This is a genomic window from Fibrisoma montanum, from assembly GCF_003583365.1.
Lineage (GTDB): Bacteria > Bacteroidota > Bacteroidia > Cytophagales > Spirosomataceae > Fibrisoma > Fibrisoma montanum.
Genome location: NZ_QXED01000001.1, coordinates 634,196 through 749,538, shown reverse-complemented (window position 1 = coordinate 749,538; position 115,343 = coordinate 634,196). Strand labels below are relative to the sequence as shown.

Below are 115,343 nucleotides of genomic sequence, written 5' to 3'. Positions count from 1 at the left end.
GTGCCGCTGATCTACATTCGCAGCCGCCACCCGGAGTGGGAGTGGGTTTTCTACGTAATTAATCTGTTTCAGTTCAATCTGTTGATTCTGATCTCATTTTACGGTATCCCGTTCTGGCTCCTGAGTCACGAGAGTAAGGCCAAGCTTGGCTGGTATTTTCCGATGTACTCCTCGCTGATGATGGGCCTCTCGCTGCACAACACCATCGCCGTTATTGAAGGGTATATTGGCCGGAAAACACCATTCGTACGTACGCCGAAATTCAATGTTAAATCGGCCCGCGATAGCTGGGCCGCGAATAAATACGTCAGCCGGAAAATCAACTGGCTGACTATCGTGGAAGGCCTGTTGACGCTTTATTTCCTGGGCGGACTGGCGCTGGCTTTCTACGTTTGGGATTTCCGGATGTTCTTTCTGCACATCATGCTTATGGTTGGGTTCGGCATGGTGTTCGTATATTCGCTGATCCACGCGGGTCGTCGTCCGGGCGGTCCGTCGCTGGAGTCAGTGAGTGCATGATAAAAACTCCGTTTCCGGTAAACCGGCTGGTAGCGATTGGGTCGGCGGCTGCCTACTGCCTGCTGGCGTATACCGTGCCTCGGCAGAATTTTGGGCTGCTGTTTATGATCATGCTGGCCCTTTTTCTGGGTTACAGCTCAATGGTCATGCCCTACCGGTTCACCGGAGCCAAAAAACAGCAACCCGACCCGTTTCTGTTTGCCGCAGCGATTGTTTTTCGGCTGCTGCTGCTGTTCGCCTTGCCCTGTTTATCCGACGATGTGTACCGGTTTATCTGGGATGGCCGCTTATTGGCCCATGGCCACAATCCGTACCTTTACCTGCCCCGCGAGTTGCTGAACACGACCATGGCCCGCGAGGCTGGTTTGAACGAAGCGCTGTTCGGGCAACTCAACTCGCCGGATTATTTCACAGTGTACCCACCGTTGAATCAGGCCATGTTTGGTCTGGCCGCGTACCTGGCTCCAGCGAGTCTGCCAGGCGCTGTTATGTGGCTGCGGATACCGATTCTGCTGAGCGAAATCGGTTCGCTATGGCTAATGACCCAATTGCTCCGGCGGTTCAGACTGAACCCTAATCTGGCGCTGCTGTACGGTCTTAATCCGCTCGTCATCATCGAACTTACCGGTAACGTACACTACGAAGCCGTAGTTATTTTCTTTTGTCTGCTGGCCGTCTGGTGGCTTGTGTCAGAAAAAACGACTCTTTCGGCCATTGCCTTGTCGCTGGCCATTGCCACGAAGCTGGTGCCGCTGCTGTTTATTCCACTGGCCATCCGGGTATTGGGTTGGCGTCGGGGAATTCTGTATGCCGTTGTGGTCGGCCTCTGCACCCTTTCTCTGTTCCTGCCGTTTGCCAGCGTTGAACTGGTCCGGAACATCTTTTCCAGTATCAATCTGTACTTCCAGAAGTTCGAGTTTAACGCCAGCGTGTACTACGTCCTGAGGGCTATTGGTTACTGGATCAAGGGGTATAACGCCATCGAATTTATTGGCTTCTGGTTGTCGGTCGTCACGGCCCTGAGCATTTTGTGGATCAGCTTCCGATGGCGAAACGTTACTCCGGCGGTTCAGATACTGGGTATTATGTCGATCTATTTCGCGTTGGCCACGACGGTGCATCCCTGGTACGCGACCACGCTCGTGGCGGCTTCGGTGTTTACGCGCTTCCGGTATCCGCTGGTCTGGTCGGCGCTGATTCCACTCTCCTACGCTACCTATCAGGTCACACCCTATCAGGAAAACCTTTGGCTGACCGCTGTTGAATACGGGATCGTCGTACTTGTAGCCAGTCTCGAAATCCGGCTGCCGCGACTCGTGGAGCCAAACGAAAAAGCCACCGGCGTTCCCACCGATGGCTTTCATTTGTAAAACGTATCGTTTTAGAACGAGTAACGGGCGCCTAATTGAACGGTATAGGGTGTGCCGTTCTTTTGCGTAATACCTACGTTCTCGTTCACCCGGTACACGTACTGCCGGGTAGTAGGATTGAAGCCCGTCGGGATCAGCAGCGTCTGGTTGCCGAGGTTGTAGTTGCCGCCCCAGTTTCGCTTTGACGTCGCTTCAGCCCCTTTCGTAATAACTCCGTCCAACGCCTGACCCAGGAAGTTGGCGAAGTTGAAAACGTCAACCGATACCTCCAGTCGCTGGGTTTTGATCGTCTTGAACACTTTCGAGAGCCGAACGTCAAACGTACCGGAGAACGGGTTTTCGCCACCGTTTCGGTCGGAGATGGTACCAATGCTGGAACGGATGTAATCGGCAGCGCGGTTGTCGGGGTTACTCAATACCCGTTGCATTGATGTCCGAACGGTCTGGGCAACTTCCGGATTGTTCGGATCGAAGACGAAGGCCAGATCATTGTCGTTGCCGGGACCGCCCACAAAATCACCGTTGATATCACCATCTACCAGCAACGAATAGCGGGTACCGCCGAGGCCAGTGAAGCGAACGCTGAGCACCACGCCACCTACGGCAGGCGTTGAACCGAAAGCGACGAGTTTATGCCGGAACTGGTTGTCGGAGTAGTTGATTTCGCTTAGGCTGCGCGGGTCGCTCTTGATCGGCCGGAAGGTTGACGTGTTGGCTACGTTACCGTTGTACGAGGTGTTGTCGCGGGCATCGTTCCAGGTATAGCTGAAGGCCAGCGATCCATTACGGGGTAAGCGAATCTCACCGTCCAGAATGAACGTGAGTGTCTGGAGCTTAGCGCCGTTGGTCAGCATCAGCGTCCGGCCGACGGCCTGGGTTTTACGGCCCAGTACGTTGTTAGTCTGGCCACTGTTGATAGCAATGGAGTTGGCCGGTACAAACACACCCCGGTTAGCCTCATTACTCAACGTGAAGTAAGGCTCGTCGACCAGGTTTTGATCAATGTAAACGTAGTTGTTTAGGGTTCGCGTGTACAACAGGTTGGCGCCTAGCCGAACATTATTGCCAAAGAAGCGGCTGTACGTTGCGTTGACTTTGTAAATAGTAGGAACCTGGAAGTTCGGGTCGTTCAGGTTGATCGTTGAAACCGTTGGCGCACCAGCCGGTACACCCGGGGCTGTGTTGGGATCGTTGCGATAAGCGACGAAATCAGGTCTGGGTACCAGGTTCGGCTGGCTGGCGTTGGCAGGGCGCGTTACGTCGATTGCGGCTACTTTCGTTCCGCTGTTCTGGATGTTGTTCACCTGGGCGTAGTTGATGACATAGGCCGAGAATACGCCACCACCAACCCGGAAGATATCCCGGTTCCGGCCACCAGGGTTCCACGTTAATCGAAAACGGGGCTGAATGTTATTCCAGTCGGTGGGGTTCGCGTCCGTACGCAGGCCTAACTCCCGATCAACGACCGGGTTGTAGTCTCCTTTGGTAAGGTAGCTCGTTAAATCCCAGCGCAGACCGGCCTGCACGGCAACATCAGGATGCGGATTGAACTGTACCTGCCCGAACAACGACGCATTAAGCACGTACTGCTGAACGGACGGAATGCCGTTGATGGGTACTTCACGGGCGTAGCGGGATGGATTCAACTGATCAAATTCGCGCAGACTGTTGAAAATGAATCGTCCGTTTTGCTCATTGGAGATGTACGTATCCAGGTACGTGAGCGTGTTGTCGGTACCGAACGTGAAGTTATACCGGCCCTTGTTCCAGTACACCGTGTTTGCCAGTTGAATCTGGTTCTCAAGGTTGCGCTCGGGTGTGAACCGTTGGCCGCCTAACTGGACCGATCGGTTGCTCGACAGTCCGTTGGGAAGTATCGAACGAACCGTAACGATAGCCCGTGGAATGTTCGCCGATGGCAACAGGGTGTTGGCTTCGTAGTTCCGGGTGGCTGACTGGTATTGCACTTTCAGTTCGTTAATCAGGGTTGGCCTGAACGTTGAGCGCAACGAAACCAGGGTGCTGTTTTCCCGTGAACTAAAGCTACTGTAGGTCTCGTACAGGTTGATTTGTGAGTTGTCTTCGACGCTGTTCGGGTTGTTCCAGTTACTGAAGTTATTCCGGATAGTAAGAACGTTCTTATCGTTAATCTGCCAGTCCAGACGCGTGAATAACGTATTGGCAACGGTTTCGCGGTTGAACTCACCGACCTGCTGCGTATTGCTCAGTCCGTACTTCTGACGACCAATGGTAATGACGCTATCCAGAACGGCTCTGCTGATACCAAGCGCATTGGCATCGGCATCGGTGCGAATGTCGGCGATGTAGAACGGCGACGATTCTGTTTGCCGGTCCAGGGCCACAAAGTAGTGCAGTTTATCTTTGATGATTGGGCCGCCCAGGCTGAATCCGTACTGAAACCGGGTGAAATTAATGGCGCGACTGTTTCCCCGAATGTCGCGGGCGCTGGACAGTCCATCGGCGTTATAATACGTGAATGCCGTGCCGGTAGTGGTGTTGGTCCCTGATTTGGTAACGACACTGACTGTTCCACCCCCCTGACGACCTTTTGTTACGTCGTATTCATTCGCCACAATCTCGAATTCCCGGATGGCTTCAAGGGAAAGCGAAAAAGGACCGTTGCCTAACGCACCACTGGTGAGGTTATTCCGGGCGCTGGCTCCGTCGATCAGGTAGTTGGTCGACGACGGTAGCTGTCCGCCGATACTACCACCGTTGCTCAACGGCGATAAAGCCAGCAGGTTTGTAAAGCTTCGGTTGTTGATGGGTAGCTTGGCAATGTTGCTGGCCGTAATGGCGGTAGAGGCACCTATCCGATCAATCCGGCTTTTGAGCGCATTTTCAGTTACTTTGACTTCCTGAAGTTCAGTGCCGCTCTCTGCCAGGTTAAAGTCGACCACCAACTGGTCAGCCTGATTGAGCCGGTAACCCGTGCGGGCCTGGTTCGTAAAACCAACGTACGACACCGTGATGGTATAAGGCCCGCCCAGCGGCACCTGCCGCATCGTGTAACGTCCTTCGATGTTGGATACCGTACCGGTTTGAAAGCCGGTCGATTCGTTGCGGGCTGTAATGGTCGCCCCTGGCAACACCTCGCCGTTGTTACCTTTGATAACGCCTGTGATGGTGGCGTCCGTGGTTTGTCCGAATGTAGCTGATGAGGCAAGAAGCAAACCACTCAGACAAATGATTAGCTTGAAAAAATCAGTAAAAAACCGATCCATAACACAAACTTAGGTTGGTAAAGACCCACAAAAGTCCGGCTGTGTCAGGACACGGATATGTTAAAATTTAACGTGGTTCTACTAATTCACACAAACTTCATCTTCCGGTGGACGGCTTAACATTCACTTCTTTTTGCGTTGTCAAAGAGCCGGTTCCAGGTTGTTTTTCAGCTTCTTGGAAATCGTTTGCCGGGTTGTTCCGGTGAGGTCGGCCAGCTCCTGGTGCGACAGCAGGCTGAAGAGGTTGTGGCGGTACCCGGCGTTGTCGGTAATGGTCTTGTCATATTCTTTACGCAGAACACTGAGCCGGGCTTCAATATCGCCCCGGGTCATGTGGAGCAGGCGGGTCTCGGCCTTCCACCACCGCCGGACAACCGCTACGTTGAACCACTCCGAGGCCACCGGATCGTGAACAACGATGTGTTTGAAGTAATCCCGGTCGATCGCCATTAGGGTTACGCTGGTCATAGCCCGGGCAAACTCAAAAAACTCGATGCCATGGTCGTCGAGGTAATCGAGATCACCAAAGGTTTCGCCGGGCTGAAGTACGTCGTAAATGACCCGTTCGCCGTCGTTGGAGTAACTTCCGATTTTTACGGCTCCCTTTTCGATCAGAAAGATCTGCGCTAGTTCGTCGCCGGGCTGGTATATATACGAACCCTTGTCAAACTTCTCGACCCGTACGTGATTACGCCCGGAGCTGTGGAAGAGGTAATCGTATAAGGATGGCGCCTGCATGGAATAAATTGTCAACGTGAGTACGGCATCCAGCAAAACAGGCGAAGGCGCCCAATGTAGATCCGACATTAAAAATACGTAGAGTACTGACAGGAATCAGTGAGTTAACAAGAAGATAATATGCGCCTGCGAATAGCAGTAGTTCTACATGAAGCGGCAAACCCCTCGTTCCTGTAAAGTCTGCCTTCACAGGAACGAGGGGTTTACTACGGAATAGGATTTATTTTACTGCTGCACGCCCACCAGATTCAGCATGAAGGCGTACTCCAGCGCTACTTCCTTCAACGCCTGGAAGCGGCCGGATGCACCCCCGTGGCCGGCTTCCATATTCGTGTGAAGAAGCAACTGCGTTTCCTGTCCTGGGTTGTTGGTCTTCATCGTACGAAGCTTGGCTACCCATTTGGCCGGCTCCCAGTACTGCACCTGCGAATCATGCAGACCTGTCGTTACCAGCAGGTTCGGGTACGCCTTCTTCTGCACGTTGTCGTAGGGGGAATACGACAGCATGTAGTCGTAGTACGTCTTCTCTTTTGGATTGCCCCACTCTTCAAACTCGCCGGTTGTCAGCGGGATGCTCTCGTCAAGCATGGTCGTCACTACGTCGACAAACGGAACGGCCGCCACAACGCCCCGGTACAGCTGCGGAGCCTGGTTGATAACCGCACCCATCAGCAGACCGCCCGCGCTGCCACCCATCGCAAACAGCTTGTCGGATGAGGTGTATTTGTTCTTGATGAGGTACTCCGAGCAGTCGACGAAATCGTTGAAGGTGTTTTTCTTCTTCAGCATCTTGCCGTCTTCGTACCAGCGCCGACCCATTTCCTGACCACCCCGGATGTGGGCAATGGCGTAGATGAAGCCCCGGTCGAGCAGGCTCAGCCGCGTTGAGCTGAAACCCGGGTCGGTCGAGTAGCCGTACGAACCGTACGAGTATTGCAGCAACGGAGCGGATCCGTCTTTTTTGGTGCCTTTGCGATACACCAGCGAAATCGGCACCTTCACGCCGTCGCGGGCCGTGGCATACACCCGCTCCGAAACGTAATTAGTCTTGTCAAACCCACCCAGCACTTCCTGCTGCTTCAACAGGGTTTTCTGTTTGGTGTCCATGTTGTAATCGAACGTAGACGAGGGCGTCGTCAGCGACGAATAGCCAAAACGCAGTACGTTGGTGTTGAAATCGGGGTTGTAGCCGATGCCCGCTACGTAGGCCGGTTCACCAAAATCGAGGTACTCGTCGGCTTTGGTCTTCTGGTTAATGACCCGGATGCTGGTCAGGCCCGCTTTGCGTTCGCCAAGCACGAGGTGATTCACAAACACATCCATGTTAGCCAGCATGACGTCGGGGCGGTGCGGGATGATCTCCTGCCAGGCCGCGCGGTCGGACGTTTTGCCTTCGGTTACCTCCATCAGCCGGAAATTTTCGGCTTTCCAGTTTGTGCGGACGTAGAACTTGTTGGCGAAGTGGACGATATCGTACTCATGCCCTTTCTCGCGGGGCAGAAACACCGAGAACTGGCCGGTAGGTGCCTTTGCATCGAGGAGCCGGTACTCAGTGGCCACTCCGTTGTGATCTGAGGCAATGGCGACGTACTTTTTGGATTTCATCCGGTACAGGCCGAGGTAGAACTGGTTGTCAGCTTCTTCGTACACCAGCACATCCTGTTTAGGATCGGTGCCGAGTACGTGCCGGTACACCTGATAGCCCAGCAGCGTCTGGGGGTCTTTCCTGATGTAGAACAGCGTCTTGTTGTCGGCGGCCCAGGCAAAGCTACCAGCTTCGGTGTTTGGAATGGCCTCCGGATAAACCTGTCCGGTTTTTAGATTTTTGACCCGCAGCGTATACAGCCGACGGCTAACGGTATCTTCAGCAAAAATGGCCAGATCCTCATTATCCGAAATTTCGTAGCCGCCGAGGTTGTAGTACGGATGACCTTTGGCCAGGGCATTGCCATCGAACATAATCTCCTCTGCGCCCGTCAGCGAGCCTTTTTTGCGGCAATAGATGGGATATTCCCCGCCCGTTACGTACTTCGTATAGTAATAATAATTCCCTTCTTTGTAAGGTACCGATTCGTCCTGCTGCTTAATGCGGCCTTTCATCTCCTCAAACAATTTCTCGCGCAGGCTCTTGACGGGGGCCAGTACCTGTTCGAGATACGCGTTTTCGGCTTTGAGGTAATTAATCACCTCCGGATTTTCGCGTTCGTTGAGATAATAGTAGTTGTCGATGCGTGTCTGACCGTGAATCGTAAGTTCTTTCGGTTTTATGGGGGCTTTGGGAGCCGCTGGCGGCTGGGCGTGTGTCATGCAATGCAGCGTGAACGTGCTGATGAGAAATAAACCGGTTTTTTTCATGATTGGTTGGTTTGAAGCCGGGTGTATGGGCGAACTTACAAACCAATACGCAAATTTAGTCAGGATTCAGACGAACGCTTACTCCATTTTTGGTGTCTAATCGGGCGGGGCCAAAATGAACCGCCTTTTCTCTATATTTAGCCCAGAATTTATTCCTGTTATATGCACCGAAAGTTTTACGCATATTGCCGGTCTGCCCGGCAGCCGGTCAGGTCTGCCGGGCGACCGGCGGGCATGGTCCATGCGGTGCGGTTTGTTCTGATTTGCGCTGGCACTGCCGGTACCTTAATGGCCTTCAGCCTTCAGAAGCCCTCCCTCGAGAAAGTGTTTTCCCGTATCAACAATGAAGTGATGCAGCGGAGCCGGGCCTACGAAACCCTGGTCGATGCTTCTGGAGTGGTTGGTCACCGGCTGACCGGCAGCCCCAACGGAACCCGGGCCGAAGCGTATGCGTATAATCTGCTTAAATCGTACGGTTTTAAAGAATTGCGGTACGAGCCGTTCGAAGTGGAAGCCTGGATGCGCGATACCGTAACCCTATCGATCGTGCCCAGCAAGAGCGATAACTTCCGGGAGGTCCCGGTCGTTGCGCTGGCCCATTCGCCGATCGAAGCCCACATACAGGGTGAAATCGTTGATGTCGGCAATGGACTGGAAGGCGACTTTGCGGCCGTTAAACACAAGCTGAAGGGTAAGATTGCGCTGGTCAACATCGGTATAGCCGCTCCGGCGCAGGGTGCCCGGAACCTGCATCGGTCTGAGAAAACAGCCCTGGCTATTCAGCACGGTGCGAAAGGCGTGATCATGGTAAATCTGGTGCCGGGTAATGTGCTGCTCACCGGAACGGCCTCCGTTACGGGCAAACTGATTCCTATTCCGTCGGTCTGCATTTCGCTGGAGAGCGGGCTGCAGCTGCGGCAGTGGATGCAGGAAGAGCGGAGTCCGCTGCACGCCATGATCGCCATGAGCAACAAAAGCCGTAAAATCCGCGCCCGCAACGTAGTCGCTACGCTGCCCGGAGCTACATACCCCGACGAGAAAATCATTATCGGTGGTCACCTCGATTCGTGGGATCTGGCAACCGGGGCCATCGATAATGGCATCGGGTCGTTTGCCGTCATGGACATTGCCCGTACGTTCCGGGCGCTGAAAATCAAACCAAAGCGAACCATCGAGTTTGTCCTGTTCATGGGTGAAGAACAGGGACTGCTGGGGTCGAAAAGCATGGTGCAGGCGTTGAAGGAAAGCGGCCAGCTGGACAAGGTCCGGTGCATGATGAACCTCGATATGACCAATGATCCTACAGGGCTGAATGCATTCGGCCGCAATGACATGCTGCCGTTTCTGAACGATGTAGGGGAGGCTATGAAACGGACTGAGCCGGCCTTCGCCAACCAGATGATGAACCAGGCCGGCCTGCACAGCGACCATCAGCCGTTCATGCTCGAAGGCGTTCCCGTAGTCGGGATGAATGGCCACCTGTCGAAGGAGGTGCTGGACTGCTACCACGCCAACTGCGACCGGATCAACCTAGTCAACGAAGAGCAGTTGAAAAATACGGTTCGCTATACATCCATGCTGCTTTACGCCCTTGCCGACGCCGACGATATCCCGACCCGCCGACTGAACGATTCCAAAACGCGGGATTACCTCGTAGCACAGGGCCTGCGGACTCCGCTTCAGATTGCCAACGAGTGGCGCTGGAAGGAATAACACCGACGCTGATTTTGTACGAAAGCGATGGTATTTTAAGCGAAATGCCATCGCTTTGCTTTTTAACGGCCTTACAGAGTTGTATTGGTTTTTGTTACTTTGTGCTGATAAAGTGTACGCGGAAAAGGACGGGTGTTGCCAGGTACGTTATTGAGGTTGATGCCACAATTTTGGGTTGAAAACCCGTGTTGAGAGGACCACGAGTCGCTGGCCAAACATGGTTTGATTACCTTGACTCCCGCTTTATCGATGATTTTTTAGGAAGGGCAGCCAACCGGTACGCACGAACAAGCTGAAGGGGTCACTGACGTTGCCGGTACGTTGTTGACGATGAGTACACTGCGATTGCCGTACAAGGAACACCGTTAGCATTAAAAGCTTTATCATGGTTAAGAATACATTTCGGCAACCCGAACGCATTGTTGCCAGACAGAAAAAACAGAAGCGCAAAAACCGCCTGACGATCTGGATCAACGACGTCATCGGGCTCGACCGGCTTTTTGGCGAAGACAATGCCTGGCCCATCCGCCATATTGACCGGATTCTCTGGGTTACGCTGCTGCTGATCGTGTATATTGGCCTGAACCACAATGCCGAGCGGCTGGTACGTCGGATTCAGCGGAGCAAAACGCAGGTCGATGAACTTCGGGCGCAGGCAACTACGCTGGAGGCCGATTTTATGAAAAGTGGCAAACAATCAGAACTTAGTAAGCGGGTATCCGGGCTTGGCCTGACCGATAGTTTAACTCCTCCACACAAAATCGTTGTCAATCTCAATGAACATTAAGCAGGACATCATTCAGCGGGCAAGCCACGTCACCTACATCGTGATTGTGCTGGCGGCCTGCGTGATCGGCCGGTTGGTGTACGTACAGTATTTTCAGACGTTCAAGGGTAAGTTCTGGCGGGATCGGGTAGCGGCTGCCATCATCCAGCGCGATACAATCCGGGCGATGCGGGGCAACATCTACGCCAGCGACGGCAGCCTGCTGGCAACGTCGCTGCCAACCTACGTAGTCGGTCTGGATCCGACCGTTGCCAAACCCGACTATTTTGCCAAGAAAGTCGATTCGCTGGGGCTCTTGCTCTCGCGCATCTTCCGCGACCGATCGGCTACCGATTACACCGATCTGGTCCGCGATGCCCGGGCCCGCAAGCGCCGGTACGTATTGCTGAACCGTCGGCGGGTTACGTTCCAGGAGCGACAGATGATGATCAAATGGCCGTTTTTCCGGTCTTCGGCGAAGGTAGCGGCCCGTGGAGGGGTATTGCGCCCCCATTACGAACGGTACCATCCGTTCGGCAACATGGCCAAACGGACCATCGGCGATCTGGACGCCAAAACGGGTCGTGGGCTGATCGGCTTGGAAGCCAGTTTCCAGCAGCAACTGGCCGGAAAAAACGCGGTGGGCCTGGTCGAAATCCTGTCGGGTGGCATCCGCAAACCGGTCAACGATGGGCCGGACATGAAGCCTGAGTCGGGCATGGATCTATACACGACCATCGACGTTAATTTTCAGGATATGGCCGAAACCGCACTACGTTCGGCGCTGGAGAAATACAACGCGGCCAAAGGGTGCGTCATCGTCATGGAAGTGGCCACGGGCGAAATCAGGGCGATGGCCAACCTGACCCGCAAGGACGATGGCTATGTTGAAAACTTCAACCACGCGCTGGCCGGACGTACGGACCCCGGCTCAACGTTCAAACTCGCCACGATGATGGCGTTGATGGAGGAGAAAGCCATTTCGCTGAACCAGATGGTAGCCACCGGCGGTGGGTCAATGACGTACAATGGGCTGGGTATTCACGACGCCAAACGGGGCGGAGCCGGTACCATTACGGCCCGGCAGGTATTCGAAAAGTCGTCGAACGTAGGCACGCACCTGCTCATGCGGAGCTACTTCTATAAACGACCGGATTTATATTGCCAGTACCTGCGTCGGTTCCGGCTTACCCAGCCAACGGGTATTCACATGAAAGGCGAGGCCACGCCGGTAGTGCGGAATCCGGATATGAAAGGCTGGAGTAAGGTGTCGCTCACGTCGATGTCCTACGGCTACGAGATGCAGATCACCCCGTTGCAGATGCTGACTTTCTACAACGCGGTGGCAAACGACGGTAAGTGGGTAAGACCCATGATTGTCAAGCAGATCAAGAAGGCGGAAGACGTTGTTGAGGAGTTTAAACCTTATGTAGCGCCCGAGCCGATCTGCTCCCGCGAAACGGCCCGCAAAGCAAAGGAACTGCTGCGGGGTGTCGTGAAGCAGGGCACCGCCCGGCACATTGACAATCCGTACTACGCCATTGCGGGGAAGACCGGTACGGCTCAGAAGATCATCAACGGCCGCTACAAGGTGGGTAAATATTATACATCGTTCATTGGCTATTTCCCCGCCGACAACCCGAAATATAGTTGTATCACCGTAGTGGATTCGCCCCAGGGCGACAACATTGACTTACTTTATGCCGGCGCCGTAGCTGCGCCGGTGTTCAGAGAGGTGGCCGACCGCATCGTAGCGTATGACATCCGCATGCACGCGCCCATTCGTCCGGGCAGTCAGCAGCCCCGGCCAGCGGATGGCTTACTGGCCGGCTACTCCGACGATCTGCATACGATCAGCGCCACCCTGAACCTGAAAAGTGAGCCATCAACCGAGGGCTGGGTTGAAGCTACGCCCGCTGGCCGCTGGAAATCCCGCCCAACCCGGCCCGACCGCATACCGGACGTTCGGGGTCTGACGCTCCGGGATGCGTTGTTCCTGCTCGAAAACCGGGGCCTGCGGGTCGCCGTAGAAGGGCACGGTAAAGTGAAAGACCAATCGCTGGAGCCGGGTACGCAGCTGGTAGCAAACACACCGATTACTCTGACGTTGAATTAACGGGGAGGCTGCTAACTTTGCCGGCCAACCCGTCATAAACTGATTGATGCCGAAGTCACTCAAAGACCTCCTCTATAAAGTTTCGCTGCTGGCCACGTCCGGGAGCATGGATGCCGAAATCACCAACCTGACCATCGACTCGCGTCGGGTGGGTCCCGGCAGTCTGTTCGTCGCAGTTCGGGGTACCGTCGCCGATGGGCATACCTTCATTGACACGGCCATTGAGCAGGGAGCCACGGCGATCCTGTGCGAAGAACTGCCCGCCAACAGGGCCGATCAGGTTGCTTATATCCAGGTGCAGCATTCGGCCCGGGCGCTCGGCCTGATTGCCGCTAACTTTTACGAACAGCCGTCGCAAAGGCTTAAACTCGTGGGCGTAACGGGTACGAACGGTAAAACCTCCGTGGCAACGCTCCTGTTCCGGCTCTTTCGCAGCCTGGGTTATCGCTGCGGGTTGTTGTCTACGGTACAGAACCAGATCGACGATCAGGTCATTCCAACTACCCACACCACGCCGGATGTAGTGACTATCAACGAACTGCTGATCCGGATGCTCGAAACGGGCTGTACCCACGTGTTCATGGAGGTTAGCTCACATGCCGTGGTGCAGGAACGTATCGCCGGACTGACGTTTGCCGGGGGGATTTTTACCAACATCACCCACGATCACCTCGACTTCCACGGTACCTTCGATAATTACATCAAAGCCAAAAAAGGCTTTTTCGACCTGCTTCCATTAACGGCCTTCGCCCTGACCAACGTCGACGACAAGCGCGGCCTGGTGATGCTGCAGAATACCGTTGCCCGGAAGGAAAGCTACTCGCTCCAGACGCTGGCTACGTTCAAAGGGAAGGTTCTGGCCGATAGTCTGTTCGGGCTGAACATGCAGATCGACGACCGTGAGGTATGGTTTAAGCTCATCGGGCGGTTTAACGCCTACAATCTGCTGGCTGTTTACGGAGCTGCCGTACTGCTGGGCGAAGAAGCCGAAGACGTACTGACCCAGCTCTCGGGGTTAACCCCTCCGCCGGGTCGCTTCGAGCAGGTTATATCAGAGACCAATGTTGTGGGCATTGTCGATTACGCCCATACGCCCGACGCATTGCAGAACGTACTGGAAACCATCGACGGTCTACGCCACGGCGACGAAGCCGGGCAGCGTCCGCGGGTCATAACCGTAGTGGGTTGCGGAGGTAACCGCGATGCGGCCAAACGCCCGATTATGGCCGAAATCGCCTGCAAATTGAGCGACCGCGTTATCCTGACTTCCGACAACCCCCGCAACGAAGACCCTATGGCTATTCTGGAGCAGATGCAGACGGGGATCCCTCCGGTCGATTTTAAGAAAACTCTGACGATCGAAGACCGGCGCGATGCCATTCGGCAGGCTGTTTTGCTGGCTCGTCCGCACGATATTATTCTGGTGGCCGGCAAAGGCCACGAAACCTACCAGGAGATCAACGGTGTAAAATATGATTTTGATGATCGTGAGGTATTGCGCGAGGCTTTCGCCAATGCCGGAAATCAGTAACTTTGCTCAATTAGCGAATGAGCTAATTAGTGGATGAGTAGCAAAATTGGAGTCGCTGTACCCATTCACTCATTCGCGCATTCACTCATTCAGTCATTCACCCATGCTCTATTACCTTTTCCAGTTTCTCGACGAGCGTTACAATTTTCCCGGTGCCGGGGTATTTCAGTTCATCTCTTTTCGTGCGCTGGGCGCCGTTGCTACGTCGCTGATTATTGGAGCGGTGTTCGGCCGGCGCATCATCGATAAGCTTCGCCAGCTGCAGATTGGTGAATCCATCCGCGACCTCGGTCTGGAGGGCCAGATGCAGAAGCGCGGTACGCCAACCATGGGCGGCTTCATTATTCTGGCCGCCCTGTTGATTCCGGCGCTGCTGTTTGCCAAGCTGTCCAACGTCTACGTGGTGCTGGCCCTGGTATCAACCGTCTGGACAGGCATGATTGGCTTCCTCGACGACTATATCAAGGTATTCAAGAAAAATAAAGAAGGGCTACAGGGGAAATTCAAGGTAGTTGGTCAGATAGGACTGGGAATGATCGTCGGCCTGACTCTGTATTTTAATGACTACGTTAAAATTCGGGTGTATGCACCGCGGCTCCTGAGTACGTCCAACGTACCCGATGTCTACACCGACATCAAGTCTACCCTCACGACGGTTCCCTTCGTTAAGAACAACGAGTTCGATTACAGTTCGCTGCTGTTCGGGTTGCTGCCCGATAGCTACACCTGGATTGTGTACGTACTGGTTTGCATTTTCATCATCACGGCCGTATCGAACGGAGCCAACATTACCGATGGCATTGATGGGCTGGCAGCCGGAACGTCGATCATCATCGCCCTGACCATCGCCGTACTGGCCTATCTGTCGGGTAACAAGGTGTTTTCGCAGTACCTCAACATCATGTACATTCCGAACGCGGGCGAACTGGTAATCTTCTGCGCGGCCTTCGTGGGAGCGTGCGTCGGATTTTTATGGTACAACTCCTATCCAGCGCAGGTTTTTATGGGTGATACGGGTAGTTTGATGTTGGGGGGCGTCATCGCTGTGTTAGCCCTGGCGATCCGAAAAGAACTCCTGATTCCATCCATGTGCGGCATTTTTCTGGCCGAAAACATTTCCGTAATCATCCAGGTCAGCTACTTCAAATATACCAAGCAGAAATATGGCGAGGGACGCCGGATCTTCCTGATGGCACCCTTACACCATCATTTTCAAAAGAAAGGCTATCACGAAGCCAAAATCGTGACCCGCTTTTGGATTGTCGGCATTATTCTGGCCGTCCTGACGCTGGCTACCTTAAAGCTGCGTTGATCCCCTGCGTTTTCACGGGCGGAAAACTGCAAACTGACAACGGAAAACCAAGCACTAGCTTGTCTTTCAGATTTTTAGACCGTATATTTGCACTCCCGTTTTCGGACGGGAGTTTTTTTGCGTAAGCAAATCGTTTGAAATCAACCAATTAGTACTACATAACAGTGAATACGCTCAGTTACAAAACCATCTCTGCCAATAGCGAGACCGTGCAGAAGGAATGGGTTGTGGTTGACGCTCAGGGGCAAGTGCTGGGTCGGCTGGCCAGCCAGATTGCGCGCCTGATTCGCGGCAAACACAAAACCAACTTCACCCCGCACGTCGATTGCGGAGACAACGTAATTGTCATCAACGCCGAAAAGGTGCGCCTGACCGGCTCGAAGATGACCGACAAGATTTACGTCCGCCACACGGGTTATCCCGGCGGTCAACGTTTTGCAACCCCCCGGTTGTTGCTGGAGAAGCGCCCTGAGCGCGTTCTGGAGCATGCCGTACGGGGTATGCTGCCCAAAAACCGGTTGGGTCGGCGGTTGTTTACCAACCTGCACGTATATGTAGGCAACGAGCACCCTCATGCTGCTCAGCAACCGAAAGAAATCAAATTCTAAGTCAGGCGCGAACTAACACATGGAACGAGTTAATACCATTGGTCGCCGTAAAACTGCCATCAGCCGCGTGTATCTGTCGGCCGGCAGCGGTGCCATCCAGGTGAACGGGAAAGATTACAAGCAATATTTCCCCACCGAAGTCCTGCAAATTATTCTGAACCAACCGTTCGCAACTGTTAACGGTGCCGGAGCGTATGACGTGAAAGTCAACGTTCGGGGCGGTGGGGTAGCTGGTCAGGCCGAAGCAACGCGTATGGCGATCGCCCGTGCGCTGGTTGAAGTGAACGCTGAGTTCCGTCCGGCTCTGAAGAAAGAAGGCTTCCTGACGCGCGACTCCCGCATGGTAGAGCGTAAGAAATACGGTCGCCGGAAAGCACGTCGTCGGTTCCAGTTCTCGAAACGTTAATTGGCAATGGGCAAAGCGCCTGGAGCCTGGGGTATTTGCTTATCCTTCGCCCCATGCCTTACCGCTCTGCTGATCGTCCAGACTACGCTTAGATGATGCCGATGCGTAGTGCTGCGTAGAACACACACGGGTAATGTGTTGATTACCCAACAAACTTTTTAACTGTCAAACCCAGAAATGGCACAGATCGAATATAAAGACCTCTTGGACGCTGGTGTGCACTTTGGCCACCTTACGCGCAAGTGGGATCCCCGGATGGCTCCGTACATCTTCATGGAGAAGAACGGCATCCACATTATTGACCTGAACAAAACCCTGGCCGCTCTTGAAGAAGCGCAGAATGCTATCAAAGGCATCGTGCGCTCAGGCCGGAAGGTGATGTTCGTTGCGACAAAGAAGCAGGCTCAGGAGATTGTTTCGGAAGAGGCACGTCGCCTGAAAATGCCGTTCATTACCGACCGCTGGTTGGGTGGTATGCTGACTAACTTCGCTACAATCCGGAAGTCGCTCAAAAAGATGCAGACGCTGGAAAAAATGCTGAAGGACGAAAGCACGGCCAGCAATCTGGCTAAGCGTGAGCGGTTGACACTGTCGCGGGAAAGAGAAAAATTAGAGCGTGTGCTGGGAGGTATATCAGACCTGACTCGCCTGCCGGCCGCCCTGTTTGTAGTAGACGTAAAACGGGAGCATATCGCCGTAGCAGAAGCCAAGCGCCTGGGTATCCCGGTGTTTGCTATGTGCGATACGAACTCGAATCCTGATGAGGTTGATTTTGCCATTCCGGCTAACGACGACGCGTACAAGTCGATTTCGCTGATTACACTCGCCATCGGTAAGGCCATTGAAGAAGGTCTGCTGGAGCGTAAGCAGGATAAAGACGATCAGCGTCTGCAGGAAGAGGAAGAGGCTAAGCGGGCTGAAGACCTGGTGCAAGCCCGGGCTGAAGACGAAAGCAAGCTGGAAGAAGGGGCTGAAGCTACGTCTTCGCCGGCTGCCATTGCTGAAGAAGACCGCGGAGAGTAAAGCCGGTTTCCGGTAGTCAGTTTGCGGAGGTCGGCTGGTTCAGATCGTGACGACACCCGAGAGCTGGAAACCGTTAACGGACGTATTGAAATAGCCCGTAGCCAGCCGCTATGGGCTATTCCATTTCAAAAGACGATTTATAGATTACCAAACATTTTTTGGCCAATTTAACTTACAACCACCCTTTTTATGGCAATTACTGCTGCTGATGTCAACAAACTTCGGCAAGAGACCGGAGCGGGCATGATGGACTGCAAAAAAGCCCTGACCGAAGCCGACGGCGATTTCGAAAAAGCAAAAGAGATCCTGCGCAAGCAAGGCCAGAAGATCGCTGACAAACGGGCCGACAACGCCACCGCTGAGGGGGTCGTACTGGCGCACGTAAATACGGAAGCTACCAACGGCAAAATCATTGCGCTCGCCTGCGAAACGGAGCCTGTGTCTAAAGTTGCCGACTTCCAGAATCTGGCGATGGCTGTCATGAGCACCGCCGTAACGACGAATGCCGACAGCAAAGAAGCGTTGTTGTCAACTCCTCAGGCCGATGGCCGGACCCTGCAGGAGCACATCACTGACCTGATGGGTAAAATCGGCGAAAAAATCGACGTGGTTTCTTACGAGAATATCTCTGCCGATAAAGTCGTGTCATACATTCACTCAAACGGTAAGCTGGGTGTACTGGTTGGCCTGGCTAACACGAACGGTACCGACGTAACGGAAGTAGGTCGGGACGTGGCGATGCAGATTGCCGCTATGAAGCCTATCGCCCTGGACAAAGACGGTGTTGACGCATCTGTTATCGAGCGTGAAATCGAAATTGGTAAAGAGCAGGCTCGCCAGGAAGGGAAGCCCGAGGCTATGCTTGAGAAGATTGCTTTGGGTAAGCTGAACAAGTTCTACAAAGAGAACACACTGCTGAACCAGGAGTTTGTGAAAGACAACTCACTGACAATCGCTCAGCTTCTCGATAAAACAAGCAAAGGGTTGACTGTATCCGCATTCAAACGGATTTCAATCGGTTAACTCTATAGAATCTAATACCGTTTAGTAAATGCCCGGCTTTTTGGCCGGGCATTTTTTTGGGTAAGCAATCCAAACAGAACGACATAACGTTTATATGGCAAATTTTCATGTAACGGTCATTACATACGTTTGGAATGAAGCACTTCACCGACGAAGAGTTAGTCAGTCTTTATCTTGAAACACAGCGCGACGCTTATTTTGAACGGTTGTATGAACGATACAGCGATAAAGTTTACCGCAAGTGCCTGTCGTTCATTAAAGATCCGATTGGTGCCGAAGACCTGACCCATGATATTTTTTTAAGGCTGATCAACAAGCTCAGCAGCTTCCGGCAACAGGCTCGATTCTCAACCTGGTTATACACTATCACTTATAATCATTGCGCCGACCACGTTCGGATCCCAAACTGGCGTTATGAAGTGCTGCTCGATGAAGGCTGGGAACACCTGTCAAGTGATCCTGATGAGAATACGGCCGACCAGTTGGAAATGCAGGACCAGCAGGTAAGGCAGGCCCTGAAACGGCTGGCCCCCGAGGAGCAGACGTTGCTTGTACTGAAGTATCAGGAAGATATCAGCATCCGCGAAATTGCCAGTAAGCAGGCACTTACAGAAAGTGCAGTGAAAATGCGGCTCAAACGCTCCCGCGACAAATTGAAAAAGTATTACGACGAGACGCAGCTCTGACATATAGTAGGCGGAGTGGCAAGACATACTGTGTAAAAAAAGTAATCGAAAGCCCGGTCATGTTCCGGGCTTTCGGCTTGTTACGTGGTTTCTTTCAGAGCTAATTGGACAAGTCAGTTACTTTCCGTTGATTGCCTGTCTTAACCTCAATCGTATGAATTGAATGAAAGGTATTGCCGACGAAGAGTTAGTTAGTTTATATATCCAGACGCAGCGGAACGCTTATTTTGAAGCGCTCTATGAGCGATACTGCGACAAGGTGTATCGCAAGTGCCTGTCGTTTACTAAAGACCCTGTGCGGGCCGAGGACATGGCGCACGATATTTTTCTGCGTCTGGTAATCAAACTGGGCAGTTACCAGGGGCAGGCCAAGTTTTCGACCTGGCTGTACTCTATTACTTATAACTATTGCGTTGATCACGTACGTTCGTCACGTCATCGGCATGAAATATATATGGACGAGGGGTGGGAGCCGGTAGAGCTAAGCGACGATGAGGACCTGAGCGAAATAGCTGAGCTGCAGGTACAGCAGCTACAACGGGCCATGAGCCAGCTGACTCCCGAAGAGCAAAGCATACTGATGATGAAGTATCAGGACGATTTCAGCATTCGTGATATTGCTGATATGCAGAAAACGACCGAGAGCGCGGTGAAGATGCGACTCAAGCGGACCCGGGATAAGTTGAGAAAGTACTACCTGGAAGGGGCCGTATTCTGGCTACTGCTGGCCCTGAAAGCCGTGTTTTCTGTAAAATGGCCTTTTCGTTGATCAGTCAGTCCCATGGAAAATACTAATCCGTTTAAAGCACTGGAGCCGGATGCAGCCTGCCCGGCTTATCTGAAACAGGAAGTCGTTTCAGAAATTGACATGATCCGAAATTCACTCCAGGTCGTCGAGGTGTATGCCTACGGTATATTTGCGGTCTTCACCGTTTTCGTGAGTGAGTTGCTCCCCGACGAAAACCAACGTAAATGACCTATCCTCGCCATGAACAACATCCCCAATCTTCAGGAAATTCTGTCCAATATCGTCATTGGCTTAATTAATCAGTTGATCAATTTCATTCCCCGTCTGATCAGCGCCATCGTAATTCTGTTGCTGGGGCTACTTATTGCCCGGCTGATTCGCAACCTTGTGCAAACCGTATTGCGAAAAATTGGCATCGACAGGATTGGGGAACGGTTGAATGACATTGATCTGGTCCGGCGCATGAACACCGAGATTAAGGCCAGTCGCGCGTTGGCGCAGGTGCTGTACTTTTTCATCGTATTGATCTTCGCTACGGCCGCGGCCGAGATGCTGGGCGTGGCCGCTCTCACGGATCTGGTGCTGGGCATTACTAACCTGATCCCCAAACTGATCGTGGCCGGGCTGATGCTCGTTGTGGGGTTGTTTATTTCGGAGGGGCTCAAAAAATTTGTGATAGGGTTGTGTAATTCGTTCAACATCAGTGGCGGTCGGATGCTGGGAACCCTCGTGTTTTTCTTCTTCCTCATCATTACGCTCATCAACGCCCTGGGGCAGGCGGGGCTGAATACGGAGTTGCTGGAATCGAGTTTCAATCTGATCATTGGCGGAATCATCTTTGCGTTTGCGGCCGGCTACGGGCTGGCCTCACGCGACGTAATGGCTAATATTCTCTCGTCGTTCTATTCGAAGAACCGCTTTCGCGAAGGCCAGACAATTCAGGTCGATGAGGTGAAAGGCCGGATTGTGAAAATCGACAGTACGTCAATGACGCTTCAGACTGGGGAGACAACCACGATTATTCCGCTTCAGACCCTGCAGATGAAAAAAGTCGAACTATTTGATTAAACGGTATTTGTGAGTACGTTAGTAGCAGGTTCAACCTCCATTCGCTACAAACGTACTATGAAAAAGCTTTTGTACCTGCTCGTCGCCTGGACAAGCAGTAACCTGGCCGTGGCGCAGGATTCGACTGTTGTTACAACGAACTTCAAAGACACCGTTGCGGTCGTTCTGAAGGACACTACGTACTGGCAGAAATCGTTCAGTGGCGGTATCAACTTCAATCAGGCTTCATTCAGTAACTGGGTTGGCGGAGGTACTAATTCCGTTGCGATCGGCGCCGTGGTTGCGGCCCGGGCATTGTACGAAAAGGCGAGGTGGTCGTGGGATAACACCGCCGACCTTCAGTTAGGCTACGTAACGCAGACGGGTATAACCCGGAAGTCGGCCGATCAGATTTTTCTGAATTCGGTGACGGGGTACAAACTTTCGCCGAGACTGGACCTGTTTATGTCGGGAACGTTCAATTCCTTCTTCACAACCGGCTATCGGTACGATAATCTTGGGCCGGGGCAGGAACGGTTCAAAATCTCCAATTTTCTAGCCCCCGGACAGCTTACACTGGCCTGGGGCCTGGCCCTTAAACCAAACGACTGGATCGCCATACGACTTAGCCCGTTTGCGCCCCGGCTTACCTTTCTGACCGATGGCGAAGTTCGGTATAGTGTGGTCAATGGCATACCGATCCGTGATCCAAACGCGGTGGCCTACGGCGTGCAGCCGGGTCGGTCGGTGCGAACGGAATGGCTGGCGCTACAATTGCAGGCTTCGCTGAACCGCAACTTATCGGAAAATATCAGCATCAACACCCGGTATCAGCTCTTTGCCAACTACCAGCAGCTCGATGCAATCGACCACCGGCTGGATCTGATTCTGACCGCTAAAATCAACCGATACCTGACCACCACATTCGGCTTCATTGCGCTGTACGACGAAGATTTCAGCACGAGTCTGCAGATTCAGCAGACGCTGGCGGTCGGATTGGTGTATAACGTCAGTACGTTCCGTAAAAAGGCGAAGTAAGTGTAAAATCTTGATTTGCAACGTATTGTTGTTATCATTTGCCGGCTTTTTATAATCATCCGTAAAGAGAATCTTCACTAAAACAAACCGAATATGCTTAACGAATTTCGTACGTTTATTGCGCAGGGTAATGTGCTGGATCTGGCCGTTGGTATCGTTATCGGAGCGGCTTTTGGTAAAATTACTACCTCGCTGGTCGAAGACATCATCAACCCGGTATTGGGGCTCATCATTGGGGGTATCGATTTCAGCCAGTTGAAAATCGTGTTGAAAGAAGCCGTTGGAACTACGCCTGAAGTGGCCATTCGCTATGGAAACTTTTTGAATGTGCTGATTCAATTTTTAGTTATCGCCTGGGTTATCTTTCTGATTGTCAAGGCTGCCAATCGGGTGCGGTTGTCGAGTTCACTGGCGCCTAAAGAGTAATCAGGCTCATAAAGCCGAACGAAAAGCCCCGGTGAGTAGCCGGGGCTTTTTTATTTATGCGTTACTTTGCCATTGGTAATAACTACGTATGGCAGCAAAGAAACTGGTGATTCTGGGCGGAGGAGAAAGTGGCGTTGGCGCGGCTCTGCTCGGGCAGACTAAGGGGTATGAGGTATTTCTGTCGGATCGGGGGAATCTGAAAGAAAACTACCGCACCACACTGCAGGCGGCCGGTATCCCGTTCGAGGAAGGCCGGCATACCGAAGAACGTATTCTGAATGCTACCGAGGTTGTAAAAAGCCCGGGTATTCCGGATACGGTCCCCCTGGTGCAGCAACTGAAAGCCCAGGGAACGCCCGTTCTGTCGGAGATCGAATTCGCGGCCCGCTATACCCGCGCCCGCCTGATTGGCATTACGGGCAGCAACGGAAAAACCACCACTACGCTGCTGATTTATCATCTGTTGAAAACGGCCGGGCTGAATGTAGGGCTTGCCGGCAATATTGGCGATAGCTTCGCCGAACAGGTTATCCACGATACGTTCGATTACTACGTACTTGAACTGAGCAGTTTTCAGCTTGATGATATGTACGAAACCCGGCTCGACACGGCTGTTTTGCTTAATATTACGCCGGATCACCTCGACCGCTACGGATATAATTTTCAGAACTACGTTGATTCAAAATTCCGGATTCTGCAGAACATGCAGCCGGACAGCTATTTTATATTTTTCCGGGAAAATCAGCCTATTCTTGACGAGCTGGCAAAGCGCACGCCCGCAGTGCGCCAACTGCCTGTTTCACTCGAAACGCGGCCAGTACCCGGTGGGTATCTGTCCAATGGTCTGTTAACGGCGCAGTGTGGCGACCGTAGTTTCACCATTGTTCAGGACGAAACGCCCCTGCGTGGACCGCACAACGCCATCAACATGCTGGCGGCTGTGCTGGCTGCGCTGTCGGTTGGGGTGTCCGATGCGGCCATTGCTGAGGGGCTGCGAACCTTTCAGAACGCTCCTCACCGACTCGAACCAGCCGGGACCATCAATGGGGTTCAGTTCATCAATGATTCCAAAGCCACTAACGTCGATTCCGTATTCTACGCGCTGTCGAGTATGACATCGCCGACCATCTGGATTGCCGGGGGGCAGGATAAAGGCAATGACTACAGCCAGATTGAGGAGTTAGTTCGCCGGAAGGTAAAAGCGCTGGTTTGTCTGGGCGCAGATAATCATAAATTAGTAGCGTTTTTCGAAGGCAAAGTGCCCGTAATTTACGAAACGCAACGTGTTCAGGACGCCGTTGCGAAAGGACTGACCCTGGGGCAGCCGGGGGATGTCGTGCTGCTGTCGCCAGCCTGCGCCAGCTTCGACCTGTTCAAAAATTACGAAGACCGTGGTAATCAGTTTAAAGCTGCGGTGCAGGCGCTGCAACATAGCCAGCAATAAGGAATCAGTACATTCAGGGAGGAAACATTGATAGAACCATGACCTTTTCTATTCGCGACTGGATACGAAACAACCTTAAAGGTGACCGGCAAATCTGGTGGATTGTGTTGTATCTGTCTATCATGAGCGTGCTGGTCGTATACAGCGCAACGGGAACCAAAGCGTTTCGCGAACTCGACGGCAACACGGAAGTTTTTCTGCTCAAGCACGGTTCCCTGCTGATGCTGGGGCTGGTTTGCACGTACTTCGCCCACAAGATCAACTACATTTACTACGCCCGGCTGTCGAAGTTTGGGCTGTGGCTATCGATTCCGCTGCTGTTGTGGGCCTTCTTTAAAGGCTCTACGCTGAACGACGCGTCGCGCTGGGTGACCATCCCAATCATCAACCAGACGTTTCAGCCCTCCGATCTGGCCAAACTGGCCCTGATTTCCAACCTGGCGGCTATGCTGGCCAAACGGCAGCGGTTTATGAACGATCCAAGCGTACTGGTCAACCTGATTGTCTGGATCGGAGTGATCTGCGCCCTGATTATCCTCTCCAATACGTCAACGGCGCTCCTGCTTGGGGCCACCTGCTTCCTGCTGATGTATATCGGTCGGGTTCCGGTACGTTACCTCACGAGCATGGTCGTGTTCTGCGTCGTCGTCGGCGGTTTTGCGCTGGTGCTGGGACAGCGATTCGGTACGGCTACCAATCGGATAAAGAATTTCATGGATTCCGACACCATCGTATATCAGGTGGAGCAGTCGTATATCGCCCTGGCCAACGGCGGCCTGACGGGGCAGGGGCCCGGCAACAGTCACCAGCGAAATACGCTGCCCAACCCGTTCTCCGATTTCATTTATGCCATCATCGTTGAGGAATACGGGCTGCTGTTTGGTGGGCTGCCGGTTATTATGGCGTACCTCTGGTTTTTGTGGCGTGGCATGAAAGCCATTCAGAAAACAACCCGGCCCTTTGGCGGTCTGCTGTCGGCCGGACTAACGTTCAGTATTGTGTTTCAGGCCTTTGCCAGTATCTGCGTGGCGGTTGGTCTGGCCCCGGTTACGGGTCAGCCGCTGCCATTACTGAGTATGGGAGGTACGTCGCTGATCTTCACCGGTCTGGCTATTGGTATTGTGCTGAGCGTCAGTCGGGAAGAGGCCGATGAAAGTAAGATTTAAGTTAGGTCGTAGTGTGTAGTACGTAGGTGGGTTGAGCAAGGGTACCCGCGCATCAGCCAGCCACAAACTACGCACTACTAACCACAAACCGAATGAATGTAATTATTAGCGGGGGCGGAACCGGCGGACACATCTACCCGGCCATAGCCATTGCCAACGAACTGAAAGCGATGGACCCAACCACGACAATTTTGTTCGTGGGAGCCGAGGGTAAAATGGAGATGGAGAAAGTGCCCCGCGCGGGCTACTCGATCGTTGGGTTGCCGGTGGTCGGCATCAAGCGGGAGTTGACACTGGATAATCTGGCTTTTCCCCTGAAACTTGGCCGGAGCCTGATCAGGGCGCAGCAGATTGTACGCGACTTCCGCCCCGACGTAGCCGTTGGTGTGGGTGGCTACGCCAGTGGGCCGCTGCTGCTGGCGGCATCGCTCAAAGGCATTCCGACCCTGATTCAGGAGCAGAATTCGTACGCCGGCCTGACCAACAAAGTACTGGCCCGCTGGGCGGAGCGAATCTGCGTGGCGTATCCGGGTATGGAAGCGTTCTTTCCCGCCGAAAAAATCCGGATGACGGGTAATCCGGTTCGGAAGGACATTCAGTTTGCCGATCAGCAGTTAAACGCCGGCCTGACGCTTTTCGATCTGCAAGGTAATCGCCCGACGGTGCTGGTCATTGGTGGAAGCCAGGGGGCCCGTACGCTGAACGAAAGCATGGAGCCCGCCCTGCGCCGGTTTGTCGATGCAGGGGTGCAGGTCGTCTGGCAGACAGGCCCGGCGTTCATCGAACGGGCGCGGGCCGCCGTTGCTGCCGTGAACTCGCCCCTTGTGAAAGCCTACGATTTCATCTATGACATGGATAAAGCCTATGCCGTGGCCAGCGTCGTGGTGTCTCGCGCCGGCGCGTTGTCGGTATCGGAACTGTGTCTGGTCGGGCGACCGGCCATTCTGGTACCGTTTCCGGCGGCATCGGAAGATCATCAGACCAAAAACGCGATGAGCCTTGTAGAGCGTAATGCGGCTTTGCTGGTTCGGGATCAGGTTGCCCGCAACGAGTTGGTAACGAGTACGTTGAGCCTACTCAACGATGCTGCCAGACGGACACAGTTAAGTACCCAGATCCGGACATTGGCCAGGCCCAATGCCGCCCGGGAGATTGCCGAAGAAGTGATCAACTTAAAAAAATAAGGAGGAAAGGGAGGATAGGAGAAAAGGAGAAGGGTTATGTATTCGCTTTCCTCCTTCCTCCCTTTCCTCCTCTCCTCCCTCACACTTATGACCTTAGACACGTTCAAGTACATTTATTTTCTCGGTATCGGGGGAATTGGCATGAGTGCGCTGGCCCGCTGGTTTCGCATCAACGGATACGAAGTGGCCGGGTATGACAAAACCCCGACGTCGCTTACCAACACCCTCCAGTCAGAAGGAATGGCAATTCACTTCTTGGAATCGGTTGAGTCAATTCCGGTAGCGTTTCGGGAGAACCCGGCTCAAACGCTCGTGATCTACACGCCCGCCGTACCGAAAGAGCACAAGGAATACGTCTATTTGCTGGAAAATGGCTTCACTATCCAGAAGCGCTCGCAGGTGCTGGGGTTGCTGGCTGGGCAGATGAAAACGGTGGCGGTGGCCGGAACGCACGGCAAAACTACCACCTCATCGATGGTTGCGCATATCCTGCGGCATGCGGGTGTCAACTGCGCGGCTTTTCTGGGCGGCATCACCAACAACTACGGCACCAACTTCCTGCTCAACGAACCCGCCGACGACATTCGGTCGGTAGTCTGCGTCGTCGAAGCGGATGAGTTTGACCGGTCCTTCCTGACCCTGTTTCCGCATCTGGCAATTGTGACATCGACCGATGCCGATCACCTCGATATTTACGGAGCGCACGATGCCGTACTTGAATCGTTCGGCCAGTTTGTGAGTCAGATTGAGCCGGATCGGGGTGGTGAGCCCGGCGTTCTGTTCATGAAAAAAGGATTGTCACTACAGGATAAAACAAAAGCGGCCGTTCGTCAGTATTCGCTGACAGAAGGCGATTACCACAGCCAGAACCTGCGGATTGAGAATGCCTGCTTCGTGTTTGATCTGATGTATCCGCAGGGGGGTATTGCCGATATTCAGTTAGTTGTTCCTGGGTTTCATAACGTCGAAAATGCGGTGGCTGCCGGCGCGGTGGCGCTGCAGCTTGGGGTCGAACCGGCGGCCATACGGTCGGCGCTGAACAGCTACCGGGGAGTCAGACGGCGGTTTGAGTACGTACTGAAAACCGATCAGGCCGTGCTGATCGACGACTACGCGCATCACCCTGCCGAGGTGAAGGCGTTCCTGTCGTCGGTGAAAGCGCTGTATCCCGACCGTGAGTTGACGGCGGTGTTTCAGCCGCACCTGTATTCCCGAACGCGCGACTTTGCGGATGGCTTTGCCGAGAGCCTGTCGCTGGCTGATCAGGTGATTTTGCTGGACATCTACCCGGCCCGCGAACAGCCCATCGAAGGCGTTACGTCGGACCTGATCCTGCGAAATGTTCAGGCTCCGTCGAAGCGGCAGTGTACCAAAGAAGAATTAGTTAACTTAGTACAGGAAATGAAGCCGTCCTTACTTGTAACCATTGGGGCTGGAGACATTGATCAACTGTTGCCAACGTTAAAAAGCGCATTACTAGGCCAATAAATAAAAATATTTGTATGCTCAGATAGCTTATTTCCAGATGTTTTCTACCTTTAATTCAACCAAAAAATGGCTAGTGATCGCTGGAGGGCTATTTTTGCTGTTCGGATTGATCGCTTTTACTGAAGTTCGGCACGGGCAGAAGCGGGTGCAGTCGGTCGTTGTTCGGTTGAACGAGATCGATGGCCACAAATTTCTGACGCGACGCGACGTAACGGGATACCTGACCAACCAGGGGGCTGACCCGATCAGTGGGAGAGATTATTCGGATGTTGACCTTCGGCGGCTGGAGCAGCGATTGCTTCAGCATGGTCTGGTGAAAAGCTGCCAGATTGCCCGTGATCTGGAAGGAAACCTGATCGTGACGGTCGAGCAGCCGCGCCCGTTGGCTCGGTTAATGACGTACCACGATGGAGGGGTGGTGTCTGGGCAGTATGTTAGCGAAGAAGGGCGGGTTTTTCCGGTGTCGATGAATTACACGGCCCGGGTGCCCATTCTGACCGGCCGCTATTTTGAGAAAAACCGGTCGTTGTCAAATGAACGGAACCGGCCGCTGCTGATGCTGCTGAAAGCCGTTTATGACGATCCGTTCTGGCGGGCGCAGATCGCCGAATTGTCGGTCGATGCGCAGGGCGGGGTGACGATGTGGCCGCAGATCGGAAAACACCGGATCGAATTCGGACCACCGGTCGATCTGGAGGCTAAGTTGAAGAAACTAAAATTATTTTATACAAAGGTGCTTCCTCTGAAGGGCTGGGAGCGATACAGTCGGGTAAGTGTGCAGTACCGAAACCAAATTGTGTGCGAATGACGACAGGCATTGATGATAAGATAGTGGTGGGGCTTGACATTGGCAGCACGAAAGTATGCGCTGTGGCAGGCCGTGTTTTACGTCATAAAGACCACGAAACGCTCGAAGTATTGGGCGTAGGCGAAACATTTCTGGCCGACGGGGTCGCCAAAGGGTCCGTCGTCAACGTGAATAATACGGTCGAAGCCATTCGGCGGGCCGTTCGGGAGGCTTCCAACCAATCGAATCTCAACATTCAGCTCGTTAACGTCAGCTTCAGCGGCTCGCACGTAACGTCGGTTAAGTCGAGCGGCAGCATCACCCGCAGTTCCTCGGGCGATGAGGTACAGATGGAAGATATCGACCATCTGCTGAGCGATATGTACCGTACCACTATCCCGGCCGACAAAGAGATTATCCACGCGCTGCCGATGGACTTTGTTGTCGATGGAGAAACCAACGTGCAACAGCCTGTGGGCCGTAACGGGGTTAAGCTGGGTGCCGATTTTCAGTTAATCGTCGCTCAGGCGAATGCTGCCCGCAACGTACGGAAATGCATCTCGCGCAATAACCTGATGCAGGATACCATGATGCTCTCGGCACTGGCGTCGGGGCTGGCCGTACTGACTGACGAAGAAAAATATGCCGGTGTGGCGCTCGTCGATATCGGCGGAGGCACAACCGAAATGGCTATCTATCACCGGAACGTACTGCGCCACGTAGCGGTGTTCCCCTGGGCGGGCAACAGCGTTACGGCCGACATCCAGAGTGGCTGCAAAGTACTGCCGCAGCAGGCCGAGCAGTTGAAGCGGAAGTTTGGAAATGCCAACCCCACGGAGTACAAACTCAACGAGGTGGTGGCGGTACCCGGCCTGAGCAACCGCAAGCCGAAAGATGTACTGTTAAAAAACGTAGCGGTCATCATCGAGGATCGTCTGCGCGAGATTGCCTCTCTGGTTCAGGCCGAAATCATCCGGTCGGGCTACGACGGAAAACTGCTCGGCGGTATCGTCCTGACGGGTGGGTCGGCGCTGATTCCGGGCGTGGAACAGATATTCCAGCGCGTAACGGGAATGGAAGAAGTACGGGTTGGCTATCCCGAACACCTGGAGCCCAACCCCCGCGCCGATCTGGTGGGCGATCCAGCCTACGCAACGGCCGTTGGCCTGGTGTGGGCCGGCTACAAAACCATCGATAACCGCATATCATTCATCAGCGATCCAGGACGCTCGGTCTATAACGAAGATCCCACGCCTGTGCGGCCTGCGTACAGCCCACCGGCGCCGACCGCCACACGGGAACGGGAGCGTGAACGAGAGAAAGCGCCTGAGAAAGAACCTGAAAGCAATGGGCTACTGGCCTGGCTCAAGAAAGCAGTCCGGCCCATTCGTGGCAGTGAAACCGACACCTATTGATGATTCGCACCGTATGAACCGGCCTGACAGCCGGTTACGTGTATCAGGCAGATTCTAGACATAAAAAAGAAGATTCCACCCAAGACATTATGCATAGTCAGGGATATAGATTTGAAATACCGGATGATAATCCAACGATCATCAAGGTAATTGGTGTAGGGGGCGCAGGGGGCAATGCGGTTAAGCACATGTTTAAAATGGGTGTGCAGGACGTTAATTTTGCTGTCTGTAACACTGATCGCCAGGCGCTTACGAGTAACCCGGTACCAACCAAACTGCAGCTAGGCGATGGGTTGGGGGCTGGTACTGATGCAGACGAAGGCGAAAAGGCAGCCCGGGCGAGCATCGAGGAAATCCGGCATCTGCTGGCACCCCCGGTCAAGATGGTGTTCATCACGGCCGGGATGGGGGGCGGTACGGGAACCGGGGCGGCTCCGGTGGTGGCCGAGGTAGCCCGTGAAATGGGGTTGCTGACGGTGGCTGTCGTAACGGCTCCCTACAAGTACGAAGGTACCGACAAGAAAGAACAGGCTATGCGCGGTATCGAAAAGCTCAAAAAGAGCTGTGATACGGTGCTGGTCGTGCTGAACGATAAACTGGCCGAGCTGCACGGCAAACTTCGGTGGAAAGAGGCTTATGCCCACGCCGACAACGTGCTGGCGAACGCAGTAAAAAGTATTGCCGAAATCATCACTACCCAGGGCGATATCAACGCTGACTTTGCCGACGTAAAGAAGGTGCTTGATAAAGCCGGACAGTCGGTGATGGGATCGGCCGAGGCCGACGGGGAGGATCGGGCGCTGCTGGCCATTGAAGCCGCGCTAAACTCACCGCTGCTCAACGACCGAGATATCCGGGGGGCCAAGCGGGTGCTGCTCACGATTGCATCCAGCCCGGAACACGATATGCTGCTCGATGAGCAAACGCTCATTTCGGAGTATATCGTTAACAAAATCGGTACCGAAGCCCGTATGTTCAAGTTTGGAGCCATTACCGACAAGGAACTAGGCAAAAAACTTCGGGTGACCATCATCGCGGCTGGTTTCGAAACAACCAATAATCTGGGCGAAACGCTGTCGACGGGTCTGCCGATTGACGCCGAGGAACAGGAAGACGAAGCGGTGGAGGATGAACTGGAAACCGAGCCAGTTGAAAGCAGTCTCGACATGGACGATGCGCAGCCGGAACTGGTAGAGGTGGAGCCGGAGCCCGTAGCGCCAACGCCGGTGGCGGTTAGTCCACAGAGTGAGAGTGTGCGCTGGGAAACCGGATACACCACCGAACAGACCATTATTCGTCCTGACCAGTCGAACGGTCAGCGGCTGAACCCTGAGGTCAATGTTGATACGCTGGAACTGCTCGACGATGAACGGCCGGACGATGCGGACCTGATCAAACGCACAATTGATACGTTCGTGAAAGGTCAATACAACAGCAATGACCTCGACACGCCGACGTATCTGCGTAACAAAACCCAACTGTATCAAACGCCAATGCTACCCGAACATGAGTTCATTCGGGCACGGCTGAACGACTAAGTTAACAAGATCCTGGGCGTGGGGCTAAGGGCAGGGGATCGACAGTTCCTGTGCCCTTAGCCCCACGCCCTTTGCCAATCCCCATGACTGCCGATCAGGTAAAGGAAGCGCTGCTGGCGCTGGAACAGCCCGAACGGGCGTCGTTTGTAGCCCGGTATTTTAAAACAAGACCCGGAGAATACGGCGCCGGAGACCAGTTTCTGGGTCTGTCGATGCCCCAACAACACGCGCTGGCCCGGCAGTACGTTGCGCTGCCCATCGAGGAAACCGAAAAGCTGGTTCAGGACCCTTTCCACGAGTGCCGAATGGTCGGATTACTGATCTGGGTCAACCAGACACGGCGGGCCAGGCACGTACAACAGCAACAAATTCTGGACGCCTACCTGGCTAATCGTCTGTTTGTTAACAACTGGGACCTGGTCGATTCGTCGTGCCCGGCCATTGTTGGAGAAACGTTGTTTACCCAGGAGCGATCAGTGCTGTATGATCTGGTTTGTGAAGACCACCTCTGGAGCCAGCGGATAGCGATGGTAGCCACCCTGGCGTTTATCCGGAACGGGCAGTTTGCGGATACGTTTGCGCTTGCAGAACGGCTGCTTGGCCATACGCATGACCTGATCCATAAGGCAACTGGCTGGATGCTGCGCGAGGTAGGCAAACGTAACCCCGACGCCCTCGATGAGTTTCTGCACGATCACATTCGGCAGCTCCCCCGAACCGCTCTGCGCTACGCCATTGAACGCTACGAGCCGGCTCGCCGACGTTACTATCTTGCGCTGTGACCACCCGACAGTTTTTTCTTAGTATCTTTACCGGTCATTTACAGATCCGGTCAGTGAACCGTAACCTGTAAACCACAAACTGAAAACTGGCAAATGTCTTGGTTCGTCCGAAAAGATAAGGGTATTCAGACCCCGACCGAAATGAAGCGGGAAGCTCCCGATGGGTTGTGGTACCAATGTCCAAACTGTAAGAAAATCATGCATACGCGGGAGCATAAGCTGAATGCCTATACCTGCGTACACTGTAACTACCACGAGAAAATTGGTTCCGATGCTTATTTCAGCATCCTGTTCGACGAAAACCAGTTCGTTGAGCTGGATGCAACGATGACGTCGGCGGATCCGCTGAAGTTTACCGATACCAAGCCTTACCCGGATCGGCTGCGGACGACCATCAATAAAACCGGTCTGAAAGACGCGGTTCGCACGGCATACGGCCCCATGAACGACATAACGGTGACGATTGCCTGCATGGACTTTGGCTTCATCGGTGGCTCAATGGGATCGGTGGTGGGCGAGAAGATTGCCCGTGCTATCGACCATGCGTTACAAAATAAGACGCCGTTCCTGATGATTTCACGGTCGGGGGGAGCCCGGATGATGGAGGCTGGTTTCTCGTTGATGCAGATGGCTAAAACATCGGCCAAGCTGGCATTACTGTCGGAGGCTGGATTGCCGTATGTTTCACTGCTGACTGATCCTACAACGGGGGGCGTAACGGCTTCGTATGCTATGCTCGGTGATTTTAACATTGCTGAACCCGGCGCTCTGATTGGTTTTGCCGGTCCGCGTGTCATTCGCGAAACCATTGGTACGGACCTGCCCAAAGGATTCCAGAGTGCAGAGTTTGTGCTCGAACATGGTTTTCTCGACTTCATCGTTGATCGTAAAGACCTGAAAGACAAGCTGTCGAGCTTGTTCAAGATGTTGCAGTAAGAAGGAGAAAGGCAGGAGGGAGGAAAGGAGGAAGGAATTCGCAACTACTAATTTTCTCTCCTTTGTTCCCTCTTCCCTTTCCACCCTTTTCTCCTTTCTCTTATGCGCCTTGTCTCCCATCCGGTTCTGTGCAACTACTACGTGACGTACCGCTGCAATGCGACCTGTAATTTTTGCGATATATGGGAGCGGCCCTCACCCTACGTCACCCTTGAAAACGTACGGGAAAACCTGAGGGATTTGAAACGGCTGGGCGTTCGGGTCGTTGATTTTACGGGTGGCGAACCCCTGCTGCACCGTCAGTTGCCCGACCTCCTGCTGGAAGCCAAACAGCTTGGCTTCATCACAACCATCACGACGAACGGATTACTTTACCCAAAGTACGCCGAACGGCTGCGGGGGCTGGTCGATATGCTGCACTTTTCGCTCGACTCGCCAATTGCCGAAGAGCATGACCGATCGAGGGGCGTACCGTGCTTCGACAAAGTCATGGAATCCATCGCTATAGCCCGGCGACTTGGCGAACGGCCCGACATTCTGTTTACTGTGTTTGAGCATAACGTTGCCCAGATCAGGCAGCTGCACGAAGAAATCTGCCTGCCCAACAACCTGGTGCTGATCCTGAATCCCGTATTTGAGTATAATACCGTTGAGACAGGCGAACGATTTTCGGAAGCTGCTCTCCAGCAGATGACCTGGTGGGGACGGCAGAAAAACGTCTATCTCAACGATGCGTTTATTCAGCTTCGTCGCGATGGGGGCAACCACACTGACGACCCCGTTTGCCGCGCTGCCAGCACGACGCTGGTGATTTCGCCGGAAAACAAGCTGGTATTGCCCTGCTACCACCTGGGGCTGAAAGACATTGCCATCGACGGCCAGCTGTACGAGCTCTACCGCTCCGACGAAGTGCAGAAGCTGGTGGCGCTGGAAGGCCGTCTGCCGGCCTGTGAAGGTTGCGCCATCAACTGCTATATGCAGCCGTCGTTCGCTGTTGAGATCAACAAATACTGGTGGAAGGCCCTCCCCAGCACCCTGAAATACAATCGGGTGAAGGGTACGTGGAAGCAGCTGTTCTAATCTTATTTCTTCAGAATTTTCTCGGCTATCGTCCGGCCGTTTACCTCCGTGTGCAGGATGTACGTACCGGCCGACAAGCTTTCCAGATCGATTAGCTGCTCATGGCGTCGGGCGGGGCCGTTGAAGCGTAGTTCGTGAATCAGCCGACCGCCAATGTCCCGTAACTGGGCACTGGGCACTATGGCTTTTCGACTTTGAATGGTCACCCACAGCCGACTTTCAACCGGGTTGGGAAAGACAACCAACTCTATGTCAGCATCGGTGTATTCGGGCAGCGCCGTAATAATCCCACCAAATGCCCCTTCGATGGCTGGTTCGTAGGGCGGAGTAGGGGTGGGCGTACCGGGTCGATCCTCAACAAATAGGGTAATTTCGTGAATGGTGCGACTGATGGTTACGCCGTTGCGCCATTCGTCGATAGCAATCGAGATCACGTACCGACCGAGTTCAACGGGTGAATCCCAGACCAGCGTGCCGGTGCGACTATTTATTCTGAACGTGCCCTGTCGGGTAGCGTCGTTTGGAAACTGATACGTAGTAGCCGTTCGCTGTTCACACGAAGTCAATGACGTGGTCGTAAGCGCACGAACGAGCCCATACACCAGGCTGTCTCCCTCCGCGTCGGTAGCCTGCAAATTAATGGTAGCGCGCTGCCGGGCAGCCAGTCGGAAACCGGTTGCCGGCACGGACACGGCCGGCGTTTGATTGACAAGCTGGCTGTTAATTAACAGGGTCGTACTGAGCGTAAAAGGCAGCAGGTCTGCCCGGGGTAAATTTCGGGCCTCAGTACGGTTAGGAATGGTAGTTGTGACTACAAACGAACCTGGTCCTGCATACGTGTGCTGCGTTTGATACACGTTCAGGCTGGCAACGCGGTCAGTTACCAGCTGCCGTGTGGCCCGGGTGATGGTACGCGTGGTACCATCACCGAAGCAGATCTGTATGATGTTGACGTCGTCGGCGGCTGCCCGGCCGTAAACTTCATCTAAATACAACGTCACAACGATGTCATATTGAAGCGATGTAGGAGAGACGCGTTTCGCCTGAACATAACCGCCCAGGATATGGGTAGCGTATGTCTGAATGCTCATGAGCACCAGGCACAGACAGATAAAGAGTTTCATAACAGGTCAGGAGAGAAGGATGAACAGCTGGCTTTCAGTTTCCTAACTTGAAAAATCTACACAGACATATACCGTACAGCAGGTTACAGCAAGTAATTTATTAAGCGGTAGTTTTGCCACTGAAGCGGTTATAATTAGCCTAAATGCCTAGTTTTACGCTTTTCATCAGTTACTATGCTTTACACACCTTCGCAGGCGGCTGAACTACCCGCGGGTGGTTTCCGTCACCTCCTGGTTGAGCACAGCGATCACGTACTGACCATTACGCTCAATCGGCCGGAAAAGAAGAATGCCCTTAACCAAACGCTGCTTACCGAACTAGCTTTTGCACTTCACTATGCCCACTATACGAAGGCTATCTGGATGGTGGTGCTGGCAGCCGCGGGCGATACGTTCTGCGCCGGTATGGACCTGAAAGCGCTTTCGACTGGTGAGCAGGAGTTGCCTGCGGTTCCGCCACCGTCCGGTCCGGTTCGGTTAGGTGAACTGATGGCTGGGTTGCACAAACCCTGTATTGCCCGGGTGCAGGGGCCGGTCTACGCCGGGGGTTTTTTGCTGGTTGGCGGCTGTACCTACGTAGTAGCGGCCGGGTCAGCTACGTTCAGCCTGCCCGAAGTGAAGCGTGGGCTGTTCCCGTTTCAGGTGCTGGCGGTGTTACTGGAGATCATGCCCGCCCGCACGGCCCTCGATCTTTGTCTGCGGGCCAGGGTGCTGTCGGCCGCTGATGCGATGGCTGTAGGGCTGGTAACAACCGTTGTGCCGGCCGCAGAACTGGATGCCGAAGTGGCGCGGATTACTAATGAGTTGAAGCAGTATTCGCCAACGGCTATGCAATTCGGCCTACGGGCGTATCAACAAGTAAAAAGCCTGCCACCGGATCAGCAGCAGGCCTTTCTGCACGAGCAGTTTCAACAGATTCAGCAGACCGCCGATGCCAGGGAAGGCATGGCGGCTTTTCTGGAAAAGCGCGCACCAAACTGGAGCGGTGAGTAATGGCTATAAATCCGGACAGTTGTCGCGTCGGCGGGTATCGATGATGCTCTGGATTTTCCAGCCACCGTTCAGTTTGACCAGCGTAAAGGCATTGACTCCGCAATGGCTCTTTTTCTGGTTGTAGTAAAACGTGTAGGGCGTCCAGGCCGTAGCCAGCTCACCATCAATTTTGATTTCCATGCCCGACAGCCGTTCGTCGAGGGCGCCCGGTGCCTGTTTGCCAACAGAAGCAATGAAGCCAGGAATGGCATCCTGCCGGACCGCCACAACGCCCTCTTTGTTTTTGGCGATGCTTTGCAACGTAGCGTTTGGCGCAAAGACCGATTTGAACAGAGTCGTGTCTGCTTTGCGCATGCCGTCGAACATGTTGGTAATGGTGGTGCGAACGGCTTGTTCTTCCCCGGATTGGGCGATGGCTGCTGAGCAGATTAAGAGATTAACCAGGAGTAGAATGGCTTTCATGGAATGCGTTGGTTACGGCCGATAACAAAGTATAAGATGGCCCCCAGAAATGGAAAAAGAAGAATGACCAGCACCCAAACAAGCTTATCGTTGCCATGGAACGAACTGCGAAGGGCGTCAATGAGAGCAATGAGCGGCAAGAGGATGAAAAATCCCAGAATAGCCAGTACGAAGAGCAGTTCGATGCCTCCTAATCCGATGAAAAGCTCCATGAGTTACTTGTTTTGGGTGTGCGGTTCAAGATAGCCGTTCAGCCATGAAAATAAAAATAGGTTTACACAGACGGTTAATCTGGTAAACCTATTTTCTGCTCAAGGGGAGTTATCTAGATGTACTGATTGATGATGGCCTCGAACAGCTCCTGCTTGCCGCTGATCTGCCGCGGCTCGCCCTGCTCCAGTGCATACTGCCGCAGATCCGCCAACGTCAGCTCGCCCCGCTCAAAACGTGCCCCCTCACCACTGTCATAGCTCGCGTACCGCTCCGACCGCAGCTTCCGGTACGGCGACTTCTCCAGGATGGCCTCCGCCACGATCGCGGCCCTGGCAAAGGCGTCCATGCCCCCGATGTGCGCAATGAACAAGTCCTCCAGGTCGGTCGAGTTCCTCCGCGTCTTGGCGTCGAAGTTCACCCCGCCCGACTTCAGACCACCCGCTTCCAGGATCACCAGCATCGCTTCGGTCAGCTCATAGAGGTCCATGGGAAACTGATCCGTGTCCCAGCCGTTCTGGTAGTCGCCCCGGTTGGCATCGATCGAGCCCAGCATGCCCGCATCAGCCGCCACCTGCAGCTCATGGGCAAAGGTGTGGTTGGCCAGCGTGGCGTGGTTGGTCTCGATGTTCAACTCAAAGTCGTCCTGCAACCCGTGCCGGTTGAGGAAGCCCACCACCGTGGCCGCATCAAAGTCGTACTGGTGCTTAGAGGGCTCCATGGGCTTGGGCTCGATGTAGAAGGCCCCCTTGAAGCCCTGCTGGCGGGCGTAGTCCCGGGCCATCTGCAAAAAGCGGCCCAGGTGCTCGGTCTCCCGCTTCATGTTGGTGTTCAGCAAGGACATGTAACCCTCACGGCCCCCCCAGAAGGTGTAGCCCGAGCCGCCCAGCTCGATGGTGGCATCGATGGCGTTCTTGACCTGCCAGCCCCCGTGGGCCAGCACGTGGAAGTCGGGGTTGGTGGCCGCCCCGTTCATGTAGCGCTCATGGGAGAAGAGGTTGGCCGTGCCCCAGAGCAGCTTGACGCCACTGGCGGCCTGCTTCTGTTTGGCGTAGTCGACGATGGCGCGGAAGTTGGCTTCGAACTCGGCGTTGGATCGGCCTTCGGGGGCGACATCGACATCGTGGAAGCAGTAGAACTCGATGCCCATCTTGGTGATGAACTCGAAGGCGGCATCCATCTTGTGGTGGGCGGCTGCCAGGGGGTCGTTGGCTGCCAGGGCATCCCAGGGGAAGTGCTTGGTGCCGGGTCCGAATGGGTCGTTGCCAGTGCCGCAGAAGGAGTGCCAGTAGGCGACGGCAAAGCGGAAAAGGTCCTTCATGGGCCGTCCCAGGATGAGTCGGTTGGGGTCGTAGACCTTGAAGGCGAGGGGGTTGTCGGAGTCACGCCCTTCGAAGGCAATGGGCTTGTCGACAAAGGGGAAGTAGGCCGTATCGCCCAGTGTAAGCTTAATTTCAGACATGTGTTCAGCGGAAATTTTAGGGTATTAAGGCGGTTAAATTACGGCCTTTACTCATAAGTCGGACAGGAAGTTTCTTTACGGGGTTAGTGTACGAGCAGGCTTTATTTTTGATTTACCCTGTTCGCTCATGGCGCGGCTATCCTGACGGATCATTTTTTTGATGTACTCAACCCAGCGAAACCTTATCGCACGTCAATCTTTATCTATGGAGCCCTGTCGAACGTTCGTGAGTCATAGTCAGCTCAGTTTCTACCAGCCAAAAGGGTAAGCCTGTAAATCATTATTCTCGTTTATTAATGGAACTGTATGGCAAATCTCTAATGCGCATTTTGTCTTCTTCAATAATGATAAGTGCTCCTCTTGTTAAGGCTGGTTCGATAGATGACCAGTTAGCCGTCATTATTGTAAAAAAGCGTTCGGTGCTAATCTGTGAATTCTGAATATAACGACAGATGGCTTAGTGCTGCCTGTGAAAGAAAGCAACGTATCAAAATCGTTATCGTGTGTTAAAACAACTTCGTCATTACGCGTCGCTTCCTGCAAAATGGCTGAATCACTGGAGGTTGGCTCCATACAAGCTGGTACCCAGCGGTAAGAGTGCCCCAGGGACTCCAATTGCAAACCAAGTGAGGGCGGCATGTTCACATCAAGCAGAAACTTCATTATCAAGCTGCTTTCTGGAGAAGAAAGAAATTTTCCTGAAGCATATCGGCCGAAAACGACAAGGCTTCAAAAATATCTTCTCGCTCCAAGAAGGGAAATTCCTGAAGCAAGCATTCGTATGTTATACCGCTGCTTAAATAATCCAGTAATGAAGCTACTGGAAATCGAAGACCACGAATACACGGTTTTCCGGAGCAAACTTCCGGGTCAATCGTGATTCGCGAGTACCGTGGATGAGTGTATTTCATAGCTGATTTTACCAAAAAGAACTAAAGCGTCATCAGTTTTTCCAGCCACCGTTCGTACGCATCGGTGAACCGCGCCTGGTCCCGGATGTCGGCATCAATCGTTTTCGTTACGTGCAAACCTACGAACGCTTCATCGCGATTTTTGTAGTAGCCTAGTCCCAGGCCGGCTCCGCGGGCGGCTCCCTGCGCACCATCGGTGTTGTAGAGTTGAATTTCAGCGCCGGTCAATGTCGCCAGCGTATCGCGGAAGAGTGGGCTCAGGAACATGTTGGCCTCCCCGGCCCGAATGGTTTTGAGCCCCACACCGACCTGCTCCATCACCTTGATGCCGTAGTATAGTGCAAAGACAATGCCCTCCTGCGCAGCCCGAACCAGGTGCGGCAGCCCGTGGCGGGTCAGTTGCAGGCCGTGGAACGAAGCGCCCAGGTCGCGGTTTTCGAGTACCCGCTCAGCACCGTTGCCGAAGGGCAGGCAAACCAGGCCGTCGGCACCCACCGGCGCGTGGGCGGCAATGGTGTTCATATCGGCGTAGCTCACCGAATTGCGAAGCAGCTGATTACGTAGCCAACTGTTCAGAATACCTGTTCCATTAACGCACAGCAATACGCCATACCGCGCAGCTTCGGGTGTACTGCTAACGTGCAGGAACGTATTGACCCGCGACTGCGCATCATATTCGGCCTTGTCGCTGACACCGTACACTACCCCCGACGTACCGGCCGTGGCCGCGATCTCACCTGGTTCGAGGACATTGAGCGAGAATGCGTTGTTGGGCTGATCGCCGGCCCGGTACGTAACGGGCGTACCGGCAGCCAGTCCCAGTTCAGCAGCGGCCTGAGTGTTCAGTTGCCCCTGCTCAGCAAATGTCGGCCGGATCGTTGGGATAAGCGACGAATCGAAACCGTAGTAATCAAGCAGAAAATCGGCGGGCTGGCTCTGCTGAAAATCCCAGAAAATCCCTTCCGACAGCCCCGATGCGGTCGTCACGATCTCGCCGGTCATCCGGGCTGCCAGATAATCGCCGGGGAGCATGAATTTATCTACCTGCGCGTACACATCCGGTTCGTTGGCTTTCACCCACGCCAGTTTGGCAGCTGTAAAGTTGCCGGGTGAGTTGAGCAGATGCCGCAGCGTTCGGTCGTGGCCAAGGGCGTCGAAGGCCCGGTTACCGTACGGAACGGCCCGGCTGTCGCACCAGATGATGGACGGACGCAGTACGTTCAGGTGTTTATCAACCACAACCAGCCCGTGCATCTGGTACGAGATGCCGATGGCTTTCACGGCCTCCGGGGCTACCCCCGCCTGCCGGATAACCGCTTTAGACGCCTGACAGGCGTTTTGCCACCAGGCCTCGGGATTTTGCTCAGCGAAGCCCGGTTGCGGAGCGTCGATGGCCATTTCGGTTTCAGGGAAAAAAGCGGTGGCTACGGCTGTGCCGGTTTCGGCGTCTAAGAGGCAGGCTTTGACGGATGAACTGCCCAGATCGAATCCAAGAAAATACATTGGTAAGGAGGTTTACAGGTTTTGGTTTACGGTTGAGCGTAGCAAACAGCCAGTACACCATTCCAAATGGCCGTAAACCGATTGCAAAATACGCAATCCACCACAGACCTCCACATCGGCCACTCCCTCGAACTCTATCAGCCGCTGCGGAAAGCGTTGCGGGTTTTCGTTTCTTTGTGGTCTGAACCAGTGTTTTTACCCCTATGAGTCCAGTGCTGGACATGACCATCGACGAGCTGTTCGACCAGTTCGATTCCCTGCGTGTGTTAATTGTTGGCGATGTAATGCTCGATTCGTACGTATGGGGACGCGTTGAACGGATTTCGCCCGAAGCACCCGTACCCGTCGTAACGGTTCAACGCCGGGAGCTTCGGCTGGGTGGTGCGGGCAACGTACTGCTCAACGTACAGGCGTTGGGGGCCGAAGCGATCATCTGCTCGGTGATCGGCACCGATGGACCGGGCGACATGCTCGAAGGCCAGCTTTGCGACCGGGGACTGAACTGCGATGGACTGATCCGTTCGGATTCACGTATTACAACGATTAAAGAGCGGATCATTGCCGGATCGCAGCAGGTGGTCCGGGTCGATACCGAAACGGACAAACCTATTACCGCTGAGGAGCAGGCGAAGCTGGTGGCAAAAGCCAAAGAGCTCATTCCAACCTGCCATGTCATCATCTTTGAAGATTATGACAAAGGCGTTCTAAGCAAAGACGTCATCGCTGAGATAACCGACTTTGCCAACGAAAAAGGCATCCCGACGGTTGTTGACCCCAAGAAGCGAAACTTTCTGGCGTACCACAACGCCACCCTTTTCAAGCCGAACCTAAAAGAACTGCGCGAAGGGCTTAAGTTCGATTTTGAGGTTGATAATGCCGACGAATTTCACATGGCGGTCAATCAGTTGAAAGCGCAGCTCAACCTGAAGGGGGCACTCATTACGTTGTCGGAGCGGGGGGTATTTATTGACTACAACGGCGAACAGCACCGGCTTCCGGCCCACGTTCGGCAGATTTCCGACGTATCGGGCGCGGGCGATACGGTAATCAGTATTGCTGCCTGCTGCGTAGCGCTGAAACAGCCGCCCCAGATAATCGCGGGCCTATCGAATCTTGGGGGCGGCTTAGTCTGCGAATCCGTAGGGGTCGTGCCTATCGACAAGGCCTTGCTGAAAGCAGAAGCAAAGGAAAAGTTGTAGGTGACCAGTCTTTGTTCCTGGTAGTCGATCCGAGCGTTTGCGGCACAAACTGTGCCCAGCTCAACTGGAATCTCGTACAGTTGAATCCAATCCATTTTTGCGTTAAACTTGTTGTCACTCAGGCGTATCTTTTATCGAATTAGTGTAAGTGCTTTTATGAGTTGAGGTGTCTAGTAAGTGAACGGCCCAGCAGCCTGGTTCCGCTCCCTTATTCTGCAAATCTTAACCAGCAAAAGCATGACGCTTGCGTGTACTCTTTACTCCAAACCTGGCCTACAGCACCTGGTCGTCCGGTTATTTCTCGCTTATCTTCTTTTATCAGTGTTGCCGTCCAGCCTACGGGCGCAGGAAGATACGTACCACCAAAACCTACGGGCTGAGCTTCAATCGCAGTATGGGATAACCGGCGGCAGCTGGGCGTTTTCGCCGAACGTCGCGACGACCACCAGCGCTATGGGTGGGGGTACGGTGATCCCGGTCAGCGGGCAACCGTTTAGTTCGGCCCGGTCGTTAACGGTTACTACGGTTCCTGCCAACCCCTGGAATGCCAGTATGTCGCTGCCTACGTCGGCTTCCATTGCCTCGGGCGATAGGCTGCTGCTTGTCTTCTGGGCACGTACCGAATCGGCCAATGGCGTTTCTACGGCCACGGATTCAACGCGTTTTGGCTTGGCCGTCTTCGCCTTTGAGAAGAAAAGCGGCAACTTTCGCAAAGACCTGAACTTCGAACAGCGCGTGGTGGGTGGTCGCTGGAAGCGCTACGTCTTACCGTTCACGGCCGGGGAGGCTTACCCGGTAGCTGGCGCCGGACTGGGTTTCCAGTTGGGTTTTCAGCAACAGACCGTTCAGGTTGGCGGGGTTGCTTTGCTCAACTTCGGGCAGAATCCGCCCGTACAGCTTCCTACGGTGAGCCATTCAGAGTATGCAGGCATGGAAGATTCGGCGCCCTGGCGGGCTGAAGCTAACGAGCGCATCGACAGGTACCGGAAGGCCAATCTGGCCGTCAAGGTTACTTCTCAGCGAGGACAGGTGCTCCCCGACGCTCAGGTAACCGTCGAAATGATACGCCATCAGTACGCATTCGGTACGGCTATTAACGAGACGCTGCTCTCGTCGTTCAGAACGTCAGCGCCTAATGCCAGTACGAACGCTACGTACGAAAGTAAGCTGTTCAATCTGGATGGTAAGGGCCATGGCTTCTCTGAACTTGTTTTTGAGAATGGACACAAATGGGTTAACTGGGAATTCCTGTCGGCCGACTCCCGGCAGCGACGCCATAACGTCGTGAAGGCGCTGAACAGTCAGGGCGTTCGGGTGCGCGGTCACGTCCTGGTCTGGCCCGGTTGGGGCAACTCACCAGCCGACCTACGTACCAAAGGCACTGCCACGCCCCCGGATCTGGCGGGTTTAACTACCCGCATGAACGACCGGGTTACGAGCATGCTGACGCAGCCGGATATAAAAGACATTATTCTGGATTGGGATGTTATCAACGAGCCAACCGGCAACGTAGATATTGCCAATACGTTCAGAGGGTCACCGGGTTATTCGACCGGGCGGGAGGTCTACGTTGATATTTTCAAGAAGGCGGAACAGGTCAACCCCGCCGTGAAGCGGTACATCAACGAAGCCAATGTTACGAATGCGTACGTCAAAAATGACTTTTATCGCCAGATCGTCGGTGAGATCGTACAGGGCGGGGGTAAAGTAGACGGTGTCGGCTTCCAGGCCCATATGCGGTATCTGGTTCCGCCAACCGAAATGTATCAGCATTTCACCGATTTCCACCAGCTTACCAACGGGGGCGCTGTTAAAATTACGGAATACGACAACAAGACGCTGGGCTCTCCGGAACTGGAGGCCAAGTACCTGCGCGACCTGCTAACGATTACGTTCAGTCACCCGGCCAGTGAGGGTTTTCTGATGTGGGGCTTCTGGGATGGCGCTCATTACGCCGGGCGGGCACCCTTATTCGACAGAAACTGGAATCTGAAACCGGAAGGGAAACCATTCATCGATCTGGTTTTCAACGAGTGGTGGACGCCTACAACAACCCTGGGTACCAACTCAGCCGGAGAGGCCGGGCTGCGGGGATTTAAAGGTGATTACAAGATTACCGTCACCCGCGGTGGTCAGCAGATCGTCGATACGGTTCGGCTCGACCGCGATTCTACCTATCTGTTCGCGCTGACGGTGCCCACCACCATTATTCGGCAGCCAGAGAGTGCTTCGGTCGTCTGCGTGGGCGCAGCCGTCAGCGTATCGGTAGCAGCGGAGGGCCCCGTTGATAGCTATCAGTGGTACAAAGACGGCGTGGCACTGACGGGGGTTAGTTCGGCTACGACCGCTGCGCTTTCGCTTTCTGCCGTTGGGGTTGAACAGCAGGGTAATTACACAGTCGTTGTCAACGGGGTCAGCAGCCTGACGTCAACTCCGTTTCAACTGTCGGTGTCGGCACCCGCCGATGCACCTGACGCCAAGAGCCTGACCGTAACTCAGGGAACGCCCAACGTAGCGCTGTCGGTGTCAAACTGCCCCGGCGTCGTCAGTTGGAACGGGACTGATGGAGAGCCGTCGCTGCCCGTGTCAACAACGGCTACCGGAACGTTCAGCTTCTCGGTAGTCTGCAAAACGGGCTTGTGCGTCAGTCCGGTTACGGTAGCAACCGTAGCTGTTCTGGTGCCTGCTCCGGCAGACCGGCTGAGTGTTCACTACCGGGACGGCGATAACAACCAAACCAGCAACAACATAATTCGACCGTATCTGAAGCTCTATAATACCGGCACCACGGCTGTTCCCTACGGCGAAATCGCGGTACGGTACTGGCTAACGGCCGAAAATTTCGCTCCAATGACTAATCTGTCGGTCTATTGGGCGCAGATTGGCACAAATAAAGTCAGGATGAAGTACGTAGCCCTGCCCCAACCCCGACAGGGAGCCCTCGGCTACATCGAGTACAGCTTCGACGCATCAGCCGGTGAGTTAGCGGCCGGCGGTAATTCCGGCGAAATCCAGACCGGCGTTGCCAAGCAGAACTGGACCAACTTTAACGAAACCGACGATTACTCATTTGTGGCTCAGTCGGCTTATACCCAGACGGAACGCATCACGGTATATCGTAACAATACCCTGATTTGGGGCACCGAACCCCAACCGCTGACGTCCGTTACCGCCCTGAAGGTGTATTCAGAAAACAAAAATGGTAATCCTGCTACCAACCAGATCAGCACGCATCTGAAGGTAGCCAATGAAGGCAACGTACCGGTTGATTACAGCGGGCTAACCATTCGGTACTGGTTCACGGTTGAGGGTGATAAGCCGCTGGTCTATACCGTCGACTACGCTGAATTGGGTAACGCCAACGTAAAAAGCCAGTTCGGTAAACAAAACCGAGCGGGGGCTGATACGTATCTGGAGCTAAGCTTTGCACCGGCTTTGGGGCAGTTGCAGCCCGGCAGTACAACCGGGCTGATTCAGCAGCGGATCAACAAGGGCGACTGGTCGCCGTTCAACGAAGCGGATGATCATTCCTACAAAGCAGCGGGGCCACTGGCCGAAAACGCCCGGATAACGGCCTACCTGAACGGCACACTGGTGTATGGACAGGAGCCAACCGTATCAGGTGCCCGTGTCGGCAGTAGCGACGGCGAGTCGGCCCTGCGCGTAACCGTACTGGGTAACCCCATCGTGGGCGATCAGATCGACGTAGCGGTGAGTGGGGTAGAAGGTCAGCCCCTGCGGCTGTTGGTCACCGACGTGCAGGGCCAGGTTGTGGCGGAATACCAGACCGAGCGGGCGGCTTCGGTCGAGCGGCATCAGTTGTCGGTGAGCTGCAAACCCGCGGGCATGCTGTTGTTGCAGGTAAGCACAAACCGGGAGAAACAAACGATCAAGCTACTCAAGCCTTAATAAAACGAATACTACCTGATTAGGGGGGCAACTGGGCAGCCAGTTTGTTCCCCTATTTGCTTTGAGCGCCTGCCAACGTATCAGGTGGTTGATCCGAAAAAAATAATTGATTAGAATTTAAGTTGTTGATTAACAGCTCGTAACTTATGCTGTTGTTTTAATCATAGTCACCGGTTACAAAATCCAGTCAACGCCATACACTATGAAAGCTGTACAGATACTCTATATAAGCAGCCTGATCATCGGATTAAGTGGCTGCTACGTCATGCAATCAAACGTAACCTCGGAAAGTAAACTAAGTGGTAATCGGAGGGGATTCGTTTCAAAGGCCAAACCTGAAGCGATTCCACAGTCGTTCAGCCGGGTTCTGTTAGTCATACAATCGCGGGAGTCTGCGCACGCCTATGCGAGTCGGTTTGCAGCTACGTTTCCTGAAGAGTATCAGGTTTGTGTAGTCACAATCAATCCCTATGAGCCAGCAAACCATGCCGAAGCGATACGGGAACGTGCCCTTGACTGCCAGAGTGAGGTAGTGCTGACCGTTGAACGTACCTACAAGGGCAAGGTACTATCGCTTGACGCACCCGAGGGAAATGACTTTTCTCAATATCAATTTGAGATGCGCTCTCTGACAACCAACCAGTCTTTCTGGAAAGGAGTGGCTGCTACCAATCCCTTGTCGGGTGATGAGTTCCCTCCCCGGGCAATCGTTTCGCGGTTGCTGCGCGACGGTGTGATCAATGGCCAGATACCAGACCGAAAACTGGTACGTGTTGAAAGCGGACAAGCGGTAGAATAAGCGGGTGTCGTGCGCTATAACCTGCATTGGTCAGGGCAGCTACCCGATTGCGCATGGCGGTCTTCATTCATGCCTCGCTACACGGCTAAGCATCAGCGCATAGCCTACTTCTTTCGATACGCCAGGGGGGCAAGGCCATAGTATTTTTTGAACAGTTTGTTCAGGTGGCTGCTGTCGGTGAAGCCGAAGTCGTAGCTGATCTCCGAAATGCTTTTGTCGCTGAACCGCAGGCGGTTTTCAATCATCTTCAGCTTGTATTTGAGAATGTACTGCTGGAGCGATTCGCCGGTTTGTCCTCTGAAATAGGCGCTTATATAGTTGGCTGACAGGTTAAACCGCTCCGCCAGCCGTTCCAGGCGCAGGGTATCGGGCTCGTGAATGTGCTGACAGATGTAGAGCAATATGTCTTCAATCAGCTTCGCCCTTTTGGTATCCTGAATATCAGTCATCTGTTTGCGCACAATGTTCCGGGCCAGAATGCTCAGAATGGCTTTCATCAGACCGTTGATTATGGCTTCGTCATATGCATTGCCCGGCTGGTATTCGTGCAGTAAAACAATCAGCAGATGGTCGAGCAGGTCTTTCTCGGCCGGGTCGGTAATCAGGCTGCCTGTAGACTGGTAGGGCGTATTGTGCAGAAATTCCAGCGTCCGCAGCCAGCGTGATGAAGCTGATACCGAAGGGTCCTTCATAAACAGCTCCGTAAATCGGATGTAGCAGAAGTGGGTTAACTCAGCAATATCGAAGTAGTGATAATCTTCGGGGCCTAGCAAAAACACGTCGCCGGCTTCGTACGGGAAGGTATTGCCATTGATGAAGTGTTGCCCCCGGCCGCTGCGGATAAAGATGATTTCGAAGTAGCTGTGGTTATGAACCGGATGGGGCCACTCGCTTTCCGAGAAGATATAGATGTTAAAGGGTTCGTGCTGAATATAGCGCTTCATAGTATAAATATACCGGAATAGGCCGGCTTTTACCGGTGAATCATCGATTTTTACAATATCCGGCCCGGCAGGTCAGCCTACTTTTGAGGAGCTTTTGGTCTAATCATCACCAGTAAACCTCCTGTCTCTTTATGAAAAGCCGGTCAACATTTCTCGCTTATCTTATCTGTGCATTTGTAGCCTGCCCTGGCTACTTTGCCGTTGCTCAGAATGGGTCATCAACCTCGTGGAGGAGCCTTTTTAACGGTAAGGACCTCTCTGGATGGGAAACCTACCTGCGGCCGAGCGAAGCAGCCGCTGACCAGAAACCGATTGGTCTCAACCAGGATCCTCACGGTGTATTTACGGTAGAAGACGGTATGCTCCGCGTCTCGGGTCAGGATTGGGGTGGCGTGTTCACCAAAGAATCGTTCAGCAACTACCACCTGCGGTTTCAGGTAAAATTCGGTAAAAAGAAGTGGCCGCCCCGCGAAAACGTAGTGGCCGACGGCGGCTTACTGTTCCACTGTTCACCGCCCTACGATTTTGGGTCTACCTGCTGGATGCGCAGTATCGAACTGCAGATACAGGAAACTGATATCGGCGATTACCACAACGTTGGGGCTGGTATTCCGATGATACCGCTTGCCAAAAGCCACGACGATGCCGATGAGGTAGATCAGTACACGCCCTCGGCTCCGTTGCAGTTGACAAAAAACCGGGTGTTCCGCTCCGGGAATTTTGAAAGTACCTCCGACAATTGGACGACCGGCGAACTGGTAGCCCGGGGTGCCGATGCCGTGTTTATAGTGAACGGGTTTGTGGTTAACCGCGTCTACAATATCTACCGTCAGGATTTACACCAGCAGACCACCCGCGGTCAGATTCAATTCCAGAGCGAAGGAGCCGAGCATTATCTGAAGAATATAGAAGTGCGGCCCATCGTGTTCCACCCCACGGGAGTTCCCAAATTGGTGGCCAATAAGCCGAGCATCGAGCTGGCCCGAAATGGCAGTCAGACGCTTGAAATCACCAATCAGGGTGGGGACGTCGAACTGATCGCAGCGGAGCTGATTGGCAAAAATCTGGAGCAGTTTCGGGTAAAACTTCCCGTCTTTCCGCTGGTGCTGAAAGCGGGGCAGAAGCTGTCGATTCCAATTTCAACAAAAGGCGATACGTTGACAAACGACCCGGTTGTACTGCGGCTGGAAACGGTTCTGGGCCCGGTCGAAGACTTCTCGGTGACCTTGAAGGTAAACAGCGTTACGGCTTCCATAAAATGACACAACCGATACACCAACGAGTAATGTTTTAAGCACTCGTTGGTGTATCGGTTGTTATTTCCTTGCTCCGGGTGTGGTTTTACTAGTTGGCGTGTATGTCATGTGATTATGCTCATGTAGCAGACCGAAAACCGATACGTATTGAGCACAGACCAGGTTGGTGGCATGCTCTGAAACGTAGTGGATTACTTACTAATCATAGCCGACACCCGTTTGTCAATGGCATCCTTGCCTTCATTCATCCCCAGGCCGTAATCAAGTAATTTGTTCTTTGAATTGAACAGCAGCCAGAGCGGAACCGCATTGAGCCTGTATTTCCGGTCCAGCCTGGTAAAAGATATATCCTGGTTAACCAAATACTGGCTCCACGGCATGGCTTCCTGTTGCAAAGCCCTGCGCCAGTGATCCTCCCGCTTGTCAATGGAAATACTCGATATGGCAAGTTTGTCTTTATGTACGTTGTAGAGTGCCTTGATCTGCGGAATTTCCCTACGACAGGGGCCGCACCAACTAGCCCAGAATACAACCAGGTTGTACTTCGCCGGATCGATGATGGCAGACGTTAACGAATTGTCCGCTTTTTTAAGAACAACATCAGTCGGAAAATCAGCATCGGATTTTATATAGGTAGCATAGGAATGCAGTTTTTTATGAATAGAGGTGGCATGCAAACGCTCGTCAAACAAAGGCAGGAGTTGTGCTACTTCGGAAGGGGACAGGTAGTACTTGCTTTCATTCAATGTGTTTAGTAAATAAACTGAATACGGATAGCGACGAACGAGGGAACGATTGTATTCTTCGGGCGATTGCGATCGCATCGGCCTGCTGCTGAACCGCAGGTGTTTGAAAGCCACAGCCGTTTGTGGCCTAACGTCTACAAACCGAAGTCCCAGTTTAGCCAAACCATGCGGACCTACTGCAGGATCTCTTTCCAGATACGTAGTGCCCGGCTCAAGGTAAAAAATACTCTCGTAGGTTCGCTCAAGAAAAGGGTTAGTGTAGCCAAGTACCTGATAAGGCCATGTGGGGTTACCGGTTTCATGGCCAATTCGGACTCTGACGGGTGTATAATCATTGCCAGAGTTCACGGTGAATTTAAACTTGCCTTGTTTAACTACCGAGGAGTCTAGTGCACGCGCGGTTTCGAGGTCTTCCAGATAAAGTGTCTTTCCCTCCAGGTAGGAATGCGTATCGGTTAAGTCGCCCATGACAATCATCTGCTCCTCGGTAGGCGTTGAATGGCAGCTTAAACAAGATAAACCAACCAGGCAGGGAATCGTCAGAATTATTAAATTCCGGAAACGATTGATCAGTATAGTTTTCACAGCAGGATAGAATCTAGTATTATACAAATATATAATTTTCTTATATAACAAGATAGGGTTCGAGTTGTTGTGGAGAGTTAATCAAAACGTGATGAACCTGCCCATAGAAGGTATATAAAAGCAAAAGGAGGCATCTAGCCTCCTTTTGCTTTAGACGTTTGATAGGGTTCGTTGCATTACACACTGACGCCCGGCGCAACGCCCAACTCCTTTACTGCATCAACAAAGCACCGCGCTTTATCCCGGTCGGTGTCCGGGTAAATACCGTGGCCAAGATTGGCGATATAATGCTGATGGCCGAACGCGCTGAGCATCTGCTTCACCTCGGCCCGGATCTGTGCGAAATCGGCGTAGAGGACGCACGGATCTAAATTCCCCTGCAGGACCTTGTTCGGGATCAGCTCCCGGGATTCCTTCGGATCCATGTTCCAGTCCAACCCCACAACCGAACAACTCAACTGGCCAATCTCGTGCCGGGCAAAAAACGCCCCTTTCGCGAAGACAGTAACGGGAACCGGGGCATGGTTTACAATGCCATCGCGAATTTCGCTGCCCAGTGCGTCGCAGATCTGCTGGATGTAGGGCAGCGAGAACGTACGGTACTGCTCCGGTGAAAGAATACCCGCCCACGAATCAAAAAGTTGAACCAGATCAGCCCCCGCCCGAACCTGGGCCTTGAGGTACGCAATGGTGCTGTCGGTAATCTGCCGAAGCAGAGTATGGGCAAAGTGAGGGTCCGTGTATAAGAGTTTCTTGGCGACCGAGAACGTCTTGGAACCTTTGCCTTCGGTCATGTAGCAGAATATCGTGAACGGGGCGCCCGCGAAACCGATCAGGGGCACGCGGCCGTTCAGTTCTTTTTTCGTGAGCCGAATCGCATCCAGTACGTAACCCAGGTCAGTTTCCGGATCGGCCACCCGCAGTCGGCCGAGGTCGGCCGATGAACGTACCGTTTGCGGGAAAACCGGTCCCCGGGCTTCGATCATTTCGTAGGGCAGGCCCATCGCTTCGGGCACCACCAGAATGTCGGAGAAGATGATGGCCGCATCAACGCCAAACGCATCAACGGGCTGGATGGTCACTTCGGCCGCCAGTTCGGGAGTTTTAGCTAACGTAATAAAATTGCCGGCCCGCTCCCGAACGGCTCGGTATTCGGCCAGTACGCGCCCGGCCTGACGCATCATCCAGACCGGAACCCGTTCAGTCAGTTCGCCCCGCGCTACGCGCAGCAGCAGATCATTTTGCAAAGTCATGGTGCAAAGGTAGTGAGAATCGCCCGGGCGACCCCCGCCGGATTAAGCTGATTTGTACGATAGACCGGAGTTTATCCGGATCGTGAGCGTTTACAAAAACGTATAAATCCCACAAAATTAGCGAAGTGCGACTTTATATTTTTTTATCAAACGTTTGTTTGGTAAAATTGCCCGCCGAACGAAGACAAGACATGCCCATTCAGAAAGTCACCCGGGACGAAATCCTGCAAAAATCGCTGAGCGTGTTTAAGCGGCAGGGCTATCATCGTACAACGATGGATGATCTGGCGCGGGCCTGCGGGTTGCTGAAAGGCAGTTTTTATCATTACTTCAACAGCAAGGAAACGCTGATGAAGGAGGTGTTGTGGTGGGTAACCCGAACCAGCGAGCAACGGATCTTCTCCGTTGCCTATCAGGCCGAGCTACCACCCGAGGAGCGCCTGGCCCTTTTTCTGGATCGCCTGTACACCGCCGTATCGGTATCGGAGGGTGGTTGTATTATGGGAAATACCGTACTCGAAACGGCTTTGCTGACCGACGAATTCAAGGAACCGATGCAGGCGTTTTTTGCCGGGTTGATCAATGCCGTGGCGCATATCTATCAAACGACGCACCCGGCCGTACAGGCGTTGACATTGGCTCAGCAACTGGCTGCCGAACTTGAAGGCTCATTACTACTGGTGAAACTCGGCAGTCCGGAATCGCTGCTGCAGGACTGCCGGAAGCGGGCCCTTAACCGACTTAACGCATCAACTCATGACTGTACTCCGAACCCCTGACGATCGGTTTGAAAACCTCCCCGGCTATCCGTTTGGGGCCAACTACGTGGCTGTTGGTGGCCTGCGGATGCACTACGTTGATGAAGGTCCCCGCGAATCGGCCGAGGTAGTGCTGATGCTACACGGCGAACCGACCTGGTCGTACCTGTATCGTAAACTGATTCCGATTGTTGCCGCCGGGGGCTACCGGGTTATCGCACCCGATCTGATCGGTTTTGGTAAGTCTGATAAAGTGGCTGAGCCGGATGTGTACTCGTATCAGCAGCATGTTGAGTGGCTCACGGCGTTCATCAACGCGTTGGACCTGCGTAACATCACCCTCGTTTGCCAGGATTGGGGCGGCCTGCTGGGCTTGCGCGTTGCCGCCGAAAACCACGAACGGTTTGCCCGCATCACGGCGTCCAATACGGGCCTGCCGACGGGTGATCAGCCGCCCTCGGAGGCCTTTCTGCAATGGCAGCAGTTTTCTCAAACCATACCGGAGTTGCCGATTGGCTTCATTGTCAGTGGGGGTTGTGTAAACAAGCTGCCGGCCGAGGTTATCGCGGCTTATGACGCGCCCTTTCCCGATGAATCGTACAAGACGGCGGCCCGGGTATTTCCGAAGTTAGTGCCTACGTCGCCCGATGATCCGGCAGCAGCCGCAAACCGGGCGGCCTGGCAAACGCTGATGCAATGGCAGAAGCCGTTCCTGACTGCGTTTGGCGATAAAGACCCCATCACGGCCGGTGGTGATCGTGTTTTACAGAAACTCATCCCAGGCACACGCGGCCAGGCGCATACGACGCTATCGGACGGTGGTCACTTCATCCAGGAGGATAAAGGGGAGGAGTGGGCTCAATTAATTGTGCAGTTTATTCAACAGAATCTGACGTAATCAACATGCAACTAAAACGTGTGGTCGTAACGGGCCTGGGTGCCCTCACACCCATTGGTAACACTGTCGCCGAATACTGGAACGGACTGGCTTCCGGCACAAGCGGAGCTGCGCCGATTACCAAGTTTGACACGACGTTATTCAAAACCAAATTCGCCTGCGAGGTCAAAGGATTTGACCCGCTTAACTTCTTTGATAAAAAGGAAGCCCGCAAGATGGACGGTTTCACGCACTACGCCATCGTAGCGGCCGACGAAGCCATTGCCGACGCCGGCCTGACCGATACCGGTATCAATAAACAACGGGTGGGCGTTATCTGGGCGTCGGGCATTGGCGGTCTGTACAGTTTTCAGGAGGAGGTTATTGCCTACGCTAACAGCAACCGGAACCCGCGCTTTAGTCCGTTCTTCATTCCGAAAATGATTGCCAACATTGCGTCGGGTCTGATTTCGATCAAGCACGGCTTCATGGGTGTCAACTTCGCTCCCGTATCCGCCTGTGCATCATCGACGCACTCCCTGATCGAAGCGTTTAACCACATTCGTCTGGGCAAAGCCGATGTGATCGTAACGGGTGGTTCTGAGTACGTTGTGACGGAGTCGGCCCTTGGTGGGTTCAGTAACATGAAAGCCCTGTCGGAACGTAACGACGATCCGGCTACGGCATCGCGGCCCTTTGACGCCAACCGCGACGGGTTTGTGTTGGGCGAAGGAGCCGGGGCCATTGTGCTGGAAGAATACGAACACGCCAAGGCCCGGGGGGCCACTATCTACGCCGAGCTGGTCGGTACCGGGGCCACCGCCGATGCGTACCACATGACCGGCACACACCCGGAAGGACTCGGTGCGGCTCTGGCGATGCGGGAAGCGTTACGGGAAGCGGGGCTGCAGCCGTCCGACGTTGACTACCTCAACGTGCACGCTACGTCGACCCCGATTGGTGATGTCAGCGAAGCCAAAGCGATTGCAACGGTGTTCGGTCCGAATCCGGAGCGGCTGCACATCAGCGCGACGAAATCCATGACGGGGCATCTGCTCGGAGCCGCTGGCGCCATCGAAGGCGTAGCCGGTATCCTGGCTATGCAGCACAATTGCATTCCACCGACAATTAACCTGCGGGATCGCGACGAACACGTACCGGCTGGGTTTAATCTGACCCCGAACGTAGCGGCTGAAACTACGGTGGATGTTGTGATGAGTAATACGTTTGGATTTGGGGGGCACAACGCGATTGTCGTGTTTCAGCGAGTGTAATGATTTCCTAATATTTCCTAAATTTGGAAATATTAGGAAATCCTATGAAATCTATTGAGCGTCCGCCTGTCCGTGAGTCGTATCCAAAGATCTTTATAAAATTCGTTGAAAAGGGCAATATTGACGTGTATGGTGCCTTGTATCGCGACGGCATTATCCGACAGATTAATGATGATTATTTATATTGGGATAAAGTAAAATACAAGGTCCCCGGCGAGTATAAAGATGTTCTGGATCCAATCGATTTATGGTCTGTTGTAAAAGAGAACCGACTTCAGGACAGACGTTATCTCGAGATGACAAACCAGGGGTTCTATTTTACAAACACCGATTCTTTACAGCAATACTTACATGAGTTTGACCTTCATCTGGGTGGCTCATTGGGTAGTCAGGATACCATTACAGAGCGTGATAAGAACCAGTATCTGCTGAGTTCAATTATGGAAGAATCTATTTCTTCAAGTCAGATCGAAGGCGCCGTTACGTCGCGGGTAGTAGCGAAAGACATGCTGCGTAAGAATCGCCCTCCTCGTAACGTCTCTGAAAGAATGATTGTAAATAATTATCAGACTATCCGGCATATTGTCGAAACTAAGGATGATCGTCTGACGCCGGAGACTTTATTAGCACTTCACCGGTTGATGACAGAACAAACGTTAGATAAACCCGAGGAGGCTGGTCGATTCCGGCAACACGACGATATACACGTAGTGGATGCGGTTGATGGCGAAATTATTCACACGCCACCTTCGTTCGCAACCTTACCAGGGTTTGTTGATGATTTGTGCCTGTTCTTCAACGACGAAACGCCACCTTTCTTTCTACATCCGGTTGTAAAGGCAAGCATCATTCATTTTTTGATTGGCTACTTCCACCCTTTTACTGATGGCAACGGCCGTACGGCAAGGGCGTTGTTTTATTGGTATCTCTTACGAAAAGGCTACTGGCTAACTGAATATTTGTCAATCTCACGGGTGATTATGCAGTCGCGGGCGCAGTATTACCGGGCGTTCCAATACACTGAAATTGACGAAAATGACTTGACATACTTTGTGTTGTATCAAGTAAAAACTCTCAGTAAAGCGTATGATGAACTGAAAAAATATATTGAGCGTAAGAACCAGGAGAAGCGGCAATTGATAGCACTACAGCGCGACAAGGGTTTGTCGCCCCGGCAAGCACAGATTGTAGAGTGGTTTCGGCAAGACCCTGATGTTGTATTGTCTATTAAAGAAGTTGAAAACCGGCTTGGTGTATCTAATCAAACCGCGCGGACTGACGTACAGGCTTTAGTGAAAACCGGTTATTTGGCAGAACTAAAGATAAACCAGAAAGAACGCCAGTACATTTGGGGTGAACGATTGGGTCGATCAGCGTAGCTTTGTGAGATAAACTCTGCTCCCATGCCGTCTCTATTCATCGATACCGAACGTTTACGCGATCTTACCAGCGGTCTGGGTCAGGTGTGCCTGCATCTGGGCCGCGAGCTGATTCGCCAGCGCCCGGAGGGCTGGACCGTAACGTTTCTGGTGCCAAAAGGGCAGGAGGGCGTATTCGGCGATGACGTAAGCTACGTTGAAGCGTCGTGGTGGCGGAAGATCTGGCTCGGTGGCCGATACGATGTCTGGCATTGCCTGCATCAGGACTCCATCTATCTGCCCCTGTCGCCTACCAAACTGATCCTGACAATCCACGATCTGAACTTCCTTGACCGGCCGGATTATCCATCCGTTAAAAAAGCCCGGAAGCTGAGCCTGTTGCAGCGCAGAATCAGCCGGATCTCAGTCCTGACGGCTATTTCGGAGTTTACGGCGTCGGTGGTACGGGAGCATTTACACGTAGCGGAAAGCCTGCCGCTACAGGTTATTTACAACGGCAACTCACTGGCAGCGCTTACCATCCCGGTTCAGGAAACGGCTTCGGCGATCCAGACCGACCGACCGTTTTTTCTGTCTGTAGGCGTCATCCATCCCAAGAAAAACGTTCACGTTTTGCTGCCGTTTCTGGAAGCGTTTCCGGATTATCAACTCATTCTGGCCGGTCCCGATGGTCATCCCTACGCCCAGCACGTTCTGGAACAGGCTCAGAAAATTGGTGTAGCCGACCGGCTGCTGATGCCCGGAGCCGTAGACGAACCCACAAAAATCTGGCTTTATGCCCACTGCGAAGCATTTCTGTTTCCGTCGCTCTCCGAAGGGTTCGGATTGCCGGTGGTGGAAGCGATGTCGTTTGGAAAGCCCGTGTTCTGCTCCAATCTGACCAGTTTGCCGGAGATTGGCGGTCGGGAAGCGGTGTATTTTACGTCGTTTGAGCCGGATGAGATGGTCGAGACGTTCCGGCAAGGCATGATGGATTACCACGACGACCCGCTCAAAGCCGACCGACTACGCTGGCAGGCCAACCGCTTTAGCTGGGAAAAGGCCGCAAAGGCGTATTGGGCGTTGTATCAGGAGGTATTGAAATAGTAGGAATTAGTATCGGGCTATTGCCTGGTGACTGAATTTAATTCCTGCTGCCCCCATTTTGTCTCTGAGAGATGACTACGAATGAGCTTATCAATGGCATGAAGTTGATCGATGGTGAGCATGGCCTGGTTAAGCTACAATCCGTTTTCGCGATGAGAGACTTTAGTTTATCGAGAAGGAGTAAGCTCATATAGCGAATCATACATCTTTCTGTGCGAATACAGTAAAACAGCGGCTAACATAACACAAGTTGCTAATGAACCTTCATATATATAGGCGGGCAAGTGAGGAGCCAAATAGATCAGGCACCCAGCGAAGAGGTACAGGAGTAACAAGGCCGGTAAGAATCGGCTAAGAATGTAACTTATTTCTGTAGGTACGTTGTGGACGCCATGTTTCAGAATACTGCCAAAGAAAGAAAACAAAGGCAATCCCAAAATCATGCCTATTAAGGTGCCAATGCCTACACTTCCCCAAAAAGTATCTATCAGGGTTTGAAGAGAAAATGAATGAGGTTTTGGTGCTTCAAGGGTTGTCCAAAACGCAAGTACAAACAAACTGATTGGTCCGATACTAAGCGGCCAGCGAAATGACTCCCGAATGAAACCAAGCCATCGTTGGTCGTAATGTCGGAATGTGATACGATTGTACTGACGTTCCATTTTTTGCAGTTCGTTACACCCCCCAAAGCCGGCCGTTATAGTTGCCAGCGCGGTGCCAAAGGCCAGACCAGTAGACAAGAGTTCGTCAAGGCTAGCGGAGTAATGATCAGTCAGTTCGAGAATAAGCTCTTCATTAGTGAGCAAATTGTCATAACGTAAATGATAATCAATGGCTTGTAGTTGCGCTTGGGTCAGGTTCATGTTAAAGAGCGGGTTTGAATCCTACATTTAGAATCGTTTGCAGATTCTGCAAAAAGGCGGTCAGTTCGGAAACCCGGCTGACTGCTTCCCTATGACCGTCTTTGGTCAGCGAGTAATACTTGCGGGCGCGGCCGTCAACGACCTGAATCTCCGTCGTCAGCAGCCCCTCTGCTTCAAGTTTATGCAGGGCAGGGTACAGGGCACCTTCCGTAATCGCCATTTCGCCCGCCGTCAGCTCTTTCACTTTTTGGGTGATTTCATAGCCGTACATCTTCTCGCGTTCTTCGAGCAGGCGCAGAATAACCACCGACAGGCTACCCTTCAACAGTTGGGAATTAGTACCGTTGTTCATGAATTAAAGGTAAACTATGAATTTTATATACCTACGAGTCTTAGGTATAATTTATCGTACGGCCGCGTTGATTTCTTTGCGACCTTTGCAGAAGCCTTCGCGCCTTTGCGGTGAAGTCACCATTGAATGAAAACGTACTTTCGCTTATTATCATACGCCAAACCGTTGGGGCGGTTCATTGTCGGATTCCTGCCAACCTCGCTGCTGGCCAGTTTGTTCGCGGTGCTGAACCTGACGCTCCTGATTCCGCTCCTCAACGTACTGTTCGATCAGATCAGTCCGCAGGAACGGCAGTCGTTATTGAGTAAACCAGCCCCAGATTTCTCGCTCAATCCGAGCGAACTGGCCGATCTGTTTCGCTATTATTTCGTGCAGTATTTCCAGGAATACGGTCGAACCGGTGCGTTGCAGTTTGTCTGCGTCGTGATTATTCTGTCCGTGTTGCTGAGTAATATTTTCAAATACCTGTCGGTGCGGCAACTGGAAACGTTCAAAGCCCGGATGGTGGCACAACTGCGGGAGGCCGTGTTCGGGCGGGCGGTCCGGCTGCACCTCGGCTTTTTCTCCAACGAGCGCAAAGGCAACCTCATTTCCCGCATCATGACCGACGTGCAGGAAGTCGAAAACTCGATTGCCAATACGTTGTCGGCGGCCATGAAGGAGATTTTTCTGCTGATCGGCTACCTCTACGCACTTTTTAACATCTCGGTTTCGCTCACGCTGTTTGCTTTCATTGTCATTCCGGTGTCCGGCATTTTCATCGCTACGCTGGTCAAGCGTATGAAACGCGACGCTCAGGAAGGGCAGCACCGGCTTGCCGGACTCATCAGTCTGCTGGACGAGACCTTCGGCGGTATGCGCGTTGTAAAGGGATTCAATGCCGAGCCCTACGTGATGGGTAAGTTTCGGGAAGAGAACCAGGCGTATCGACGGGCTATCCGGTCGCTGGCCAATCGGCGGGAGCTGGCGTCGCCGTTCTCGGAGTTTATGGGCGTAACGGTGGTGGCGGGAATTCTGTTGTATGGCGGTTCGCTGGTATTGTCGAACCAGTCGGACCTGTCGCCGTCGCAGTTTATCGCCTACATCGCCATTTTTTCGCAGGTGATGCGGCCGGCTAAGGATATTTCCAATGCGTTCAGCAGTGCCCAGCGCGGTTTGGCCTCCGGTGAGCGGGTGCTGGAATTGATCGACACCGAATCGACCATTCAGGACAAACCTGGCGCTAGCGAACTCACGGCTTTCCGCGACCGGATCAGCGTGCAGAACGTATCGTTTGCGTATCAGGCCGACGTACCGGTGCTGCGAAACATCAATTTTGATCTGCCGAGGGGAAAAACGGTCGCGCTGGTCGGTTCATCGGGTGGGGGCAAATCGACCATCGCTGATCTGATTCCGCGCTTTTACGACCCCACCGCCGGTCAGATTCTGATCGACGGCGTTGATCTGCGCGACTGCACCACGGAGTCGTTGCGGGCGCAGATGGGCATCGTAACGCAGGAAAGCATTCTGTTCAACGATACCATTTTCAATAACATCGCTTTCGGCAGTTCGGCTACCGAAGCCCAGGTAATGGAGGCCGCCCGGATTGCCAACGCTCATGATTTCATCGTGGCACAACCCGATGGCTATCAAACCGTCATCGGCGACCGGGGCAGTAAGCTGTCGGGTGGGCAGCGGCAACGGATCAGCATCGCCCGTGCTATTCTGAAAAATCCGCCCATTCTGATCCTCGACGAAGCTACGTCGGCACTTGATACGGAGTCGGAAAAGCTGGTGCAGGAAGCTCTCACGCGCCTGATGGCCAACCGGACTACGCTGGTGATCGCCCACCGGCTCAGTACCATTCAGCATGCTGACGAGATTCTGGTGGTGCACCAGGGACGTATCATCGAACGCGGTCGTCACGACGAGCTGGTGTCGCTCGACGAGGGTTTCTATCGGAAGCTGAGCACCATGCAAAGCGTGTAATCAGATCGACGTTCGTTAAACCGTCTGGTTGTAGGTTAACCGCCTTACTACCACTTGCTCTACCATCCGGCGACAACAAACCGCTCAATTGCCGGGCTTCGCCTTAAGGGTTTTATTCCGTATGACTGCTTCGTAGTTCGGGAAGGCTTTGGGGGTAGTTGCGGTTCTTGCCCACTAGATACAAATCCGTTCAGCCAGGTCCAGCAGGCCTGGCTGAACGGATTTTTGCGTTGGGCGCTCCTACGTGTAAATCCCTTTAATACCAGGCTGTTAATTACGAATAAAAAGGATAAAGATTTAACAATACATAGGTGTAATAGACTTTTATAAATTTTTTGTGCCAAAAGGCGCGCAGGTGAGCCATAACCTCATGTTTCGGTCAAAAGACATAAAATAATACATATCAACAAATCTACGTAGCCAATCCGTGCGTACTTATGGTACTTCTCCGATGAACGGGGAAGCGGCAAACCAAACTTTTTGTACTCAATGGAAAATCAGTCTAATGGCCACACTGACGTTCGTCAGATGCTGACCGGCAAAGAGTCCGCAGCACTTGGCCGCCGGATGTTCATGCGCTACCTCGGGGTAACCGCGGCAGCAGGTGTGGCGTTAAGTGCCTGCCAAAACGAAATCGTTGACCCTACCGCAGCGGCCCGGAGCGCTCGTGAAGGATTCAGAACCATCGACTTTGGGGACGTTGGTAACAACGATGTAACGGTATTGAACTACGCGTATGCGCTGGAGCAGCTGGAAGCCGCCTTCTATACGCAGGTGATTGCAACGCCGTACTCAGGTATGACGGATATGGAACGGAGAATTCTGACCGACATCCGCGATCACGAAATTATTCACCGTGATCTGTTCAAAGCGGCTATCGGCTCGGCGGCTATCCCGGGTCTGACGCCTGACTTCAGCAGCATCAACTTCAGCAACCGTGCTGCGGTACTGGGTGCTGCCCGCCTGTTCGAGAACATCGGCGTATCGGCTTATAACGGGGCCGGTCAGTTTATCATGAGTGCCGATTATTTGACACTGGCCGGTAAGATCGTGTCGGTTGAAGCGCGTCACGCATCGATCATCAGCACGTTGATTGATCCGCAGAGTCGTTCATTTGCCGGTGACGACGTAATCTTCCCGAGCACTGGTCTGGAAGAAATTCGGGTTCCAGTCGAAGTACTGGCTCTGGTAACACCGTACATCAAAGAAACTCTCAACGGCATGAACGTGCGTCGTCGCGCATAACCCCCAAATCGCCATGAATCTCCAAAACATACTGAACGAAATTGAAAAGGTCGATGCCGATGTATACGAGCGTCTGGACCATGTAACGCGTCGCCACGTATTCCAGGGCTGGATGAAGAAAGCCTTCCTGGGTACGGCTCCCCTGGCCTTCTCGGCCGTTCTGAACAAGGCCTACGCTCAAAATAACGTAGTGGCCGAGGTGTTGAACTTTGCCCTGACGCTGGAGTATCTGGAAGCCGAATTCTATAACCGCAGTCTGGCAGCCGGTATCATTCCGGCCATGGCCCGCCCGTATTATGAGCAGATCGCCAAGCACGAAAACGCACACGTTGACTTGCTGAAGGGTGCCCTGGGCTCAGCCGCCGTGATGAAGCCGAACTTCGACTTCACCGCTAAAGGCACGTTTGGCGACGTATTCACAAACGTTCAGACAAACTACACCGTAGCGCAGGCGTTTGAAGACACAGGCGTACGGGCTTACAAGGGACAGGCGGCCCGGTTGCTGGTATCTCCTGAGGTGCTGACGATTGCTCTGCAGATTCACTCGGTAGAGGCTCGTCACGCAGCGCGGATTCGCTATCTGCGGGGTGAGAAAGGCTGGATTACACTGGCCAACGGTGCGCCCCAGGGTGTTTACGCCGGCGACGAAGCCTTAAGCCAGGCAGGTATCGATCTCGTTCAGCTCACGGGCCTGTCGGCAACGGCTGTGTCAGAAGCGTTCGACGAACCGCTGACTCGCGAAGCGGTACTGGCCATCGTTACGCCGTTCTTTGCGTAATCGATCAGATGATAAAATGCCGAGCGCCGGGGCCATCCCCGGCGCTTTCTGTTTGTCAGAGGGGCGTGGCCGTTATGCTTCGTAAGCGAAGCGTGGAGCCTTTCTCAAATTGTTCCTGTCCGGGCGTTGGATCAAGGCTGATCTGTTTGATAACGCCCTCCCAGCCGGGAACACCGTTCAGGTTGATTTCGTACGTTCGGTACTGTCCGTCGCCAATAATCGGGAAGTCGATAAACCGGCCACTGATGGCGTAAAAATCTACTTCGTCGGGTTTGCGCCAGCTGAACCGGGCAGTTGTAGACTTAGTCTGAAAAGCGGCCTGGATGTAAATTTTTGGAACCTCGGTTGCCTGCCAGAATACCAGCGGACTGCTGACCCTGAAGTTTACTTTCGAGGTATCGACCCGGCTCCAGCGGACGTTAAGTTCGTTGCGAATCGGCCAGCCGGTATCCGTTGCGTTGCTGTAGTACCAGCCCTGCCGGTCGTTCACAAACCGGTAGTTGGGCACCCGGGCCGGGCGGGGCTGGCTGTAGACGTACTGCCGGACATCGGTTATGGAGCCCAGGATCAGCGTGTAGTCAAATTCATACTGACCGTTGTGATCGATCAGCAAAAAATCTTCCGCGTTGACGTAACCGCTCGAAAAATCGTACTCGCCAGACGTACGGGAGTTTCCCATAAACGACGACCGGTAGCGGTATTCGTTGGGCCGGTATAAACCCACTCCGCGGCCCTGCTCGTTGAACAATCCAATCCAGTTCTCGGTCGAATACCGGTTGGTAACGCCCGCTTCCGTAAACTCCGTAACGGGAGCGTTTGTGAAGGGTTGCAGGCCAGTGTAGCCAATCATCCGGTAGTACGGCCCATTCAGATAAACACAAGGCGACTCCTGCGTTCGGGCTTCATACTGGGTGGTATCGGGGCGGCTCACGGCAAATCGGCAACGGACGTGAACCCGGTTGTCTTTCAGTTCGATCCAGTGCTCCATCACACACTCGGCCGGTTCGTTGAACAATGGCCAGATCAGAGGCACGGTTTTTACGTACAAGTTGGTTTCTCCCTGCTGGTAGCTGACAACGCGGGCCGGGTTGTTGTAGTAATCGCCGGTTTGAACGGGATTCCAGCCGAGTGTTCGCCACTGTGGTACGGGCTGTTTACCGTTGATGACGTACGGAATAGGACCAGCATACAACGAGGTTTGGATCTGCCGACCCAGATCCACGTTGTTAACCATGTTGACACTGCTGTTGGCTTCGGACAGGTACGTAATGGCACCGCCGGCGTTAAGATCAATTCCCAGCCGGACCTGGCCGTTCGATATAAACAGTCGCCTTTGCGGGGTCGGCTGCTGCTGCGGAGGTAATCCGCCGGATCCGGGGTTGGTTGGGGGACGTTGAGGGGCCACGTAGTCTTCCGGCCCGATCACCTGAACGCAGGAAAGTACAAGGCCGGTAAGTAACAGACAAAGGCAATAAAGATACGGTCGGTGCATAGCGGGAGGAATTTATAGTAAAAATAAGACCATCATCCTGTTTTTGTTCGATTTACCTTTTCAATTTCCTTCGCCATACGCTAATTTTGCGTGATTTTTGACCAGACAGAAACGGATCGGTCCGACGAATCGGGGGCTGATTGTCACCAATCCGCTTTCACTCGGGCAGTCGGGTCGGTTTCGGCGAGGTCAATGACCGTATCGTCATTGATTGTCATGATGTAAGCATTGCAAAAGGTTGTACCTATTGACAACCCATCCGTAATGCCTGCTGAGTGACTATTCTTCAACCACCAATGCCCAAAAATCCCAACATCCGCTCGGTTCTTATTATTGGCTCTGGCCCTATCATCATCGGTCAGGCGTGTGAATTTGACTACGCTGGCTCACAGGCGGCCCGCTCTCTCCGTGAAGAAGGTATCGAAGTTGCGCTAATCAACTCTAACCCGGCGACGATCATGACCGATCCGATCAACGCCGATCACGTGTATCTGAAGCCGCTCGAAAAAAAGTCTATCGTCGAAATCCTGAAGAAGCACCAGGAAATGGGGCGTCCCATCGACGCGGTGCTGCCCACGATGGGCGGTCAGACGGCGCTGAACCTGGCCATCGACTGCGACAAGGCCGGTATCTGGGAAAAGTACAGCGTCAAGATTATCGGCGTTGACATAAAGGCGATCGAAACCACCGAAGACCGTGAGAAATTCCGGTTGCTGATGCTCGAACTGGGCGCCGGCGTCTGCAAAGGTCGCACGGCCCGGTCGTTCCTCGAAGGCAAGGAGATTGCGCAGGAAATTGGATTTCCGCTCGTTATCCGGCCGTCGTTTACACTCGGTGGTACCGGTGGCGGCTTTGTCAACACGCCCGAAGAGTTCGACAAGGCACTGACCCACGGGCTACACGCATCGCCGGTACATGAGGTACTGGTCGAGCAGAGCGTAATGGGCTGGAAGGAGTATGAACTGGAACTGCTGCGCGACAACAACGGCAATTTCATTATCATCTGTTCCATCGAGAACTTCGACCCGATGGGTGTGCATACCGGCGACAGCATCACGGTGGCTCCGGCCATGACCCTGCCCGACACGCTCTACCAGCAGATGCGCGATCTGGCGATCCGGGTAATGGACGGCATCGGGAAGTTTGCGGGTGGATGTAACATCCAGTTTTCAGTAAATCCGCAAACGGACGAAATCATTGTTATTGAAGTAAATCCCCGCGTGAGCCGGTCGTCGGCGCTGGCATCCAAGGCAACCGGTTACCCGATTGCCAAGATTGCCGCCAAAATGTCCATCGGGTATAACCTCGACGAGCTGATTAACCCGATTACGGGCACAACGTCGGCGTTCTTCGAGCCGGCCATCGACTACGTGATCGTAAAAGTACCGCGCTGGAACTTCGACAAGTTTCCGGGAGCCGACCGGTCGCTGGGTTTGCAGATGAAATCGGTAGGTGAGGCCATGGGTATCGGCCGAAACTTCCAGGAAGCGCTGCAGAAAGCCTGTCAATCGCTCGAAATCCGGCGGAACGGCCTCGGTGCCGATGGTCGTGAGCTGACCGACCAGGAAGAACTGAAGAAATCGCTGGAGCATCCGAGCTGGAACCGGCTGTTCCACATCTACGACGCGTTCAAAGCGGGGATGTCGTTCCGGACTATTCAGAAATTAACCAGGATCGATCCGTGGTTCCTGCACCAGATTGAAGAACTGATCGAACTGGAGCGCGAAATTCAGCAGTATGATCTGGAGGATCTGCCCCCCGAACTGCTCCGCACTGCCAAGCAGAAAGGCTACGCTGACCGGCAGTTGGCGCATTTGCTGAGCGTAAAAGAAAGTAAGGTGTATCAATACCGGCAGCAGCACAACATCCGGCGGGTGTTCAAATGCGTGGATACGTGCGCGGCCGAATTTGAGGCTAAAACGCCGTACTATTATTCGACCTTCAACAACCAGGTGCCGATCACGCAGGATCGTCCGGAGCCGGTATCAGACCTGCCCGGCAACGAATCCATTCGGAGCAATCGGAAGAAGATTGTCGTGCTAGGCTCCGGACCAAACCGTATTGGACAGGGTATTGAGTTCGATTATTCCTGCGTACATGGCGTACTAGCCGCCAAAGAAGCGGGTTACGAAACCATCATGATCAACTGCAACCCGGAAACGGTGTCGACCGACCCGGACATTGCGGATAAGCTGTATTTCGAGCCGGTATTCTGGGAGCACGTTCACGCGATCATCATGCACGAACAGCCCGAGGGCGTAATTGTGCAGCTGGGTGGGCAAACGGCCCTGAAAATGGCCGAAAAGCTGACCCGATACGGGATCAAGATCATTGGTACAAGCTGGGAAGCGCTCGACCTGGCCGAAGACCGGGGCCATTTCTCCGAGATGCTGCGCAAGCTTGACATCCCGTATCCGAAGTTCGGCACAGTACGCGAGTCGGAAGCTGCCCTGGAACTGTCGCGGGAGCTGGGCTTCCCCCTGCTGGTGCGGCCGAGCTACGTGCTGGGTGGCCAGAGCATGAAGATCGTCATCAACGAAACGGAGCTGGAGCAGCACGTGATGAAAATCCTGAACGACATTCCGGATAACAACATCCTGCTCGACCACTTCCTCGAAAACGCCATCGAGGCCGAAGCCGACGCCATCTGCGACGGCGAGGACGTGTACATCATCGGCATCATGGAGCACATCGAGCCGGCGGGCATTCACTCCGGCGACTCCTACGCCGTGCTGCCGCCGTTCGATCTGAGCGAGAACGTGATTCGTCAGATTGAGGAGTACACCAGGAAGATTGCCGTAGCGCTGCGGACCGTTGGGCTGATCAACATCCAGTTTGCGATCAAAGATGAAAAGGTCTACGTTATCGAAGCCAACCCGCGGGCATCGCGAACGGTACCGTTCATCTGCAAAGCCTACCAGGAGCCGTATGTCAACTACGCCACCAAGGTGATGCTGGGCGATAAGAAAGTGAAAGATTTTGACTTCAAACCGGTCAAGAAAGGCTACGCGATCAAGATCCCAGTGTTCTCGTTCAACAAATTCCCGAATGTGAACAAGGAGCTTGGACCAGAGATGAAGTCGACGGGCGAAGGCATCTATTTTATCGACGACCTGACGGATGATTTCTTCCAGAATGTCTACTCCGAGCGGAATCTCTACCTGAGCCGGTAGGCCGAAGCAGAGTTATGTATGGTTGTGCCACGGCTTAAAGGCTGTGGCACAACTCTTTTATTGCGATTTGCGTTTCTAAAACGGATATTTACTCAATCAATTCGACCGTTTATGACTGTACTGACTATAGCACTGGATGATGCGCTGGCTAACAAACTTCAGCAGGAAACGGCGTTAACGAATGCGGATGAAGCGGTTGTCGCTCAGAAAGTACTGACTGATTATCTCCGTCGTCAGCAGATGGAGCGCCTTCGCCAGGAGGTACGTTCTTATACCGAAGCAGCTGGCTTTCAATCCGAGGAAGATATTTTTTGTGAGATTTCTTAAAACTTTCGATCAAGCAAACAACTCCGCCACAGTAAACTGCAACTCAGGCACCACCGGCGCAGCCGATACAACTTCCTGCCCTTTGTAAGCTTTCGATTCATCGGGAGAGGTGTACACGTAAATTTTCTGCAACTTCGGCGCGATGTACCAAACTAATCTAGCCCCGCCATCAAAGTAATCCTGAATCTTTGCGTTGACGTCTTCAAACGTCTCCGAATCCGACAAAATTTCGATTGCAAACAGCGTTTTGACGCGCTCGCCATTCCGGATGGCCTGCCTTTGTTCAGCCGTGAAATAAGTCAGATCGGGTATTCGTTTTCGCACACCATCAACATAAGAGTCGGCTTCGGGCAGTAAGGTGTGCTTCTGAGCAAACTGGGGAGTTTGCATAAACGCTCTGATTAAAAAATCAGCAATGTCGATCTCGTCCTGCTTCATGGATGGTTTAGGAATGATGCGGCCCCGGACAAACTCGTAGCTGCCCTCGGAGACGTACTGACGCTGCCACTGCTCAAATTCATCAACCGTTTGCAGATTAGTTGGGAGCGTCTCCAAAGTTGGTGATGCAGTCATAAGCATTACGTTGGTTTTTAACAAAGATAACCAACTTTCGGCCAAAAGGGTGATTCGTGGCTGGTTGACCCTCTCTTCCTCCTGTCCGAGTTGTGCCACAGCTTCATGAAGCTGTGGCACAACTGTTTTTAGCGTTCTGCGTTACTATATAAAGCATCAATGAACAACGTATGAAACCTGCAATGTCGATTCGGGCCGTCGTGCTGATGATACTGACAGCCCTGGTTGTTGGCTGCCGTGAGGAACCTGAAACGGAATCAGACACAGCGCCGACGTCTACCGATACTCCCACCGTTCGCACCGAGAACGTACTGACCGGCTATGAGATCATCTGGGGCATGGACTTCCTGCCCAACGGGGATTTACTATTTACTGAAAAGCGGGGCCGTATGTTCCGCTTTGCCAACGGTGCCGCCACCGAACTGACGGGTTTGCCTACTGATATCAACGCCCGGGGGCAGGGTGGACTGCTTGATTTGCGTGTGCATCCCAACTACGCCAGCAACGGCTGGGTGTATGCGGCCTATTCGAGTTCACCCGCGGGCACCACGGCCACTCGGCTTAACCTGATCCGGTTCAAGATTAACGGGAATCAGATCGCCGAACTGTCTACTATCTTCCGGACGGCAGCCACCAACACCTGGCAGGGGCATTATGGCGGACGTATTGAATTTGATCGGAACGGGTTGGTGTACCTCAGCGTGGGCGAAGGCGGACCAAGTACCTACGGTGGCGCTACGTCTCCGAACCAGAATTCCCAGAACCTGAGTAACGAGTGGGGAAAGATCCATCGCCTGACCGAGTCGGGTGGGGTTCCGGCCGATAACCCGGTACTGCCCGGTCAGACAGCGCCCACCACAATCTATTCGTACGGACACCGTAATCCGCAGGGGCTGGCCCTCAACCCAGCTACGGGCGATCTGTGGGCGACTGAACACGGGCCGCGTGGTGGCGATGAACTGAATATCATTCAGGCGGGGCGTAATTACGGCTGGCCGCTGGTGTCCAACGGTGTCAACTACGATGGCCGCCCCGTAGCCGATAGTCCAACCCGTGAGGGCATTCAGGCGCCGATCTACACCTGGACTCCGTCGATGGGGCCATCTGGGCTGGCGTTTGTTACGGGCAGTAAGTTTGGCGGCTGGCAGGGCGATCTGCTTGCCGGCGGACTGGCGCTGACTTACCTCAGCCGTCTGGATGTTGACGGAAATCGGGTAGCAGGCGAGCAGCGGCTACTGGACGGACAAGGGCGTGTTCGGAATGTAAAACAAGGCCCCGACGGTAATCTGTACATCTCACTCGAAGGGCCGGGCCGGATCATACGGCTGGTGTCGGAGTAAAGAAAACGTTCATGAAGCGCAGCCGCAGCGGGTTAAACTTTTCGGACCATCTGCGAGTTTGCGCTTCATGAACCTTCAATCGACTACCACCCTCAACAACGGCGTCGAGATGCCTTTGCTTGGCCTCGGCGTGTATGCTCCCCGCCACAACAATGAAGTACAACAGGCCGTCGAATGGGCGCTCGAAGCGGGCTGCCGACTCATCGATACGGCCAGTATCTACGGCAACGAACGCGAAGTAGCCGATGCCATGGCGGCCAGTGGTTTGCCGCGCCAGGAGCTGTTCATCACCACCAAAGTCTGGAACGACGACGAAGGCTACGATACCACGCTCACTGCCTTTGACAAGAGCCTGGAGAAGCTGAAAACGGATTACGTGGATCTGTACCTGATTCATTGGCCGATTCGCGAAAAACGGCTCGACACCTGGCGGGCGCTCGAAACGCTCTACGCCGACAAACGCGTACGGGCCATCGGTGTATCGAACTACTACCAGCCGCACCTCGATGAGTTGTTCACCATCGCCAGCGTAACCCCGGCCGTCAATCAGTTTGAATTTAGCCCATACTGCAATCCGGCCGACGTAGTAGCGTACTGCCGTGAGAAAGGCATCCAGCCTGAGGGGTATGCGCCGTTGGTACGTGGCGAAAAGAGCAACGATCCCCGGCTGGTAACCCTGGCCGAAAAATATGGCAAAAGCACGTATCAGATTCTCGTAAAATGGTCGCTGCAGCAAGGCGTTGTCACAATCCCCAAATCCGTAAAAAAAGAGCGTATTCAGGAGAATTTCGCCGTGTTTGACTTTGCTATCTCCGACGAGGACATGGCCGACATGAACACCTGGCACGACAACACCCGCGTTGCGTGGAATCCGCTGGATTTTTAGGAAGTATTCCAACAACAAAACCGCCACAAACCAAAGGCTTGTGGCGGTCCACTGTTTGTACACTCACTTTATTTAAAACCCTAGTCCAGGAGCTAAACCACGACAATGGCCAGTGCCGCACGTGGAATCCCTTATGAGATTAATGCTGTATGGTATAGGTAAGTACGCTAATAACCAAAGGTTTACTTAGTTAATAAAGCTGATCTTACCGATTAGTAGTCTATCATTTCGCTTATTTATACGAGTAAGTCCGCCGTTTAGATTGCCAGCGGTATAAAAAATTTAAAAAACTTGATCAGATCAATACGCATTGCTTATTCTGGAGCAACTACGTTCCAATTTCCGCAGAATGTATGGTTGACAACTGTATATTCGTATTTTGCATTATAAAAATTCATTTTCATGATTCAGGTCGTAAACCGAGCATTGGATATACTGGAACAAATTGCGGCTGATCCGGAAAAACCTAAATCGTTGAGCGATATAGCTGATCCGCTCGGACTGAATCATGGAACCTGCGCCAACATTCTGAAAACCCTGGTCAACCGAAACTACGTAGAACAGATTGGTACCAAAAAAGGATACATACTGGGCGCAAAGGCATATAGCCTGACGGGGAATGAAGCGTACCGGAAAGACTTGCTGGATGCGGCCCGGGATGAAATGGACTTAGTGACCCGGAAAGTAAACGAGAACTGCCTGCTGGCTACCCTGAAAGGAAATATGCGCCAGGTGGTGTTGCGGACGTATGCTGAGCAGGACCTTCAGGTGAGAACCGCCGACGAGAAACACGTGTACGATTCGGCCTCGGGTCGGCTGTTGGTCGCTATGCTGCCAGATGCTGATCTTGACCGATTTGTCCGTAAATACGGGTTGCCGTCGGCCGAGATCTGGCCCGAAGCAGACACCGACGACAAGTTTCAGACCTGTATCAGCGCAATCCGGTCGCAGGGGTATGCGCTTCAGGTAGTGCCAAAACGGCAAATTATTGGTCTCGCCGTTGCTGTATACAAACACAAGAACGTAGTAGCAAGCCTGAGTATCTACCTGCCTGAGTACCGCTATACAGTAGCCGATAAGACCGGTTTGATTCAACTGCTCCAAAAAGCAGCAAAGCACATCTCCGCCCGGCTGGCATAACGCCTTTCTTTCGCTCCGCATCCGACACGGCAAGGCTGGCCTATGGTCTTTGCCAGGGCATCCATCATTGCTTAAAATATCAATTTAGAAAATAAGCATAAAAAAATTTGACTATACCGATAATCATCTCTATAATTGATTCATTATAAAACTGTTTTTTATAATATAAAATTAAACCCTGCTTCAATGAAATTTACTGTCTACGTAAAACTGCTGATAGGCTTGTGTATGGCCTTAAGCACCGGATCACTCTGGGCTCAGAACCAGACTGTTTCCGGGAAGGTGACAGGGGCCGGCGATGGCATCGCTTTACCAGGTACAACCATTTCGCTTAAAGGAACCACTACCGGCACAACAACCGATGCGAGCGGCATGTACCGTATCAACGTCCCCGCTACGGGTGGAACTCTGGTGTTTTCATCGGTGGGCTATCAAAGCCAGGAGGTAGCCATCAATGGGCAATCGGTCATCGACATCAACCTGGCTGCTGATGAGCGGCAGCTGAACGAAGTCGTCGTGGTTGGCTATGGTACGGTGAAAAAAAGCGACCTGACGGGCTCACTGGCACAGGTGAAAGCCAAGGAGATTAATGCGTTCCCGGCCACGAACGTATTACAGGCCCTATCGGGCCGTGCACCAGGTGTACAGGTAATTCAGAATACCGGAGCGCCGGGGGCCGCCGTCAGCGTACGAATCCGGGGTACCAACTCGGTACAGGGCAGTAACGAGCCGCTGTATGTAATCGATGGCTTCCCAACCTCCGGCAGTAATCCTACCATTATCAACAACAGTGATATTGAAAGTATTGAAATCCTGAAAGATGCTTCGGCAACGGCCATCTACGGCTCCCGCGGGGCTAACGGCGTGGTGCTGATTACTACCCGGCAGGGTAAAGCCGGTAAAATGCAGGTAGATTACGAAGGTACCTACAGCGTTCAGACACTCCGCAAAAAGCTGGATCTGATGAATGCGAAGGAATACGCTACCTTCTACAACATCCAGGCTACCAACGATAAGGTGACTCCGTATTTTACGCAGGCGCAGATTGACTCCTTTGGAGAAGGCTTTGATTGGCAGAACCTGGTTTTTCGGAGGGCTCCCATGCAAACGCATAACCTGACCATCAGTGGGGGAAGCGAAAAGACCCGGTTTTCGGTCGGAGCAAGCATCTTCGATCAGGAGGGCATCATCATCGGCAGCGACTACAAACGGTACTCGCTCCGGGCCAACGTATCGACTGACATCAGCCGGAAATTCAATCTGACCTACGGATCAACGCTGACCAAAATCAAAACCAGCCGGCAGAACAACGGCGGAGGAAACCGGGGGGGCTCACTGATTTCGGCTGCCATCTCAGCTCCACCAACGCTAACCCCGTACAACGACGATGGTACCTACCGGGTGCTGGCCACGGCTTATCCGTTTATTTCCAACGTCATTATCAATCCGCTGAACTACGTAAATGAACAGTTCGATGACATAGATGCCAACCGGGTACTGGCCAATGCCGCCCTGACCTTTAAACCGTTCGACGGGCTGTCCATCAAAATCTCGGGCGGTATTGAAAACAGCGATGATCGTTCTGATTTTTACACAACGCGCCAGTTCATTAACTCGCAGGGAAGCGCAAGCGCGTCGACGAGCCGGGCCACGAGTTTGCTGAGCGAAAATACCGTAAGCTACATTAAAACCCTGGCGCAGAAACACAGCATTTCGGCTGTGCTGGGCTTCACCTATCAGGACTTTCTTAATACGTCGCTGGGTGGGTCTGGCGTTGGCTACCTCAGTGATGTAACAGAAACCTTCAATTTGGGGGCTGCCAACACCCCCGGTATCCCAAGTTCGGGCTATTCGTTTGCTACGTTGCTGTCGTATCTGGGCCGGGTCAACTACAGCTACAACAGTAAATACCTGGCTACGGTCAGCTTCCGGGCCGATGGCTCCTCGCGCTACAGCGAAGGCAATAAGTGGGGGTATTTCCCGTCAGCAGCCCTGGCCTGGCGGGTATCGGAGGAGGATTTCCTGAAGAACTCAACGTATATCAGCGACCTGAAGGTACGGGCCAGCTGGGGCCGTACGGGTAGCCAGGCAATCAACCCGTATGCTACCCTTAACAGCCTTTCGGCCGGTAAGACCGTTTTTGATGATGCGCTTTACAACACCTTCGCGCCGGGTACGCGGCTGCCGGGTAACCTGAAGTGGGAAACCACTGAGCAGGCCGATTTCGGGATTGATGCTGCCTTCTTCAACAACCGCTACCGCCTGACGCTGGACTATTACATTAAAAACACGTACGACCTGCTGAACACCGTGCAGTTACCGGTTGGCTTCGGCTTTACCAGCACGATTCAGAATGTGGGCCAAATTCAGAACAAAGGTCTGGAAGTAGCGCTGGATGCCCGCGTCATCGATAAGGCTTTCAAATGGGACGTGAACGGCAACATCGCCTTCAACCGCAACAAAGTCGTAAAGCTATACGGCGGACAGGATATTCTGGGTGGCACTGTGGGCGTGACCATCATCAGTGATGCGGCCAATCTGCTGCGTGAGGGTGAGCCCATGAGTGTGTTCTACGGCTACCTTGAAAACGGCTACAGTGACCAGGGCAAAGTGGTGTACCAAGACCTGAACGGCGACAAGGTTATCAACCAGCTCGACAAAACGATTATTGGCAATCCGAACCCCAACTTCATTTATGGACTCAACTCCACCATGTCGTTTAAGGGGCTTGAGCTGACCCTGTTCCTCCAGGGAACGCAGGGTAACGATCTGCTCAACGTCAGTTCGATTAACAACACCCTCGATTATGGATTTGGCCTGAACATGCCCCGGGAGGTGTTGTACAATCACTGGTCCCCGTCTAATCCGAACGCCAAATACCCCGTCATTTCCCGCTCTAATTCCTACAACTACTCCAACCGGCTGGTAGAAGACGGTTCGTTCCTGAGGCTGCGCAACATTCAACTGGCGTATAACCTGCCGCTATCCCAATGGGGTGTAACCTGGATGCGTAGCGCGCAGGTGTTTGCCAGCGGACAGAACCTGCTGACGTTTACCAGATACTCGTGGTGGGACCCGGAAACCAACTCACAGGGTGGGGCTAACTCGATTGGGCAGGGTATTGATCACTACAGTTATCCAACCTCTAAAGCCGTTACGTTCGGTGTTCGCGTCGGTTTCTAACCAGTCATTCACGATGAAAAAGATCCTATTCATACTTCCGGTGGTTCTGCTCCTTGCCTGTGAGGATGTGCTGAAAGAAGCCCCCAAAGCCGTGGCAGTAGAAACCTTCTATAACACGGCCGGCGAAGTGGAGTCTGCTGTCAATGCCGCGTACGCGCAGTTACGGGCAACCAACAACATCAGCGGGCAGTTGGGCGCTCAGCTCGAAGCCTATACCGACTATAGTTACGGGCGCGGCAGCTACCAGGTACTCAGCGATTTTCAGGGCCTGAACAGCACAAACATTCCCCGTACGGACGATGGGTGGCGGTTGTTTTATCTGGCCATCCGGAATGCCAATCTGGTGATTCAGAATGCGCCGAAGGGAACAAGCATCAGCCAGGCCGATGTGGCCCGGTTCGTTGCCGAAGCCAAATTTATCCGGGCGTTCAGCTACTTCTGGCTGGTACGGAACTGGGGTGGGGTACCCATCCGAACCGAGGCTACGCTAAACGAGCCAAACGTGAAACGGGCGACCCCGGAGGAAGTGTACACCCTGATTCTGGCCGACCTCAAAGAAGCCGAAACGGTATTGCCGGACAAAGGTGCGCAAGTGGGGAGAGCCACCAAATGGGCGGCCAAATCGGCTTTAGCCGAGGTGTACTTTTACCGCAATCAGTACGCCGAAGCCCGCGATAAAGCCAACGAAATCATTCAGTCGAAGCAGTTCTCGCTGGTGCCCGTAACGGTTGCCAATGATTTTGACAAGGTGTTCGGCCCCACAGTGGTCACTACACCGGAAGAAATCTGGTACCTGAAAATGACCCGCGTCGACGGCCAGGGCCACTATCTGTCTATGTTTGCCCATCATCCGGGAGCGAGGCTGCACGGAGCGGGTGGATTTTTCGCCCATTACACCGATGCGCAGTTGAACCCTGTCTTCAAAAACTGGGATAATGCCGACCTCCGGAAAAGCTACAACTGGTATAAGTGGGATATTGGCTTAGGTAGCAACACCTACCTGAACAAGAAGTTCTCGGACCCGCTGGCACCAACCGGAACCGGCGCCGGCAATGACTTTCCCATTTACCGATACGCCGATATCCTCCTCCTCTACGCGGAAGCGGTCAGCCGGGCGGGCAACGGACCTACCGAAGCCGCAATGGACGCCCTGAATCAGGTACATCGGCGGGCCTACGGCAAAAACCCGGCAGCGCCGTCTGAGGTGGATTTCAAGCTCAGCAACTACAACGCCACTACGTTTGCCAACCTGGTGATTCAGGAGCGCGGCTACGAAACCCAGTACGAAGCCAAACGATGGCTCGACCTCAAACGCTTGGGGACTGCCGAACTGAAAGCACGTATCAAAGCCGCCACCGGCAAAGACGTAGCCGATAAGCACCTGTTCTGGCCCATTCCGGTCGGGGAACTCAACTTCAACCTGGCCCTGGACCCGAATAAAGACCAGAATGTAGGCTATTGATTGAAGAACTTGTAGGTTGAATAAAATCAGGTAGCTGACTCCTGTTAGCTATCTGATTTCTTCGCAAGCCATTCATTTTCATGACACTCAACAGAATCATAAGTCGGCTATTGATATTGACACCATGCTGGCTGCTTCCTCAACTGGTGTCGGGTCAGTCAGTGTCCTACGTCCGGGTTAGTTCGACGTATCCAGCCTATTTTGAAACAACAGATCAGCAAACGTTCATTCCCGTCGGGCTCAACCTGTGCTGGCCGCGTTTCATCGATAACGAGGCAGAGGGATTAGCCAAGATGGAATTTTATTTTAAAGAATTACAGCGAAATGGCGGCAACTACGCCCGTATTTGGCTGAGTGCACCCTTTTGGGAAATCGAGCCGGACAGAGCTGGTGTGTACAGCGGCCAGAAACTAGATCGGCTAGATAAGCTCATGACCCTGGCTCAACGCTATGGTATCCGACTGAAGCTGTGCCTTGAAAATTTTCGGCAGCTCACTGACTCCCCACCGAAGTTTGCGGGATCAGTGCCTTTTGACCGTCCGATCTACCACGTTTCCAGGGGAGGACCATTAACAGATATGAATGAGTACCTGCAAGGTGATGCAGGGAAGCGGCTGTTCCGACAACGGGCGCAGGCACTGGCCAGGCGATTGGCCGCTAATCCTAATGTATTTGGTTGGGAGCTCTGGAACGAGATGGACGCTGTAAAAGCAACAGGTTGGGAAAGCTGGACGAACACTATGCTGGAAGAATGCCAGAGGCTATTTCCCAATCACCTGGTCATGCAGAGCCTTGGTAGCTACGATAGTGAACAAAAACGGGGTATGTACCATCGAATGGCATCCTTGCCGGCCAATGATGTAGCCCAGGTACACCGCTACCTCGATGAAGGGGCCCGCTGGGCTATCTGCCAGGCACCGATGGATCAGTTAGCCAGCCAGGGAGCTATTGATCTGCTGAGCGCTAAAGCACACAAGCCCCTGCTCGTAGCTGAGATTGGGGCAGTAGAGCCTAACCATGCCGGGCCATGGAAACTGTACCCGAAGGATACGGCTGGAGTAGTGCTGCATGATTTACTCTTTGCTCCCTTTTTTGCCGGGGCGGCTGGTCCTGGCCATGCGTGGCATTGGGACTCGTATGTAGAGAAAAATAATCTTTGGTGGCACTTCGGTCGCTTCGCTGAAGCTATCAAAGGGTTTGACCCGGTTGCTCAGCGTACCGTAGCCTTTCAGGAACAATTACCGGATCAGCTTAGCGTATATGGCCTGCGTGGTACCAGACAGATACTGCTTTGGATACGAGACGGCGCTACCACCTGGCAAACGGAAGTGGCTAATTCTCAGCCTGCCCGTACAGTACGAGGTGCCGCCTTACCCCTGACCAGTTCTCCCGTCAAACGGGTACAGTTTTACAATCCGTGGACTAATCAATGGACGAACGGGCAATCGTCAGGCAAAGCCATTATACTCCCGGACTTTACCCGATCAGTAGTCGTTAAACTGGACTTACAATGAACCGAATCCAAGGACTATACTGGTTTATGCTGAGTTGCTGCTATCTACGTTCGCACCGCAGTGTAATATCTACCCAGCACCCCGACGCTCATCGTTCTATTCAGAATAATTGCCAACTATGATTAAGGTAACGCTTAGCTGCATTGTAATCAGTCTACTCCTTGCCTTTACTGCAGATGCAGACCCTTTCACCTATTTTATCACCAGAAAGGGCGACCAGTTGATGGACGGTAATCGGGTTTTCAGATTTGTATCGGTAAACACGCCGACCATTAACGGCCATTACGACGGCTATAAAAACACAAATCCGGCGAGTGGCTATGCGTATGATCCGGTGGAGCTATCCTACGAAATGGAAGCCCATTTTAAGGATATGGTTCAAATGGGCGTTACGGTAATTCGAACTTGGGGAATTACGGTTGCGGATGGTTCAGGGGAATACGAGGCCCTGGTTGCCGGTCCTAATGCCTACAACGAGACCGCGTTCAGGCGCATCGATAAGATGCTGGAACTGTGTAACAAGTACAAGATCAGGGTGATTCTTTGCCTGGTCAAAGACAACAAAATCTTTGGTTCGACGGCTACATTCAGTAAGCTTTACGGCGGTGGCGATTATTACCAGACGCCCGCTGTAAAAGAGGGTTTTAAGGATCTGCTGCGGACGTTTGCGAATCGAAAAAATCAGTTCACGGGGGTAACCTATAAGAACGACAAGTCGATTCTGGCCTGGGAATTTGGCAACGAGGTGCCCAACGATAAAGGGGCCTGGATCGCTGAGATGGCCGAGTACCTGAAACGTATTGACCCCAATCACCTGATTGCTGATCCGCGTCGGGCCAACGGTGTGCAGCAGATGAGGGAAAACGTAAGCGATGTGCTGGCCAATAACGAAAACATAGACATCGTAAAAACCCGGCAGTACCCCAATTACCGCAACAGCGTAACCGAACTCTGGAACGAATGCAAAGGGAAACGCCCCCTGATTATTGATGAATTTCAACGGTTTGACGGATTCAAAGAGGTACTCGAACAGGTGTATAACACGGGCGTAAGCGGGGCATTACTCTGGAGTCTGATGAAACCGCAGTATACCGGTGGCCTTGGTAGTCACGCCCTGTTTCATTCGTATTCGTGGGGCGGTAGTCGATGGCCCGGATTTGATAGTGGCAACTATTTCAAGGAACGGGAAAACCTGATGCTGATCCGGTCTTACGGCTATAAAATCAGAGGGGAGAAGGAACCGCCCCTGCCGGCCCCGACGGATGCGCCGTATCTGTACCCCAGTCTTCGAACCGATGCCGTCGCGTTGACCTGGCGGTGTTCGCCCGGAGCCAGATACTATATCGTAGAACGGGCCACTTCCCCAAAAGGCCCCTGGCAAACCATCAGCGGTGATCTGGACATTAGCTATGACCTGTATTTCTACCCCCTGTTCACCGATGCCAGCGCGGAGCCGGGCAAAGTGTACTACTACCGGGTGAGAGGTAAAAATGAGTCGGGTATATCGCCCGCTTCGAACACCGTGGGTCCGCTGGAACCTGTAACCAGGATGGTGATGGATAACCTGAAGGACTTTTCAATGGCCCATTCCCATTCCGAAAACCTCCGGATCAGCGCCGAAACGTGGCCCCGGCTCCGGCAGACGGAAGAAGACTTTTTTCAGGCTGAAAGGTCCGTCGGAAGCGGTTCCGGCGAACTGGTATACCGGGCGGATGCGCTGAAATGGATTGACGTTGTCTCGTTCAGCGACAAGGTAGATAGTGTCCGGTTACTCTACTCGACTGATGGCTCCGTCTGGAATCCATTGCCTGAGGGGTTAGTGGTCAAACATCATCGTTCCGCCTATCCAAGCCCGATTTCCGGCAACAAAGACAATCCGGTTGATAAGTACACCTACGCTGTACCGGTGCTACCCCATGGAACCGTCGCGGTTAAGGTTGTGACCGGCAATGCGCAGGCAGCGAACACCTATCCATGGCTTGCGCGGGTTCATGTTGGGTTTACCGGATCACTGATAACCACGAAAGGAGTCAACTAGATGACAGGCTTTACCATGAAACAAGCGTTTACGGTTGCATGGCTGGCAGGCTGGTGCTGTTCGGTGTCGGCTCAATCGACCCGCTACGATTCGCTCTGGAATGACCCGGCTGTTGAAACCCGTATTCAGCAGGGTATCGAAACCCATCGGAAAGGTGATTTTACGCTGGTATTGGCGGACAGGCAGGGTAAGCCGCTACGAAACACGACGGTAGAGATTCAGCAGGTTGGGCACGATTTTCAGTTTGGCGCCAACATCTTTATGCTGAATGGCTTCAAGGCGGAAGCCGACAACCGAAAATACGAGGAAACCTTCAGGTCGCTGTTCAATACAGCTTGTATACCCTTTTATTGGAAAACGCTGGAGCCTGAGCAGGGCAAGCTACGATTTGCGGCTAATAGCTCTCCCATCTACCGGCGACCGCCCCCGGACGTAGTGGTTGACTTTTGCCGGGCAAACGTACTGACGCCCAAAGGGCATACACTGGTCTGGGACCACCCCAAACACAGCGTTCCGGACTGGTTACCCACCGATACAACCGAGGTCAAGCGGCTGATCACCAAACGGATTCAGGAAATAGCCGCCCGCTATGGTAATGCGATCAAAACCTGGGATGTTGTCAACGAAGTCTTGAAAGGACACCCGGATATCCCGATGCCCGGCAACTACGCCCTGTTTGCCTTTCAGGAAGCGCAGAAATACTTCCCGGCGGATACGCGCCTGTTCATCAATGAAGTAACCGGAGAATCGTGGCAGAATTATCGGAAGGAATACAGTCCGTATTACCTGCTCATCGAAAGCCTGAAAGCGAAAGGAGCACGAATCGGCGGTATTGGTCTTCAGTTCCACTTCTTTAGTGAGCCGTTGCACGAAGACGTTGCCAATGGCAAAGCCATGACACCCACCGACCTGTTCCGGGCACTGGATCAGTACGGTCGGTTTGGTGTGCCCCTGCATGTATCGGAGATTACTATTCCCACGCTGCCAAATAACCAGATGGGGTTGCAACGGCAGGCCAGAATGGCACGAAACTTCTACCGGCTATGGTTTAGTCACCCGGCGGTTGAAGCCGTCATCTGGTGGAATGTGGCCGATGGCACGGCAGTAGCCGGAGAAGATAAGTGGAACGGCGGACTGGTAAACGGTGATTTTTCACCGAAACCGGCCTACACGGTTCTGAACGTCCTGATTAACCGGGAGTGGAAAACTGCGCTGACATTGACCCCGCAGGATGCCGGACCTCTTCGATTCAGAGGCTTTTACGGAGAATACCTCGTACGGATACGTCAGGGTAAAAAGGTAACGGAACAGCGCATTCACTTCCGGAAAAATCAGCCATCCGAAGTTCGCATAAACCTGTAAGTATGAAGATTGTCGATTTACGTACCCGCTGTGTAGCGATTCCCCTAAACGCGCAACTGCGTCACAATACCGGCGTCCATCCCGGCTATTTCCTTCGGACGATTCTGGAGCTGATCACCGATGAAGGCGTTGTTGGCTTGGGCGAAGTAGGGGGCGGTGATCAGCGGGGGGCTTTGCAGAAACTCAAGCCGCGCATTATTGGGCTTGATCCGTTTCAACTGGAGGTGATGAAGCTGAAGGTCTTGCGGAGCATTTACTATATGTCGAATGCCCGACTATATGCCGCGCTGGAAATGGCCTGTCTGGATATTCAGGGGAAGGTGCTAAACCGGCCATTAAGCGACTTGCTCGGCGGGCGCGTCCGCGACGAAGTGCCGTTCATTGCCTACCTGTTCTGGCGTTATGACCGGCCGGCGGGGGGTGGTACGGCATCCCGGAATGACGAAACGGCCGAAGACCTGGCGGCTTTCTGTGAAGAACTGCACCATACCCTGGGCGTAAAGGCCATGAAGCTGAAAGCCGGTGTAATGGCCCCCCGCGAAGAGGTGCGGGTGCTGGAACTGTGCCGGCAGCGGCTGGGCGATGACTTCGGACTGCGTATAGACCCCAACGGACTCTGGTCGGTGCCCACGGCCGTACAGATGGGCCGGATCATGGAGGATCTGCGGTTGGAGTATTTTGAAGACCCTTCGTGGGGCCTGAACGGTAATGCTACCGTTCGGCAGCAGGTGCGGATTCCCATCGCTACCAACATGTACCCCGCCCGCTTCGACGATCTGGCTCCGGCTATCAAAATGGGCGCGGTCGACATCGTGTTGACGGATATTCACTACTGGGAAGGGCCGCGCGGGGTGAAAGATCTGGCGGCCGTTTGCAACGTATTCAACCTCGGCGTGGCTATGCACAGCGGGGCCGAATTCGGCATTGAACTGGCCGCCATGATTCATACGGCCGCTACCATTCCGCACATGACGTTTGCGGGCGATGCGCACTACCACTACCTCACCGACGACATCATTGAAGGCGGGCTGATGAAGTACGAGAATGGCTGCATCAAGGTACCAACCGGTCCGGGCTTGGGCGTGTCGCTCGATGAGGACAAGATGAAGCATTACGAGAAATACTACGAAGAAAAAGGCGACTACTACGCCCGCTTCCACCAGGACCCGTACCGGCCCGACTGGTACCCAACGGTGGGTGGCATGTAAACGAAGCACTATGACAAGCCGTATCCACATATTCTGCGTAACACTGACTGGCCTGACGGTTGCCGTGCTGCTTACATCGTTCCGGAAAAATCTCCCTGTTCGGGATGACAGAATGGTAAAGACGATTTTATCAATGCCTAATCTGGTGGCGCTGTGGGACTTTAACGAGCCGGAGGGGCAGGACAGAAAAGCGAAAGGGGCGGGAGATTTTCCGCTCAAGGAAACCGATGGTACGCTGCCGCGAGTCAGCGAAGGGCCGCTATCGGGCTACTCGGCCCTGTTTGCCAATGATGCCTACCTGTCGTTGCCCAATGCCCAAACGGGAAAGCTGAATATCCATGGCAAGGGTCAGGGTGTGTCGGTGGTGGCGTATGTCAAGTGGCGTGGTGAGCAAACGGGGTTTGTCGGCGGCATGTGGAACGAGTACAAGGATGGCGGCAAACGGCAGTACGGTTTGTTTGTTTCATTGCCTTATTACAACGGCCGAAATCAGGTATGCGGGCACATATCCTGGACCGGAAAACCCACTCCGCCTTTCCCGTATTCGATTGACTACTCCGCCAGTAAGCAGCCGGTACCCGCCAACGAATGGGCCTGCGTGGCCCTTACGTATGACGGAAAGTATATAAAGTCGTACCTCAACGGGGTATTTCAGGAAAGAGCCCCGGAGTTAATCGACCATACGGCTGGCTTTGAGGGGTACCCCAACGGCCTGACGCAATCGAAAAATCCGTACCATTTCCCGGACGGAATGGGGAATAACGGCTCTGATTTTACCGTCGGGGCGGTGTTGCTGAAAGCCGGTATGGGCAATCGGTTCAGGGGGCAGATTGGCGGTCTGGCGGTCTTTGACCGAGCCTTAACAGACAAAGAGATGAAGAAATTAGCAGAACCGGTCGTCAGGCTGGCGCAAAGCAAATAAGCAATAGTACACCATCTGACGAATGAATTTATAAACCGAAGTCACAAACGCAGATCGCTATTTATGCAGCTTTCGTACCTCTTTTTCGGCCACCCAACCGAACCACAGGCGTCGCTCGTGCGGCAAATGGGCGTACGGTATGCCATCGCCAAACTCGCGCCCGACCTCACCGGCGATTTGCCTCCGTATGACCGCGACTCACTCAGTCGGGCTAAAGACCACTTTGCCGATGCCGGTCTGGAGCTAATCGGTCTGGAAGGTGACCAGTTTGACATGAACCGCATCAAGTTCGGAGAGGACGGGCGCGATGAGGACTTGGCGCGCTACCGCCAAATGCTGCAAAACATGGGCGAACTAGGCATCCGACTGCTGTGCTACAACTTCATGGCCGGCATTGGCTGGTACCGCACCCATACCGAAACCGCCGAACGGGGTGGTGCACTGGTCAGTAGCTTTGACGCCGACTATGCCCGAGCCTTGCCGCTGACCGAATTTGGTGAGGTGCCGGAAGCGACGATTTGGAGCAACTATGAATACTTCCTGCAAAACGTCATCCCCACTGCCGAGCAGTACGGTGTTCAGATGGCGCTCCACCCCGACGACCCACCAATATCACCCCTGCGCGGTATCGGTCGGATTTTTACCAATGCCGAGGGCGTTCGGCGGGCGTTGGCGCTGACGGATAGCCCGGCGCATGGCTTAACCTTTTGTCAGGGTACGTATACAACGATGGGCGAAGACGTACCGGCGCTGATTCAGGAGTGGAAAGACCGCATCCGATTTGTGCACATCCGCGATGTGGCCGGAACCCGTGAGCACTTTCACGAAACCTTCCACGACAACGGCCCAACCGACATGGCGACCATGCTACGCTGCTACCGGGACGCTGGTTTCACCGGCCCCCTCCGCTCCGACCACGTACCTACGATGGTGGGCGAAGACAACACGCATTTCGGCTACGGCATGCTGGGCAACTTGTTCGGTATCGGCTACATCAAGGGAATGATGGACGGCATAGCAGCGGACCAGCCCGTACCTATAAATGGCCAATCGCAAGCCGTACAAATGAAATGACAATTCACCAATATTCATCGTGACCAGCCATGCGATTAACCAATAAAAAAGCACTCGTGACTGGAGCCTCGCAGGGCATCGGTAAAGCCATTGCGCTGCGATTGGCCGAAGAAGGCTGTACGGTAGTCGTGCATTATCACGAGAATCTAGCCGACGCTGAAGCCGTAGCTTCGGAAGTTCGGGAGCGGGGCAGTGAAGCTTACGTGGTTCAGGCCAATCTGTCTGACGTAGCGCAGGCTAGCCGGCTGGCGGAAGAGGCCTGGGAGATGGTGGGCAGCCTGGATTTCCTAATCAACAATGCGGGTATATCCTATAAAAAACACTTTCTGGACGTTACGGAAGCCGATTTCGACGCGTTTACCAACATCAACTTCAAAAGCACGACGTTCCTGACCCAGGCTGTTGCCCAGAAGATGGTAGCGCAGAACATTGCCGGTAGCATCTATACCATCACCTCGGTAAATGCACTCCGGCCGGGGCTGGGGCTGTCTGTCTACGGAGCTACCAAAGGGGCGCTGGAGACGCTGATGAAAGGGGTGGCTATGGAACTGGCCCCGCATGGTATCAGGGTTAACACCCTGGCGGTCGGCGCGATTGAAACAGAACTGACCCGGCCGGTTCGGGAGAATCCTGAATTACTTAAAGAGGTCAACGATGGTATTCCGGCGGGGCGGTTCGGGCTACCGGAGGAGGTAGCGGCCGTACTGGTGGACCTGCTGGCATCGGGCAGTTACGTCACCGGCGCGTCAGTCACCATCGACGGGGGACTGCTGCTGATGCGGGGCTACGGAAAACCGGGTCGTTATGAAGGACAATAAACCCTTACTCAGATGAAAAAACTACTCAGTTATCTACTCTGCCTGTTGGCTGTTCAGACGGCTCTGGCGCAAACAGCTCCGCAAGCTACCAAGCTTTGGAGCCCGTACCGCATTACGCCCCGTACCGGAGCGCAGCATATCGACCTGTCGGGTGCGGGCTGGGAGCTTTCGCATACCGACCAGCCGGTAGCTGACCTGAGCCAGCCGCGTAAAGACCCATTTCAGACCAGCGTGCCCAATTCGGTACACTGGTCGCTCTACAAGGCTGGCAAGCTGCCGCATCCGTATTACGCCAAGAACTCAACTCAATACCGCTGGGCGGAGGAAAAGGCGTGGTACTACAAGAAGTCATTTGATTTACCTGCTTCTGCTCGTGGTAACCGTGGCGACGGACCGTACGTCTTCCTCTGCTTCGATGGCGTTGATTATTTCTCAAAAGTCTGGGTGAACGACAGCTTAGTGGGCGTGCATGAGGGCATGTTCGGTGGTCCTTCGGTGGAAATCAGCCGGCTGCTGAAGTTTGGCGGCAAAAACGAAGTGACCGTTGAGGTACGGGCGGGCAACTGGGGCAACAAGGCTACCGACTACGAAAGCCTGCCGCGCACGGCGTCGGGTGAGTTCGATTATTCGAAACGTACCGGCTATAACCCCCGCGCCAGTGGCAAAATCATCAAGCCGTGGGTTATTTCAGGGGGCTCCGGTGGGGAAGCGTTCTTTAGCGTTGGTATGTGGCAGGGTGTCCGGCTGGAGATTGTACCAACCTACCACCTTGAACGGCCGTACCTGACAACAAAAAGTGTTACGGGCAATACGGCCCAACTGCACTTGTCGGCAGAAGTGTTTGCCAATGCTCACTCGCTCCAGAAGCAACTGCACCCCTGGAGTAATACGCAGCTAAACCACCCCAACGAGAAGGGCACTCTCTTCAAGCCGGTGACCGACAAGCTCAGTGTGCAGGTAGAACTGACCACCGGAAAAAGCACCGCCTTGACCAAGGAGTTTCCCGTCACAGCGTACGAGGGTCGTATCTGGCTGGAAGAAGAGTTGAGCCTGCCCAATCCTCAACTTTGGCAACCGAACGGACTCGGCCAACCAAATTTATACAAAGTAAGCCTGACGCTGAAAAAGAACGGAAGTCCAGTCGACCGGCTCAGCTTCGACTACGGTATCCGCACCATCGAGCGCATAGCAACGGCCGGTCCGCGCATCGCCGACCGCTGGGAAAACTGGCAGTTCATCGTCAACGGCCGGAAGATTTTTGTGAAGGGCATGAACTTCACCCCGCAGGACATCCTGCTCGACCTGCCCGCCGAGCGCTACCGCTGGACGCTCGAAGCCGCCAAAAAGATGGGCGTACAACTCATCCGAATCTGGGGCGGTGGCCTGCTGGAAACCGACCACTTTTATACCATCTGCAACGAACTGGGCCTGATGGTCTGGCAGGATTTTCCCATCGGCAATCAGGACACACCCGACTACCCACAGGACATCTGGGAGGCTCAGGTGGTGCAGAATATCTTCCGGTTGCGCAATCACCCGTCGCTGGTGATATGGAACGGCGGTAATGAGTTCAACCCGTACTCCTACGGCAACGCGGCCTCGATGGGGATCATCGAACGGAATCTCGACATCTTTGATAAATCACGCTTTTTCGTGCGGACAACGCCCGATGACGGCTCCATGCATGCCTACCCCGACATGGACCCGACCTGGTACAACCGCAGCTACAAGTTCGAGCCGTGGGTATCCGAAACGGGTATGCACAGCATTCCGGAGCCCAGTCTTTTCTACGAAACCGTCGATAATAAGGAGTTTACGGGCCTGGGCAAGATGTGGGATAAAAGCTTCGGGCCGTCGCACCCTGAGTTCATTCACCACTTCACCGAATACGGTCCCGGTCGGGTGCCGCGCATGCTGAGCCGGGCATCGCACATCGCCGACGTAATGGACCCGACCATTGAATCCATTTCGGAGGCCTCTCAGATTGGTGCGGGTGAGTTCTATCAGTTGCTGTCGGAGAAAATGCAGGGTAACTATCCGGTTACGGCGGGATTGATGCCGTGGGTGTTCAAGCGCCACTGGCCGGTAATTGCCATTCAGATGATGGACTGGTTCGGGCAGGCAGCCGCGCCGTACTACTTCCTGAAACGTACGTACGAACCGACGCACGTAGCCATTGACCTGCCGCGTCTGCTCTGGAAAGCTGGCGAGTCAATCCCCCTGAACACCAAAATTACCAATGCCAGTCAGACGGCGTTGCCTGGTACGGTGTCCGTTACGGTCTGGGACGATGCCTTCAGGCAACTCTGGACCAAAGATACCCGCATGACGGTGCAGCCCGGTACGTCCGTAACGAGTGCACCTATTGGTAGCTACGTCATTCCGGCCGATTACAAAGACCGTTTTCTGTTTGTAGTGGCCGAACTGAAAGACGCATCGGGTAAACTGGTATCCCGATCTCTGTACTTCCCCCGCTCGCTGACAATGCTGGACGATAAAGCCTTTTACGACAAATACGTGTCGGAACCCATTGCCTGGCCAACGCTGGATAAAGGTCCGTTCCTGAAGCCAACCGTGCAGAAATCAGCTACCCGGCTGGAAAGCAGTCTGGTGTCCATAAAGCAACTGGACGATGCCCGTTCGCAGCTAATACGGTCCGTCGTCACGGTACAGGTGCGTAATACCGGAACAACCCCCGCCTTCATGACAAAAATTGATATAGCAGGCGCGAAGCGGGCGCTGGTGGCCGATGACAACTACTTCTGGTTGGCACCGGGCGAAAGCCGCACGTTATCGGCCGATGTGCTGTGGCGCGAAACCCCAACCGGAAACGTATCGGTCGTGGCTTCGGCCTGGAACGCGCCGGAGGTGACCGTGCCGCTGGACACAAGATCGCTCACCGTTCAAAAGCTGGGGAAATAAGGGCATGTCCAAGTCAAACCTGATAACCGAACCGCAGCCGGTCAACGCCCCTTCAGTCAGTGGTCGCGCCGGGTACCGCTGGGAGTTGCTGGCCCTCCTATGGCTGGCATTCTTCCTGAACCAGGCCGACCGCCAGATTTTCAGCGTCGTATTACCGCTGATTAGGCAGGACTTAGGCCTAACGGATGCCGAACTGGGTCTGATTGCGTCGGCGCTGGTGTGGACCTATGGCCTGCTGGTGCCCATTGCCGGCTTCATCGGCGATCGGTTCTCGCGCCGGAACATTCTGGGCTTTTGCCTGCTGTTCTGGTCGATGGCGACGCTGTTTACTGGTTTCTGCTCCACGCTCATGCAGTTCATTTTACTACGGGGTATTGGCACGGGCGGGGGAGAAGCGTTCTATGCCCCATCTGCCAATGCGCTGCTGGGCGAAAACTACCCCAGGAATCGCTCGTTTGTGCTGTCCGTACACCAGACGGCCGTTTATTTTGGCATCGTACTCAGCGGGCTGATTGCGGGCTACATTGGCGAACACTATGGCTGGCAGCGGGCGTTTTATGTGTTTGGTGGATTCGGCATTGTGCTGGCCTTCATTTTCTTCAACCGCATACCGAAGGATACTCCCAACAAAGGGCTGGTTAGTCAGCGACCCGTACTAGCTGAAATAGGCGAAACGGCCCGTGTCATTGTTCGAAAGCCGACAGTCGTGCTGCTGACGCTGGGCTTTGGCTGCATGGTATTTGTCAACGTTGGTTATCTGACCTGGATGCCCTCGTTTCTGGTTGACAAATTCGGGCTGAGCCTGACCGAAGCCGGATTCTCCTCGCTGTTCTATCATCACCTCGGCGCCTTTCTGGGCGTGTTATCCGGAGCCCGGATTGCCGACTATTACGCCCAAACCAACCCCCGGAGCCGGCTCGTGGTGCAGTCGCTGGGACTGTTGATCGGTGCGCCGTTCATCTACTTTATCAGCCAGAGCAATACCCAGATTATGACCTATGCGGCCCTGTTTGGGTTTGGCATATTCCGGGGCTGGTATGACTCCAACATCGTCGCGTCCCTGTACGAAGTGGTATCGGCACGTATGCGCTCATCCGCCTATGGGTTGATGCTGGCCTGCGCGTTTCTCATTGGCTCATCGGCACCGTATCTGCTGGGGGTGCTGAAACCTACGCTGGGCCTGACAACCGGGTTAGCCAGTTTATCAGGGGCTTATGTGTTGGGGGGGCTGCTGCTGGCGGGGGCAGCGAAATGGTTTTTTGAAAAGGATAGGGAATCGTAACAGAACAAGCAAATAATACATCAGTAAAACACACAAAAGCATGGAAGTTATCACCAATTCGTATCCAATCCGACAGTTCAACGTTACGTATGATTGGCAGGAAATCCAGCAACGGTACCTCCGGTTATACGCCGGTTTAGTGTCCGACGCACTGGAGCATCTCGGTTACCACAGCCAGTGCATGGCCAGCGGAATCTATCCGCTAACCCACACCATGAAAGTCGCTGGACCAGCCTTTACCTGCCACGGTATCGCGACGCCCAGCCGCGACGAGAAAGTTCATGACATTCGGCTGGGGATGTTCAAGAGCATGACGCCGGGCGTAGTGCAGGTGCGCGACACCCAGGGCGATACGTCCTGCGGGCAGTTTGGCGAAATTTCGGCTACGGCAGCTCACGCCCACGGCTGCGTTGGGGCGGTGATCGACGGCTCGACCCGCGACTCGAATTACCTGATCGATATGGGGTTCCCGACGTTTTGCCGGTTTCGCAATCCGGTCGAGGCTTTTGGCCGCTTCATGGTGGTTGATTACCAGATACCCATTTACGTGAAAGGAATGGAAGGGTTGCTGAAAATCAACCCTGGCGATTATATTTTCGGGGATAATGACGGCGTGGTTGTGGTGCCGTATGACCTGACGATTCAGGTACTCGAACTGGCCGAAGAGTGGTTCGCCAGCGAAGCTAAAAGCCGACAGGCCATGGCTGAAGGACGGAATCCGTTCGACGTATACGAGGAGTTTGGGCGGTTTTAATGAACACAAGCCGACCGGACGTAGAACCGAAAGGATGCTCCGGTCGGCTTTACCAGCTTTTTTTCACGCTCACGTAGCTCGCAAACGTATTGGGATACAACTCGCCCTGATCGAGTGCGAAGGCCGTTGTCAAGACGATGCCCGACCAGCGTGGCGGATGGATCTGGGCGGATAGCAGCGACGAAAACTGGCGGAAAGGTGGAACGTAGCGTTGATTGAACGTGCCGAAGTTGCGGCTCGTCGATGCCTTAGCCGTCAGCGTTACGTTGCGGAAAACCACGGCCTGAGTACCCAAATGCCAGGCAACGACCCGGTTGTTGGGGAAAAAGCCGCCCCCTTCCAGCCGATTAACTTCCGTCGTGAATTCCGTTCTCGGCGCGATAAACGGCGTCCCGACCGTTCGGCCATTGTACGACCAGCCTTCCCGATACTGGCTGTGGTTGAAGTAGTTGTCGGCACCCTGGTAGCGGGCGGCCATGTCGAACACGGCACCGCCCTGGTTGGTAGTCGTGAGGAACTCGAGGGCGAGTCGCTCTACCCGAAATCGTGCCCTGGCTAACCGGTTATGCAGCCGGATTCCCGTCAGGCCGTCGGGGAAGTTCTGAAATGCCAGGCCGGATGCATCTTCGTAGAGGTGCTGGTGGTAGAAAGTCAGCGTTCGGTTGGGTCGGGTCCATTCAAGTGCAAAGTCGTAGCTGCCGACGTGATTGCCGATCCGGTTTGTTCCGTCGAAGTCCGTGAACTGGTCCGTGCTGATAGCCTCCGGATAGCGGCCCGTAACGAGCGAAACATAATCGTTGAACGAGGTAGGAAGTTTTCCGTTAACGGCCAGTGGGGTACCAACCAGATAATCCGCCCGACCGCCCCATTGCACCTGATGATTCAGCCCCGCGTAGAATTTAACTTTCCAGTTAGGCTTTCCCAGGCGGCCATACAGGAATTTCTGGTGCAGATAAACGCCCTGAATATAGGATGCCGTAAACCAGCCGTGCGCGTACCCGCCTTTGAAGGACAGAACGTTTTTCAGGAAACGTAATGGAATATAGTCCGGGGTGTAGATCTGCACTTTGGGGAAGGGAATGGCATTGCCCGACCAGCCAATGAAGCCAGAGGTCAATAATGTGTCGCCAAGGCCATACACTTCGCGCCGTCGGCCCACAAACAGTTCCACTTTTCCGTAACGAATCTTCCCGTATAACTCGGGCCATAAAAGCTGACGCGTTTCCGGCCGGTCTCTGGGACCAAGGGTACCTACTACGTTTAGGCCAAAACCCCAGTCAACTTTCCGGCTGGCGGCCGTCTTCGACGTATCGGTTGCCGGACGGTACGTGCGGTACAGTCCGGTCCGGATTGTACCGAATGGGCCGCGGCTTGGCACAATTCCGTATTGATTGGTACGTAGCCAGAACGGCGCCCGATCGGTGGTCGTTGCCATGCCTCCCAGCTCGGCTTCATAGTGAAGAGGAGAGGGCTGAGCACTCGATTGAGCCCGCGAGGCAGGTGGGCTCAACCAGAGCATAAGACCAAACACAAACAGTAGCCGCATGGACGTGAAAATGAGACACGAATATGCGACATGAACGATAGATTACGTCATGCCGCCCGTGAAAATTAGTGTATTGGTAACACAAACAAAAAGCCCTGCACGGTCTGGTGCAGGGCTTTTGCGAATGCGTTGGTGTTGTCTACCGGCGGTAGCGGCTCGGGTATTCGCGGCCGATACCGAATCCGTAACCGAGTGTCAGGGTAAAGACCGAGTTGCTGAGCGATTCACGCTGCCCCCAGATGTTCGGCAGATTTGACTGGACATTGGCCAGACCCAGTGTGTAGCGGGCGTCGATAAGGAAGCGTTGCCGCTCACCAGCCCGCCAGTTCAGCTGGAAACCGGCCGTAGCGCCTAAATCCAGATCTTTAAAATCATTGCTGTTATCGCCATTGAAGCGCTCGTCTTCGTTGCCATTCAGCTTGGCGTCGGCTCGTTTGGCGTTGAGCTTAACGCCAAGCGAAGGGCCAATGAAAACGTTGGGCCGGAAGTTGCCCGAAAGCGTTAGAAAGTACCGGGCGACAACCGGAATTTCGAGGTAGTTAACCCGCTGCCGGAAATCAATGCGGTTGCTGGGACCGGGAGAAACGAAAAGCGGGCCGTCATACCGAGTTCCACGCTGAGAATAAAGAACATCCGCTGAGATACCAAAGTGGTTGAGCGAGCTATACATCAAAAAGGCCCCCGCCGTAAAGCCGGGTATAAATTTCATATTGTCGGCGTTACCCCAGTAATTAGACAAGTTCAAGCCGACACGAGGACCGGCGCTGAAACGTTGCTGAGCGTAAACGTTTGATATACAGAGAGACGAGATGGTAAGGATGGAAAAAGTGAACCGTAGAAAAATTGATTTTAACATAGAAAACGGGATTGAGTGATATGCCCCGTTAACGCCGGATATCCGATAAATGTTTTATCCGTTGTATCAAGTTTTGGGAAATCTATGATCTGATGAATGAACAGATTTAGGTGTAACTAAGAATAAACTGTACACAGACTGGACCAAAACTAACAAAAGAGGAGAAAGCAAGAAGTGCAGGTGCGTTATTCAAGAGTAGTTGTTTCAACTGTTGATCCTGAAGGGTAGACAAGCGATTCCTGATTGGGCATGAACGATGAACTGCCCGGTACATACACAGGCATGAGGGGCGAGTCCACCGGGGTATGTTCGAGTCCCTCAGTAGTGGCCTCGTCAGGCGTATCGCGTAACGACAGTACGTGGCTGGTATGAGAGGGTGGAACGCTTTTAGGCTTCTGCGATTGTTTAGACGCGAAGAAAATAAAATAAATAGCCATAGCCAGCATAAACAGAATGGCAGCTGTGGTGGTAGCAATCCAGAGCGGCCATAGCCGTTTCTTCGTCGCCGACTCGTGAATACGCCGTTGCAGGGCATTGCGCAGTTCGGTTAGCTGCGTCGACGGTGGAGTGCCGGTTTGCTGCATGGCTTCCAGACCAGCCAGCGCGTCGGCATAAAACGGGTCTTCCAACAGCAGCCGCTCCACGCGGTGCCGCGCCGGGCCGCTTAGCTGCCCGGCCTGATAAGCCCGCAAGTCATCGAAAGTCAATTGGTTTTCCATCATATATCGCGGTACAAAAACCGCTGGCTATCTATACAGATCAGTGTTACCTATTTCCGCATACAAAGTTTAAGGTTTCGACGGCCATTTTGCAAGTAGCTTTTCACTTGCTTCATGTCATAACCGGTAAGCTCCGCTACTTCTGCATAACTTTTCCGCTCCAGATAAAAAAGGGTCAGGCAGGTTCGTTGCTCAGTTGGCAAGGTCTGCAGGCACGCTTCCATCTTCGACAGGTCTTCTTCCAGCTCTGAATCATCGTCCAGTTCCAATGAATTCAGACTGGTCGGTAGTTTATCATCATCCGAATACTCAGCCGACGCGGCATCAATGCGAACGGGTTGATTAGCGCGACTACGAAGCTGCATGAGGCAGTAGTTACGGGCTACGGTATGGAGCCAGGTTTTGAAATGTTGCACATCATGACGTTGCAGATCAGTAACCAGCTGTTCAAATAACTGCATAACCGCATCTTTGGCTTCCTCCTGATCCCGCAGGTAGTTATAGCAAACGGCGTAGACCAGGTCCATGTGCCGTTCGTATAGCTCACCCAATATCACCAGATCGCCCGTACTGCGGTAAACCGCCAGGTACTCGGCGTCGGTGATCGGTTTGGGTCTGCGGAAATGTTTTAGAAACATAAATGGACCAGTTTATGCAGTGCAGCACTACCTGTTAGATGAAAAAGAAGCGAAATTCCATAAAGAGGGTTCGCTAAATGTTGAGCCAGTTTTGCCATTTAACCAAGCCTGAAAGCCAACGAATTCTGCCATTTAAAAAATTTTAAAAGAAATTTAATACAGCAACTTTATAGATTATAAAGGGGAAAAACTCAGAGTTTATAAAACATTTCAACGATAAAATTAAAACAATCCCACACTAAGTGACTCATTTGTAAATATTACTAATCTTTCATGTATTTTATACCATTCAATAAATTAATATAACAAAGAACCTTGTTTTTATAAGGCAGAATGAATACTCAATTTTGTGGAGGAGTGCAACAAAAATCTATCGATTTGATGGGCTTTTATTGAGCGGATAAGTATTTGTCAACCATTGAATTTTTCTGGTGATTTATTGTAACCTACCTGTCTAACTAATGCACTTACTTATACCTTTTACTACACTATGAGATTCTGGTTAATCCTGCTTACGATGACGCTCGCCGGGAGGGCTTGGGCGCAATCCTGTAACTGTACGTACACCATCACCAAAACCGGTTCCTACGATGGTAAAACCCTCAAGATCGGCCCCGGTGCTACCGTCTGCATCCAGGCCGGCCGCTACGACTTCCTGCGGCTGAACAACTTCGTCGGTACGCCAGCTAACCCCATCAAGTTCGTCAACTGTGGCGGCCTGGTGGAGGTCAACTTCCCCACTGGTTCTGCAACCGGCATCGCCATCCAGGGCAGCCGCTACTTCCAGATCACCGGAACCGGCGTGGCCGGACTCGAGTACGGCATTCACATCTCCAGAACCGGCAGCGGCATCTCCGGCCTCAACATCACCGGCATGAGTTCCGATTGTGAGGTGGACCATGTGGAGGTCTCCAACGCCGGCTTTGCGGGTATCATGATCAAGACCGACCCCACCTGCGACGTCTCCACCCAACGGGCCAACTTCGCCATGTACAATGTCAAGGTCCATCACAACTACGTCCATGACGTCAAAGGCGAAGGCCTCTACATCGGCAACTCGTTCTGGAACGAAGGCCAGAGCCGCACCTGCGACGGCGCCAGCGTGAAGCTACTGCCTCACAACATCTATGGCCTTGAGATCAGCTACAACCGCACGGTCAACACCGGCTGCGAGGGCATCCAGTACGCCTGTGCGCCCGAATCGCAGGTGCACCACAACTCGGTCTTCAACTCGGGTATCGACCCCTTTGATCCCTATCAGGACAACGGTGTGCAGATCGGGGGTGGGGTCAGTGGCAACTTCTACAACAACACCATTCAGAAGGCCAAGGGCATTGGGTTGATCATCGTAGGGCATCTGGGCCCCAACAGGATTTACAACAACGTCATCACTGAGGCTGTTTCAAACGGTATCTTCGTCGATGAGCGGGCCGGTACGCGGGCTAACGTTGAGGTGGCGTTGATTAATAACACAATCTTCTCCACCGGCGAAGAAGGCGTCAAGCTCTACAACGAAACCCAGACGACAACGCTGCTCAACAACGCGGTTGTGCAGGTAGCCGGCAACCGCTACCTCTCGACGCTCAACAACAAGGTGCGCTTCACGGCTCTCAACAACTACACCGCAGCCAGTGCCGGGGAGGCTAGATTTGTGGATGCTCCGGGTGGGAATCTGCGGCCGGGTAGTGGTTCTCCTTTGCTCAACACGGGTCAGAACACGAGCCGCTACGGGGTGGTGGCGGATCTGGACGACAGAGGGCGTCCGCAGGGTGGCGTCTACGACATCGGCGCCTACGAGGGTGGTGCGTCAGGGGCTCGTCAGGGCGTCACAAGCGAAGCGGTAGCCGCCGAAGCATCGGAGCTGGTGCTGGTTCGGGCGTACCCCTCGCCGGTCACCGATCAGCTGGTGGTGCGGTTGAGCAACGAGGAGCCGATTGCCGAGTTGAGCATTGTGGACAACAATGGTCGGGTGATCAGCCGCCATGCGGCCGGTACTCCGGTAAGCGAGCTGCGGCTGCCGGTCGGGCATCTGGGCAAGGGGCTCTACCTGTTGCGGGTTGGCACGACGTCCCGCCAGTACGGAGGCCGCTTCCTGAAGAACTAAGTCAATAACGAATCATACCGAATCGTCGGTATACTATCCACATCGGATGGTATACCGACGATTTTTGTTGTTGCGCCCTGCAAAACAGACTAAGAACGACTACCGCGCAATAAATCAACTACCAGTTACTCAAAAAACCGTGTGGCTTATAGCTTGTCTATCAGTATTTTAAAAAGAAAGTACAGCAAATTTGAGTTTCACCCCGACCACACCCTCACTATGAAACAATTGTCTATCAGCCTGCTCCTTGTCATTTGCTTTTCTGTTGCTCAGGCGCAGACAGGTACGTGTAACTGTACCTACACGATCACAAAAACCGGTGTATATGATGGAGCGTTGTTGAAGATCGGCCCTGGAGCAACCGTGTGTATCAAAGGTGGCGTTTACCAGTATCTTCGACTCAACAACTTTACGGGAGCCCCGGGCCGTCCGATTACCTTTATTAACTGCGACGGTCTGGTCGACTTTAGCTCGGACAAGACCACCCAGAGCGGCCTCAATGTTCAGGGCAGCCGGTATTTCCGCATTACCGGAACCGGCAACAGCCGATTCCGGTACGGCATTAAGGTATCCAGAACCGGTACGGATGCAACAGCACTGAACATTCTGGCTAAAAGTTCAGACTGCGAAGTCGATCACGTAGAGATTGCCGGGGCGGGCTTTGCCGGCATCATGGCGAAAACAGACCCGAAGGCCTGCGATCCATCCACCTTTCGGGGCAACTTCATAATGTATAACGTGAAGATTCATGACAACTACGTTCATGACGTCAAAGGCGAGGGATTTTACATCGGCCATTCAAACTGGGGAAACGGTGTCTATGTGGTTTGCAACGGCGTAAAAACAACAGAGTATCCGCATGAGATCGTTGGTCTGGAAATTTACAATAACCTGACTGAACGCACCGGCTGCGAGGGCATTCAGTATTCCTGTGCGCCCGGTGCCCAGGTACATCACAATACCATTCGCTATGCCGGCGTATCGCCCTTTGGGGCCAATCAGAATAATGGGATTCAGATCGGCGGAGGTACCAGTGGCGGTTTTTACAATAATATCATACAGAACTCTCAGGGCGACGGCATCAGTATGATCGGGCACCGGGGCCCCAACTACATCTATAATAACCTGATTACCAATTCGGGCATTAACGGCATGTATATCGACAACCGGACAGGATCCCTGTCGGGCGTGGATGTGGTTGTTGCCAATAATACCATCGTTACGACCGCCGATGGGGGTATTCGCTTCTATAACGAAAACAATACGAATTACGCGGCCAACAATGTCATCGTGGGCGTAACGCTCAATAAAACCATTACGGTAACCAACAACACCTTTCCGTTGCTCAAAGAAAACAATTATACCTCAGCTTCGGTGGCGGACGCCAGGTTTGTTAACGTAGCCGGAGGAAACTACCGGCCAGTCAACGGATCGCCCCTGATTGACAGAGGCCGGAACGTCAGCAACTGGGGCATCACGTTCGATCTGGATAACCAGCCACGACCGAACGGTGCCCAGTACGACATCGGTGCTTATGAATACGGCACCGGATCATCGGGTGGTCGGATCGCGGCCGACGTGGCCGAAACCAGTGAACGTGTACTGGTGAGGGCGTATCCGTCGCCTGCCAGCGAGCGGGTGACTATCCGCCTGAGCAACGGAGAAGCCATCACCGAAGTAGCCATTATGGATGCGGCTGGTCGTCTGCTGCGTCGGGTACCGGCTTTGCATAGCCCGGAAGTGGATGTGCCCCTGGGGGAATGGGCCGATGGCTTATATCTGCTTCAGGTCAAAACAGCTCATCAAACGCACGCTGGCCGCTTTTTAAAAGAGTGATGGGCCGGCTCCCTGGTTTGACCGCGAGAAAGTCTGTATCAGCTAAAGTCTATTATATGATCAGTCGAGTATATTACTGATACACCGTCCAATAAATAGCTGGTCCATTCAGTCAACATAAAGCGTTACGTGACCCGCATCAGTCTAAATTCGTTTCTGGTACTGACCTGGTTGACACGATGAAAGGCCACATAGGGTGGATGGGGACATGGTTATTGGGGGCTGGTTGGGCTGTTTCAGCACAGGCGCAGTCGACGAAATGTCCATGTGACTACCTCATCAAAACCAGTGGAACGTACTACGCCAAACAGGTGAATGCGCCGGCGGGTAGTACGATCTGTATCCAGGCGGGGCAGTACGAAACGCTGAAGTTCTACAACTTTGCCGGAGAAGCTGGTAAGCCATTGACTTTCATCAACTACGGCGGTCCGGTAGTCATAAAGTCGACGGGAAAGGAAAGTGCGCTGGATTTTTACAATTGCCGCAACATCAAAGTATCGGGGGGCGGTAAACCAGGGCTGCAATATGGAATCACGGCCCAGACGACCTTTCAGGATGTTTCGGCTATGCACATCCACGACAAGAGTACGGACGTTGAAGTAGAGTTTGTGGAGATAGCCGGGGCGGGTTTTGCCGGAATCATGGCCAAGACCGATCCCAGTTGCAGTGACTCGACCGCGTGGCGCAGCAATTTCACGATGACGAATGTGCACATCCACGACAACTACATCCATGATGTAAAAGGCGAGGGCATGTATATCGGCAACTCGTTCTGGGGTACGGGGCAGGAACGGACGTGCAATGGGGTGAAAGTGCGGCTGTTTCCGCATAACATTACCAACCTGCACATCCACCATAACCGCGTTGAGCGAACCGGCGCAGAAGGCATACAAATTGGTTGTGCGCCTGATTTTAACGTGCATCACAACGTAGTACGGTCAACGGGCATTGCCCCGTTTACACCCGACCAGGACAATGGAATTCAGATTGGTGGCGGAGCCGACGGGCAGTTGCATCATAACTATCTGGAGGACGCCCACGACATCGGTCTTATCATCGTAGGGCATCTGGGCGACGTGACGGTGTCTAATAACGTGGTCATTAACTCGGGTGGCGTAGCCGTTTTCTGCGACGAGCGTACGGGTTCATTACCCAACCGGGCGATCCGCTTTATCAATAATACGTTCGTAAACAGCGGGGAAGACGGGTTTCGATTGTACAACGAAACGCAGAAGAACATACTGGTTAATAACGTCATTGCCAACATCAATACCCTGAACAGCAGGTCGCCTTATAAGGCGGTGTCGTTTGGGCAGAACGCAACGGCCGAACAAACCGGTAATACGATAACGCAGGATGTGACGACACTCCGCTTTGCCGATTTTGCCAAAGGGGATTTCAAACTCCTGAAGGATTCGCCCCTGATTGACAAGGGTGTCGATGTGAGCAGCATGGGGGTGGTTTCTGATCTGGCCGATCGACTGCGTCCGCAGGGCGTAGGCTATGATGTGGGGGCTTATGAATTTGGCGAGCTATTGGCTCCGGCCGTTCCGGGAGCAGAAGGATGCGAAACGACCTTAACCCGGATTGGTTATGTTACGTTGCAGCCCGGTGTGCAGGCACCACCGCTGCCACCGGTTGAGGTCATTACGGGTGTGGAAGAGTCTGTGGTGCCAATAGAACTGGCGCTTTCGCCGGTACCCTGTCCGGATCGCCTGCAGATAACGGTTGAAACGGGTGTAGAGATTCGGCGGGTTGCCATCTATTCGCTGGCCGGGCAGGAGGTAAACCAATGGCGGTTTGCGGCTCGGGAAGCGACAGGACGGTGCGAAATAACGGTGACACCGTATGCCAGTGGGTTATACACGATTCGTGTAACAACGTCCGCCGGTACGGGTACAGGTCGGTTTTTGAAACAATAAAACCGGTTACCTATGCAATAATGAATGTTTTGTATTTAATTAATACAATTGAGGGTACCGTTTAGTAGAGAAATTGATTTTTAAGCTGTGTATGAAGCATTTAAGCAACGCAACCGCTTAAAAACAATTTAAACTTTTCCTTTAGGACTTTTGCGAAATCGGCTAACTTTTGGTTGTTATTGACAAACTAATTTCTTTATCCAAGGCTTATGATGAGCGAAAACTACCACGTACTGTTTATTGACGAGGACGTTTTTATACGCAACATCCTTCGGCACACACTCTCGGCGGAGTTTACCATTACAACCTTGCCCAATGGCATTGAAGCAATGTCATGGTTGGAGCAAGGCCATGAGCCTGATATTATCGTGACCGAACTGAAATTACCACATCTTGATGGACGGGAACTGATACAGCTTGTGCGGGGAAGTAACCTGTTTGGTCATATTCCAATTCTGGTACTGTCGGTTGTTGACGACAGTGCAACACGGATTGATTGCCTGGATCGGGGCGCAGATGGCTATATCAACAAGCCATTCAATCCAATGGAAGTTCGGGCTAAGATTCGCGCTATTCTGCGCCGGACGCAACCCAGCACGGCCAGCTTAGTCGCTTCGTATTAATCGTTAGTAATCAGCTTATGGCTACGTCTTCTTCGACCGGGCCGCATTTCCAGGTATTGTACCTGGAGCGCGATCCGGAAGCCGCCCTGTTGTTCATTCGGGCGTTTGGTCAGTACGTGGCCATAAAAACGCTGGATGAGCCGGATGAGGCCATCACATACCTGCGGGAAGGTAATCCGGTAGATGTGGTGGTTATCAACGAGCAGATGGGTGGATTGGGTTTTCTCGAGGCTGTTCGTGACAGTCCGTTTCTGCAGAATACACCCGTACTGCTGATGACGTCTGATATGAGTCCGGTCGTACAGCGACGGGCCATGCAACTGAAAGCAATTGATGTTTTTCCGGTTAATTTTCCGGAAGACGATCTCCGCCTTCGCTTCGACTACCTGATCCGGCGCAAGCAGTATATGGCTGAGCGGAGTGTGCCAGTCAATGGCGTGACGTGGTCGACCGCCAAAGTGACCATGCCGGCTCCATTAACCGGCCGGTCGCTCCAGGGGCTGCAATCACCGGCGCGGATGCCGCTATGGAAGCGGTCCATCGACGTAGCCGTATCGGCTTCAACGCTACTGGCGCTGTCACCCCTTCTGGCCGTTGTTGCCCTGGCCATTCGACTCGATTCCAAAGGTCCCATTCTATACCGTTCCAAGCGCGTTGGCTATGGGTACCGGGTTTTTGACATGTATAAGTTCCGGACCATGCGGACGGGGGCCGATGCCCTGATCAGCTCGCTGGCTTCCCAGAATATTTACAGCCAGACCAAACCGGAAGAAGCGACGGAAAACGAGCGTTGCCAGAACTGCCAGTTGGCAGGTGTGGAATGCCAGCGCCCGCTGTTTCTCAACGATAAGCAGGTCTGTGAACACGTATACCGCGATAGTCAGCGTAACAAAGCGATGTTCATGAAGTTTCGCGAAGACCCCCGCGTGACGCGGCTTGGTCGTATTCTGCGCAACACCAGTATTGACGAACTTCCGCAGCTGTTCAACATCCTCCTGGGGGATATGTCGCTGGTAGGCAACCGGCCGCTGCCGTTGTACGAAGCTGAACGGTTAACAACGACCGGTTTTGCGCAGCGGTTTGCGGCCCCGGCCGGCCTGACTGGCCTTTGGCAGGTGATGAAACGCGCCAAAGGGCAACCGCGCATGTCGGATCTGGAGCGAATTCAACTGGACATCAAATACGCCGAGACGTTCTCGTTCCGGACTGACTTCCAGATTATGCTAAAAACCATAACGGCGGTATGGCAGAAGGAGAACGTTTGATGGACGCCGTCAGCGCCAGTAAACCGGCCTCGTCAACTACGCTTGTAGCTCCAGGGCCAGATCGCGGTGGGCCCGAACACAATCGGCCGCTGATTTCGATCATTACCATCAACTACAACCAGCCTGAGCTTACGCGGCTGTTTCTGAACTCCGTCAGTCAGCTAACCTACCCGAATTTCGAAGTGATCGTTGTGGACAACGGGTCGCAGCAAGACCCGACCGACCATGTACGCCGTAGCGATTTTCCGGAGGCAACGTTGCTGCTGACGGGCGAAAACCTGGGTTTTTCGGGTGGTAACAACGTGGGCATGCGGGCGGCTAAAGGCGATTTCTACTTTATCGTCAATAATGACACGGAGGTTACGCCTGATCTGCTGGATCAGCTAATGGAGCCGATGCTGGCCGATTCGACCATCGGTGTTGTCTGTCCCAAAATTCGTTTTTTCGACCAGCCCGACGTAATCCAGTACGCAGGTTATAACCCCATGAATCTGTACACGGGTCAGGCCGGTATGGTAGGGAGCCATCAGGTCGACGATGGCCGTTTCGACATACCCGGTCCGACCAACTTTGCGCATGGTTGCGCTATGCTGGTACGTCGGTCCGTTGCCGAACAGGTGGGTATGTTTGCCGAGCAGTTTTTTCTGTATTACGAAGAACTCGACTGGTCGGCCCGAATCCGGCGGGGTGGCTACACGATTTATTTCCAGCCGGCAGCGCTGATTTTCCATAAGGAATCCGCTTCGGTTGGCAAGACCAGCCCGCTGAAGGTGTATTACATGACCCGAAACCGCATTCTGTATATGCGTCGGAATACTCCTTTGCCCCAACGGATGGCGTTCGGCCTGTTCTTCACGGGATTGGCCGTACCCAAACACATGCTGACGTACGCAGCCAGGCGTCAGTTCACGCACCTGAAGGCGTTTGGCCGGGGGGTAATCAGCGGCTGGCTGACGAAGTGAAAACCATAGGCAACCGGTTTGGCCGAAACCTTGCCACTACTTTTTCTTCGCTACTGTGTAAACCAAATAAACCACTCAATCATGCGGATTGGTATTGAAGGCCAGCGACTGTTTCGACGAGAAAAGCACGGAATGGACATCTACGTGCTGGAGGTGATTAAGGCACTTCAACAACTGGATAAAAAGAACGAGTACGTCGTTTTTGTGAAAGACGACGAAGACAAAGACTGCCTGAAAGAAACCGATAATTTCAGGATTGTGACCGTTCCGGGCGGCAATTACGCCCTGTGGGAACAGGTCAATCTGCCCCGGGCAGCCAAACAGTATGGCGTTGATGTGCTGCATTGTACCAGTAATACGGCTCCGCTTTTTCCTACAACGCCGGTGGTGGTCACGATCCACGACTTGATTTACATGGAAAAAACAGCGGGCGACAATACGGCGTCACTTTATCAGCGGGTGGGCAATCAGTACCGGCGACTGATTGTGCCGCAGGTAGCGAAACGCTGTCGACGCGTCCTGGCCGATTCGGAATACACCCGGCAGGATATTCTGAAGCTGTTTCAATTGCCCGAACGGCAGGTGCAGGTGTCGTACCTGGGGGTTAGTCCGAAGCTGGCTCAGTCACTGAAACCAGAACGACTGCCCGAAATCCGGCAGCGGTACAACCTCCCGGATACGTATTTCTTCTACCTTGGCAACCGCGACCCGCGCAAGAATATGCGGAACGTCCTGACCGCTTTTGGGGCCTTCACAAAACTTGCGGATGATGTGGAGCTGGTAGTAACCGGTAAGCCACCCGTATTCTGGGACGAACTGATTGCGCAACCGGGAAATGAGCACCTGGCTGAGCGGACGCGCTTTATTGGCTTTGTCGAAGCGGAGGATTTATCCGGTCTTTATGCCCAGGCCGAATTGTATCTGTATCCGTCCCTGAGCGAAGGCTTTGGCCTGCCCATTCTGGAAGCTATGTCGTGTGGCGTCCCCGTGATTACGTCGACCACCACCTCCATGCCGGAAGTAGGGGGCGATGTGGCCGTTCTGGTCGATCCGTACCGCCCGGAGGAAATTACCCAGGCGATGGTTACGCTGCACAAGGATCCGGCGCTTCGGCGGCAAAAGGTGGAGCAGGGTCTCCGGCGGGTCGAATCCTTCTCGTGGCAGCGAACCGCCCGCGAAGTGCTGGCTACCTACCAGGAGGTGTACGCATCGCTGTCCTAGTATAAAGTCTATAGAAATCAAAGTCAGGCTGGGCGGTTTCTGGTTTAGGGCATGATGCTGACTGACCGGAAGCTGCCCAGTCGAGTAGTATAGAAGTCTTGTTTATCCGACGTTCCATTACTTATGAAAATCGCTTTCTGGATCATTCTTTTTCTGGCCGTTTACACGTACCTGGGCTATGGCATGCTGGTATGGGCAATCGTAAAAATCCGCCGTCGGCTGGGCAAAGGCCATACTGAACCCGCCTGGCGCACGTCCTACCTGCCGGATGTGACACTGGTTGTGCCGGCTTACAATGAAATGGGCTGCCTGCCCGACAAACTGGCCAATTGCCTCAGCCTCGATTATCCGGCCGACAAACTGAGTTTACTGTTTGTAGCCGAAGGCTCTACCGATGGCTCCATTGCGTATCTGAAGCAGGAACAGGCTAAATATCCGAATCTGAACGTAATTGATGGGAGTGACCGACTCGGTAAAATTGAGGCTATGAACCGGGCCATGAAGCAGGTGAAAACGCCACTCGTGATCTACACCGACGCTAATACGGTGCTGAATCGGGAGGCTATCCGGAACACGGTCCGGCATTTTCAGGACCCTGAAGTAGCGGCCGTTGCCGGTGAGAAACGTATCATGACCGATAGTAGCGAAACCGCGGCTGGGGCCGGCGAAGGACTTTATTGGCGGTATGAATCCTTCCTGAAAAAACTGGATACGGAACTGCACACGGTGGTGGGCGCAGCCGGCGAATTTTTCGCTATGCGTACCGCGCTTTACGAACCGGTTGAATTCGATACGCTGCTCGATGATTTCATGATTTCGTTACGGCTGGCCGGACGAGGGTACCGGGTGGTGTATGAACCCGAAGCGTATGCCATGGAGCGTCCGTCGTTTTCGGTATCTGAAGAGCGTAAACGGAAAGTTCGGATTGCAGCGGGGGGCTTCCAGTCGATTGCCCGCCTGACGGATCTGCTGAATCCGTTTAAGCACGGCTGGCTGACGTTCCAGTACGTATCGCACCGGGCTATGCGCTGGGCCGTTACGCCGTTTTGCCTGCCCGTTCTGGTGCTGCTCAACGCGGTGATTGTTGCTGCCGGTGGTGACTGGTTCTGGTGGTTGCTGCTGGTCGGTCAGATCGCGTTCTACGCGGCTGCTTACGCCGGTTACCAGCTGGAGGCCAGACGTATCCGGCATAAGGCCCTGTTCGTGCCTTTCTACTTCACGTTCATGAACGTATGTGTGCTGCTGGGATTTGTGCGGTATCTCCGCGGAGGCCATAATGGTATTTGGGAGAAAGTCCGCCGGGCAGACGATCTCCCAAATGCAGCTCACGAACCCGCGCTTGAGTCGGTACCGTGAGGAGTATGAATGAACGTATGCCGGGCCTGGCGATGGTTTACGACCGAACGCAGGTAGCGGATGAACAGGCCCGGTAACTTCATGAGTTCAGTAAAACCAACCATCGACTTCAGGCTGCTCGGCACTGAAATGTAGAACGTAAGCATCAGCAGCACGAGCTGCACCCGGACAAACCAGCCTACCGGAAAGTCGCCCCAGACGAGCAGCGTGATCAGGAAGCCCACCATCAGCACCCCCAGCAGCAGAATCCGCGGCAGGAGCATCGTCTGGAATACCTTGTCAGCGTAGTCGAAATTACCCTGCAACAACGCCTTAAAACCGGGCTTGGCATTGAGTTTCAGATAGCGGAACTGAGCGGCAATCCAGCGTGTCCGCTGCTTTTCAAACACCGCCCCCGACTGTACTTTTTCGTCGTATACATACGCTTCTTCGAGGTACTCGGCCCCAATTTTCTGCTTCAGAATACGCATTTCGAGTTCCTTGTCGAAGCCGCCCATTGCCTTGACCTTGGGCATCAGCTCCTTGAGCAGGCTGTACTCAAAGGCCATGCCCGAGCCAATCAGCGCCGACGACAGCCCCAGGGCCCGGTGCCCCTTGCGGAAGATGTGGTTGTTGATCTCCTCACTGACGGCGTCCAGGATGGCGACCGGGGTGTTGGTGTTCTTGGCCGTGCGGTGGCCCTGCACCACGCGCCAGCCCTGCTCGAAGGCGGCATTGATGCGGCTCAGAAAGTCGGCCGCCATGTGGTTATCGGCGTCCAGAATAACAGCAACATCATAGACGTCCGGTAATTGTTCCAGCGTAGCGTTGAGGGCTTTTGCTTTGGTCGACACGTCGAATGATACGTCAACCACTTTAATGGGCATGGCGCGTAACGTGGCTAACGTAGCCGGCTGCAGCGAGTCGGCAATGACAACGATGTCGAAACGATCGGATGGGTATTGTTGATGAAGATTCGTTTTGGCGGACTCAATAATGACGGCATCTTCCCGGTAGGCGGGAATCAGGACCGCCATCCGACGATACGTAGCAGGATTGGCGGTGGGGGCCGCTGTTCGGCTTCGACGTAACCGGCCGGCAAAGGCATACACCGCCAGATACGCGGTGATGATCGCCGTGTAACCATAAATTACCCAAGCCAACAGAAAAGTGAAAGTAGTCATACAACGAATTGTAAGATGAACGATTTATAACGTGAGTTAATTAACGGGTGAACTCTTGGAAACGAATGAGCTATTGCCGGCCGTCAGGGGAACAGTGCCATGGGGCGTGTGCAGAAAGCGGTTTCGGGCGCGTCTGTACCGGGCAATAGACCGAATGTAACGAACAAATAGAATAGGAAGTTGCAACAACTCCCGCCAGCTGACGAGTTGACGAAGGGTACCCGGTATGGATATGTAAAGGGTAAGAAGCAACAAGCTGAGCTGCACAGCAAAAATACAGAACCAAAGCCATTGGCTGATCATCACCGAAACAATGGTGCACCACACCAGTACCCCCAGCAGGAGAAGACGCGGCAGGAGCATCGTCTGGAATACCTTGTCGGCGTAATCAATGTTTCCCCGGAACAATTCCGTTATGCCGGAGCGGAGTTCGAGCCGGAGGTAACGAAGCTGGGCGGCAATCCAGCGTGTCCGCTGGTTTTCGAACACATGGCCCGTCTGCACTTTCTCGTCGTAAATGTAGACGTCCTCAAGGTATTCGACCTTGATTTTGTTCATCAGAATACGCATTTCGAGTTCCTTGTCGAAGCCGCCCAACGCGTTGGACTGTGCCATCAGTTCCTCGAGCAGGCTGTACTCGAAGGCCATGCCCGAGCCAATCAGCGCCGACGACAACCCCAGGGCCCGGTGCCCCTTGCGGAAGATGTGGTTGTTGATCTCCTCACTAACGGCGTCCAGAATGGCGACCGGGGTGTTGGTGTTCTTGGCCGTGCGGTGGCCCTGCACCACGCGCCAGCCCTGCTCGAAGGCGGCATTGATGCGGCTCAGAAAGTCGGCCGCCATGTGATTGTCGGCATCGGCCATCACCGCAATGTCATACGGCGTATCCGCCAGTGCAGCGATCCCCGCGTTGACCGACTTAACAATACTGGATACCTCAAACACGACTTCAACCACTTTGATGGGCAGGGCGCGGAGAGTGGTCAGCGTAGCCGGCTGCAGTGAGTCAGCCAGTACGACTATATCGAAGCGGTCGGCTGGGTACTCCTGGCGCAGGTTGGCCAGTACCGAATCGACAATCACGGCGTCTTCCCGGTAAGCCGGCATCAGCACCGCGATCTTCCGATGGGTGATGGCTGGTTTCAGTGGTCCCCTCTGTCGGCGTTTCAGCACACCGGCCCATGCATACGTTGTCAGATAGCACACATTGAAAAACAGATACAATGTGAATAAGACTAAGAACGGATGGTTAATGGTTAAGTCGAACATGGCTAGGGGGATAGTATAGGCAATAATTCCTCAAAAGAGTGAAAAGCGTGGCTGCTCCTGTTCTGGTCCCGGCAGCATCTTGTCCAGCTTTGGACAGATGGCAAAAAAGACCATTGTTAAATACATTTCGGCATCGATTGGATGCTGGCCAAAGAGCTGGTTTCCGTAACTCGCCACCAGAATACCGGCGAAGCCGCTGTAAAGCGCAATCATTGTGGATTTAAAGAGCGGATTTCGAAGTCGGCTTATATTTCGAAACGCTATAATACAGATCGCTATGAGCGACAGCAGGTGGAAGATAAGCCCAACGACACCGCCTTCCACCCATATTTTCACGAACCAGCTGTCGAGCGCCACGTGGCCCAGGAATGAGTCGGGAGCAAATCGGTGGCCCCAGTCACCACCTGACCCAACGCCCCCGCCAAAGGGTTTGTCTTTCAGATAGTCCATCAGGATCAGCTGGTTCACAATCCGTACTTCCAGCGATTTGTCTTCCAGGTTCAACGCACTACGCATCCGAAGAATCTGATAGTTACCCTGGCCGATGCGGGTGAACTTCAGCACATAAAAAGCCATCCCCAGCGCTATAAAACCAACGACAATCAGCGGTACATTCCGCTTGATGATGAAATACAGCGGCAGCCCTGTGAAGAAGATAAACAGCGGACCGCGGGTACCTGCTACGGCAAATCCCCAGAAGAAAACCCCAGCCAGGACAACGAAGAGTAGCCGGCGGGCAAAGGATTTGGATTCAATAACCATGATACCGCAAAATAGCGCGGCATGGGCCATATCAGCGCCAAACTGCCCAGCATCGGAATAGAACGAGAAGGCACGGAACTGTTTTCCGAAGAGGAGGTGCGTCTTGGCGCCCCCTTCGGCCAGCCATTGCTGCTCGCCTGGGGTCAGACCAATGTAATACTGCTTGAAACTCCATAGCGCGGCCAGCAGCGACCAGAATAACCAGCATGAAACGAGCCAGTATAGGTGCTTAGGGTTGTCTAACAGTAAAAAACCGGCAATAACGACCAGCAGCCAGTACAGGGATAGCCCCCGGATGGCAAAGAACCAAACCACCTGACTCTGCGACAGCGGATTGAAAAACAACAGTACGGTGTACATGAACCAGGCCAGAACCAGATAAAAAATCGGGTTCCGGAGCCTGTGTTCGCCAGTTCGCTTGGTCGTAAAAAATATACCCATAAAAATAAGCACCAGCATAAGGTCAATCATCAGACCGTATGGTGCATTGGGTAGAAAGCGACTCAGCCCAAGTATGAAAAAATTGATGTTGAAATAAATCATCAAACCGGCCAGCGGACGGGTCAGGCAGATACCAGCCAGGCCGATAAGAATAGGCAGGCCAATCAAAGCAGCAAGGGCGAATAGCTGACCTACGGCAATGATGACCCCAACGCCAATGGCAGCGGCAGTGCCGATAATAGCCCATTTGATGTCGCGGGCGTTGGGGGCGGGGAGGTATTCAGCGAGCAAACTCATGACGAACGCGATTTAAAAGATAACCTCCCTGCTGCCATCCGACACGTAGAGTAGTCGGTAGCGAGACGGCCGCGTGAGGCTTCATCATCCGAAAGCCCAGCAGCAGTCCCGACAAGAAGGTGGCAATGGAAACAAACGCTACGCTTGCTACCGATTTAAACAGATACAGTGCGATGACCGTACCGATGACATTGACCAGCAACATGATGATGACCTTCTGGAGGTTACGATTCGGTAAGCCTAACGCATCCAGTCCTACACCAGAGTATCGCTCCAGGGGCAACAGGGCCGCATACACCATGAAGAAGCGCAGCACCAGCACGCTGTCTTCGTAGCCGGTCCCTCCCAGCAGCGTTACCAGCGGCTCGGCAAAGATGAAGCCACCAACCGCCACAGGCAGCAAGGCAATCCACAACTGACCGGCATGCCGGTGAAACTCCTCAGCAAATCGCCCAATCTTCTGTTGCTGATGCAGCGCAACAAGCTGAGGAATGGCCGTAATCACGATGCTGCGTGTCGGCATCTCAACCAGTTCCAGCAGCCGCTGGGGCAGGGTATAGACCGTTACGGCCGCCGGCCCCAGAAACGCACTGATCAGAAACGTACTGGAACTCCGCAGCAGGTTCGACAGCAGCAGGGTACCCGTACTAAATTTGCCGAAGTCAAACAGGGCTTGCCGTTCCGCTTTGGTACCCAGTCGTACGTCCCGCAGCCGGCTCCCGCCAAACAACACGACACCAACGCTGACGCTGCCGTAAGCCAGGGCGTAAGACTGATAAAGCCAGGTGCTGGTGAGTTGACCGAACTGCATCCAGCCAACACCGATCAGAACCAGTTGCAACGCCTGAATACCGGGTCGAATGATCTGAATCGGCGTGAACCGGGACTGAGCGTGCCAGAACCACATACTGTGCGACGCAGGCATGGACACAAGCATGAGCGTCAAGAACCAGCCAAAACCGTCGGACCAGTTGCCCGAATCGCTGAACCAGTCGGCCGGTACCAGCACCGCCAGTCCCAGAACAAGCAGGGCGACGGAGCCGGTCAGTAGAGCGCTCAGCTGCCAGGCAGCCCCAACCCAACGCCTGAAAACCGGTACGTTGGTGTGCTCGGCGGTTGCGTGCCGGATAAATCCGTTGAGCACGAAGCCGTTCCGGACTACGTCGAAGAGCGTAAAGTACGTTAGAAAAAGCAACCAACGCCCCAGTTCATCCTTGGGCATCAGCCGGGTTAGCACGCCGAGCATGACGAACCCCAACACGGCCGATGCACCATTGCCCATCAGCGAAATCACCGCATTACTTCGGAGAAGCCGGCTCAGGCGTTTGACAGAAAGCTGCATGAACGCTTACACCGATTTGACTACGGCCGTTGCGGGCGTCGTAGAGGCCGGTAACGCCAGCCGTTGACCGCTGGTTTCCGGTTGCGGCATGGCATCCATCAGTACCATATCCACACGGTTCAGCACACCCAGTACGCACCCCCGTTGCGAAGCCCGGCGATACAGATCGGCCAGCGACTGATCCGTTTTTGTCCAGACCGCCTGCGCATCAACGACAACCAGCGATACGTTACTCTGTGCTGCCAGGTGCGCCGGAATAGCAGTTTCCATCAGGCTTGGCAGTTCGAGGAAAATGTAGTCGTAGTCGGTAGGTACCGGGTCTGTCTGACCGTCGAACAGCACCTCGGCCCGTTGTGTGTCCACAAAGTCGTCCTGAACAGGGTAGCTGATGGCCTGAACCCGCGACAAGCCGGCTGATGTGGTTGCGTCGGGCGTCAGTACGCTGGTTTCGGGATACAGGTAGGCAACCCGGTGGCCGGCAGCCGCAAACTTGGCACTCAGGGCCGTACCAACCCAGGTTTTGCCCTGCGCCGGTCGGGTGCTCAATATCGTGATGAGATACGGCTGCGGCCGGCTCTGCTGGCTCAGTTCGACCACAATCGCACTGCGGAGCTGCTCAACCATCGAATGTTTCACTGACTTCAACCGGTTAACAAACCGACCCTGCATGAGCGGAAAGGCCGCTGCCAGCGACAGGCCGGTGATCTGCTCGGTCCGGCTCGGGTTCTGCAGGCGGTTGTTCATCCAGGTCCGGAGCGCCAGCACGAAAATGCCAAGGAACAACATGACCATAAACGAACCGGCGATAATCAGCCAGCGGGTAACGTTTGAGGCTTTCTGCGGAAAATCCGGGCGGTCAATGGAATTGATCGGACTGGCCATTTCCACGCTTTTCTGCTCGAGTTTCGCCTTGTTCAGGCCATTCAGAACCGCCTTGTACTCTTCTTCCGCAACTTGTACCTCGCGCGACAGGTGAGTTAGCTGCGGGCCCAGAGGAGCCAGTTTTTTAAACGATGCGTCGTATTCACGGAGCCGCTTTTCGAATACTTCCAGCCGGGCAGCCGATTCATCAGCAGCCAGTACTTTACCAAGCCATTCGTTCGTCAGAGACTCCTGCGGCATAGCGTCTGAGGAGCTGCCTTCGCCATAATACTTCTGCACAACTGCCTGCACATCAGTAGTCAAACGGGTAACGCGGCTTCGCAGGGCGTCCAGCGTTTTGGCGTCGCGACCCATTACCTCGGCGTTGGCCAGCTGAACCTGGGCCGCCGACAGCTCGTCACGTTTAACCCGTAGTTCGTTGCTGGTGGTCAGGTAATTGGCGCGATCTTTCATGCGTTTTTCCAGCGAAGCCACCCCGGCTTTTGCACCGCGGTTGTTCATCAGTTCCCGCTGGTATTCCATTTCCAGCTGGCTGCGGCCGGCGGCAGTCGTGCGGGCCTGCTCATCGAAGTTGATGATGTCATTGCCCGCGCCAAAGCTCTGTAGCTGTGCTTCGGCGGCCTGAAGTTTGGCGGCTGCTTCGCGCGTTTTGTTTTCGTAGAATCGAACAACCGATCGGGTTTCAGCCGTTTTGTTGTCCATGTACCGATCCGCAAATACGTCGAGTAAGACATTGAGTGTCTGCTGCGTCACGGCCGGATCGTCGGCTTTGTACTTCAGCGAAATGATATCGCTCATGTTTTCCCGCTTGGCGATCAGGTTTTCGGTAATGCCGTCGGGTGAGTAACGGGACGTAGCCGACGACAGCAGGTCAGTAAGACCATTTACGCCCGGTCGGCTCATCAACTGATCGATGCGGGCGGTTGTCGAATCTTCTGATCCGGGTACCACAACCAGCATCCGTACGCTATCGGTAACCGATTCCTGGAGTGCTTTGAATCCTTTTTCGCCTAGTATGGCAGGGTCCGGCTTTTTCAGCAGCAGGTGCCGGGCCAGCAACCGACGCCCTACTTTAGCTGCTGTTTTGGGAGACGCCAGCGTCGTTACGATATTGTCGAGGGAGTTGGCAACGGCGTAGAAATCTACTTTTCGCTCATCGCTTCGGATCGAGTAACCTGATGCCAGCCCCGTGTATAACGTAGCATTTGATTCATACTGCCCAGACATATCTGTCGTAAGCAGGTACACAGTCACAGCCGTAACAAGCGGCAGAGCCAACAACCAGATCAAATTTCGTTTGAGTAGTCGGAGAAGCGTAGCTATATTCATACGGATAATTGAAGGATACTTATTTTTTCAGATCAGACAGGGAGACACCAACCAGTGTTTCCAGTTCATAAAAGTATTGGGAGAAAGCGCCCCGTTGTTCAACCACGCCGGCCTGTGCGGTGGCATACAGGTTACTGGCGCGGGCGAAGTCGGCCGGATTGATTTTACCGCCCTGGAACTCAAGTTCCGCAATATCGAATGCCACCTTGGTCGCTTGTTCATCACGAATCCGGATTTGCAGCATTTTCTGGGATGTCAGCAGGGCCTGATACAGCCGGACAAGCTCCCGGCGGTACTGTTGCTTGGTGGTTTCACGCTTGGCAACAGCCGTCCGGTAATCTGCATAAGCCTCCCGCAAACGATGCCGGCGTCCCAGCAGCTCGGCAACCGGAATCTGAACGTGTAAACCCAGCCGATAGCCGTTGCTGAGCTGAAACTGATCGCTCGAGTTGAACGTTCCGACAGAATATAATGCCTGGTTGCCATTTGTATAGTTGGCAAATGGATAGACAAACTGGTAGATTACTGTTTTGGAGAACCGGTACCGCGCCAGCCGACCTTCAATGGTCGCGTCATCTTCTTTTAAAGCCGGCGAATTACGAAGGCCAACCTGCACCAGGCTATCAAAAGGGACCAGCTGGTCAGCCAGACTGCGCTGTAGGTCAAAGAAAACCGTGTCGCCGATCGAAGATGTTTCTACTGAAGAAACAGCCGGACTTCCTTCGCCACCCGATACTTTGTTTTGGGCATACACACTACCACCCATCACTGCCCAGATGCTCAAAAACAAAATTTTCCCGAATCGGAAGGCCGTAAAGAAAATTGCCGGCCGAAAAGTAAACATACGTTTCCTCATGATAGCAAGAGTAGTAGTTGGAAGAGCATTATTTGATTTCTTTGTCAGAAAGTTACGGCAAAGGGAATTAGGCCCATGGAAAATTTAGTAAGCGATGCAATTCCGGCTGGGTTAGCGGGCTACGATATTGTGGTGGTGGGGCTTCAACCTTTTGATTCGGTGATCGGGAGTAATTGCCGCGACATTGCAATGGAGCTGGCTAAACAATGCCGCGTTTTGTACGTTAACCCGCCATTAGACCGAATTACGGCTTTTCGGCGGGGGGGAATCAACGCCCTGTTCGGTGGGGTAAGATCCGCTGCTCACCCCAGTCTGCGACAGGTCTCAGACCGGCTCTGGGCTTTTTATCCTACGGTTACGCTGGAATCCATCAATCGATTGCCCGATGGACGCCTGTTTGACTCGCTTAACCGGCGAAATAACGAGCGGCTGGCTCAATCAATCCAGCAGGCCATTCAGGAACTGGGCTTTACGCGCATCGTGCTGTTCAACGACAGCGATATGCTGCGGAGCTATTACCTGGATGAGTGGCTTCGACCCGAACTGATGATTTATTACAGCCGCGACAATCTGCTGGCGGTGGAGTACTGGCAGCTGCATGGTGCCCGGCTCGAACCGGCGCTGATGAAAAAGGCCGATCTGGTGGCGGCCAACTCAGCCTATCTGGCCCGGCTGGCGTCTGAACACAATCCGCGCTCGGTCGACATTGGGCAGGGCTGCGACCTGTCGCGGTTCGATCCGGCGCAGTCGTACGCCATTCCGGCCGATCTGGCCGGAGTCCGGGGGCCGCGTATTGGCTACGTAGGCGCACTGAGTGCCCTGCGGCTCGACCTGAGTCTGCTGGAGTTTGTGGCGCTCGAACGCCCTGACTGGCAACTCGTGCTGGTCGGACCCGAAGACGAGGCTTTCCGGAGCAGCCGACTGCATACGCTACGTAACGTTCATTTTCTGGGACCCAAACCGGGCGAGGAATTACCAGCCTACCTGCATCACATGGATGTGCTGATGAACCCGCAGCAACTGAATCCCGTTACGGTCGGTAACTATCCCCGTAAAATCGACGAGTATCTGGCAATGGGCAAACCCGTGGTGGCGGTGCAGACGGAAGCCATGGCCATGTTCAGCCGGCACGTTTATCTGGCCGATAATCCGGATGCCTTTATTACCTTAACAGATAAGGCATTGCGCGATGGCGGGCCGGCCAGCCCGGATGAGTGCATTCAATTTGCCCGCTCGCATACCTGGGCTGCTTCGGTGGCGGCTCTGGATCGGGCTGTGCAGGAAGTTATTCAACAAAAACCGGTAACTGTATGATTGCGTCACTGGGACAACAGATTAAGCAAAACGAGCGGTTGAAGTGGTTCGTCCATGGGTTGCTCATTCCGAAAGGACAGGCTCGCCCCCGGCGGTGGGTGAGCTGGTTCGTCAATCCGTTCATGCATCCAAAAGGCCGCGGAGCGGTTGTTCGCCCGACGGTTCGGCTTGATGTGCTGCCGTTTCAGCCGTTTCAGATGGGCGAAGGAGCAACCATTGAAGATTACTGCGTTGTCAACAACGGGGTTGGACCGGTGAGTGTCGGAGCCAATACCCGCGTTGGTATTGGTTCGGTGGTGATCGGTCCGGTGCAGATCGACAACGACGTTATCATTGCTCAGCACGTTGTGATTTCTGGTCTTAACCATGCCTACGACGACGTAACGATGCCCATCCGCAAGCAACCGGTCACGACAGGCCTGGTCGTGATCGAGGACGAATGCTGGATCGGCGCCAATGCGGTCGTAACGGCCGGTGTCCGTATCGGCAAGCATTCGGTGGTAGCGGCCGGCAGCGTGGTGACCAAAGACGTGCCGCCGTATTCGGTGGTGGTCGGCAATCCGGCGCGGGTAATAAAGCACTACGATTTTGATAAAAAAGAATGGGTACGGGTCGTTGCTAACCATCAGAACGGTACGGTACCAGCTTCGTCGGTCAGCATTCCCATGGCCCAGAACGGTGTTCCGGTTGTATCAGGCCTGTAGTTTCACCAACTTTTGGCGAGCGGCCTGCGGGATCATGCGG

At 53.7% G+C, this 115,343-nt stretch carries 94 protein-coding genes (1 of these 94 cut by a window edge); 67 read left to right on the top strand and 27 right to left on the bottom strand.

What is annotated here, in order from left to right; translation table 11 throughout:
• Both DYU11_RS03125 and DYU11_RS03120 read left to right on the top strand, forming a co-directional pair.
• Positions 1-519, top strand: partial view of a cellulose synthase family protein gene (locus tag DYU11_RS03125; protein WP_119666171.1) — the 3' end only. 987 nt of this gene lie to the left of the window's left edge; 519 of the gene's 1,506 nt are visible here — the last part of the coding sequence; the start codon falls outside the window, past its left edge; it ends in the stop codon at positions 517-519.
• Positions 516-1,889: an MptA/MptB family glycosyltransferase gene (locus DYU11_RS03120; RefSeq protein ID WP_119666170.1), complete on the top strand. Its 1,374-nt coding sequence runs from the start codon at positions 516-518 to the stop codon at positions 1,887-1,889. Before DYU11_RS03125 ends, DYU11_RS03120 begins: the two co-directional genes overlap by 4 nt.
• 11 nt (positions 1,890-1,900) lie before the next feature.
• Here the strand turns inward: DYU11_RS03120 and DYU11_RS03115 are convergent, their stop codons facing one another.
• From DYU11_RS03115 to DYU11_RS03105, 3 genes are all read right to left on the bottom strand, one after another.
• Positions 1,901-5,134 (bottom strand): TonB-dependent receptor, encoded by a 3,234-nt coding sequence (locus tag DYU11_RS03115; RefSeq protein ID WP_119666169.1) that lies wholly within the window; start codon positions 5,132-5,134, stop codon positions 1,901-1,903.
• A gap of 141 nt (positions 5,135-5,275) precedes the next feature.
• Positions 5,276-5,941 carry a Crp/Fnr family transcriptional regulator gene (locus DYU11_RS03110; RefSeq protein WP_229365677.1) on the bottom strand — a complete coding sequence of 222 codons (666 nt, stop codon included), beginning with the start codon at positions 5,939-5,941 and terminating at the stop codon, positions 5,276-5,278.
• Positions 5,942-6,097: 156 nt separating this feature from the next.
• The gene (locus tag DYU11_RS03105; RefSeq protein ID WP_119666168.1) at positions 6,098-8,227 is read right to left on the bottom strand and encodes a S9 family peptidase; all 2,130 of its coding nucleotides are present in this window, start codon (positions 8,225-8,227) and stop codon (positions 6,098-6,100) included.
• Between the two features lie 234 nt (positions 8,228-8,461).
• Between DYU11_RS03105 and DYU11_RS03100 the strand changes: the two genes are divergently transcribed.
• The 25 genes from DYU11_RS03100 (at position 8,462) to DYU11_RS02980 (ending at position 34,490) form a co-directional block, all read left to right on the top strand.
• Complete coding sequence (locus tag DYU11_RS03100; RefSeq protein WP_199736681.1) at positions 8,462-9,940, top strand: M20/M25/M40 family metallo-hydrolase; 1,479 nt, start codon at positions 8,462-8,464, stop codon at positions 9,938-9,940.
• Positions 9,941-10,325: 385 nt separating this feature from the next.
• Positions 10,326-10,727, top strand: a complete 402-nt coding sequence (locus DYU11_RS03095) for an FtsL-like putative cell division protein (RefSeq protein WP_119666166.1) — start codon at positions 10,326-10,328, stop codon at positions 10,725-10,727.
• Positions 10,717-12,822, top strand: coding sequence for a PASTA domain-containing penicillin-binding protein (locus tag DYU11_RS03090; protein WP_119666165.1), 2,106 nt, complete (start codon positions 10,717-10,719; stop codon positions 12,820-12,822). Before DYU11_RS03095 ends, DYU11_RS03090 begins: the two co-directional genes overlap by 11 nt.
• A gap of 46 nt (positions 12,823-12,868) precedes the next feature.
• Entirely contained in the window at positions 12,869-14,353 is a 1,485-nt protein-coding gene (locus tag DYU11_RS03085) for a UDP-N-acetylmuramoyl-L-alanyl-D-glutamate--2,6-diaminopimelate ligase (protein WP_119666164.1), read from the top strand.
• A 103-nt stretch (positions 14,354-14,456) separates the two neighbouring features.
• Positions 14,457-15,665 carry a phospho-N-acetylmuramoyl-pentapeptide-transferase gene (gene mraY, locus DYU11_RS03080; RefSeq protein ID WP_119666163.1) on the top strand — a complete coding sequence of 403 codons (1,209 nt, stop codon included), beginning with the start codon at positions 14,457-14,459 and terminating at the stop codon, positions 15,663-15,665.
• Positions 15,666-15,829: 164 nt separating this feature from the next.
• The gene (gene rplM, locus DYU11_RS03075; protein WP_119666162.1) at positions 15,830-16,273 is read left to right on the top strand and encodes a 50S ribosomal protein L13; all 444 of its coding nucleotides are present in this window, start codon (positions 15,830-15,832) and stop codon (positions 16,271-16,273) included.
• Between the two features lie 19 nt (positions 16,274-16,292).
• Positions 16,293-16,679: a 30S ribosomal protein S9 gene (gene rpsI, locus DYU11_RS03070; protein ID WP_119666161.1), complete on the top strand. Its 387-nt coding sequence runs from the start codon at positions 16,293-16,295 to the stop codon at positions 16,677-16,679.
• 177 nt (positions 16,680-16,856) lie between these two features.
• The gene (gene rpsB, locus DYU11_RS03065) at positions 16,857-17,702 is read left to right on the top strand and encodes a 30S ribosomal protein S2 (RefSeq protein WP_119666160.1); all 846 of its coding nucleotides are present in this window, start codon (positions 16,857-16,859) and stop codon (positions 17,700-17,702) included.
• Positions 17,703-17,891: 189 nt separating this feature from the next.
• A complete protein-coding gene (gene tsf, locus DYU11_RS03060; RefSeq protein WP_119666159.1) occupies positions 17,892-18,725 on the top strand; it encodes a translation elongation factor Ts in 834 nt (277 codons plus the stop codon).
• Positions 18,726-18,859: 134 nt separating this feature from the next.
• Entirely contained in the window at positions 18,860-19,411 is a 552-nt protein-coding gene (locus DYU11_RS03055) for an RNA polymerase sigma factor (protein ID WP_119666158.1), read from the top strand.
• A gap of 163 nt (positions 19,412-19,574) precedes the next feature.
• Positions 19,575-20,180, top strand: a complete 606-nt coding sequence (locus DYU11_RS03050) for an RNA polymerase sigma factor (RefSeq protein ID WP_119666157.1) — start codon at positions 19,575-19,577, stop codon at positions 20,178-20,180.
• A 12-nt stretch (positions 20,181-20,192) separates the two neighbouring features.
• A complete protein-coding gene (locus DYU11_RS03045; RefSeq protein ID WP_119666156.1) occupies positions 20,193-20,387 on the top strand; it encodes a hypothetical protein in 195 nt (64 codons plus the stop codon).
• A 12-nt stretch (positions 20,388-20,399) separates the two neighbouring features.
• Positions 20,400-21,227: a mechanosensitive ion channel family protein gene (locus DYU11_RS03040; protein ID WP_119666155.1), complete on the top strand. Its 828-nt coding sequence runs from the start codon at positions 20,400-20,402 to the stop codon at positions 21,225-21,227.
• 57 nt (positions 21,228-21,284) lie between these two features.
• A complete protein-coding gene (locus tag DYU11_RS03035) occupies positions 21,285-22,244 on the top strand; it encodes a DUF3078 domain-containing protein (protein ID WP_119666154.1) in 960 nt (319 codons plus the stop codon).
• Positions 22,245-22,337: 93 nt separating this feature from the next.
• Complete coding sequence (gene mscL, locus DYU11_RS03030) at positions 22,338-22,670, top strand: large-conductance mechanosensitive channel protein MscL (RefSeq protein ID WP_119666153.1); 333 nt, start codon at positions 22,338-22,340, stop codon at positions 22,668-22,670.
• A gap of 88 nt (positions 22,671-22,758) precedes the next feature.
• A complete protein-coding gene (gene murD / locus DYU11_RS03025) occupies positions 22,759-24,114 on the top strand; it encodes a UDP-N-acetylmuramoyl-L-alanine--D-glutamate ligase (RefSeq protein WP_119666152.1) in 1,356 nt (451 codons plus the stop codon).
• A gap of 38 nt (positions 24,115-24,152) precedes the next feature.
• Positions 24,153-25,280: an FtsW/RodA/SpoVE family cell cycle protein gene (locus DYU11_RS03020; protein ID WP_119666151.1), complete on the top strand. Its 1,128-nt coding sequence runs from the start codon at positions 24,153-24,155 to the stop codon at positions 25,278-25,280.
• Positions 25,281-25,372: 92 nt separating this feature from the next.
• Positions 25,373-26,464, top strand: a complete 1,092-nt coding sequence (murG, locus tag DYU11_RS03015) for an undecaprenyldiphospho-muramoylpentapeptide beta-N-acetylglucosaminyltransferase (protein ID WP_119666150.1) — start codon at positions 25,373-25,375, stop codon at positions 26,462-26,464.
• 87 nt (positions 26,465-26,551) lie between these two features.
• Entirely contained in the window at positions 26,552-27,952 is a 1,401-nt protein-coding gene (gene murC, locus DYU11_RS03010) for a UDP-N-acetylmuramate--L-alanine ligase (protein WP_119666149.1), read from the top strand.
• Positions 27,953-27,989: 37 nt separating this feature from the next.
• Positions 27,990-28,760, top strand: a complete 771-nt coding sequence (locus DYU11_RS03005) for a cell division protein FtsQ/DivIB (RefSeq protein WP_119666148.1) — start codon at positions 27,990-27,992, stop codon at positions 28,758-28,760.
• Positions 28,757-30,154: a cell division protein FtsA gene (ftsA, locus tag DYU11_RS03000; protein ID WP_119666147.1), complete on the top strand. Its 1,398-nt coding sequence runs from the start codon at positions 28,757-28,759 to the stop codon at positions 30,152-30,154. The genes DYU11_RS03005 and ftsA overlap by 4 nt, the downstream gene beginning before the upstream one ends.
• A gap of 89 nt (positions 30,155-30,243) precedes the next feature.
• Positions 30,244-31,692, top strand: coding sequence for a cell division protein FtsZ (gene ftsZ / locus DYU11_RS02995; RefSeq protein ID WP_119666146.1), 1,449 nt, complete (start codon positions 30,244-30,246; stop codon positions 31,690-31,692).
• Positions 31,693-31,775: 83 nt separating this feature from the next.
• A complete protein-coding gene (locus tag DYU11_RS02990) occupies positions 31,776-32,474 on the top strand; it encodes a DNA alkylation repair protein (protein ID WP_119666145.1) in 699 nt (232 codons plus the stop codon).
• Positions 32,475-32,567: 93 nt separating this feature from the next.
• Entirely contained in the window at positions 32,568-33,410 is an 843-nt protein-coding gene (gene accD, locus DYU11_RS02985; RefSeq protein ID WP_119666144.1) for an acetyl-CoA carboxylase, carboxyltransferase subunit beta, read from the top strand.
• A gap of 102 nt (positions 33,411-33,512) precedes the next feature.
• A complete protein-coding gene (locus DYU11_RS02980) occupies positions 33,513-34,490 on the top strand; it encodes a radical SAM protein (RefSeq protein WP_119666143.1) in 978 nt (325 codons plus the stop codon).
• Positions 34,491-34,492: 2 nt separating this feature from the next.
• Here DYU11_RS02980 and DYU11_RS02975 read toward each other — a convergent pair whose 3' ends face one another.
• The gene (locus tag DYU11_RS02975; RefSeq protein ID WP_119666142.1) at positions 34,493-35,614 is read right to left on the bottom strand and encodes a T9SS type A sorting domain-containing protein; all 1,122 of its coding nucleotides are present in this window, start codon (positions 35,612-35,614) and stop codon (positions 34,493-34,495) included.
• Between the two features lie 174 nt (positions 35,615-35,788).
• Here DYU11_RS02975 and DYU11_RS02970 point away from each other — a divergent pair, with 174 nt between their 5' ends.
• A complete protein-coding gene (locus DYU11_RS02970) occupies positions 35,789-36,607 on the top strand; it encodes an enoyl-CoA hydratase-related protein (protein WP_119666141.1) in 819 nt (272 codons plus the stop codon).
• A gap of 3 nt (positions 36,608-36,610) precedes the next feature.
• On the opposite strand, the gene DYU11_RS02965 is transcribed toward DYU11_RS02970, so the two are convergent.
• The 6 genes from DYU11_RS02965 to DYU11_RS02945 all read right to left on the bottom strand — a co-directional run bounded on the left by DYU11_RS02965 (position 36,611) and on the right by DYU11_RS02945 (position 41,155).
• A complete protein-coding gene (locus DYU11_RS02965) occupies positions 36,611-37,069 on the bottom strand; it encodes a nuclear transport factor 2 family protein (protein WP_119666140.1) in 459 nt (152 codons plus the stop codon).
• On the bottom strand, positions 37,066-37,281 hold the full coding sequence (locus DYU11_RS02960) for a PLDc N-terminal domain-containing protein (RefSeq protein WP_119666139.1): 216 nt from the start codon (positions 37,279-37,281) through the stop codon (positions 37,066-37,068). The genes DYU11_RS02965 and DYU11_RS02960 overlap by 4 nt, the downstream gene beginning before the upstream one ends.
• Before the next feature lie 113 nt (positions 37,282-37,394).
• The gene (xylA, locus tag DYU11_RS02955; RefSeq protein ID WP_119666138.1) at positions 37,395-38,741 is read right to left on the bottom strand and encodes a xylose isomerase; all 1,347 of its coding nucleotides are present in this window, start codon (positions 38,739-38,741) and stop codon (positions 37,395-37,397) included.
• A gap of 399 nt (positions 38,742-39,140) precedes the next feature.
• Entirely contained in the window at positions 39,141-39,404 is a 264-nt protein-coding gene (locus DYU11_RS33145; protein ID WP_158600206.1) for a DUF5615 family PIN-like protein, read from the bottom strand.
• A gap of 2 nt (positions 39,405-39,406) precedes the next feature.
• Positions 39,407-39,652 (bottom strand): DUF433 domain-containing protein, encoded by a 246-nt coding sequence (locus DYU11_RS02950; protein WP_119666137.1) that lies wholly within the window; start codon positions 39,650-39,652, stop codon positions 39,407-39,409.
• A 21-nt stretch (positions 39,653-39,673) separates the two neighbouring features.
• Entirely contained in the window at positions 39,674-41,155 is a 1,482-nt protein-coding gene (locus DYU11_RS02945; RefSeq protein ID WP_119666136.1) for a xylulokinase, read from the bottom strand.
• A gap of 203 nt (positions 41,156-41,358) precedes the next feature.
• On the opposite strand from DYU11_RS02945, the gene DYU11_RS02940 reads away from it, so the two are divergent.
• The 3 genes from DYU11_RS02940 (at position 41,359) to DYU11_RS02930 (ending at position 47,062) form a co-directional block, all read left to right on the top strand.
• Entirely contained in the window at positions 41,359-42,354 is a 996-nt protein-coding gene (locus tag DYU11_RS02940; RefSeq protein WP_119666135.1) for a bifunctional heptose 7-phosphate kinase/heptose 1-phosphate adenyltransferase, read from the top strand.
• A 237-nt stretch (positions 42,355-42,591) separates the two neighbouring features.
• On the top strand, positions 42,592-46,263 hold the full coding sequence (locus tag DYU11_RS02935) for a cellulose binding domain-containing protein (RefSeq protein ID WP_119666134.1): 3,672 nt from the start codon (positions 42,592-42,594) through the stop codon (positions 46,261-46,263).
• A 202-nt stretch (positions 46,264-46,465) separates the two neighbouring features.
• Positions 46,466-47,062 carry a hypothetical protein gene (locus tag DYU11_RS02930; protein WP_119666133.1) on the top strand — a complete coding sequence of 199 codons (597 nt, stop codon included), beginning with the start codon at positions 46,466-46,468 and terminating at the stop codon, positions 47,060-47,062.
• Positions 47,063-47,166: 104 nt separating this feature from the next.
• Here DYU11_RS02930 and DYU11_RS02925 read toward each other — a convergent pair whose 3' ends face one another.
• On the bottom strand, positions 47,167-48,006 hold the full coding sequence (locus DYU11_RS02925) for a helix-turn-helix domain-containing protein (protein ID WP_119666132.1): 840 nt from the start codon (positions 48,004-48,006) through the stop codon (positions 47,167-47,169).
• A 131-nt stretch (positions 48,007-48,137) separates the two neighbouring features.
• Here DYU11_RS02925 and DYU11_RS02920 point away from each other — a divergent pair, with 131 nt between their 5' ends.
• Positions 48,138-49,268 carry a 3-keto-disaccharide hydrolase gene (locus DYU11_RS02920; protein ID WP_119666131.1) on the top strand — a complete coding sequence of 377 codons (1,131 nt, stop codon included), beginning with the start codon at positions 48,138-48,140 and terminating at the stop codon, positions 49,266-49,268.
• A gap of 185 nt (positions 49,269-49,453) precedes the next feature.
• Here the strand turns inward: DYU11_RS02920 and DYU11_RS02915 are convergent, their stop codons facing one another.
• A complete protein-coding gene (locus DYU11_RS02915) occupies positions 49,454-50,593 on the bottom strand; it encodes a TlpA family protein disulfide reductase (RefSeq protein ID WP_147367874.1) in 1,140 nt (379 codons plus the stop codon).
• 176 nt (positions 50,594-50,769) lie between these two features.
• Positions 50,770-51,846: a uroporphyrinogen decarboxylase gene (gene hemE, locus DYU11_RS02910; protein WP_119666129.1), complete on the bottom strand. Its 1,077-nt coding sequence runs from the start codon at positions 51,844-51,846 to the stop codon at positions 50,770-50,772.
• Positions 51,847-52,037: 191 nt separating this feature from the next.
• On the opposite strand from hemE, the gene DYU11_RS02905 reads away from it, so the two are divergent.
• Genes DYU11_RS02905 through DYU11_RS02885 form a run of 5 tightly spaced genes read left to right on the top strand, consistent with a single transcriptional unit; the run spans position 52,038 to position 57,220 of the window.
• Positions 52,038-52,625 carry a TetR/AcrR family transcriptional regulator gene (locus tag DYU11_RS02905; protein WP_119666128.1) on the top strand — a complete coding sequence of 196 codons (588 nt, stop codon included), beginning with the start codon at positions 52,038-52,040 and terminating at the stop codon, positions 52,623-52,625.
• The gene (locus DYU11_RS02900; protein ID WP_119666127.1) at positions 52,603-53,502 is read left to right on the top strand and encodes a haloalkane dehalogenase; all 900 of its coding nucleotides are present in this window, start codon (positions 52,603-52,605) and stop codon (positions 53,500-53,502) included. The genes DYU11_RS02905 and DYU11_RS02900 overlap by 23 nt, the downstream gene beginning before the upstream one ends.
• 5 nt (positions 53,503-53,507) lie before the next feature.
• Complete coding sequence (fabF, locus tag DYU11_RS02895; protein WP_119666126.1) at positions 53,508-54,755, top strand: beta-ketoacyl-ACP synthase II; 1,248 nt, start codon at positions 53,508-53,510, stop codon at positions 54,753-54,755.
• 44 nt (positions 54,756-54,799) lie between these two features.
• Positions 54,800-56,134 (top strand): Fic family protein, encoded by a 1,335-nt coding sequence (locus tag DYU11_RS02890; protein WP_229365676.1) that lies wholly within the window; start codon positions 54,800-54,802, stop codon positions 56,132-56,134.
• Positions 56,135-56,158: 24 nt separating this feature from the next.
• On the top strand, positions 56,159-57,220 hold the full coding sequence (locus DYU11_RS02885; protein WP_119666125.1) for a glycosyltransferase family 4 protein: 1,062 nt from the start codon (positions 56,159-56,161) through the stop codon (positions 57,218-57,220).
• Between the two features lie 167 nt (positions 57,221-57,387).
• Here the strand turns inward: DYU11_RS02885 and DYU11_RS02880 are convergent, their stop codons facing one another.
• The gene (locus DYU11_RS02880; RefSeq protein ID WP_119666124.1) at positions 57,388-58,083 is read right to left on the bottom strand and encodes a hypothetical protein; all 696 of its coding nucleotides are present in this window, start codon (positions 58,081-58,083) and stop codon (positions 57,388-57,390) included.
• Position 58,084: 1 nt separating this feature from the next.
• The gene (locus DYU11_RS02875; RefSeq protein WP_119666123.1) at positions 58,085-58,435 is read right to left on the bottom strand and encodes a PadR family transcriptional regulator; all 351 of its coding nucleotides are present in this window, start codon (positions 58,433-58,435) and stop codon (positions 58,085-58,087) included.
• Positions 58,436-58,561: 126 nt separating this feature from the next.
• Here DYU11_RS02875 and DYU11_RS02870 point away from each other — a divergent pair, with 126 nt between their 5' ends.
• From DYU11_RS02870 to DYU11_RS02860, 3 genes are all read left to right on the top strand, one after another.
• Complete coding sequence (locus DYU11_RS02870; RefSeq protein ID WP_119666122.1) at positions 58,562-60,403, top strand: ABC transporter ATP-binding protein; 1,842 nt, start codon at positions 58,562-58,564, stop codon at positions 60,401-60,403.
• Between the two features lie 489 nt (positions 60,404-60,892).
• Entirely contained in the window at positions 60,893-61,648 is a 756-nt protein-coding gene (locus DYU11_RS02865) for a ferritin-like domain-containing protein (protein ID WP_119666121.1), read from the top strand.
• Between the two features lie 13 nt (positions 61,649-61,661).
• On the top strand, positions 61,662-62,426 hold the full coding sequence (locus DYU11_RS02860; RefSeq protein ID WP_119666120.1) for a ferritin-like domain-containing protein: 765 nt from the start codon (positions 61,662-61,664) through the stop codon (positions 62,424-62,426).
• A 55-nt stretch (positions 62,427-62,481) separates the two neighbouring features.
• Here DYU11_RS02860 and DYU11_RS02855 read toward each other — a convergent pair whose 3' ends face one another.
• A complete protein-coding gene (locus tag DYU11_RS02855) occupies positions 62,482-63,918 on the bottom strand; it encodes a hypothetical protein (protein WP_119666119.1) in 1,437 nt (478 codons plus the stop codon).
• Positions 63,919-64,214: 296 nt separating this feature from the next.
• Between DYU11_RS02855 and carB the strand changes: the two genes are divergently transcribed.
• Together carB and DYU11_RS02845 are read left to right on the top strand one after the other, a co-directional pair.
• Positions 64,215-67,091 carry a carbamoyl-phosphate synthase large subunit gene (carB, locus tag DYU11_RS02850; RefSeq protein ID WP_119666118.1) on the top strand — a complete coding sequence of 959 codons (2,877 nt, stop codon included), beginning with the start codon at positions 64,215-64,217 and terminating at the stop codon, positions 67,089-67,091.
• A 111-nt stretch (positions 67,092-67,202) separates the two neighbouring features.
• Complete coding sequence (locus DYU11_RS02845) at positions 67,203-67,418, top strand: hypothetical protein (protein ID WP_119666117.1); 216 nt, start codon at positions 67,203-67,205, stop codon at positions 67,416-67,418.
• Between the two features lie 9 nt (positions 67,419-67,427).
• Here the strand turns inward: DYU11_RS02845 and DYU11_RS02840 are convergent, their stop codons facing one another.
• A complete protein-coding gene (locus DYU11_RS02840; RefSeq protein ID WP_310589462.1) occupies positions 67,428-67,991 on the bottom strand; it encodes a Uma2 family endonuclease in 564 nt (187 codons plus the stop codon).
• A 170-nt stretch (positions 67,992-68,161) separates the two neighbouring features.
• Between DYU11_RS02840 and DYU11_RS02835 the strand changes: the two genes are divergently transcribed.
• The 15 genes from DYU11_RS02835 (at position 68,162) to DYU11_RS02765 (ending at position 89,896) form a co-directional block, all read left to right on the top strand.
• Complete coding sequence (locus DYU11_RS02835) at positions 68,162-69,331, top strand: PQQ-dependent sugar dehydrogenase (RefSeq protein ID WP_119666115.1); 1,170 nt, start codon at positions 68,162-68,164, stop codon at positions 69,329-69,331.
• A gap of 67 nt (positions 69,332-69,398) precedes the next feature.
• Positions 69,399-70,217, top strand: coding sequence for an aldo/keto reductase (locus tag DYU11_RS02830; protein ID WP_119666114.1), 819 nt, complete (start codon positions 69,399-69,401; stop codon positions 70,215-70,217).
• Positions 70,218-70,619: 402 nt separating this feature from the next.
• A complete protein-coding gene (locus DYU11_RS02825; protein WP_119666113.1) occupies positions 70,620-71,357 on the top strand; it encodes an IclR family transcriptional regulator in 738 nt (245 codons plus the stop codon).
• 186 nt (positions 71,358-71,543) lie between these two features.
• Positions 71,544-74,540, top strand: coding sequence for a SusC/RagA family TonB-linked outer membrane protein (locus DYU11_RS02820; protein WP_119666112.1), 2,997 nt, complete (start codon positions 71,544-71,546; stop codon positions 74,538-74,540).
• 13 nt (positions 74,541-74,553) lie between these two features.
• Positions 74,554-76,002, top strand: a complete 1,449-nt coding sequence (locus DYU11_RS02815) for a RagB/SusD family nutrient uptake outer membrane protein (protein ID WP_119666111.1) — start codon at positions 74,554-74,556, stop codon at positions 76,000-76,002.
• A gap of 80 nt (positions 76,003-76,082) precedes the next feature.
• Positions 76,083-77,516, top strand: coding sequence for a glycoside hydrolase 5 family protein (locus DYU11_RS02810; RefSeq protein WP_119666110.1), 1,434 nt, complete (start codon positions 76,083-76,085; stop codon positions 77,514-77,516).
• Positions 77,517-77,634: 118 nt separating this feature from the next.
• Complete coding sequence (locus DYU11_RS02805) at positions 77,635-79,554, top strand: glycoside hydrolase family 2 TIM barrel-domain containing protein (protein ID WP_119666109.1); 1,920 nt, start codon at positions 77,635-77,637, stop codon at positions 79,552-79,554.
• A gap of 15 nt (positions 79,555-79,569) precedes the next feature.
• A complete protein-coding gene (locus DYU11_RS02800) occupies positions 79,570-80,916 on the top strand; it encodes an endo-1,4-beta-xylanase (protein ID WP_119666689.1) in 1,347 nt (448 codons plus the stop codon).
• 2 nt (positions 80,917-80,918) lie between these two features.
• Entirely contained in the window at positions 80,919-82,124 is a 1,206-nt protein-coding gene (locus DYU11_RS02795; protein ID WP_119666108.1) for an enolase C-terminal domain-like protein, read from the top strand.
• 10 nt (positions 82,125-82,134) lie between these two features.
• Positions 82,135-83,046 carry a LamG-like jellyroll fold domain-containing protein gene (locus DYU11_RS02790; protein WP_119666107.1) on the top strand — a complete coding sequence of 304 codons (912 nt, stop codon included), beginning with the start codon at positions 82,135-82,137 and terminating at the stop codon, positions 83,044-83,046.
• A gap of 63 nt (positions 83,047-83,109) precedes the next feature.
• Positions 83,110-84,120: a mannonate dehydratase gene (locus DYU11_RS02785; protein WP_119666106.1), complete on the top strand. Its 1,011-nt coding sequence runs from the start codon at positions 83,110-83,112 to the stop codon at positions 84,118-84,120.
• Between the two features lie 29 nt (positions 84,121-84,149).
• Positions 84,150-84,938, top strand: coding sequence for an SDR family NAD(P)-dependent oxidoreductase (locus DYU11_RS02780; RefSeq protein ID WP_119666105.1), 789 nt, complete (start codon positions 84,150-84,152; stop codon positions 84,936-84,938).
• Between the two features lie 12 nt (positions 84,939-84,950).
• Positions 84,951-87,860 carry a glycoside hydrolase family 2 protein gene (locus tag DYU11_RS02775; protein WP_119666104.1) on the top strand — a complete coding sequence of 970 codons (2,910 nt, stop codon included), beginning with the start codon at positions 84,951-84,953 and terminating at the stop codon, positions 87,858-87,860.
• 4 nt (positions 87,861-87,864) lie between these two features.
• The gene (locus DYU11_RS02770) at positions 87,865-89,142 is read left to right on the top strand and encodes a spinster family MFS transporter (protein WP_119666103.1); all 1,278 of its coding nucleotides are present in this window, start codon (positions 87,865-87,867) and stop codon (positions 89,140-89,142) included.
• Positions 89,143-89,182: 40 nt separating this feature from the next.
• Entirely contained in the window at positions 89,183-89,896 is a 714-nt protein-coding gene (locus tag DYU11_RS02765; protein ID WP_119666102.1) for an RraA family protein, read from the top strand.
• Positions 89,897-89,945: 49 nt separating this feature from the next.
• Here the strand turns inward: DYU11_RS02765 and DYU11_RS02760 are convergent, their stop codons facing one another.
• From DYU11_RS02760 to DYU11_RS02745, 4 genes are all read right to left on the bottom strand, one after another.
• A complete protein-coding gene (locus DYU11_RS02760; protein ID WP_119666101.1) occupies positions 89,946-91,442 on the bottom strand; it encodes a capsule assembly Wzi family protein in 1,497 nt (498 codons plus the stop codon).
• 139 nt (positions 91,443-91,581) lie between these two features.
• A complete protein-coding gene (locus tag DYU11_RS02755; RefSeq protein ID WP_119666100.1) occupies positions 91,582-92,298 on the bottom strand; it encodes a porin family protein in 717 nt (238 codons plus the stop codon).
• Between the two features lie 185 nt (positions 92,299-92,483).
• On the bottom strand, positions 92,484-93,020 hold the full coding sequence (locus tag DYU11_RS33575; RefSeq protein WP_229365675.1) for an anti-sigma factor: 537 nt from the start codon (positions 93,018-93,020) through the stop codon (positions 92,484-92,486).
• A gap of 47 nt (positions 93,021-93,067) precedes the next feature.
• Positions 93,068-93,655: an RNA polymerase sigma factor gene (locus DYU11_RS02745; protein ID WP_119666099.1), complete on the bottom strand. Its 588-nt coding sequence runs from the start codon at positions 93,653-93,655 to the stop codon at positions 93,068-93,070.
• A 490-nt stretch (positions 93,656-94,145) separates the two neighbouring features.
• Between DYU11_RS02745 and DYU11_RS02740 the strand changes: the two genes are divergently transcribed.
• From DYU11_RS02740 to DYU11_RS02705, 8 genes are all read left to right on the top strand, one after another.
• Complete coding sequence (locus tag DYU11_RS02740) at positions 94,146-95,759, top strand: T9SS type A sorting domain-containing protein (RefSeq protein ID WP_119666098.1); 1,614 nt, start codon at positions 94,146-94,148, stop codon at positions 95,757-95,759.
• Positions 95,760-95,978: 219 nt separating this feature from the next.
• A complete protein-coding gene (locus DYU11_RS02735) occupies positions 95,979-97,595 on the top strand; it encodes a choice-of-anchor Q domain-containing protein (protein WP_119666688.1) in 1,617 nt (538 codons plus the stop codon).
• A gap of 179 nt (positions 97,596-97,774) precedes the next feature.
• Complete coding sequence (locus DYU11_RS02730) at positions 97,775-99,517, top strand: right-handed parallel beta-helix repeat-containing protein (RefSeq protein ID WP_119666097.1); 1,743 nt, start codon at positions 97,775-97,777, stop codon at positions 99,515-99,517.
• 209 nt (positions 99,518-99,726) lie between these two features.
• Complete coding sequence (locus DYU11_RS02725; RefSeq protein ID WP_009284550.1) at positions 99,727-100,140, top strand: response regulator transcription factor; 414 nt, start codon at positions 99,727-99,729, stop codon at positions 100,138-100,140.
• A gap of 17 nt (positions 100,141-100,157) precedes the next feature.
• Positions 100,158-101,405 carry a sugar transferase gene (locus tag DYU11_RS02720; protein WP_119666096.1) on the top strand — a complete coding sequence of 416 codons (1,248 nt, stop codon included), beginning with the start codon at positions 100,158-100,160 and terminating at the stop codon, positions 101,403-101,405.
• Positions 101,384-102,367, top strand: a complete 984-nt coding sequence (locus DYU11_RS02715) for a glycosyltransferase family 2 protein (RefSeq protein ID WP_229365674.1) — start codon at positions 101,384-101,386, stop codon at positions 102,365-102,367. The genes DYU11_RS02720 and DYU11_RS02715 overlap by 22 nt, the downstream gene beginning before the upstream one ends.
• A gap of 81 nt (positions 102,368-102,448) precedes the next feature.
• The gene (locus DYU11_RS02710; protein ID WP_119666094.1) at positions 102,449-103,588 is read left to right on the top strand and encodes a glycosyltransferase family 4 protein; all 1,140 of its coding nucleotides are present in this window, start codon (positions 102,449-102,451) and stop codon (positions 103,586-103,588) included.
• A 123-nt stretch (positions 103,589-103,711) separates the two neighbouring features.
• Positions 103,712-104,944 carry a glycosyltransferase family 2 protein gene (locus DYU11_RS02705; protein WP_119666093.1) on the top strand — a complete coding sequence of 411 codons (1,233 nt, stop codon included), beginning with the start codon at positions 103,712-103,714 and terminating at the stop codon, positions 104,942-104,944.
• On the opposite strand, the gene DYU11_RS02700 is transcribed toward DYU11_RS02705, so the two are convergent.
• From DYU11_RS02700 to DYU11_RS02675, 6 genes are all read right to left on the bottom strand, one after another.
• Positions 104,914-106,107: a glycosyltransferase family 2 protein gene (locus tag DYU11_RS02700; RefSeq protein WP_199736654.1), complete on the bottom strand. Its 1,194-nt coding sequence runs from the start codon at positions 106,105-106,107 to the stop codon at positions 104,914-104,916. The two genes, DYU11_RS02705 and DYU11_RS02700, sit on opposite strands and share 31 nt — an antisense overlap.
• A 36-nt stretch (positions 106,108-106,143) precedes the next feature.
• A complete protein-coding gene (locus tag DYU11_RS02695; protein WP_119666092.1) occupies positions 106,144-107,376 on the bottom strand; it encodes a glycosyltransferase family 2 protein in 1,233 nt (410 codons plus the stop codon).
• Positions 107,377-107,406: 30 nt separating this feature from the next.
• Positions 107,407-108,876 (bottom strand): O-antigen ligase family protein, encoded by a 1,470-nt coding sequence (locus tag DYU11_RS02690; RefSeq protein ID WP_119666091.1) that lies wholly within the window; start codon positions 108,874-108,876, stop codon positions 107,407-107,409.
• A complete protein-coding gene (locus DYU11_RS02685) occupies positions 108,860-110,218 on the bottom strand; it encodes a lipopolysaccharide biosynthesis protein (RefSeq protein WP_119666090.1) in 1,359 nt (452 codons plus the stop codon). Before DYU11_RS02685 ends, DYU11_RS02690 begins: the two co-directional genes overlap by 17 nt.
• Positions 110,219-110,224: 6 nt before the next feature.
• Positions 110,225-112,327 carry a GumC family protein gene (locus DYU11_RS32930; protein WP_147367873.1) on the bottom strand — a complete coding sequence of 701 codons (2,103 nt, stop codon included), beginning with the start codon at positions 112,325-112,327 and terminating at the stop codon, positions 110,225-110,227.
• A 121-nt stretch (positions 112,328-112,448) separates the two neighbouring features.
• Positions 112,449-113,273, bottom strand: coding sequence for a TolC family protein (locus tag DYU11_RS02675; protein WP_158600205.1), 825 nt, complete (start codon positions 113,271-113,273; stop codon positions 112,449-112,451).
• A gap of 87 nt (positions 113,274-113,360) precedes the next feature.
• Here DYU11_RS02675 and DYU11_RS02670 point away from each other — a divergent pair, with 87 nt between their 5' ends.
• Positions 113,361-114,599 (top strand): glycosyltransferase, encoded by a 1,239-nt coding sequence (locus DYU11_RS02670; protein ID WP_119666087.1) that lies wholly within the window; start codon positions 113,361-113,363, stop codon positions 114,597-114,599.
• A complete protein-coding gene (locus DYU11_RS02665; protein WP_119666086.1) occupies positions 114,596-115,303 on the top strand; it encodes an acyltransferase in 708 nt (235 codons plus the stop codon). Before DYU11_RS02670 ends, DYU11_RS02665 begins: the two co-directional genes overlap by 4 nt.
• Positions 115,304-115,343: the final 40 nt, after the last annotated feature.

Bases quoted from the DNA above. Each gene is read 5' to 3' on its own strand.
- DYU11_RS03120 (WP_119666170.1), top strand. From the start codon at position 516: ATGATAAAAACTCCGTTTCCGGTAAACCGGCTGGTAGCGATTGGGTCG.
- DYU11_RS03115 (WP_119666169.1), bottom strand. From the start codon at position 5,134: ATGGATCGGTTTTTTACTGATTTTTTCAAGCTAATCATTTGTCTGAGT.
- DYU11_RS03110 (WP_229365677.1), bottom strand. From the start codon at position 5,941: ATGTCGGATCTACATTGGGCGCCTTCGCCTGTTTTGCTGGATGCCGTA.
- DYU11_RS03105 (WP_119666168.1), bottom strand. From the start codon at position 8,227: ATGAAAAAAACCGGTTTATTTCTCATCAGCACGTTCACGCTGCATTGC.
- DYU11_RS03100 (WP_199736681.1), top strand. From the start codon at position 8,462: ATGGTCCATGCGGTGCGGTTTGTTCTGATTTGCGCTGGCACTGCCGGT.
- DYU11_RS03095 (WP_119666166.1), top strand. From the start codon at position 10,326: ATGGTTAAGAATACATTTCGGCAACCCGAACGCATTGTTGCCAGACAG.
- DYU11_RS03090 (WP_119666165.1), top strand. From the start codon at position 10,717: ATGAACATTAAGCAGGACATCATTCAGCGGGCAAGCCACGTCACCTAC.
- DYU11_RS03085 (WP_119666164.1), top strand. From the start codon at position 12,869: ATGCCGAAGTCACTCAAAGACCTCCTCTATAAAGTTTCGCTGCTGGCC.
- mraY (WP_119666163.1), top strand. From the start codon at position 14,457: ATGCTCTATTACCTTTTCCAGTTTCTCGACGAGCGTTACAATTTTCCC.
- rpsI (WP_119666161.1), top strand. From the start codon at position 16,293: ATGGAACGAGTTAATACCATTGGTCGCCGTAAAACTGCCATCAGCCGC.
- rpsB (WP_119666160.1), top strand. From the start codon at position 16,857: ATGGCACAGATCGAATATAAAGACCTCTTGGACGCTGGTGTGCACTTT.
- tsf (WP_119666159.1), top strand. From the start codon at position 17,892: ATGGCAATTACTGCTGCTGATGTCAACAAACTTCGGCAAGAGACCGGA.
- DYU11_RS03055 (WP_119666158.1), top strand. From the start codon at position 18,860: ATGAAGCACTTCACCGACGAAGAGTTAGTCAGTCTTTATCTTGAAACA.
- DYU11_RS03050 (WP_119666157.1), top strand. From the start codon at position 19,575: ATGAAAGGTATTGCCGACGAAGAGTTAGTTAGTTTATATATCCAGACG.
- DYU11_RS03045 (WP_119666156.1), top strand. From the start codon at position 20,193: ATGGAAAATACTAATCCGTTTAAAGCACTGGAGCCGGATGCAGCCTGC.
- DYU11_RS03040 (WP_119666155.1), top strand. From the start codon at position 20,400: ATGAACAACATCCCCAATCTTCAGGAAATTCTGTCCAATATCGTCATT.
- DYU11_RS03035 (WP_119666154.1), top strand. From the start codon at position 21,285: ATGAAAAAGCTTTTGTACCTGCTCGTCGCCTGGACAAGCAGTAACCTG.
- mscL (WP_119666153.1), top strand. From the start codon at position 22,338: ATGCTTAACGAATTTCGTACGTTTATTGCGCAGGGTAATGTGCTGGAT.
- murD (WP_119666152.1), top strand. From the start codon at position 22,759: ATGGCAGCAAAGAAACTGGTGATTCTGGGCGGAGGAGAAAGTGGCGTT.
- DYU11_RS03020 (WP_119666151.1), top strand. From the start codon at position 24,153: ATGACCTTTTCTATTCGCGACTGGATACGAAACAACCTTAAAGGTGAC.
- murG (WP_119666150.1), top strand. From the start codon at position 25,373: ATGAATGTAATTATTAGCGGGGGCGGAACCGGCGGACACATCTACCCG.
- murC (WP_119666149.1), top strand. From the start codon at position 26,552: ATGACCTTAGACACGTTCAAGTACATTTATTTTCTCGGTATCGGGGGA.
- DYU11_RS03005 (WP_119666148.1), top strand. From the start codon at position 27,990: ATGTTTTCTACCTTTAATTCAACCAAAAAATGGCTAGTGATCGCTGGA.
- ftsA (WP_119666147.1), top strand. From the start codon at position 28,757: ATGACGACAGGCATTGATGATAAGATAGTGGTGGGGCTTGACATTGGC.
- ftsZ (WP_119666146.1), top strand. From the start codon at position 30,244: ATGCATAGTCAGGGATATAGATTTGAAATACCGGATGATAATCCAACG.
- DYU11_RS02990 (WP_119666145.1), top strand. From the start codon at position 31,776: ATGACTGCCGATCAGGTAAAGGAAGCGCTGCTGGCGCTGGAACAGCCC.
- accD (WP_119666144.1), top strand. From the start codon at position 32,568: ATGTCTTGGTTCGTCCGAAAAGATAAGGGTATTCAGACCCCGACCGAA.
- DYU11_RS02980 (WP_119666143.1), top strand. From the start codon at position 33,513: ATGCGCCTTGTCTCCCATCCGGTTCTGTGCAACTACTACGTGACGTAC.
- DYU11_RS02975 (WP_119666142.1), bottom strand. From the start codon at position 35,614: ATGAAACTCTTTATCTGTCTGTGCCTGGTGCTCATGAGCATTCAGACA.
- DYU11_RS02970 (WP_119666141.1), top strand. From the start codon at position 35,789: ATGCTTTACACACCTTCGCAGGCGGCTGAACTACCCGCGGGTGGTTTC.
- DYU11_RS02965 (WP_119666140.1), bottom strand. From the start codon at position 37,069: ATGAAAGCCATTCTACTCCTGGTTAATCTCTTAATCTGCTCAGCAGCC.
- DYU11_RS02960 (WP_119666139.1), bottom strand. From the start codon at position 37,281: ATGGAGCTTTTCATCGGATTAGGAGGCATCGAACTGCTCTTCGTACTG.
- xylA (WP_119666138.1), bottom strand. From the start codon at position 38,741: ATGTCTGAAATTAAGCTTACACTGGGCGATACGGCCTACTTCCCCTTT.
- DYU11_RS33145 (WP_158600206.1), bottom strand. From the start codon at position 39,404: ATGAAGTTTCTGCTTGATGTGAACATGCCGCCCTCACTTGGTTTGCAA.
- DYU11_RS02950 (WP_119666137.1), bottom strand. From the start codon at position 39,652: ATGAAATACACTCATCCACGGTACTCGCGAATCACGATTGACCCGGAA.
- DYU11_RS02945 (WP_119666136.1), bottom strand. From the start codon at position 41,155: ATGTATTTTCTTGGATTCGATCTGGGCAGTTCATCCGTCAAAGCCTGC.
- DYU11_RS02940 (WP_119666135.1), top strand. From the start codon at position 41,359: ATGAGTCCAGTGCTGGACATGACCATCGACGAGCTGTTCGACCAGTTC.
- DYU11_RS02935 (WP_119666134.1), top strand. From the start codon at position 42,592: ATGACGCTTGCGTGTACTCTTTACTCCAAACCTGGCCTACAGCACCTG.
- DYU11_RS02930 (WP_119666133.1), top strand. From the start codon at position 46,466: ATGAAAGCTGTACAGATACTCTATATAAGCAGCCTGATCATCGGATTA.
- DYU11_RS02925 (WP_119666132.1), bottom strand. From the start codon at position 48,006: ATGAAGCGCTATATTCAGCACGAACCCTTTAACATCTATATCTTCTCG.
- DYU11_RS02920 (WP_119666131.1), top strand. From the start codon at position 48,138: ATGAAAAGCCGGTCAACATTTCTCGCTTATCTTATCTGTGCATTTGTA.
- hemE (WP_119666129.1), bottom strand. From the start codon at position 51,846: ATGACTTTGCAAAATGATCTGCTGCTGCGCGTAGCGCGGGGCGAACTG.
- DYU11_RS02905 (WP_119666128.1), top strand. From the start codon at position 52,038: ATGCCCATTCAGAAAGTCACCCGGGACGAAATCCTGCAAAAATCGCTG.
- DYU11_RS02900 (WP_119666127.1), top strand. From the start codon at position 52,603: ATGACTGTACTCCGAACCCCTGACGATCGGTTTGAAAACCTCCCCGGC.
- fabF (WP_119666126.1), top strand. From the start codon at position 53,508: ATGCAACTAAAACGTGTGGTCGTAACGGGCCTGGGTGCCCTCACACCC.
- DYU11_RS02890 (WP_229365676.1), top strand. From the start codon at position 54,800: ATGAAATCTATTGAGCGTCCGCCTGTCCGTGAGTCGTATCCAAAGATC.
- DYU11_RS02885 (WP_119666125.1), top strand. From the start codon at position 56,159: ATGCCGTCTCTATTCATCGATACCGAACGTTTACGCGATCTTACCAGC.
- DYU11_RS02880 (WP_119666124.1), bottom strand. From the start codon at position 58,083: ATGAACCTGACCCAAGCGCAACTACAAGCCATTGATTATCATTTACGT.
- DYU11_RS02875 (WP_119666123.1), bottom strand. From the start codon at position 58,435: ATGAACAACGGTACTAATTCCCAACTGTTGAAGGGTAGCCTGTCGGTG.
- DYU11_RS02870 (WP_119666122.1), top strand. From the start codon at position 58,562: ATGAAAACGTACTTTCGCTTATTATCATACGCCAAACCGTTGGGGCGG.
- DYU11_RS02865 (WP_119666121.1), top strand. From the start codon at position 60,893: ATGGAAAATCAGTCTAATGGCCACACTGACGTTCGTCAGATGCTGACC.
- DYU11_RS02860 (WP_119666120.1), top strand. From the start codon at position 61,662: ATGAATCTCCAAAACATACTGAACGAAATTGAAAAGGTCGATGCCGAT.
- DYU11_RS02855 (WP_119666119.1), bottom strand. From the start codon at position 63,918: ATGCACCGACCGTATCTTTATTGCCTTTGTCTGTTACTTACCGGCCTT.
- carB (WP_119666118.1), top strand. From the start codon at position 64,215: ATGCCCAAAAATCCCAACATCCGCTCGGTTCTTATTATTGGCTCTGGC.
- DYU11_RS02845 (WP_119666117.1), top strand. From the start codon at position 67,203: ATGACTGTACTGACTATAGCACTGGATGATGCGCTGGCTAACAAACTT.
- DYU11_RS02840 (WP_310589462.1), bottom strand. From the start codon at position 67,991: ATGACTGCATCACCAACTTTGGAGACGCTCCCAACTAATCTGCAAACG.
- DYU11_RS02835 (WP_119666115.1), top strand. From the start codon at position 68,162: ATGAAACCTGCAATGTCGATTCGGGCCGTCGTGCTGATGATACTGACA.
- DYU11_RS02830 (WP_119666114.1), top strand. From the start codon at position 69,399: ATGAACCTTCAATCGACTACCACCCTCAACAACGGCGTCGAGATGCCT.
- DYU11_RS02825 (WP_119666113.1), top strand. From the start codon at position 70,620: ATGATTCAGGTCGTAAACCGAGCATTGGATATACTGGAACAAATTGCG.
- DYU11_RS02820 (WP_119666112.1), top strand. From the start codon at position 71,544: ATGAAATTTACTGTCTACGTAAAACTGCTGATAGGCTTGTGTATGGCC.
- DYU11_RS02815 (WP_119666111.1), top strand. From the start codon at position 74,554: ATGAAAAAGATCCTATTCATACTTCCGGTGGTTCTGCTCCTTGCCTGT.
- DYU11_RS02810 (WP_119666110.1), top strand. From the start codon at position 76,083: ATGACACTCAACAGAATCATAAGTCGGCTATTGATATTGACACCATGC.
- DYU11_RS02805 (WP_119666109.1), top strand. From the start codon at position 77,635: ATGATTAAGGTAACGCTTAGCTGCATTGTAATCAGTCTACTCCTTGCC.
- DYU11_RS02800 (WP_119666689.1), top strand. From the start codon at position 79,570: ATGAAACAAGCGTTTACGGTTGCATGGCTGGCAGGCTGGTGCTGTTCG.
- DYU11_RS02795 (WP_119666108.1), top strand. From the start codon at position 80,919: ATGAAGATTGTCGATTTACGTACCCGCTGTGTAGCGATTCCCCTAAAC.
- DYU11_RS02790 (WP_119666107.1), top strand. From the start codon at position 82,135: ATGACAAGCCGTATCCACATATTCTGCGTAACACTGACTGGCCTGACG.
- DYU11_RS02785 (WP_119666106.1), top strand. From the start codon at position 83,110: ATGCAGCTTTCGTACCTCTTTTTCGGCCACCCAACCGAACCACAGGCG.
- DYU11_RS02780 (WP_119666105.1), top strand. From the start codon at position 84,150: ATGCGATTAACCAATAAAAAAGCACTCGTGACTGGAGCCTCGCAGGGC.
- DYU11_RS02775 (WP_119666104.1), top strand. From the start codon at position 84,951: ATGAAAAAACTACTCAGTTATCTACTCTGCCTGTTGGCTGTTCAGACG.
- DYU11_RS02770 (WP_119666103.1), top strand. From the start codon at position 87,865: ATGTCCAAGTCAAACCTGATAACCGAACCGCAGCCGGTCAACGCCCCT.
- DYU11_RS02765 (WP_119666102.1), top strand. From the start codon at position 89,183: ATGGAAGTTATCACCAATTCGTATCCAATCCGACAGTTCAACGTTACG.
- DYU11_RS02760 (WP_119666101.1), bottom strand. From the start codon at position 91,442: ATGCGGCTACTGTTTGTGTTTGGTCTTATGCTCTGGTTGAGCCCACCT.
- DYU11_RS02755 (WP_119666100.1), bottom strand. From the start codon at position 92,298: ATGTTAAAATCAATTTTTCTACGGTTCACTTTTTCCATCCTTACCATC.
- DYU11_RS33575 (WP_229365675.1), bottom strand. From the start codon at position 93,020: ATGATGGAAAACCAATTGACTTTCGATGACTTGCGGGCTTATCAGGCC.
- DYU11_RS02745 (WP_119666099.1), bottom strand. From the start codon at position 93,655: ATGTTTCTAAAACATTTCCGCAGACCCAAACCGATCACCGACGCCGAG.
- DYU11_RS02740 (WP_119666098.1), top strand. From the start codon at position 94,146: ATGAGATTCTGGTTAATCCTGCTTACGATGACGCTCGCCGGGAGGGCT.
- DYU11_RS02735 (WP_119666688.1), top strand. From the start codon at position 95,979: ATGAAACAATTGTCTATCAGCCTGCTCCTTGTCATTTGCTTTTCTGTT.
- DYU11_RS02730 (WP_119666097.1), top strand. From the start codon at position 97,775: ATGAAAGGCCACATAGGGTGGATGGGGACATGGTTATTGGGGGCTGGT.
- DYU11_RS02725 (WP_009284550.1), top strand. From the start codon at position 99,727: ATGATGAGCGAAAACTACCACGTACTGTTTATTGACGAGGACGTTTTT.
- DYU11_RS02720 (WP_119666096.1), top strand. From the start codon at position 100,158: ATGGCTACGTCTTCTTCGACCGGGCCGCATTTCCAGGTATTGTACCTG.
- DYU11_RS02715 (WP_229365674.1), top strand. From the start codon at position 101,384: ATGGCAGAAGGAGAACGTTTGATGGACGCCGTCAGCGCCAGTAAACCG.
- DYU11_RS02710 (WP_119666094.1), top strand. From the start codon at position 102,449: ATGCGGATTGGTATTGAAGGCCAGCGACTGTTTCGACGAGAAAAGCAC.
- DYU11_RS02705 (WP_119666093.1), top strand. From the start codon at position 103,712: ATGAAAATCGCTTTCTGGATCATTCTTTTTCTGGCCGTTTACACGTAC.
- DYU11_RS02700 (WP_199736654.1), bottom strand. From the start codon at position 106,107: ATGACTACTTTCACTTTTCTGTTGGCTTGGGTAATTTATGGTTACACG.
- DYU11_RS02695 (WP_119666092.1), bottom strand. From the start codon at position 107,376: ATGTTCGACTTAACCATTAACCATCCGTTCTTAGTCTTATTCACATTG.
- DYU11_RS02690 (WP_119666091.1), bottom strand. From the start codon at position 108,876: ATGAGTTTGCTCGCTGAATACCTCCCCGCCCCCAACGCCCGCGACATC.
- DYU11_RS02685 (WP_119666090.1), bottom strand. From the start codon at position 110,218: ATGCAGCTTTCTGTCAAACGCCTGAGCCGGCTTCTCCGAAGTAATGCG.
- DYU11_RS32930 (WP_147367873.1), bottom strand. From the start codon at position 112,327: ATGTCTGGGCAGTATGAATCAAATGCTACGTTATACACGGGGCTGGCA.
- DYU11_RS02675 (WP_158600205.1), bottom strand. From the start codon at position 113,273: ATGTTTACTTTTCGGCCGGCAATTTTCTTTACGGCCTTCCGATTCGGG.
- DYU11_RS02670 (WP_119666087.1), top strand. From the start codon at position 113,361: ATGGAAAATTTAGTAAGCGATGCAATTCCGGCTGGGTTAGCGGGCTAC.
- DYU11_RS02665 (WP_119666086.1), top strand. From the start codon at position 114,596: ATGATTGCGTCACTGGGACAACAGATTAAGCAAAACGAGCGGTTGAAG.